The sequence below is a fragment of the Paenibacillus shenyangensis genome (assembly GCF_000346635.1).
GTDB classification, from domain to species: domain Bacteria; phylum Bacillota; class Bacilli; order Paenibacillales; family Paenibacillaceae; genus Saccharibacillus; species Saccharibacillus dauci.
In genome coordinates this window covers 1-115,343 of sequence record NZ_AOIG01000016.1, presented here as the reverse complement: position 1 = coordinate 115,343, position 115,343 = coordinate 1, and the positions used below count along the sequence as shown (strand labels likewise).

General features: G+C 46.1%; 109 protein-coding genes (1 of these 109 running past the window's edge). 17 read left to right on the top strand and 92 right to left on the bottom strand.

Translation table 11 applies throughout. The features are described from left to right. The 18 genes from H065_RS27030 to H065_RS0113785 form a co-directional block, all read right to left on the bottom strand. On the bottom strand, positions 1–826 hold the 5' portion of the coding sequence (locus tag H065_RS27030) for a flagellar hook-length control protein FliK (protein WP_017813679.1). The gene continues 599 nt to the left of window position 1, outside the view; the window shows 826 of its 1,425 coding nt (coding positions 1–826); it begins with the start codon at positions 824–826; the stop codon falls past the left edge of the window. 100 nt (positions 827–926) lie between these two features. Beyond that, positions 927–1,877, bottom strand: coding sequence for a MotE family protein (locus tag H065_RS0113865; RefSeq protein WP_017813678.1), 951 nt, complete (start codon positions 1,875–1,877; stop codon positions 927–929). Between the two features lie 108 nt (positions 1,878–1,985). Next, the gene (gene fliJ / locus H065_RS0113860) at positions 1,986–2,429 is read right to left on the bottom strand and encodes a flagellar export protein FliJ (RefSeq protein WP_017813677.1); all 444 of its coding nucleotides are present in this window, start codon (positions 2,427–2,429) and stop codon (positions 1,986–1,988) included. 6 nt (positions 2,430–2,435) lie between these two features. Then, positions 2,436–3,755: a flagellar protein export ATPase FliI gene (fliI, locus tag H065_RS0113855; RefSeq protein WP_017813676.1), complete on the bottom strand. Its 1,320-nt coding sequence runs from the start codon at positions 3,753–3,755 to the stop codon at positions 2,436–2,438. After that, complete coding sequence (locus H065_RS0113850) at positions 3,748–4,596, bottom strand: FliH/SctL family protein (RefSeq protein WP_017813675.1); 849 nt, start codon at positions 4,594–4,596, stop codon at positions 3,748–3,750. The genes fliI and H065_RS0113850 overlap by 8 nt, the downstream gene beginning before the upstream one ends. Beyond that, a complete protein-coding gene (gene fliG, locus H065_RS0113845) occupies positions 4,589–5,602 on the bottom strand; it encodes a flagellar motor switch protein FliG (RefSeq protein ID WP_017813674.1) in 1,014 nt (337 codons plus the stop codon). Before fliG ends, H065_RS0113850 begins: the two co-directional genes overlap by 8 nt. Positions 5,603–5,615: 13 nt before the next feature. Then, positions 5,616–7,217 carry a flagellar basal-body MS-ring/collar protein FliF gene (gene fliF / locus H065_RS0113840; protein ID WP_017813673.1) on the bottom strand — a complete coding sequence of 534 codons (1,602 nt, stop codon included), beginning with the start codon at positions 7,215–7,217 and terminating at the stop codon, positions 5,616–5,618. 45 nt (positions 7,218–7,262) lie between these two features. Then, positions 7,263–7,577 carry a flagellar hook-basal body complex protein FliE gene (fliE, locus tag H065_RS0113835; protein ID WP_017813672.1) on the bottom strand — a complete coding sequence of 105 codons (315 nt, stop codon included), beginning with the start codon at positions 7,575–7,577 and terminating at the stop codon, positions 7,263–7,265. A 30-nt stretch (positions 7,578–7,607) separates the two neighbouring features. Beyond that, entirely contained in the window at positions 7,608–8,057 is a 450-nt protein-coding gene (flgC, locus tag H065_RS0113830; RefSeq protein WP_017813671.1) for a flagellar basal body rod protein FlgC, read from the bottom strand. A 2-nt stretch (positions 8,058–8,059) separates the two neighbouring features. Further along, positions 8,060–8,473 (bottom strand): flagellar basal body rod protein FlgB, encoded by a 414-nt coding sequence (flgB, locus tag H065_RS0113825; RefSeq protein ID WP_017813670.1) that lies wholly within the window; start codon positions 8,471–8,473, stop codon positions 8,060–8,062. Positions 8,474–9,338: 865 nt separating this feature from the next. Further along, positions 9,339–10,748: an ATP-dependent protease ATPase subunit HslU gene (gene hslU / locus H065_RS0113820; protein ID WP_017813669.1), complete on the bottom strand. Its 1,410-nt coding sequence runs from the start codon at positions 10,746–10,748 to the stop codon at positions 9,339–9,341. A gap of 86 nt (positions 10,749–10,834) precedes the next feature. Next, positions 10,835–11,377, bottom strand: coding sequence for an ATP-dependent protease subunit HslV (hslV, locus tag H065_RS0113815; RefSeq protein WP_017813668.1), 543 nt, complete (start codon positions 11,375–11,377; stop codon positions 10,835–10,837). Positions 11,378–11,513: 136 nt separating this feature from the next. Beyond that, on the bottom strand, positions 11,514–12,863 hold the full coding sequence (gene trmFO / locus H065_RS0113810; protein ID WP_017813667.1) for an FADH(2)-oxidizing methylenetetrahydrofolate--tRNA-(uracil(54)-C(5))-methyltransferase TrmFO: 1,350 nt from the start codon (positions 12,861–12,863) through the stop codon (positions 11,514–11,516). Positions 12,864–13,079: 216 nt separating this feature from the next. Further along, positions 13,080–15,185 carry a type I DNA topoisomerase gene (topA, locus tag H065_RS0113805; RefSeq protein ID WP_017813666.1) on the bottom strand — a complete coding sequence of 702 codons (2,106 nt, stop codon included), beginning with the start codon at positions 15,183–15,185 and terminating at the stop codon, positions 13,080–13,082. A 41-nt stretch (positions 15,186–15,226) separates the two neighbouring features. After that, on the bottom strand, positions 15,227–16,369 hold the full coding sequence (gene dprA / locus H065_RS0113800; protein ID WP_017813665.1) for a DNA-processing protein DprA: 1,143 nt from the start codon (positions 16,367–16,369) through the stop codon (positions 15,227–15,229). Positions 16,370–16,620: 251 nt separating this feature from the next. Continuing rightward, positions 16,621–17,550, bottom strand: coding sequence for a succinate--CoA ligase subunit alpha (gene sucD, locus H065_RS0113795; protein ID WP_017813664.1), 930 nt, complete (start codon positions 17,548–17,550; stop codon positions 16,621–16,623). A 46-nt stretch (positions 17,551–17,596) separates the two neighbouring features. Next, the gene (gene sucC, locus H065_RS0113790; RefSeq protein ID WP_017813663.1) at positions 17,597–18,754 is read right to left on the bottom strand and encodes an ADP-forming succinate--CoA ligase subunit beta; all 1,158 of its coding nucleotides are present in this window, start codon (positions 18,752–18,754) and stop codon (positions 17,597–17,599) included. Between the two features lie 289 nt (positions 18,755–19,043). Next, on the bottom strand, positions 19,044–19,526 hold the full coding sequence (locus H065_RS0113785) for a MarR family winged helix-turn-helix transcriptional regulator (RefSeq protein WP_017813662.1): 483 nt from the start codon (positions 19,524–19,526) through the stop codon (positions 19,044–19,046). Between the two features lie 233 nt (positions 19,527–19,759). Here H065_RS0113785 and H065_RS0113780 point away from each other — a divergent pair, with 233 nt between their 5' ends. Together H065_RS0113780 and H065_RS0113775 are read left to right on the top strand one after the other, a co-directional pair. Next, positions 19,760–20,188: an organic hydroperoxide resistance protein gene (locus H065_RS0113780; protein WP_017813661.1), complete on the top strand. Its 429-nt coding sequence runs from the start codon at positions 19,760–19,762 to the stop codon at positions 20,186–20,188. 401 nt (positions 20,189–20,589) lie between these two features. Further along, a complete protein-coding gene (locus tag H065_RS0113775) occupies positions 20,590–21,213 on the top strand; it encodes a hypothetical protein (RefSeq protein WP_017813660.1) in 624 nt (207 codons plus the stop codon). A gap of 166 nt (positions 21,214–21,379) precedes the next feature. Here H065_RS0113775 and H065_RS27915 read toward each other — a convergent pair whose 3' ends face one another. The 3 genes from H065_RS27915 to H065_RS0113760 all read right to left on the bottom strand — a co-directional run bounded on the left by H065_RS27915 (position 21,380) and on the right by H065_RS0113760 (position 22,544). After that, entirely contained in the window at positions 21,380–21,535 is a 156-nt protein-coding gene (locus tag H065_RS27915) for a hypothetical protein (protein WP_017813659.1), read from the bottom strand. Between the two features lie 78 nt (positions 21,536–21,613). Beyond that, positions 21,614–21,796: a hypothetical protein gene (locus H065_RS27910; RefSeq protein ID WP_238557959.1), complete on the bottom strand. Its 183-nt coding sequence runs from the start codon at positions 21,794–21,796 to the stop codon at positions 21,614–21,616. A 70-nt stretch (positions 21,797–21,866) separates the two neighbouring features. Then, positions 21,867–22,544, bottom strand: coding sequence for a sulfite oxidase-like oxidoreductase (locus H065_RS0113760; protein ID WP_017813657.1), 678 nt, complete (start codon positions 22,542–22,544; stop codon positions 21,867–21,869). Positions 22,545–22,638: 94 nt separating this feature from the next. Between H065_RS0113760 and H065_RS0113755 the strand changes: the two genes are divergently transcribed. Continuing rightward, positions 22,639–22,983 carry a hypothetical protein gene (locus H065_RS0113755; RefSeq protein ID WP_238557958.1) on the top strand — a complete coding sequence of 115 codons (345 nt, stop codon included), beginning with the start codon at positions 22,639–22,641 and terminating at the stop codon, positions 22,981–22,983. 97 nt (positions 22,984–23,080) lie between these two features. Here the strand turns inward: H065_RS0113755 and H065_RS0113750 are convergent, their stop codons facing one another. From H065_RS0113750 to H065_RS0113615, 29 genes are all read right to left on the bottom strand, one after another. Next, positions 23,081–25,015: a YifB family Mg chelatase-like AAA ATPase gene (locus H065_RS0113750; RefSeq protein ID WP_017813655.1), complete on the bottom strand. Its 1,935-nt coding sequence runs from the start codon at positions 25,013–25,015 to the stop codon at positions 23,081–23,083. A 191-nt stretch (positions 25,016–25,206) separates the two neighbouring features. Next, positions 25,207–25,608, bottom strand: coding sequence for a YraN family protein (locus H065_RS0113745; protein WP_238557957.1), 402 nt, complete (start codon positions 25,606–25,608; stop codon positions 25,207–25,209). A 44-nt stretch (positions 25,609–25,652) separates the two neighbouring features. After that, on the bottom strand, positions 25,653–25,955 hold the full coding sequence (locus tag H065_RS0113740) for an EscU/YscU/HrcU family type III secretion system export apparatus switch protein (RefSeq protein WP_017813653.1): 303 nt from the start codon (positions 25,953–25,955) through the stop codon (positions 25,653–25,655). After that, on the bottom strand, positions 25,952–28,039 hold the full coding sequence (locus H065_RS0113735; protein ID WP_017813652.1) for a TP0910 N-terminal domain-containing protein: 2,088 nt from the start codon (positions 28,037–28,039) through the stop codon (positions 25,952–25,954). Before H065_RS0113735 ends, H065_RS0113740 begins: the two co-directional genes overlap by 4 nt. A gap of 283 nt (positions 28,040–28,322) precedes the next feature. After that, positions 28,323–28,943 (bottom strand): ribonuclease HII, encoded by a 621-nt coding sequence (gene rnhB / locus H065_RS25965; protein ID WP_017813651.1) that lies wholly within the window; start codon positions 28,941–28,943, stop codon positions 28,323–28,325. A gap of 19 nt (positions 28,944–28,962) precedes the next feature. Further along, on the bottom strand, positions 28,963–29,823 hold the full coding sequence (ylqF, locus tag H065_RS0113725) for a ribosome biogenesis GTPase YlqF (protein WP_017813650.1): 861 nt from the start codon (positions 29,821–29,823) through the stop codon (positions 28,963–28,965). 24 nt (positions 29,824–29,847) lie between these two features. Continuing rightward, a complete protein-coding gene (gene lepB / locus H065_RS0113720) occupies positions 29,848–30,537 on the bottom strand; it encodes a signal peptidase I (protein WP_017813649.1) in 690 nt (229 codons plus the stop codon). Between the two features lie 465 nt (positions 30,538–31,002). Then, positions 31,003–31,347, bottom strand: coding sequence for a 50S ribosomal protein L19 (gene rplS, locus H065_RS0113715; RefSeq protein ID WP_017813648.1), 345 nt, complete (start codon positions 31,345–31,347; stop codon positions 31,003–31,005). Positions 31,348–31,514: 167 nt separating this feature from the next. Further along, positions 31,515–31,892: a hypothetical protein gene (locus tag H065_RS0113710; protein ID WP_017813647.1), complete on the bottom strand. Its 378-nt coding sequence runs from the start codon at positions 31,890–31,892 to the stop codon at positions 31,515–31,517. A 99-nt stretch (positions 31,893–31,991) separates the two neighbouring features. Beyond that, positions 31,992–32,447, bottom strand: a complete 456-nt coding sequence (locus H065_RS0113705) for a hypothetical protein (protein ID WP_017813646.1) — start codon at positions 32,445–32,447, stop codon at positions 31,992–31,994. Positions 32,448–32,465: 18 nt separating this feature from the next. Continuing rightward, positions 32,466–33,284 (bottom strand): tRNA (guanosine(37)-N1)-methyltransferase TrmD, encoded by an 819-nt coding sequence (gene trmD / locus H065_RS0113700; protein ID WP_036630006.1) that lies wholly within the window; start codon positions 33,282–33,284, stop codon positions 32,466–32,468. After that, complete coding sequence (rimM, locus tag H065_RS0113695; protein ID WP_017813644.1) at positions 33,284–33,805, bottom strand: ribosome maturation factor RimM; 522 nt, start codon at positions 33,803–33,805, stop codon at positions 33,284–33,286. The genes trmD and rimM overlap by 1 nt, the downstream gene beginning before the upstream one ends. Positions 33,806–33,958: 153 nt before the next feature. Next, entirely contained in the window at positions 33,959–34,189 is a 231-nt protein-coding gene (locus tag H065_RS0113690) for a KH domain-containing protein (protein WP_017813643.1), read from the bottom strand. A gap of 48 nt (positions 34,190–34,237) precedes the next feature. After that, entirely contained in the window at positions 34,238–34,510 is a 273-nt protein-coding gene (rpsP, locus tag H065_RS0113685) for a 30S ribosomal protein S16 (protein WP_017813642.1), read from the bottom strand. A 102-nt stretch (positions 34,511–34,612) separates the two neighbouring features. Further along, positions 34,613–36,007: a signal recognition particle protein gene (gene ffh, locus H065_RS0113680; RefSeq protein ID WP_017813641.1), complete on the bottom strand. Its 1,395-nt coding sequence runs from the start codon at positions 36,005–36,007 to the stop codon at positions 34,613–34,615. 161 nt (positions 36,008–36,168) lie between these two features. After that, on the bottom strand, positions 36,169–36,531 hold the full coding sequence (ylxM, locus tag H065_RS0113675; RefSeq protein ID WP_017813640.1) for a YlxM family DNA-binding protein: 363 nt from the start codon (positions 36,529–36,531) through the stop codon (positions 36,169–36,171). A gap of 227 nt (positions 36,532–36,758) precedes the next feature. Next, positions 36,759–37,406: a PAQR family membrane homeostasis protein TrhA gene (gene trhA, locus H065_RS0113670; RefSeq protein WP_017813639.1), complete on the bottom strand. Its 648-nt coding sequence runs from the start codon at positions 37,404–37,406 to the stop codon at positions 36,759–36,761. A gap of 215 nt (positions 37,407–37,621) precedes the next feature. Further along, positions 37,622–38,632: a signal recognition particle-docking protein FtsY gene (gene ftsY / locus H065_RS0113665; RefSeq protein WP_017813638.1), complete on the bottom strand. Its 1,011-nt coding sequence runs from the start codon at positions 38,630–38,632 to the stop codon at positions 37,622–37,624. Positions 38,633–38,813: 181 nt separating this feature from the next. Beyond that, complete coding sequence (smc, locus tag H065_RS0113660; RefSeq protein ID WP_017813637.1) at positions 38,814–42,386, bottom strand: chromosome segregation protein SMC; 3,573 nt, start codon at positions 42,384–42,386, stop codon at positions 38,814–38,816. Between the two features lie 155 nt (positions 42,387–42,541). Beyond that, positions 42,542–43,234, bottom strand: coding sequence for a ribonuclease III (gene rnc / locus H065_RS0113655; protein WP_017813636.1), 693 nt, complete (start codon positions 43,232–43,234; stop codon positions 42,542–42,544). 12 nt (positions 43,235–43,246) lie between these two features. Next, positions 43,247–44,485: a beta-ketoacyl-ACP synthase II gene (gene fabF, locus H065_RS0113650; protein ID WP_026136225.1), complete on the bottom strand. Its 1,239-nt coding sequence runs from the start codon at positions 44,483–44,485 to the stop codon at positions 43,247–43,249. A 115-nt stretch (positions 44,486–44,600) separates the two neighbouring features. Continuing rightward, positions 44,601–44,834 (bottom strand): acyl carrier protein, encoded by a 234-nt coding sequence (acpP, locus tag H065_RS0113645; RefSeq protein WP_017813634.1) that lies wholly within the window; start codon positions 44,832–44,834, stop codon positions 44,601–44,603. A gap of 81 nt (positions 44,835–44,915) precedes the next feature. Beyond that, complete coding sequence (gene fabG / locus H065_RS0113640; protein WP_017813633.1) at positions 44,916–45,665, bottom strand: 3-oxoacyl-[acyl-carrier-protein] reductase; 750 nt, start codon at positions 45,663–45,665, stop codon at positions 44,916–44,918. Positions 45,666–45,735: 70 nt separating this feature from the next. Next, positions 45,736–46,668 (bottom strand): ACP S-malonyltransferase, encoded by a 933-nt coding sequence (gene fabD / locus H065_RS0113635; RefSeq protein WP_017813632.1) that lies wholly within the window; start codon positions 46,666–46,668, stop codon positions 45,736–45,738. 89 nt (positions 46,669–46,757) lie between these two features. Next, positions 46,758–47,744, bottom strand: coding sequence for a beta-ketoacyl-ACP synthase III (locus tag H065_RS0113630; protein WP_017813631.1), 987 nt, complete (start codon positions 47,742–47,744; stop codon positions 46,758–46,760). 77 nt (positions 47,745–47,821) lie between these two features. Beyond that, positions 47,822–48,805 carry a phosphate acyltransferase PlsX gene (gene plsX / locus H065_RS0113625; RefSeq protein WP_017813630.1) on the bottom strand — a complete coding sequence of 328 codons (984 nt, stop codon included), beginning with the start codon at positions 48,803–48,805 and terminating at the stop codon, positions 47,822–47,824. After that, positions 48,789–49,385, bottom strand: a complete 597-nt coding sequence (gene fapR, locus H065_RS0113620; RefSeq protein WP_026136224.1) for a transcription factor FapR — start codon at positions 49,383–49,385, stop codon at positions 48,789–48,791. The genes plsX and fapR overlap by 17 nt, the downstream gene beginning before the upstream one ends. A 327-nt stretch (positions 49,386–49,712) precedes the next feature. Beyond that, positions 49,713–49,886: a 50S ribosomal protein L32 gene (gene rpmF / locus H065_RS27395; RefSeq protein ID WP_081604133.1), complete on the bottom strand. Its 174-nt coding sequence runs from the start codon at positions 49,884–49,886 to the stop codon at positions 49,713–49,715. Between the two features lie 61 nt (positions 49,887–49,947). Then, the gene (locus H065_RS0113615) at positions 49,948–50,457 is read right to left on the bottom strand and encodes a YceD family protein (RefSeq protein WP_231584385.1); all 510 of its coding nucleotides are present in this window, start codon (positions 50,455–50,457) and stop codon (positions 49,948–49,950) included. A gap of 170 nt (positions 50,458–50,627) precedes the next feature. On the opposite strand from H065_RS0113615, the gene H065_RS0113610 reads away from it, so the two are divergent. After that, on the top strand, positions 50,628–51,848 hold the full coding sequence (locus H065_RS0113610; RefSeq protein ID WP_017813627.1) for a nucleotidyltransferase: 1,221 nt from the start codon (positions 50,628–50,630) through the stop codon (positions 51,846–51,848). Positions 51,849–52,110: 262 nt separating this feature from the next. Here the strand turns inward: H065_RS0113610 and H065_RS0113605 are convergent, their stop codons facing one another. From H065_RS0113605 to rsmD, 3 genes are all read right to left on the bottom strand, one after another. Next, positions 52,111–53,139 carry a YlbL family protein gene (locus H065_RS0113605; protein ID WP_017813626.1) on the bottom strand — a complete coding sequence of 343 codons (1,029 nt, stop codon included), beginning with the start codon at positions 53,137–53,139 and terminating at the stop codon, positions 52,111–52,113. A 115-nt stretch (positions 53,140–53,254) separates the two neighbouring features. Further along, entirely contained in the window at positions 53,255–53,767 is a 513-nt protein-coding gene (coaD, locus tag H065_RS0113600; RefSeq protein WP_017813625.1) for a pantetheine-phosphate adenylyltransferase, read from the bottom strand. Beyond that, positions 53,760–54,344: a 16S rRNA (guanine(966)-N(2))-methyltransferase RsmD gene (gene rsmD, locus H065_RS0113595; protein ID WP_017813624.1), complete on the bottom strand. Its 585-nt coding sequence runs from the start codon at positions 54,342–54,344 to the stop codon at positions 53,760–53,762. Before rsmD ends, coaD begins: the two co-directional genes overlap by 8 nt. 205 nt (positions 54,345–54,549) lie before the next feature. Between rsmD and H065_RS0113590 the strand changes: the two genes are divergently transcribed. Further along, complete coding sequence (locus H065_RS0113590) at positions 54,550–55,146, top strand: TetR/AcrR family transcriptional regulator (protein ID WP_017813623.1); 597 nt, start codon at positions 54,550–54,552, stop codon at positions 55,144–55,146. Positions 55,147–55,247: 101 nt separating this feature from the next. Beyond that, positions 55,248–56,465 (top strand): MFS transporter, encoded by a 1,218-nt coding sequence (locus H065_RS0113585; RefSeq protein WP_017813622.1) that lies wholly within the window; start codon positions 55,248–55,250, stop codon positions 56,463–56,465. Between the two features lie 177 nt (positions 56,466–56,642). On the opposite strand, the gene H065_RS0113580 is transcribed toward H065_RS0113585, so the two are convergent. Then, entirely contained in the window at positions 56,643–57,032 is a 390-nt protein-coding gene (locus tag H065_RS0113580; protein ID WP_407944424.1) for a NucA/NucB deoxyribonuclease domain-containing protein, read from the bottom strand. A 395-nt stretch (positions 57,033–57,427) separates the two neighbouring features. On the opposite strand from H065_RS0113580, the gene H065_RS27390 reads away from it, so the two are divergent. Continuing rightward, positions 57,428–57,604, top strand: a complete 177-nt coding sequence (locus tag H065_RS27390; RefSeq protein WP_017813620.1) for a YjfB family protein — start codon at positions 57,428–57,430, stop codon at positions 57,602–57,604. 251 nt (positions 57,605–57,855) lie between these two features. On the opposite strand, the gene H065_RS0113570 is transcribed toward H065_RS27390, so the two are convergent. From H065_RS0113570 to H065_RS0113535, 7 genes are all read right to left on the bottom strand, one after another. After that, positions 57,856–58,398, bottom strand: a complete 543-nt coding sequence (locus H065_RS0113570) for an SMI1/KNR4 family protein (protein WP_017813619.1) — start codon at positions 58,396–58,398, stop codon at positions 57,856–57,858. Between the two features lie 42 nt (positions 58,399–58,440). Next, entirely contained in the window at positions 58,441–59,622 is a 1,182-nt protein-coding gene (locus H065_RS0113565; RefSeq protein WP_017813618.1) for an acyl-CoA dehydrogenase family protein, read from the bottom strand. 171 nt (positions 59,623–59,793) lie between these two features. Further along, positions 59,794–60,204, bottom strand: coding sequence for an SMI1/KNR4 family protein (locus tag H065_RS0113560; protein WP_017813617.1), 411 nt, complete (start codon positions 60,202–60,204; stop codon positions 59,794–59,796). Between the two features lie 181 nt (positions 60,205–60,385). Then, positions 60,386–61,282 carry an SMP-30/gluconolactonase/LRE family protein gene (locus tag H065_RS0113555; protein ID WP_017813616.1) on the bottom strand — a complete coding sequence of 299 codons (897 nt, stop codon included), beginning with the start codon at positions 61,280–61,282 and terminating at the stop codon, positions 60,386–60,388. A gap of 25 nt (positions 61,283–61,307) precedes the next feature. Next, positions 61,308–61,976, bottom strand: a complete 669-nt coding sequence (locus H065_RS0113550; protein ID WP_017813615.1) for an SGNH/GDSL hydrolase family protein — start codon at positions 61,974–61,976, stop codon at positions 61,308–61,310. A 48-nt stretch (positions 61,977–62,024) separates the two neighbouring features. Next, positions 62,025–62,801 carry an alpha/beta hydrolase gene (locus tag H065_RS0113545; RefSeq protein WP_017813614.1) on the bottom strand — a complete coding sequence of 259 codons (777 nt, stop codon included), beginning with the start codon at positions 62,799–62,801 and terminating at the stop codon, positions 62,025–62,027. A 180-nt stretch (positions 62,802–62,981) separates the two neighbouring features. After that, entirely contained in the window at positions 62,982–63,815 is an 834-nt protein-coding gene (locus H065_RS0113535; RefSeq protein WP_017813613.1) for an AraC family transcriptional regulator, read from the bottom strand. 113 nt (positions 63,816–63,928) lie between these two features. Between H065_RS0113535 and H065_RS0113530 the strand changes: the two genes are divergently transcribed. Further along, positions 63,929–65,956 (top strand): beta-galactosidase, encoded by a 2,028-nt coding sequence (locus H065_RS0113530; protein WP_017813612.1) that lies wholly within the window; start codon positions 63,929–63,931, stop codon positions 65,954–65,956. Between the two features lie 252 nt (positions 65,957–66,208). Here H065_RS0113530 and H065_RS25960 read toward each other — a convergent pair whose 3' ends face one another. The 3 genes from H065_RS25960 to H065_RS0113515 all read right to left on the bottom strand — a co-directional run bounded on the left by H065_RS25960 (position 66,209) and on the right by H065_RS0113515 (position 70,291). Beyond that, on the bottom strand, positions 66,209–67,183 hold the full coding sequence (locus H065_RS25960; RefSeq protein ID WP_051058729.1) for an aldo/keto reductase: 975 nt from the start codon (positions 67,181–67,183) through the stop codon (positions 66,209–66,211). A gap of 79 nt (positions 67,184–67,262) precedes the next feature. After that, complete coding sequence (locus H065_RS0113520; protein ID WP_017813610.1) at positions 67,263–68,771, bottom strand: UxaA family hydrolase; 1,509 nt, start codon at positions 68,769–68,771, stop codon at positions 67,263–67,265. Further along, complete coding sequence (locus tag H065_RS0113515; RefSeq protein ID WP_017813609.1) at positions 68,768–70,291, bottom strand: tagaturonate reductase; 1,524 nt, start codon at positions 70,289–70,291, stop codon at positions 68,768–68,770. Before H065_RS0113515 ends, H065_RS0113520 begins: the two co-directional genes overlap by 4 nt. Positions 70,292–70,503: 212 nt before the next feature. Here H065_RS0113515 and H065_RS0113510 point away from each other — a divergent pair, with 212 nt between their 5' ends. Next, positions 70,504–71,181, top strand: coding sequence for a tetratricopeptide repeat protein (locus tag H065_RS0113510; protein ID WP_017813608.1), 678 nt, complete (start codon positions 70,504–70,506; stop codon positions 71,179–71,181). Positions 71,182–71,218: 37 nt separating this feature from the next. Here H065_RS0113510 and H065_RS0113505 read toward each other — a convergent pair whose 3' ends face one another. From H065_RS0113505 to rpiA, 24 genes are all read right to left on the bottom strand, one after another. Continuing rightward, positions 71,219–72,277: a phosphotransferase gene (locus H065_RS0113505; RefSeq protein WP_017813607.1), complete on the bottom strand. Its 1,059-nt coding sequence runs from the start codon at positions 72,275–72,277 to the stop codon at positions 71,219–71,221. A gap of 756 nt (positions 72,278–73,033) precedes the next feature. Next, a complete protein-coding gene (locus H065_RS0113500; RefSeq protein WP_017813606.1) occupies positions 73,034–73,549 on the bottom strand; it encodes a (2Fe-2S)-binding protein in 516 nt (171 codons plus the stop codon). After that, entirely contained in the window at positions 73,546–75,882 is a 2,337-nt protein-coding gene (gene pucD, locus H065_RS0113495; RefSeq protein ID WP_017813605.1) for a xanthine dehydrogenase subunit D, read from the bottom strand. The genes H065_RS0113500 and pucD overlap by 4 nt, the downstream gene beginning before the upstream one ends. Positions 75,883–75,888: 6 nt before the next feature. Next, positions 75,889–76,878 carry an FAD binding domain-containing protein gene (locus H065_RS25955; RefSeq protein WP_017813604.1) on the bottom strand — a complete coding sequence of 330 codons (990 nt, stop codon included), beginning with the start codon at positions 76,876–76,878 and terminating at the stop codon, positions 75,889–75,891. Positions 76,879–77,235: 357 nt separating this feature from the next. Further along, the gene (locus tag H065_RS27025) at positions 77,236–78,018 is read right to left on the bottom strand and encodes a nucleotidyltransferase family protein (RefSeq protein ID WP_017813603.1); all 783 of its coding nucleotides are present in this window, start codon (positions 78,016–78,018) and stop codon (positions 77,236–77,238) included. After that, complete coding sequence (locus tag H065_RS25945) at positions 77,984–79,093, bottom strand: XdhC family protein (protein ID WP_017813602.1); 1,110 nt, start codon at positions 79,091–79,093, stop codon at positions 77,984–77,986. Before H065_RS25945 ends, H065_RS27025 begins: the two co-directional genes overlap by 35 nt. A gap of 66 nt (positions 79,094–79,159) precedes the next feature. Continuing rightward, positions 79,160–80,485 carry a 5'-deoxyadenosine deaminase gene (locus H065_RS0113475; RefSeq protein WP_017813601.1) on the bottom strand — a complete coding sequence of 442 codons (1,326 nt, stop codon included), beginning with the start codon at positions 80,483–80,485 and terminating at the stop codon, positions 79,160–79,162. 132 nt (positions 80,486–80,617) lie between these two features. Continuing rightward, complete coding sequence (ggt, locus tag H065_RS0113470) at positions 80,618–82,207, bottom strand: gamma-glutamyltransferase (protein WP_026136217.1); 1,590 nt, start codon at positions 82,205–82,207, stop codon at positions 80,618–80,620. Beyond that, positions 82,207–83,460 carry a pyridoxal-phosphate-dependent aminotransferase family protein gene (locus H065_RS0113465; RefSeq protein ID WP_017813599.1) on the bottom strand — a complete coding sequence of 418 codons (1,254 nt, stop codon included), beginning with the start codon at positions 83,458–83,460 and terminating at the stop codon, positions 82,207–82,209. The genes ggt and H065_RS0113465 overlap by 1 nt, the downstream gene beginning before the upstream one ends. After that, entirely contained in the window at positions 83,447–84,721 is a 1,275-nt protein-coding gene (locus H065_RS0113460; protein WP_017813598.1) for a M20 family metallo-hydrolase, read from the bottom strand. The genes H065_RS0113465 and H065_RS0113460 overlap by 14 nt, the downstream gene beginning before the upstream one ends. Continuing rightward, positions 84,714–86,108 carry an allantoinase AllB gene (allB, locus tag H065_RS0113455; protein ID WP_017813597.1) on the bottom strand — a complete coding sequence of 465 codons (1,395 nt, stop codon included), beginning with the start codon at positions 86,106–86,108 and terminating at the stop codon, positions 84,714–84,716. Before allB ends, H065_RS0113460 begins: the two co-directional genes overlap by 8 nt. 97 nt (positions 86,109–86,205) lie before the next feature. Then, positions 86,206–86,565, bottom strand: a complete 360-nt coding sequence (uraH, locus tag H065_RS0113450; RefSeq protein ID WP_017813596.1) for a hydroxyisourate hydrolase — start codon at positions 86,563–86,565, stop codon at positions 86,206–86,208. Further along, a complete protein-coding gene (uraD, locus tag H065_RS0113445; RefSeq protein ID WP_017813595.1) occupies positions 86,562–87,077 on the bottom strand; it encodes a 2-oxo-4-hydroxy-4-carboxy-5-ureidoimidazoline decarboxylase in 516 nt (171 codons plus the stop codon). Before uraD ends, uraH begins: the two co-directional genes overlap by 4 nt. A gap of 271 nt (positions 87,078–87,348) precedes the next feature. Further along, positions 87,349–88,941, bottom strand: coding sequence for a PucR family transcriptional regulator (locus H065_RS0113440; protein WP_017813594.1), 1,593 nt, complete (start codon positions 88,939–88,941; stop codon positions 87,349–87,351). 454 nt (positions 88,942–89,395) lie between these two features. Next, positions 89,396–89,851 (bottom strand): GNAT family N-acetyltransferase, encoded by a 456-nt coding sequence (locus tag H065_RS0113435; RefSeq protein ID WP_017813593.1) that lies wholly within the window; start codon positions 89,849–89,851, stop codon positions 89,396–89,398. A gap of 41 nt (positions 89,852–89,892) precedes the next feature. After that, positions 89,893–90,648 (bottom strand): class I SAM-dependent methyltransferase, encoded by a 756-nt coding sequence (locus H065_RS25940; protein ID WP_017813592.1) that lies wholly within the window; start codon positions 90,646–90,648, stop codon positions 89,893–89,895. A 307-nt stretch (positions 90,649–90,955) separates the two neighbouring features. Then, the gene (locus H065_RS0113425; RefSeq protein ID WP_081604130.1) at positions 90,956–92,695 is read right to left on the bottom strand and encodes an ATP-binding protein; all 1,740 of its coding nucleotides are present in this window, start codon (positions 92,693–92,695) and stop codon (positions 90,956–90,958) included. 30 nt (positions 92,696–92,725) lie between these two features. After that, positions 92,726–93,805: a cobalamin B12-binding domain-containing protein gene (locus H065_RS0113420; protein ID WP_017813590.1), complete on the bottom strand. Its 1,080-nt coding sequence runs from the start codon at positions 93,803–93,805 to the stop codon at positions 92,726–92,728. Positions 93,806–93,839: 34 nt separating this feature from the next. Further along, positions 93,840–94,145, bottom strand: coding sequence for an antibiotic biosynthesis monooxygenase family protein (locus tag H065_RS0113415; protein WP_017813589.1), 306 nt, complete (start codon positions 94,143–94,145; stop codon positions 93,840–93,842). Positions 94,146–94,494: 349 nt separating this feature from the next. Then, positions 94,495–95,670, bottom strand: a complete 1,176-nt coding sequence (locus tag H065_RS0113410; RefSeq protein ID WP_017813588.1) for an FAD-dependent oxidoreductase — start codon at positions 95,668–95,670, stop codon at positions 94,495–94,497. Between the two features lie 51 nt (positions 95,671–95,721). Then, a complete protein-coding gene (locus H065_RS0113405) occupies positions 95,722–96,153 on the bottom strand; it encodes a MarR family winged helix-turn-helix transcriptional regulator (RefSeq protein ID WP_017813587.1) in 432 nt (143 codons plus the stop codon). A 112-nt stretch (positions 96,154–96,265) separates the two neighbouring features. After that, positions 96,266–96,748 carry a MarR family winged helix-turn-helix transcriptional regulator gene (locus tag H065_RS0113400; RefSeq protein WP_017813586.1) on the bottom strand — a complete coding sequence of 161 codons (483 nt, stop codon included), beginning with the start codon at positions 96,746–96,748 and terminating at the stop codon, positions 96,266–96,268. A 179-nt stretch (positions 96,749–96,927) separates the two neighbouring features. Continuing rightward, on the bottom strand, positions 96,928–97,554 hold the full coding sequence (locus H065_RS0113395; protein ID WP_017813585.1) for an FMN-dependent NADH-azoreductase: 627 nt from the start codon (positions 97,552–97,554) through the stop codon (positions 96,928–96,930). 362 nt (positions 97,555–97,916) lie between these two features. Continuing rightward, positions 97,917–98,594 carry a ribose-5-phosphate isomerase RpiA gene (rpiA, locus tag H065_RS0113390; protein ID WP_017813584.1) on the bottom strand — a complete coding sequence of 226 codons (678 nt, stop codon included), beginning with the start codon at positions 98,592–98,594 and terminating at the stop codon, positions 97,917–97,919. A 180-nt stretch (positions 98,595–98,774) separates the two neighbouring features. Here rpiA and H065_RS0113385 point away from each other — a divergent pair, with 180 nt between their 5' ends. The 4 genes from H065_RS0113385 (at position 98,775) to H065_RS25935 (ending at position 106,563) form a co-directional block, all read left to right on the top strand. After that, a complete protein-coding gene (locus H065_RS0113385; protein ID WP_017813583.1) occupies positions 98,775–98,972 on the top strand; it encodes a hypothetical protein in 198 nt (65 codons plus the stop codon). Positions 98,973–99,411: 439 nt separating this feature from the next. Continuing rightward, positions 99,412–101,151, top strand: a complete 1,740-nt coding sequence (locus H065_RS0113380; RefSeq protein ID WP_036629995.1) for a methyl-accepting chemotaxis protein — start codon at positions 99,412–99,414, stop codon at positions 101,149–101,151. Between the two features lie 189 nt (positions 101,152–101,340). Then, positions 101,341–105,051, top strand: coding sequence for a non-ribosomal peptide synthetase (locus tag H065_RS0113375; RefSeq protein WP_017813581.1), 3,711 nt, complete (start codon positions 101,341–101,343; stop codon positions 105,049–105,051). A 285-nt stretch (positions 105,052–105,336) separates the two neighbouring features. After that, a complete protein-coding gene (locus H065_RS25935; protein ID WP_017813580.1) occupies positions 105,337–106,563 on the top strand; it encodes a S8 family peptidase in 1,227 nt (408 codons plus the stop codon). A 252-nt stretch (positions 106,564–106,815) separates the two neighbouring features. Here H065_RS25935 and H065_RS0113360 read toward each other — a convergent pair whose 3' ends face one another. From H065_RS0113360 to H065_RS0113345, 4 genes are all read right to left on the bottom strand, one after another. Beyond that, the gene (locus H065_RS0113360; protein ID WP_017813578.1) at positions 106,816–107,598 is read right to left on the bottom strand and encodes a hypothetical protein; all 783 of its coding nucleotides are present in this window, start codon (positions 107,596–107,598) and stop codon (positions 106,816–106,818) included. Between the two features lie 267 nt (positions 107,599–107,865). After that, a complete protein-coding gene (gene fumC, locus H065_RS0113355; protein ID WP_017813577.1) occupies positions 107,866–109,254 on the bottom strand; it encodes a class II fumarate hydratase in 1,389 nt (462 codons plus the stop codon). 212 nt (positions 109,255–109,466) lie between these two features. Continuing rightward, entirely contained in the window at positions 109,467–110,144 is a 678-nt protein-coding gene (locus tag H065_RS0113350; RefSeq protein WP_017813576.1) for a uracil-DNA glycosylase, read from the bottom strand. A gap of 165 nt (positions 110,145–110,309) precedes the next feature. Further along, positions 110,310–111,185 carry a methyl-accepting chemotaxis protein gene (locus tag H065_RS0113345; protein WP_238557956.1) on the bottom strand — a complete coding sequence of 292 codons (876 nt, stop codon included), beginning with the start codon at positions 111,183–111,185 and terminating at the stop codon, positions 110,310–110,312. A gap of 806 nt (positions 111,186–111,991) precedes the next feature. Here H065_RS0113345 and fsa point away from each other — a divergent pair. From fsa to H065_RS0113320, 4 genes are all read left to right on the top strand, one after another. Next, positions 111,992–112,672: a fructose-6-phosphate aldolase gene (gene fsa, locus H065_RS0113340; RefSeq protein ID WP_017813574.1), complete on the top strand. Its 681-nt coding sequence runs from the start codon at positions 111,992–111,994 to the stop codon at positions 112,670–112,672. Between the two features lie 228 nt (positions 112,673–112,900). Beyond that, complete coding sequence (locus H065_RS0113335) at positions 112,901–113,341, top strand: MarR family winged helix-turn-helix transcriptional regulator (RefSeq protein WP_017813573.1); 441 nt, start codon at positions 112,901–112,903, stop codon at positions 113,339–113,341. 32 nt (positions 113,342–113,373) lie between these two features. Then, the gene (locus H065_RS0113330; protein WP_046228145.1) at positions 113,374–114,651 is read left to right on the top strand and encodes an MFS transporter; all 1,278 of its coding nucleotides are present in this window, start codon (positions 113,374–113,376) and stop codon (positions 114,649–114,651) included. Positions 114,652–114,904: 253 nt separating this feature from the next. Next, on the top strand, positions 114,905–115,246 hold the full coding sequence (locus tag H065_RS0113320; RefSeq protein ID WP_017813570.1) for a winged helix-turn-helix transcriptional regulator: 342 nt from the start codon (positions 114,905–114,907) through the stop codon (positions 115,244–115,246). Positions 115,247–115,343: the final 97 nt, after the last annotated feature.

Sequence of the window (115,343 nt, the reverse complement as noted above, 5' to 3'; positions counted from 1 at the left end):
CGGTAACCGGCTCTACACTCTCAGCTGTATTTTCGGTCTGTGCTGCAGTCGTGCTGGCTGCTGCTGTATCTTGTACAGCTATAGTCTGAAACGGATTATTGGACTGCTGTTGCTGATTACCACCTTGTCCGCTACCCGATTGACCCATTGTCGATTCACCGGATTGCTGCAATACGTTCTGAAGATTATTTAACAGTTGTTCCAGCTTCGGATCTGCCTGTTGACTTCCACTCTGAACCGTCTTCAGTTTGTCAACGACCTGTGATACCGCATCTGCTACTGCAAAACGCAGTGTCTCGGGCTGCTGTGCAATGGCTGGCAGTGCAGCTGTCAATGGCTGCTGAGCTGTCTGTTGGCCAGTGACTACCGGCTCCCCACCTTCTGTTCCTTGCTGCTGTGATTCACCGTCTCCGGATAACACCTGTTGGACCTGAACCAGCCACACCTGTAATGATTGCATTAGAGCAGGATCATTGACAATGGAAGCATCCATATCTTCCAGCTTCCCAAGCAGATCTTCCATTAACTTGCCGACTTTCTCAACTTGCTCTCCCTGCGTCCCTTCTGTGTTGTCTTGCTCACCGGAAATGACTTGTTGAAGCATCTCCAGCAGCGAAGCAGCAGAACCAATAATTCCTGCAGAAACCTGACCGGCAGTAGTGACATTTGCAGCTGTACCTGCTGTACCCGCGGAACCCATAACGTACGTCAGTGCCTGATTGAATCCTGCCCCTGTCGCACCCGTTGTTCCTGCAGCCGAAGCTGCTCCCGGTGTCTTAGCTGTTGCTGCGGTTGTGGTTGTTGTGTTTTGAAGTATCATACTCATATATTATCACCTCCAGGAGAGCAAATTTTAATAAGAAGGACTTCCTGCTTATGACTGTTTTCGATAGAATAGGAAATGATTCCGATACCTCCTAGTGAGGTTAATTCGCCATTAACCGATTGAGAATCTGTGCAGTTCCCGTTGGATCTTCGGTAGACATTGCCGATAGAACACTGGCTCTTGTTGAATCGTCCATTGTATTCAGAACCTGTAGGACTTTACTCTGACTTACTTTAGCCGTTTGCAGAAGCAAGGATGCAGCGCTATTGGCCGGCATGGTTGTAAATGTTTGTGCAAGTGCTTCATTATCCAGCTTGGAACCGGCTGGTGCTTTCGCATTTTGTGCACTACCGGTTTTGGTCTGCAGAGCAGCCAAACTTGCTGAAGTTGCATTTTTCAAAGCAAGCGACGTATCTGCTGCAACTTTTGGATCCATTTTCTGCAAAATGCTAGCCTGATCCTGTGAATTCATTTTACTGAAGATTAGTACCTGTTCATCTGTAGTCATATTCTGCATAATTGCTGCTGCTTTGGAAGCACTCATATCGGAATAGACATTCGCCAGATTTTTCAACTGCTTATCCTGCTCTGTTGGTGTAGTCACGGTGTTGGTCGTACCCGTTGGTGCTGTACCAGCTGCAGGTGCTGTACCATTTGTTCCCGTGCCTGTTGTCGCTCCGGCAGTTCCCGGAGTCTGAGTTTTTATTTGATCTTGCAGCTTCTTAAGCTCTGCTGCCTGTGTAGCTTGTGCTTTTTTGGATTCATCCAGCTGCTGCTTTAATTGGTCGACAGTTGCTGCATTACTTTCATTTTGATTGGATGCCACATCTGTGCTATTACCTTTATCGGCAGATGGGACCCAATTTTTCACTATAGGAATTTTGTCCAGTGTCTGAAACATGCTAGCCCGCAAATTTGTATTGAACAGCATTACGATTGCGCCTACTAATACAAGGGTAAACAGAATTGGAGTAGCGATAAAAAGCAACCTTCCAAGTCCACCGGACTCCTTTTCCATATCGGTATCCAAATCCAGATTTTTCTTCGCCACGGTAATCCTCCTTGAGCAAAAACATCCTTCATTATTCCCTTTTACTGATAAAGTAAATCGTTTACATTCTCAGTGTTCGGGTGCTGCCTTGATGGCTCAGAGAGCGTTCTATCTCGATTGCATTGCAAATCGTACAGTCGCCATCTCATCCAGTGCATTTTGCTCACGCAGCATATGTTCCTGCATGAATTTTGCTTTTGCTTTGTCTTTGGCTTGAAGCCATACTTTTTCATCGACCATTTTCTCGGTTAAATGAAGCTTTTTGTGTTCAACATCAACTTGTGCACGATGAACATCCGCTATTTTTTTGGCAACGCATTGATCCAGATATGCAATATAACGCTGCATATCCTGTAAATCCGATATAGGAGCACACTGTTCAATCGCTTGATTGATCGCTTCCAGTGTACGGTTCTGATCTTCCAGTAACTGATCCAGTGATTGTTCCTGTGCCTGCAACTCACCCAATGCTGTCGACAAAAGCCATTCTGCCTGGTTTTTAGCACTTGATTTGATATCTACAACCTTTTGAAAGTTATACTGGAAATTCATTACTCATCAGCTCCTCACAAATTCGGAAATCATCTGCTCTTGCGCATCACTCAGTGTCGTTTTCTCATGCACCTTTTGTTTCGTAAAATTCCAGACATCCTTGATCCGTTCGATGGCTTCATCAATATCCGGACTGGAGCCCCTCTGGTAGGCACCAATATTAATTAAATCTTCGGATTCTTTATATACAGACATCAGACGCTTCATATTATTGGCTGCATCTGTCTGATCTTCAGTTACGATATCTTTCATTACCCGGCTAATACTGGCAAGTACATCGATGGCTGGAAATTGTCCCTTATTGGCAATTGCACGATTCAGTACGATATGACCATCCAGAATACCACGTACGGCATCCGCTATAGGCTCATTCATGTCATCGCCATCTACCAATACAGTATAAAATGCTGTAATAGAACCATTAGGACCTGTACCTGCACGCTCCAGCAGCTTGGGCAATCCGGCAAATACGGAAGGCGTATAACCGCGCATTGCAGGCGGTTCGCCTACAGCAAGACCAATCTCACGCTGAGCCATCGCATAGCGGGTAACCGAATCCATCATAAACATCACATTCATACCACGATCTCTGAAATATTCCGCTATAGTAGTAGCAATCAGGGCTCCCTTGAGCCGGATAAGTGCCGGTTGATCGGAGGTCGCTACAATAACAACAGAACGCTGCAATCCTTCGGGACCCAGATCCCGCTCAATAAAGTCACGTACCTCACGTCCGCGCTCTCCAATAAGAGCAATAACGTTAACATCAGCTTCGGTATTCCGGGCAATCATGCCCATCAGCGTACTTTTACCAACACCCGAACCAGCGAAGATACCTACCCGTTGTCCCTTGCCAATCGTTAACAGTCCATCAATGGCGCGTACACCCACGCTCATTGGATCCTGGACTCTTGGCCGAGTCATCGGGTTAGGCGGCGTATTAAAGGTAGAATAGTGAGTCATACGTGCCGGAAGGAGTGAGCCATCCAAAGGTTGTCCAAGACCGTCCAGTACTTTTCCAAGCAATTCAGAGCCTACTTGTACGGTCAGCGGCTTGCCGGTACCGACAACATCACACCCTGGTCCGATGGACTGAAGCTCTCCCAAAGGCATTAGTAAAACTTTGTTATCCCGGAAACCGACTACTTCAGCCCGAAGAGGATCGGCTCCCTTTGTAGGATAGATGTAACATAACTCTCCGATGCTGGCATCAGGTCCTTCGGATTCTACCATCAGCCCGATAACCTGTGTTACTTTACCATTGATCCGGACCGGATCAAGCTGTTTTATATATTCCAGATAACGACCAGCATTCAGATCAGACATTTGTGTTCCCCCGCTCTTCATCGTGAAGTGCCAAACGAAGAAGTTCTTTTTTCAGCTCTGCCAGCTGGGTATCTACGCGAGCATCCACACTACCAAATGCAGAGCGGATTACACAGCCACGGTCACGAACAGTAGCATCCGGAAGAATCTGAAGTTCAGCCTGTGAATCGATAGCCAGGACCAATTCTTCTCTTGCCGTATGAATAAAGTCGAATTGGGACGGGTTCACACAAAGTGTGATAAGTCCCTGTTCCCGCTTGCGGGCAAGTGTCTTTTTAATGAGCGAAAGGACCAGTTCCTGCTGATCAGCCAGTTCTCGATCAATTACTTTTTCAGCAATTCCACAGCTAAGATTTACAAGGAATGGTTCTGCTTCCTGAATAATTTGTTCTTTGGCTTCGTATGCTTGAGACAACACGATCTGAGCTTCTTGCATCATTTCATTAACGCGCTGTTGCATCTCAGTCTCTGCACGTTGCTGTCCTTCCTCATAGCCTTCCTGGAACGCTTGAGCCTTTACTGCTTCTATAAGATGCTCGTCCTGCTCACGCCGTTCATCCCACCAGGAGGCAATCATTTCCTGAGCATTCTGAAGGATACGCTCTGCCTCTTCGGCAGCTTCCCGTACCTGACGTTCTGCAAATTCACGAGCATCTGCAAGCATTTGTTCTTTTAGTAAAACGGTTTGTTCATCGATCCGCGGCTGGTCATATACAATATGCGGAACCTGCTGATGAGAACCAGCCGCCAGATCCATAGGTCTGAAATGTTCTTTGTTCAGATCCAGTTTTTTGAGAATTTCAACCGGAATATACTGGGATGATTTTATCAAATTAGACAATGATATCATCTCCTCCGCCACGAGCTATGATAATTTCTCCGGATTCTTCGAGTCTACGGATAATGCCTACGATACGACTTTGTGCTTCCTCTACATCTTTCAAACGTACAGGACCCATAAATTCCATCTCTTCCTTGAATGTATCAGCCATACGTTTGGACATATTTCCAAATACAGCTTCGCGTACTTCTTCGCTGGCCACTTTGAGCGCCAGTTGTAGATCTGCGTTTTCCAGATCGCGAATAATACGTTGAATAGAACGGTTGTCCACATTGACAATATCTTCGAAAACGAACATACGCTTTTTGATTTCTTCTGCCAATTCCGGATCCTGAATTTCCAGAGAATCGAGAATAGTTCTTTCTGTACCACGATCGACACCATTCAAAATCTGTACGATCGATTCGATACCGCCTGCATTTGTATAATCCTGTGTAACTGTAGAAGAAAGTTTTTGCTCCAGTACACGTTCGATCTGGGCAATGATTTCTGGTGAAGTACTATCCATAACGGCGACTCTGCGTGCAACTTCAGCTTGTTTTTCCTGTGGAAGCGAAGACAGAATCGAAGCTGCCTGCTCAAATTGCAAATAAGATAATACAAGTGCAATCGTCTGTGGATTCTCATTCTGTATAAAGTTCAGAATCTGACTTGGATCTGCCTTGCGAGCAAAGTCGAAAGGTCGAACCTGAAGAGTAGCTGTCAGACGATTAATAACTTCGAGTGCTTTATTTTCACCGAGTGCTTTTTCCAGGATTTCCTTGGCGTAATTAATACCACCCTGGGAAATGTATTCCTGTGCCAGACAGATCTGGTGGAACTCGGAAATAATGGTGTCCTTGTCACTGCTGTCTACTTTACGCACATTGGCGATTTCCAGTGTAAGCTGTTCAATCTCTTCATCACGTAGGTGTTTAAATATTTGAGCAGATACTTCGGGACCCAGGGCAACCAGTAAAATGGCTGCCTTTTGCCGTCCGCTCAGTGGAGCTGTCCCCTTTGCCAATCCCGTTCACCTCTTATTCGTCAGCGAGCCATGTACGCAGCAGATTTACGAATTCGTCCGGTTTCTTTTTCGCCAGTGATTCGAGCTGTTTGCGTACCTGACTATCATTGGTCAAGTTATCCAAACTAATAGAAGGAAGTTCTGTAACTGGAGGAAGCATAATATCTTCTCCCATTTCTTCAGCCAGCTGCTGCTGTTTACGACGACGATAAATGATAAATCCGATAATACCCAGTACCAGAGCTGCTGCTGCACCGATGATCCAGTTCATGTTGGAAGCGAAGAATCCTTCATCTGTTGTTTCATTAGTAGCAAATGCTTGTGAAATGACATTAACTTTGCCTGTAAGAGCATCTGTATTCGCAGTATAATCAATCCCATTTTCTGCAAGTGAAGCTCTTACAATGCTTTGCAGCATCTTTTGTATTTCGCCATTTAAAGTTTCTTGTGCAGTGGCATCCAAATTAGGATTAGGTTCAATCGCTACTGTAATAGCCAGATCCTGTACATGATATGGGCTGTCTGCAATTTCATTATGAATCCGGTTCACTTCATAGTTGATTGTGCTTTGTGACTTCTCAGATTCGTTATTACCGGCAGAAGATCCACCTGGATAAGTTGGAGTATCCGTACTGCCTGTTCCGGCTACGCCGCTGTCAGGAGTGCTTGTACCTGTGTAGGATTCCTGAATTTCCTGGGCGCTGATCTCGATGCCCTTCATGTTTTCTTCATCTACAGGTTCTACAAGATCTTCTTTGGATGTTTTCTGATCGAAGTTCAATGTGGAATTTACAAGAACATTGACCCGTTCGGGTCCTACCAGTCTGGCCAAGAATTGTCTTACGTTATTCTCTACGTCAGACTCGTATTTCTTTTGTAAAGCCATATTGTCCTGCACTGCACCGATCAGATTGCCTGCTCTGCCACCTTTGACTGTGGATACCAGTTCGCTTCCATTTGTACCATCTGTAATAGTAATATTTTCAATCGGAAGGCGAGGTACTGCTGTACTTACAAGGTTAAAATAACCGTCAATCGCTTCCTGTGTAAGGCGGACTCCCGGTTTAAACTGCATCACTACAGATGCTGTAGCTGTATCCTGATCTTCCGTAGCAGCAAAGAGGCTTTCTTCCGGAAGATTAATCAATACTTTGGCATTTTCAACACCGTTCATATTGCGAAGCAATTGAGATACTTCACCATTTAAAGCGTTGTTGTATTTTACGTTGAATTCATTATCCGTCATACCAATGGCGGAAGAACTTGTGTTAAATTCACTGAAACCGATCGACCCGTTCTCGATCAGTCCCTGAGACCCTACGGCAACTTTTGCCTGGGCTGCACTTTCAGTTGGTACGGAAATACTTTTGCCGTCCTGGCTTAACTGATACGGTATCCCTTGTCCAGTCAAGTATTCCATAACTGCCGCGGAATCCGCAGCATCCAGGTCCTGAAAAGCTACCTCGTACTCTGTTTTGGAAAACTGTATTGTTAGTACTACAATCGCAATGATGATAAAGGCCAAGGTTGATAACAGTAGTATTTTCTGGTTTTTGTTGAATTTTCTCCAGTATTGGACAATTTTATCTCTATACTGGGCAACTCTCTCATTCACAACGTCACCCCATTCGAAACTTTGCTATGAAACATATCAACCATCTTATAACTGTGTACGCATGATTTCTTGGTAAGCTTCAATCGCTTTATTTCGAACCTGAGCCGTCAACTGCAGACTGAGCATTGACTTCTCTGAAGCGATCATCATTTGATCGACATCGATTTTACCTACCAGAAACTGGTCATTCATTTTGTGTACTTGTTGTTCTTGTGCTCCCACCTGACTAATTGCATCCTGCAGGTAAGAACCAAACTGTTCCATAGCCTGTCCCGGCGTTTCCTGTACCTGTGCAGCTCCCGAGGTCATTTGCAGCGGTGAAGCAGCGGACATTCCATTAAACATTGTGTTTTCTATCATTAATTACCCCTCCTTCCAATTTTTCACTCATTATTTACCAATTTGTAAAGCCTTGGTAATCATTGCCTTTGAGGCATTTAATGCGGTTACGTTAGCTTCATATGAACGCGAAGCTGATATCATGTCCACCATTTCTTTTAGAGTATCGACATTTGGCATTTTCACATATCCGTTTTTGTCAGCATCCGGATGTGTTGGGTTGAATACAAGTTTAAATGGTTCTTTATCTTCCTGAATCGCTACCGCTTTTACACCATTCACACCATTATTGCCGTTCATTGCCGAATTCAATGCATCCGCAAAAGCTGGCTTGTTTGTGGAAAGTACGACTTCTTTACGACGGTAAGGAACCGCTTCGCCATTCTCGATCTTGGCTCTTGTCGTCTCGGCATTCGCGATATTGGAGGATACGACGTCCATCCGCAGCCGCTGAGCTGTTAGTGCTGAAGCACTGATATCAAAACTGTTGCTAATTTTCATGATTACGCTCCTCCGCCCTGTATTGCAGTACGCATCATTTTGATCTGGTGATTAACTTGTTCGAGGTAAGCACTATAGCGAAGCTGATTTTCAGCCAGGCTGGTCATTTCGGAATCCATATCTACGTTGTTAAGATTGTTATTCATCACTGTGCTGTTATCCGAGGTAATCATGGCCTGAGGAACATCGCCGGTAGAGCCGATTTGGAAATGACGGGGATTGGTAGTTGTACCATGGATAGATCCGTCTGTTCCATCCATCTGTGCTTGGAGCATGTTTTCAAAAGAAACGTCGGAACGTTTGAAGTAAGGTGTATCTGCATTGGCAATGTTGTTGGTGATTACTTGTTGTCTCAGGTTAGAAGCATTAATAGCACCTTCCAATCTGCGAAATCCCACATCATTCAGCAAATTCACTCACGTCACCTCTTTCAGTCTGTAATTATATTCTGAAATATGAAATTCAATCTCATATTTTTTCATTTCGTACCTTCATTCGACAAACGTTGCATTTTATCGTTTGGTTTACTACATTTCTGCGTCATATTTCCTAATGATTTAATACCATAAGTTTCCTAGAGAACCGATTATAACACAATGAGAATAAAGGACTATCTTTTAGCGTATGTGCTCGTATTTTGTCAATTTTTAAATAATTTTTGCCAATTAATATAAGTATTATGACAATTATAGCAGATATTAGTATCAATTAGTTGGGTTTAATGCATTTTAATGGTAATTGTAGTCAATGGTTTTGAATATAATATTAGAGGAAGGATGATACCCAGGACAGTAGTTTCGTCCTGAAAAAATGGCTTTAAACCTTGATTTTTCCATTATCAGTCATAATTCATGTACCCTATAGCCTAGTGCGTATTACTTACTAGTAGCTGATTTATGGCGATCAAAGTAGCGAACACTTCTATTTTCTGGAAAAAGTTCGACTTTTGCTAATCTGAACGTCCTTAGTTCTGGTTTTTATGAGGCCATTTGCGCATTTACGCAAATGCAATTATCATAACGTAAACTTTGTAAAAATGCTATCCCTATTTCCTTATTACCATTTGATACGCACTCATTGTTATATCGGATTACCTTTTGTAATCGTGTAGTTGTTTTTGTTATATTCATCATACAATTTTCACACTTATGAAAACATAGGAAAAAGGCGTTGAACTTGTAAAACAAGCCCCCCACCTTTTTCCTAAAAAACGGTATTATTATTCCAGCCTATTCCTAGACGTCCATCTATTGGCTGATTTTAATAAGGATAATAGACAAATCAGAGAATATACTGGCTTAAATCCCGATCCTGAGCAATATCCTTCAGTTTCTCCTGTACATACTGCGGTGTGATAACAAACTGTTCCAGCGTCAATTCAGGAGCCTCAAATGAAAGATCTTCAAGCAGTTTCTCCATAATGGTATGCAAACGACGTGCTCCAATATTCTCGGTATTCTGATTGACTGTAGCTGCAATACCGGCAATCTCCTCGATAGCCCCTTCGGCAAACTCCAATTCAATGTTCTCGGAACGCAGCAGATGAGTATACTGCTGGGTCAGAGCATTTTTGGGTTCTTTTAAAATGCTGACAAAGTCTTCAAGCGTTAGACTCTCCAGTTCTACCCGGATCGGGAAACGTCCTTGGAGCTCAGGAATCAGATCAGAAGGTTTGACCGTATGGAAAGCTCCGGCAGCCATAAACAGGATATAATCGGTTTTGACAGCCCCATATTTGGTCATTACAGTGGAACCCTCTACAATTGGCAGGATATCGCGCTGTACGCCTTCTCTGGATACATCAGGACCCGATCCACGGCCGGCACTAGCGACTTTATCAATCTCGTCAATAAAAATGATTCCGGTCTGCTCTGCACGGCGCAGCGATTCCTGGGTAACATCATCCATATCCAGCAGCTTATTAGCTTCCTGTTGCGTCAGTACTTTACGTGCTTCCTTGATCGGCAGTTTGCGCTTTTTCATCCGCTTTGGTAAAAAGCTTCCTAGCATTTCCTGCATATTCATGCCCATTTGGTCATTACCTTGACCCATGAACATGTCCATCATATTAGGTGTGCTGTCTTCCACTTCCACCTCAATAATTTGCTCTTCAAGCTTGCCCGACAAAAGTTCAAACCGTACCTGACGACGCTTCTCCTGAATAGATGAATCATCGGTATGATGTTCCACTGGCTCTTCCGGCTGATTATTATTGCCTCCAAACAGCATTTCAAAAGGATTGCGCTGCATTTTGGATTTGCTGGCCGATGGAACCAATATACGTACAATACGTTCATTGGCTGCTTCTTCGGCTTTGTCTTTCACTTGTTCGGTGCGTTCGAGCTTCACCATACGGATCGCTGTCTCTACCAGATCACGTACCATGGATTCCACGTCACGCCCTACATAACCGACCTCCGTAAACTTGGTAGCCTCCACTTTGATAAATGGTGCATGTACCAGCTTGGCAAGTCTGCGGGCAATTTCTGTTTTACCTACACCAGTAGGACCAATCATCAGAATATTTTTGGGTACAATCTCATCCTGTACGTCTTCCTCCAACAGGCTGCGGCGATAACGATTACGAAGTGCGACAGCTACAGACTTTTTAGCCTTTTTCTGTCCGACAATATACTTATCCAATTCAGCCACAATCTGTCTCGGTGTCAATGCATTATGATCATTATTCATCTTGTTCCCTCCGTATCCATAAATTCAGAAACAAAAACCGGCGCGTACCGCCCCTGCAAGTAGAGTACGGACCGCACCGGCCAGGCTCACAATTCTTCTACGATGATATTGTTGTTGGTATATACACAGATCTCGGCAGCAATGTTCAGGGAAGCTTCAACGATATCCTTGGCTTCAAGATCCTTGGCATGACGCTTCAGCGCACGTGCTGCCGACAAAGCAAAATTGCCGCCGGAACCAATCGCAATCACATCATCGTCCGGCTCGATAATTTCGCCGCCACCGGAAATAAGCAGAATACCGCTTTTATCCATAACGATCAACAGCGCTTCCAGTTTGCGAAGCACACGATCGGAACGCCACTCCTTGGCAAGCTCGACTGCCGCACGCTGAAGATTGCCATGATGCTCCTCCAGCTTGGCTTCAAACTTCTCAAATAGTGTGATTGCATCCGCAACCGAACCTGCGAATCCAGCAAGTACCTGGCCACGATAAAGGCGGCGAATTTTCTTGGCGTGCTGTTTCATGATTACATTTTGTCCAAAAGTCACCTGTCCATCACCGGCAATTGCAGCTTTCCCATTGTGACGTACAGCACATATGGTCGTTGCGTGAAATGAGAGATCCATCGTTTCCCCTCCTGTTCATTGTTTGTCCATATTTTCTGACTGTAAGGCTGACTTGGTCTGTAGCATATGAATACAACAGACTGTATTCCTGTTAAAAGCATCTATCATGCTCTTAACAGGATCTTCAGCTATTCATTTATTCTGCTGGAGTCGGTTCTTGTTCTTGCACTGTTTCTTCCAGCTGGAAAAATTGTCTGATACTATCCAGCGCCTGCTGGGCAAGCATTTCATTTTTCTCTTTTTTGTTACGGATTTTCTTTTCCGGCTTTGGCAGAAGACCAAAATTGGCATTCATAGGCTGGAAGTGATCGGGATCAGCATGCGTAATATAATATGCCATGCTGCCCAATGTGCTTTCTTGCGGCAGTCGAATCAATTCTTCACCTTTGGCCAGACGGGCTGCATTCATTCCCGCAATCATACCGGATGCTGCAGATTCGACATAGCCTTCTACTCCAGTCATTTGACCCGCAAAGAAGATACGCGGCTGACTTTTCAGTTGGTAGGTTGGCTCCAGCAGACGCGGAGAGTTAATAAAGGTATTACGATGCATTACACCATAACGAACAAATTCTGCATTTTCCAAACCTGGAATCATGGAAAATACCCGACGCTGCTCTCCCCATTTCAAATGCGTCTGGAATCCTACCATGTTGTAGAGCGTACCTGCTGCATTATCCTGACGCAGTTGTACAACAGCGTAAGGAAGTTCTCCTGTATGCGGATTAACCAGTCCTACAGGCTTCATAGGGCCGAACAAAGCCGTCTGCTTACCACGTCTCATCATAATCTCTATAGGCATACAGCCTTCAAAATAAATCTCTTTTTCAAACTCTTTAAGCTGAGCTGTCTCTGCGCCTACCAATGCTTCGTAGAATGCATTAAATTCTTCTTCATTCATCGGACAGTTTAGATAAGCTGCTTCTCCCTTATCGTAACGGGAAGCCAGATATACTTTGCTCATGTCAATCGAATCTTTTTCGATAATGGGTGCTGCTGCATCATAGAAGTAGAAGTATTCTTCGCCCAAAAGAGACTGAATCTGCTGGGAAAGTGCAGGAGATGTTAAAGGGCCTGTCGCAATTACGACAATACCATCTGTTGGAATCTCCTGTACTTCTTCATTCAATACGGTTACCAGTGGATGATTATGCAAAGTAGATGTAATCTCTCCTGAGAATCCATCACGGTCTACTGCCAATGCCCCGCCAGCCGGCACAGCATTACGATCTGCCGAACCGATAACAAGAGAGTTCAGCATACGCATTTCTTCTTTCATAACACCGACCGCATTTGCAAGTGTGTTGGATCGCAGTGAGTTACTGCACACCAATTCTGCAAACTGGTTAGTATGGTGCGCCGGTGTTTTTACGACTGGACGCATTTCATATAATGTTACCGGTATACCCTGACTGGCAATCTGCCATGCAGCCTCGCTACCTGCTAGTCCTGCACCGATCACGGTTACCTTTTGAAATTCTGACACTATTCAAAACCTCCTGCATATTACTGCTGTAAATAAACGAAAAGTATAATTCCCATTCGGAAAATAACAGAAACAAAGATATGATTCTTCATCATTTATTTAAAGCTTACTATCTATTAGTATACGCTAAACTGCCGCCAAATTCTAATGCCTGCAGAGCAGACAGTATGATTAGCAGCAGCATACGATATTTCTGTTACGCAGCAATCAAGCTTATTAATCGAGTTCGACTGCTTCGTTATCATTTTCTTCAACCATTTCGGTATGGTCACATTTTGTACATTGCAATTTGACGCCCTGTTTGTTCCGTTTCTCTACCATCATCGAGTTGCATACAGGACATGGTTTGAGAGAAGGACGATCCCAGGATACAAAATCGCACTCCGGATAACGATCACAACCATAGAACACACGACCTTTTTTACTGCGGCGTTCTACGACATGACCTTCATGACAGGTTGGACAAGGTACGCCGATATCTTTGATAATCGGTTTGGTATTCCGACAATCCGGGAATCCTGAACAAGCCAGAAACTTGCCAAATCGGCCCAGTTTGTATACCATATGCCGACCACATTTGTCACAAATCTCATCTGATACTTCGTCTTCAATCTCAATTTCCTTCATTTCTTCTTCCGCTACTTCAAGACGCTTCTCAAAGGACTGGTAGAAATCATGAAGTACCTGCACCCAATCTTCCTGTCCTTCTCCCACATGGTCAAGATCCTGCTCCATATGTGCCGTAAATTCGGGATCCAGAATTTCAGGGAAAAATTCTTCCATTTGTTCAATAATAAGTTCGCCCAGCTCAGTCGGCATGAACTTTTTCTCTTCAATCGCTACATATCCGCGCTTCTGAATTGTCTCCAGTGTAGGAGCATAGGTACTCGGACGTCCAATACCCAGTTCTTCCAGTGTTTTTACGAGACGAGCTTCTGTATAACGAGGCGGTGGCTGGGTGAAATGCTGCTTGGGTTCAACAGCTTCTTTTTGCAGCTTGTCGCCTTTGGCCAGTGGTGGCAAGAACTTTTCGCCTTCTTCTTTGCCATCGTCGTTACCTTCCACATATACCTTCATAAAGCCGGGGAAGCGTACCTTGGAACCCGCTGCACGGAAATTCGCCGGCCCCGCTGCCACATCAACCGATAAAGTATCCAGTACTGCCGAAGCCATCTGACTCGCCGCAAAGCGTTCCCACACCAGCTTGTACAGACGGAACTGATCACGGCTCATATATTCTTTCACCGAGTCGGGATCGCGTACCGCAGAGGTAGGACGGATCGCTTCGTGGGCATCCTGAGCATTGGCATTCTTTTTGGTATATTGACGGGGTTCTTCGGGAATAAAATCGGCACCGTAGCGGCCAGTGATATATTCACGAATCTCTTCCTGAGCAGAAACAGCAATACGTGTGGAATCTGTACGCATATAGGTGATCAAACCAACTGTACCTTCTTTGCCAAGATCAATTCCTTCATATAACTGCTGAGCCACAGACATCGTCTTGGCTGCGCGGAAGTTCAATTTGCGTGCAGCTTCCTGCTGCAGGGATGAGGTTGTAAATGGAGCTGCCGGATGGCGCAAACGTTCGCGTTCTTTGATCTCAGTTACTTCAAATGCCGCATCAGCAATTGCTGCCAGCACTTCATTCACGTCATCTTCACTATGAAGCTCTTTTTTCTCACCATTTAACTGGTTGAATTTCGCTTCAAAAGTAGTACCGTTGATCGTAAGCTGAGCGGTAATGCTCCAGTATTCTTCCGGTGTAAACTCCGAAATCTCGTTCTCACGGTCAATAATAATTTTTACAGCTACCGATTGTACACGTCCGGCAGACAGTCCCTTTTTAACTTTCTTCCATAATAGAGGACTGATTTTGTATCCTACCAGACGATCCAATATACGTCTCGCCTGTTGAGCATTTACAAGGTCCATGTTAATCTGACGTGGTGTTTTGAAAGCATCCTTGACCGCCTGCTTGGTAATCTCATTAAATACAACGCGGCACATTTCGCCTTCTTGCACATCCAGTGCGTGAGCCAAATGCCAGGCAATTGCTTCTCCTTCGCGATCTGGGTCAGCCGCCAGATAGACTTTTTTCACTTTTTTTCGTGCATCTTTTAATTCTTTTAGAACGGAACCTTTACCACGAATCGTAATATACTTGGGATCAAAATCGTTCTCCACATCTACACCGATCTGACTTTTCGGCAGGTCGCGGACGTGACCCATTGACGCTTTGACAATAAATTTGCTACCCAGGTATTTACCGATTGTCTTTGCTTTTGCTGGTGATTCTACAATCACTAGTGAATCTGCCATCAGGTTCGTCCCCCTTTCTGTTATTCTATCTATAATTCGTTTTATATTAAGGTGTATATTGCACCAGAGCGTTGACCGATCTGTTTTTTTATGATTAAAGATAACAGAACCGTATGCAAAAGTCCAAAATCAAACTTCGATTGTACTTGAAGTTCATCGATGTTTGCATCTCCCTGCTCCAATATAAGGTATATCGTTTTTTCATCTTCTGTCAAATAAGAAATATCTGACAATGCTGTTGAAGAGGGTTCAGGAACTGTGTCAAGATGTCCATTTTCTTCCTTTTTGTATGGTTTATCACACCAATTCAAAAGAATTGAATCATATTCTTTTGTAATATCATTGGCTTCGGTTACCAGAATAGCTCCTTGTTTGAGCAAGGCCAGTGTACCTTGACTCTTGGGAGAAGTCACGGGTCCCGGTACTGCGAAAACATCCCTATTGCTGTCCATCGCATAATCTGCAGTAATTAACGATCCGCTGCGTACATCTGCTTCAACGACTACAGAGCCGTGGGACAGACCGGCAATAATACGATTACGCTGCGGAAACAAGCCGGGAGACGATCGCGTCCCAATCGGATATTCGGATATAATCAATCCACGTTCGGCAATGGTATGATACAGCGAACGATTCTCCGGCGGATAAATAACATTAATCCCTGTGCCGAGTACCGCAATTGTATGACCGTGCTTTTGGAGCACTGCTTCATGACATACACTATCAATTCCTCTGGCCATACCACTTACTACGGTTATTCCGCGTTCTGCCATATCTCCAGCCAGCAGCTCTGCAACTTTGCGACCGTAGGCAGTTGGCACTCGGGTACCTACCATACCTATACAAAACGAAGAAAGTAATTCTTGTTTGCCTATCGTATATAGTACCCAGGGTGGTTGAGCGATTTCCTTCATTAATATGGGATACGCCTCATCCATCATAGTTATAATCGTTATTCCCTTATCATGGTAAAGGGATAATCGCTCACGCACATATTCCTCCTGCAATTGGGCAGGAAGCGACTGTGCAACCTTATCCGGCATGCCCAATCTCCGCCAGCGTCCGGCATCCCAATCCGGCAGTTCGCGCAGATCCGCATGTTGCTGTAGTATATCATAGATTCTTTTCCAGCCAATACCGGCTGCCTCGTGCAATCCTATCAGTACAGAACGTTCATCCAACATTTGTTCTCATTCTCCTCCGTCAGGAGACAGACGTGACCATCTACTCCATTTAATCGTATGTCATTTAATATTGCAAGCGTTTACTCTCATATCTCCCGGATAACGCAAAGAAGCAACCCCTGTCTCTATATAGAGATTCAGAGGTTGCTTACCCTGTCACGAACGATATCCAATTACTGCTATTATAATGAAAAGAAAGATAGAAGTCTATCCCTGTTCAATAGCCGTTATAATGGACAGGATTCATTGGATTAGTGAGTTGTGCATTCGCTCAACAAACCGCGCTCTTCCAGTACTTCTACCAGTGTAGAGCCCATTTCAGAAGGCGTTGGAGCAACTTTGACACCGCAGGATTCCAGCTTGGCAATTTTCTCGGCAGCTGTACCTTTACCACCGGAAATGATAGCACCTGCATGACCCATACGTTTCCCTGGAGGCGCGGTAGCACCACCGATAAAGCCAACGACAGGTTTAGTCATATTTGCCTGAATCCACTCTGCCGCTTCTTCTTCTGCCGTACCGCCGATTTCTCCGATCATGATCACCGCGCGGGTATCCGGATCTTCATTGAACATTTTGAGAATGTCGATGAATTCGGAACCTTTGACAGGGTCACCACCAATACCTACAGCGGAAGACTGACCAATACCGCGTGTAGACAACTGATGTACGGCTTCATACGTCAGTGTACCACTGCGTGATACAACCCCTACATAACCCGGCTTGTGAATGTAACCTGGCATAATACCAATTTTACATTCGCCTGGTGTAATAACACCCGGGCAGTTAGGTCCGATCAATACGGTCTTTTTACCTTCCATATAACGGGCAACTTTGACCATATCGAGTACAGGAATACCTTCTGTAATACAGATAACGAGATCAAGATCCGCATCGACTGCTTCCATGATGGAATCGGCCGCAAATGCCGGTGGAACGTAGATAACACTCGCTGTAGCGCCTGTTTTCTCCTTGGCTTCAACAACCGTGTTAAATACCGGCAAACTCACTGTGGAACCGTCTTCCAGTGTAATATCCACATTGGTTCCACCTTTGCCTGGTGTTACTCCGCCAACCATTTGAGTACCATAATCCAGGGCACCTTTGGTGTGAAATAATCCCGTTGAACCGGTGATACCTTGAGTGATCACTTTTGTGTGCTTATCTACAAGAATACTCATTGTCCAGTCACAGCTCCTATCACTTAATTTAGGTACTGGTGTTGTTTTATACCAGCGCTACGATCTTTTGCGCTCCATCTGCCATGGAGTCAGCAGCTACGATGTTCAATCCCGATTCAGCCAGAATCTGCTTGCCGAGATCAACGTTCGTACCTTCGAGTCTCACCACGAGTGGACGGTCCAGTCCAATTTGCTTGGCAGCTTCAACCACACCGTTGGCAATAACATCACAGCGCATAATTCCGCCGAATATATTAATGAAGATTCCTTTTACGTTAGGATCGGACAGGATGATTTTGAAGGCTTCAGTAACCTTCTCGGTCGTTGCACCACCCCCTACGTCCAGGAAGTTGGCGGGTTCGCCGCCGTAGTATTTAATAATATCCATCGTTGCCATCGCCAGACCGGCACCATTGACCATACAGCCGATATTGCCGTCCAGAGCGATATAACTCAGGTCGAATTTGGAAGCTTCAATCTCTTTTTCATCTTCTTCTTCCAGATCACGCAGTTCCAGAATTTCCGGATGACGGAACAATGCGTTGGAATCAAAGTTCAGCTTGGCATCCAAAGCCATAACCTGTCCATCGCCTGTCACAACCAATGGGTTGATCTCGGCAATCGAGCAGTCTTTCTCAACAAATGCTTTGTACAAGGACAACATAAATTGAGCTGCTTTGTTCACCAGCTTAGTAGGAATGTTAATAGCATAAGCAAGTTTGCGGGCCTGGAAAGCTTGCAGACCTACAGCAGGATCAACCGCTTCACGGAAGATTTTTTCTGGTGTTTTCTCTGCTACTTCTTCGATCTCTGTTCCGCCTTCTTCAGAAGCCATTATGACCACTTTACCTGTAGCACGGTCGATAACTACCCCTATGTAATATTCTTTTTGAATATCACAGCCTTCTTCGATCAAGAGACGTTTGATTTCTTTGCCTTCCGGACCTGTCTGATGGGTAACCAGTACTTTACCCAGTAGTTCCTGCGCATACGTACGAACTTCATCTACGCTTTTGGCTACTTTAACGCCTCCGGCTTTACCTCTACCGCCAGCGTGGATCTGTGCTTTGACTACACATACTGTGCTACCTAGAGATTGTGCTGCTTCTACGGCTTCTTCCACCGTAAAGGCTACTTTGCCCTCGGGCACTGCCACTCCATACTGTTTAAGTAATTGTTTTCCCTGATATTCATGGATATTCATCTGGTAAATCCTCCTATCGACATGAATGCATTCCGGTCATATTGCCCGGCAAATCAATAACCTTTGCTATTGTAACATGTTTTTAAAACGCTTTCCTTAAAAATTTTACCATTTTAATCCACGATATGGAGAAACTCATAAGGAAGTAATTGCCTATGCTTAATATATCATGTATGCGTTAACAAAGTAAAAAAATAAAAATCCCTTTTAACAATTTCTGCTAAAAGGGATTTTAGATCCGTACATTACATATACTTGCCATCCTTTATTTACATATAAAGAAAAAGGATTATTTTTTGTTCGCTGCACCATTTACATTGGCTTGGTGAATATTTTGTAGCAGCTGTTTGAACTCCAGCAGCAGTTCATCCAGTTTATCCGTGTTAATACACGTTCTTTCTTTGATATCATCGGGAATCGATACTGCTTGTTGCTGCAAGCTCCAACCTGCTTCGGTCAATGTAATATGAACTTTACGTTCATCTTCTGTAGAACGCTTGCGAATAATAAGACCAGCTGCTTCAAGACGTTTGAGCAGTGGGGTAAGCGTACCGGAATCGAGATAAAGTGCATTACCCAATTCTTTCACTGTGCATTCCTGCTGTTCCCACAGAACGAGCATAACAAGATACTGTGAATACGTAAGACCAAGATGGTCCAGCAGCGGCTGGTACATTTTGGTCATCTCACGGGAAGAAGCATAAATCGCAAAGCAAAGCTGATTGTCCAGCTTAAGCTGGGGATGCGAATATTCCTGAGATTGAGTGTCCATTCTATAATCACCTGCTTTTATATAATGAGTATTCTTGCCTGTGTTCCGGATTTTTATATACTAATAATCCATCAGACGCGCTATGAATACTGGATTTTATTTAATGCTTAAACACTATTCTATCACAAATTTAATTGCCTGACATTATTATTACGAAAAACATTTTACTTTTTATATTAATTGTGGTAAATTTAATTTTGTAAAATAAAATAACGAAAAAGGTGGTAATTGATATGTTAAATATCCAACAAAAAATGTATGAGACTTCTGTAACAGCAATCGGTGGAAGACAAGGTTATGTTGAGTCCTCCAGTCCTGAACTGCGTCTTGACATTGCCACTCCAAAAGAAATGGGCGGCGCTGGTGGTGCCGGTACTAATCCCGAGCAGCTGTTTGCAGCCGGATATTCTGCTTGCTTTGATAGCGCACTGAATATGGTAGCCCGTATGCAAAAAGTAAAACATGAAGGAACCCAGGTTACTGGTACAGTAAGCTTTGGTAAAGCAGAAGATGGCGGATTCGCACTGGCAGTACGTCTGGATGTTCTGGTCAAAGGTATCGACCGTGATACAGCTTCCAAACTGGCTGAAGAAGCACATAATGTATGTCCTTATTCCCGTGCAACACGCGGTAATATTGCTGTGGAAATTAACGTCCTGTAATAGATTTGTCCTTTTTGGAGCTTTCTTTTCCCCTAAGGAAAGACTTCTAATTTGAATGGCTTATATAAATATAATGATGTAAGAAGCAGCTTCCCCGGCTGCTTCTTTTTTTGAGATTATCTAAAGTGAAATCAAATTAATCCATATAAATAATATTTTTTAGATTAATTTCCGATGTTTATGATACCGAATACATTACTGTTGTATCAGCATTTTGTGCTATTAAAAAGAACTGTAACAAAAGTGACCTCCATGTAAGCTACGTGTCAAAAGTTGTCTCTCGGTGTATGTATGGTTATAATGAAAATTGCTTTACACCTTTCATTATTTGTGATTATCTCATTTGCACTTGCAGAGAATGAATAATCCTAACACATCATCACTACAACAGGAGGTCAATTATGAAACTGAAAGTTACTACACTCTTACTCGCAATTACTGTCGTTGCAGCGACCGGCTGTTCCAAAGCAAATGAATCTGCACCAGCACCTACTACGGGATCGACTACTACGACCGAACAAGGTACTACAGACACCACTGCTACCGATAACAAAGCAACTGACGAGCAAGGAACAGCTGCTACGGATACAAAGGACAACGCAACAATGGATAATAAAACGACAGAATCTGATAGTTCTACTGATTCTGCCAGTAAGACTCCTGCTGCTGACATGACTACAAAAGAAGTAGCTGCTGCTATCAAAAAACAGGGTATTGATCTGGTAGCCGAACCAGATGCCGCTGGTAAATGGGTATTAAATGGTGTGAAACCTGATCGTTATGTAACTACCAAAGATCCGAAAAAAACCGAACCTGTATCGATCTATGTTTTCAAATCCGAAGCTGATCTGCAAAAAGGCCTGGAAGATCTGAAAACACAGCAAAATGGTATTCCTTTCAAAAAGACCGAGTATACCAATGGCAACGTACTGGTAATCTACTGGTTTAACCCAGACCTGAACGATGGTAATGTGGACAAAGGAACTCTGGATGACAAACTATCCAAAGCTGTTAAAAGCTTGTAATAAATTTAGGACAACTGTATATGTATACAACAAAAAGACTGACGCGATTGTGCGCCAGTCTTTTTGTTGTATACATGCAAAATGCGTACTGCCTGTCCTATATACTTTATGTTGGAATATACCTCTTTATGCTTTTCCTCTTCAGTAATGTGCTGATTTACTGAGTTCACGATTTTCGACTGCCCGTAAAAGGATTGATCTCATAGGTCAAATCACGCCCGGTCTCTTTTTCCTCTGCATGAATGCGTCTACCGATCGCCATAATATACAGAGCATTTGCAGCTTTGGCCAAGCCAGACAGGATATGCACAACAATTTCCACGTTGCTCTCCTCCTCATACTGTAGTTTTGAAAACCTTGCTGCATTTTATTAACCCGGCGACCATGCAAAAATCAATTGTCAATCTCGTCCGCCGGTAAAAGGATTGATTTCATGGGTAAGGTCACGACCTGCTTTTTGCTCTTCATGATGAATCCGTTTGCCAATCGCAATTTTATTCCATATGAGAGGAGCACAGACTGCTATCATAAAAACAATGAGCCAAAATAATTCCATATCACTCATTCCTTTCTCGATAATCATAAGAATTATAATAAAAGGATATATGACCGTATACGGAACAAACAAAGATCAGTTTCATAAAAATGGAAATTCAGTCTGCTTCGCAATACTTCCATTCGTCTTCCGGCATCTCATATTCATCCGAAGAAAAACGTTCCTCTTTGAAAGGATCAGCTATGTTATGGAATCCGTGATTCTCCCAGAATCCTCTCCGATCCTCTTTCATAAATTCAATCCCGCGAATCCATTTTGCACTTTTCCAGAAATAAAATTGCGGCACAATCAGACGCAGTGGCCATCCATGCTTGGCAGTAAGAGGTTTGCCATCATAATTCCAGGCAAGCAATACATCGTCTTTCATCAGTTCTTCCAGCGCTACATTGGTCTCGTAATCCGGATCAGCATGAATCATGACATACTGTGCTTCCGGTTTGATCTTCAACTGTTGAACCAGATCAGAGAATCGCACCCCTTCCCATGGCGTATCAAATTTGGACCAGCGCGTTACACAGTGAATATCGCTTATGGTACGGGTAATTGGCATCGCCTGAAGCTGTTCAAATGAAAAAGTATGTTCCTCTTCCACCTCTCCGAAAATTCGCAGATTCCATTGACTCAGATCATATTCAGGAACCTTGCCTTCATGCAGAATCGGAAAACTGTCGGTAAGTGTCTGACCTGGTGGCAGACGGCGCTGCAGCTCCTCATCCAGTAAGGGTTTATTGGGAATACGTGCATTTTTCAGACGTTCTGCTTTATTAGACTGCATTGAATTACCTCCTTCTTTCTAGTATGTTTTATATTAAACATTCGACAACCAAATAGAAAGGGTTTTGATAATGCTCTTTATTACCAAAAAGTTAGTGAATACTCCGGCTGAACCATATCGGCAGCCTGATATGGTTATTTGTTATGCCAAATCGCAAAGCCTCGCCTCTGTAACCAATCAGGCGGTATTGCTACTTAATACCAACAAACTTGTTATTATTTTTCTTACTCTATTTACATCCAAAACAGCCGCTGTATTTGAATTTGCCACAGCAGATGTACTCAATCAGAAGTATAACCCGAGCCTCGGACTTTCTTCGACATGGTCATTTGATGCTGGAGGACAGCACTGGCGCTTTCTAATCAATAAAGTTATTTTACCACTGGGTTCGATGCAGGCAGACTTTCTGGAATTTTTGCAGCAAAATATTGTAGAGTAGTAGCAGTATCTCCTTCAGAATTACTGGATAACGGATATGCAGTGAATTCCGCCAACTGCATTCATCCAGCTTTATTTAATATACTCTATCAAAGATACTAGACTTTTCGATCCAATTGCCGATATTGTATCGCTTCTGCAATATGTACCGCTTCAATTTGTTCTTTTTCTTCCAAATCTGCAATCGTGCGGGCAAGCTTGAGCACCCGGTCTCTCGCACGCATACTCATTCCCAGCTGTTCAAAAGCAGCTTCCAGCAACAAATTTGCATCAGCAGCCAGATGAGTATGTTCTCGCAGCCAGCGTCCGGATAACTGACTGTTCCACTGAATCCCGAGGCCCGCATATCGTTTCAGCTGGCGTTCATGAGTCCGATGTACAATGGCCCTCATACTGGCCGAATCATAACCATCTGGCTGAAAACCTTCAGACTGTTGCCAGTCACGCTCGCTAGGACGTGGCACTTCGATCTGCAGATCAATCCGGTCCAGTAGTGGCCCGGATATTTTGGCACGATAGCGGGCAATCTGAGCATCGCTGCATGTACATTGGTGTACAGGGTGCTGACTTCCCAGATAACCGCATGGACATGGATTCATAGAACCTGCAAGCAGGAAATTCGCCGGAAAAGTAAATACCGCTCTGGCACGGCTAATCTGTACTTCATGATCTTCCAGCGGCTGCCGCAGTACTTCAAGTACGGCTCTCGGGAACTCAGGCAGTTCATCAAGGAACAATATCCCCTGATGAGCCAGACTTACTTCACCGGGTTTGGGGATACTGCTTCCACCTATCAGACCGGGAACAGTAATACTGTGATGAGGAGAACGAAAAGGACGGGTAGTCACCAAACCTGTGGTACTGTCCTTGAACCTGCCAGCGACACTTAATATTTTGGTAACTTCCAAAGCTTCCTCTTCGGTTAATGCAGGCAAAATGGTAGGCAGACGCTTGATTAACATCGTTTTACCTGTCCCGGGAGGACCAAGCAGCAGAATATTATGCATTCCCGAAGCCGCAATCATAAGCGCACGTTTGACATGCTGCTGGCCGAATACATCAGCGTAATCTTCATGAGTAAGCGCTGTAGGCTGACGAAGCTGTTCCATATGAGAACGACTCAGCAATAGAGGTTCCAGATCGACCAGTTTACGTGGATCGGATTTCTTGATCGGTATTGATAATTCTGCGGAATACTTCTCTGTAGAGTGCTTTTTTGATTCTTTTCGCGGTAAGGTTAATTCTGAATTCTGGATTATGGAAGAATCTACGGAAGCAGATTCTGTAGTATCTTCAATTGTCTCTGCTCTCCCGGTAGTTACAGAAATATCAGCATGTCCAGTTTTTGTATCTTCTGATTTCATATCCATCATGGATGGAGGATTGGAAGATCTTTCATAATCCATTACAGCATTCTGGCTTGAAACCTGTTGTGTTACTTTTCTGACCTGTATCGGTGGTTGTCCAGGGACACCCATTTTAAATGTCTCCACTCCTGTCTGCACATCAGGCTTGTCTGAATGCTGATGGTGCAGCTCACTAAAGAGCTCATTCATATGTTTAATCCCGTATACACGTATACCCTCTACAAGTGATGCTTCCAAGGCATTATCTGCAGGCAGAATGACGGAGGTCAATCCATGCTGCCGTGCAGCGTCTACCATAGACAGAACACCAGGTACAGGACGAAGTGCACCATCCAGGGCAAGCTCACCAATAAGCAGCATTTTATCCTGCCCCGGGAAAATAATCTGATCACTCGTAGCAAGTATTCCCATCGCAATCGCCAGATCAAAAGCCGAACCTTCCTTTCTCAGGTCAGCTGGTGCCAGATTGATAGTGACCCGCTGAGACGGAAAAGTGAATCCACAATTCTTGATCGCTGACCTTACCCGTTCGACCGACTCTCTGATTGCAGAATCCGGCAAGCCAATAATCGATACCATCGGCAAACCATTGGAAAGGTCTGTCTCTACTTCTACCATCACGCCATGAATACCCTGAAGACAGGCACTGAATAATTTGCCATACATAACAAAAAACACCCTTTCTGTATACGTTTCTCTGTCAATTTGCAGAAATGTATTACAAATGGGTGCTTCCTCATTTTGTACTTTATTTTATGATTGATTACCTCTATATGATACCACTTGATACTCTATTTTCATTCTATTGTGAGCGGATATTGTAGGTTACCCCAACAAACCTAATTTATACCGATTCTTCAAAAAGCCTGGATAATGTGTTCCAGCTCGGTTACCTGGTAAGCCGAATTCATCTGGATACTAATAACATCATAACGAAATCGTTGGTGGTACTGATGTGTACAGTGTGCATATACTTCAGCAGTTTCGCGTATTTGCCGCTGCTTGCGCCAATCCACCGACTCCGCCGCAGTACCATGTGTTACTCCGCTGCGGCTACGTACTTCCACAATTATAATCATACCATCTATGGCAGCAATAATATCCAGTTCTCCACTGCGACAGCGCCAGTTTCTGGTAAGGATCTCGTAACCTTGCTGATCCAGATAATAAGCAGCTGTATCTTCTGCAATTCTGCCTTTGAACTTCCTGTCATCCTGTGGTTCATCCATAGATTTGTTATGGGCAATATGTGGCATCATAGATTTTGTATCGTTAACCGGTAAATCCGATTTATTCATTGCAATCACCAGATATCGAGACCGGACATTAAATTCTTGTCGGCCCGGTAAATAAAAGTCAGTATTTCGGCAACCAGATCGTACAGCTCTCCCGGAATTTGCTGATCCAGATCAAGCTTGGATAATACTTCAACCAGTGCAGCATCTTCCTGAATCGCTACGCCGGCTTCCTGAGCTTTTTCCAGAATAGTCTCGGCTACTCGTCCCCGTCCTTTGGCAACGACAATAGGAGCTTCGCCTTGAGATGGATCATATTTCAGGGCAACAGCACGCTTGCCTACAAACGAATTGTCTTTGGGATTATTCATATTTTCATATCCACCCCTTTGTATTCAGGCGGCGCATACTGATCCAGCAGACCCGAACCTGGAGCTGTCATACCATTAACTTCTCCAGCCGATCGTACAGGCAGACCTGCAAACTGTAGAGATAACAGTTGATATCCCAGTGAGCCAATAGCATCGGCTACTTCCTTCTTCTTACTTTCTATTAATGGGGCAAGCTGCTCCAGATCATTATGCACTTTAAGCGTAACAATTTTGTCGACAACATGTACATCCAGTAAGGTGGGACCCAGCATTTTCATATCCAGATCAAACCAAAGACGACAATTCGAGGCATCAAGCTCTCCTTTGGCTCCCCTGCGCGATTGAATCTGTACGGAAGCCGTCTCCTGCCCATCAGGTCCATTGAAAGGTACAAACATAGTCACCTGGGCAAAAGGAGCCGTACGATCCGTATTGAGCAGCAACTGCTGACCGGTAAGCTGTTGAATCAGCTGCTGGGCAGCATCCTTGAGTACTGGTGGCACATCATCCGCTGCTGTCAGCTGCAGCAGTAGACCTTTGAGTGTATCCTGCGCCTTGGCAAGTGTATCTTCAGCAGACTGGATAGCAGGCTGTGCAATTTGTGAAACATCCGGCTGTGTAATGTCGCTCGCTAACAGCATACGATCCTGTACATGCATAGTATGGGAATGCTGGGCAGATGTTGGAGCTGCTGGTACAGACGGACTATTCACAGTTGGCGATTGTGGTGCTGCCGGAGCATCCGGCAACTCCGGAATAGTTGGAGCTGTTGGGATCGGCGATTGAACATTGGCAGATGTAGTACCGGTTGGCAAAGGAGCTGCTGCATTCCCCATAGTACCTGGAATAGGTGAGCCCGTATTTACTGGCAAGGGTGAACGTCCTAGCTGCGCAGCATTCGCAGGCATATTGGAAGAGAGTGATGCTCCTCCCTGGGATTCTGTAGAAGCTGCTGTAGCTCCGGCAGTTAATGTGAGTGCTGCCCGTACAGTTTGTTGTTCATATTCTGCTCCAAGCAATTTCAGAATCTGACCTACCCATGGAGCAGTCTGGAGTTTGGCCTGTGTCGAAGTCGCTTGGGTTGGCATAGTACCGGTATGGGTGCCGGGCACTTCTGGCTCTGCTTTATTCTGAGTAACAGCAGATGTCTGAGGAACTGTCTCTGCTTCTCCCTCTGATAGTGCTGTCTGTGTACTTGCAGCCGCATTCTGTAAAGGCATATCCTGCTCTACAGTCTGAGGTACCAGACTATTAATCTGCTGCAATACATTTTGAAGTTTATTCAGTAGCACAGCCGTTGGATTACCTGCATTTGAAGCCTGGGCTGCTGTCTGAGTACCCAATCCCGTTGGTGCACTGTTTGTACCTGCATTATTGGATGCAGTCGACTGGGAAACAGACGAAGGCGCTGCTCCGCTTGGAGTCGAAGCTGGATTAGCTGCTGGTCCATTGCCTGTTGAAGCCTGTGGAAGAGTTCCACCTTTGAGCTGACTTTCGGCAGATTGAAGCAGCTGCTCCATATTGCCCAGCATTTCATGCAGAGGCGGACCAAAAAGAGCCTGATGCAGACCTGCGATGCTTTGACCGGTAACCGGCAGTCCTTTTTGTACGGCTACAGCGGCAGCCTGTACCCACTCGCCTACCGGCACAGAAGCAGGTTTTTGAGCGAGTGATGTCTGTATATTTTTTACGTTATCCGCGGTTAAAGGAATACCTGAAGTGCGCATCTGATTAATCATCGCACGATTATCCTTGGTATCCGGAAGGCTGAATGATTCCAGCAATTCGCCCATGGATGCGGCAGGTAATGGTGCAGTCTGGGTTCCTGCTACAGGCTTGAGAACAGGCATCCCATCTTTACCTGGAGGCTGAACCTGCAACATAGTCGTTTCTCCCTGCTGCAGCGGTGTTTCCAGTTTGGCACGTACTTTGACACCTTGAATCTGAATCACGGCTTCCTGTCCGTCATCCGATACACTGCTAACTATTCCACGGACCACCTGACCTTCCTTTAATTCCATTTGCTTGGCTTCCCCGGGCTTAACATCACCCATCATTCCACGGAATAGTGATCCGATATTCATTATCTGGCCTCCTGTCAATATTTTTAATATAACATTGAAGATCATCCGCTGGTGTTATGTATATACGCTCCGGACCGCTCTTCTGTATTATATTTATCGGCTTAATTCGGTATTCTGATAAGTCATTATCCTATATAAAGCCTATATAAAGATATATACAAAAAGAACCCGATCTCTATAAAAGATTCGGGTTCTTCCCTAGCCGTGTCTGCAATAATATATGCAACATCGTAACCGATTCACATCAGTAAATCAACTGTTTCCTGATGTGAAGTTCAAATCATTAAAAAAGAGTTGGCTGTTCCAACAGTAAGTTACCCAAAAAACTGCGACGATGCAGCGGCGTAACCCCGAGTTCAAGAATACGTTCCCGATGCAGCTTGGTCGCATATCCTTTGTGGCCTGCAATTCCATAACCCGGATACTGCTCTTCCCATTCCCCGGCACACAAGCGATCGCGTGTCACCTTTGCAATGATGGAAGCTGCTGCAATACTGTGGCTATTCGCATCCCCTTTGATAATACTCTGCTGGGGAATCGGCATATCTACCGTTTCTGCATCCACCAGAATATAATCGGGACTCAATGCGAGCTGCTCCAATGCCATTTTCATAGCGAGTCTTGCTGCCTGCCTGATATTAATCTCATCAATAATAGCTGCACTGACATGACCTACCCCTACAGCAAGCGCCTGCTCCATAATCTGTGTATAGAGCTGCTCTCTCTTTTTGTCGGTAAGCTTTTTGGAATCATTTACGCCCTCGATGATCAGTTCCTTGGGCATAATAACAGCTGCAGCTACCACATCACCAAACAGACATCCCCGACCTACTTCATCGACACCGGCAATATGTTCATAGCCCGCTGACCAGCATTCGCGCTCATAGTTCAACAGTTCAGACATGGCTTTGTCCTCCATTCATTTATGGAGTCTCCATAGAGATACGGCCCAATTTTCCGGCACGGAATTCGCGCAGGATGACTTTGGATGCTTTTTCCAGATCAACACGTCCGCCACTCATCAAACAGCCACGCTTACGGCCAATCTCTTCCATAATTTCCACGATATCATTCGGATTATCCAGATCCTGTGGCGGCTCTGACAGTTCAAAGCGTTCTGCGATATTTTTCCAGTAATATTCGCAAATATACTTCATGCCGTAATAAGCTACATCCTCCACATTAAGGATCTCTTCACGGATTGCCCCTGTTACTGCGAGACGATAACCAACTGTCTGATCTTCGAACTTGGGCCACAAAATCCCTGGTGTATCGAGAAGTTCCATCTCCGTACCGATTTTGATCCACTGCTGACCTTTGGTTACACCTGGACGATCACCGGTAGCAGCAATACTTTTACCAGCAAGCCGGTTGATCAGTGTTGATTTCCCTACGTTTGGAATACCAACGATCAATCCGCGCATAGGACGCTGATTCATCCCTTTGGCGGCACGTTTATCACGTTTTTCTTTGAGTAGCATCTTGGAACGTTCAGGAATTTCCTTGATTCCATATCCACTGGCTGCATCAAGAGGCAATACCTCGTGACCCTGCTTTTTAAAAAACTCTACCCATAACGAGGTTATTGCCGGATCGGCCAAATCTGCCTTATTCAAAATAATCATTCTCGGCTTGCCCTGCAAAATCTCGTCAATCATCGGGTTGCGGCTGGATAGCGGCAGACGCGCATCCACCAGCTCAATAACCATATCGATAAGCTTAAGCTTATCCTCGATCTGGCGTCTTGCTCTTGTCATATGTCCGGGAAACCATTGAATGGTCACAGGTTTTCCCCCTAACTTCGTAAATTAATTTTGTGCAGTTGGTGCATCCTGATCGATCCATTCCGCGTTACTCAGCGGCCAGAAGATCACGTCAGCACGTCCAATAATGTCTCCCAGCGGTACATAACCGATCATGCGGCTGTCCTGACTGTTAGAGCGGTTGTCACCCATTACGAATACATAACCAGCCGGCACTTTGCCGTCGGGTAGCTGTTCGGTCGGGAAGTTATTGATGTTATAATCGCTTCCCTGGGCATGTGCATTATCGATGGCAGCCTGAATATAGGGCTCGCTCATCACTTTTCCGTTCACTGTCAATGTATCTCCTTCAACCTTGACAGTGTCACCGCCAACAGCGATTACCCGTTTGATAAAATCACGGTGCTGGGACGGAACTTTGAGTACGACAACTTCACCCGGCTTTGGATCGCGAATGTCATACAGAATCTTATTAACAATAACCCGTTCGCCGGTATGGAAATTAGGCTGCATCGAAGGCCCATCCACAATAAAAGGCTCAAACAGGAACCAGCGGATCACGATCACCAGCAGCAGGGCTACAACGATCGCCTTGATCCATTCTTTGGCTTCGCTCTTCTTTTTGGGAGGAACGGCCGCTGTCTCGGAGGTACTGCCTCCAATTGTTGGTTCCTGAACGTCAGCAGACGATGCTGCTTCCGCTTGATTGTTGTTTTGTTTTGAGTCTTGCTCCATAGATATGCCTTCTTTCCTGGTTGAATTGGCGCTTTGTATATGTACCATCCGGTAACATACAGGGAAATTCCCGGATGTTGTTACCAAGTACCTATACGATATCCTCTATCTATTTTACACACAATTTTGCAAAAACCAAATTTTGAAATAAGCTATTTGTCAAGCATTACTCCTGTTTTTGCATGTTAGCCAGGCAGCCTTTGAAAATGATACAAAAAATCCCGTCTGCCGTCTTTTTGCAATTTGCACAACAAACACAGTACAACTACCAATGCAATAACGAATATCCTAATGCGCAAGCAATATCGTTGGAACATGGAAGAGGTCTGCATTTCTGCAAAATCGCTTGTTCAAGACGGTCTGGCGGAATGGTAACTTCCTTATAATCAAGCTGTAAATATACTGTAAAAACAAAGAAAAGGGCTTGTATGACCAAGCCCTTCTCTACCGTATTCTCTGTAAGGATTAACGGCGCAATTCTTTAATTCTCGCTGCTTTACCGCGCAGTTCACGAAGATAGTACAGCTTCGCACGACGCACTTTACCACGGCGAGCCACTTCGAGTTTATCAATTTTAGGAGAGTTTACTGGGAAAGTTCTTTCCACACCTACACCGTAAGAGATTTTACGAACTGTAAAAGTCTCACTGATGCCTCCACCTTGACGTTTAATTACTACACCTTCGAACAACTGAACGCGTTCGCGGGTTCCCTCAATTACCTTAACGTGTACTTTCAAAGTATCACCAGCACGGAAATTAGGAATATCCTTGCGCAGTTGATCTTGAGTAATCGCCTGAATGATATTCATCTATGACTCCCTCCTTCCACACAGATGTTCTTGCGACTCAGGAAGACCTTTTGTCTTCTCATCATTGTCTGCAGAGGACCACCAGATTCACACAACATTCGAATCATACCATATTTTCATGACTGCTGACAATACTTTTTTAAAGGATCGTCAGCTTTATTTTACACTCAGCCAAAACGTTCCTGCAGCAGCATCTTTTTCAGCTCATCCAGACGCTGAATCTCGTCACTGTAACGATTATAACCGATCCGATCATGCTCCTGTACATTCAAGCGGGCACTCTTTTTGTTATCCACCATTCGCTCTAGCAGCTTGATAACGGTATTACGACCTGCGTAATCGGCAATAAAATACTTCTTTCGTTCATCGGCATTGATGTAAAGCAAATATTTGAACTCGGGCAGTAATTGACCGATAATTTTGTCAGCATCTTGATCACTGAAATCCAGACGCAGTACAGACGCATACCCTTGACTGCGCAGATCACTGCCTAGCTGCTGTACCCATCCAGTTGGATTACCGGTTACCTCATTCGAACTCGACATTTTCCAGACTCCTATCCTTATAACCTTGCCAGTGGGATTACCGCATTAACTTCGGCAATAGCTGCTACCGGAAGACAGTATATTATAAAAGCATTTTGTTTATTGTAAAGAATGAATATCGATGTAGTATGTCTGGGCTTGAACCGACACAAGTAGATCATGTCCCACAAAGACATATCCCAGTGTCTTATTCTCCTTATTTACTTCCAGATAGACAGCAGGAGGATCATTGGCAATATCCTTATGGGCAGCAAGCCCAGATTTTTTGTCGGTACAATACATGGAGTCAAAACTCAAAAATTTAAACTCCGCTATACGATAACCCGAATCATTATATTGCTTATCAGGGATTTGTAACTCATCCTGCAGATTATATGCAGAAAGCCATTTAGCAATATCCGACTTTCTTATGTCTTCTCCCAAAAAGACCATAAACGATATTTTCAATCCATGTTCATCGTAACAAAACAGCGGATCACTACAGCTTTCCATTTCCCATGAAAAATCGACCTTTTGAAGTATGTTCATGACTGCACCAGCCTTGCTACCAATCATATGATTAAATGCAATTCGTTATTCTGCTGTTTTGGACTGACTTTCTTGCAATGCAAGCCAGCGGCGCTCTGCCTGTGTCAACTCTGCTTGTTCCAATAGATCGGGACGGCGCTCCAGGGTACGCAGCAGAGACTGTTCACGCCGCCATTTCTCTACATTGGCATGATGACCCGATAACAAAACATCAGGCACCTTCATCCCGCGAAATTCGGCCGGGCGCGTGTAATGGGGATATTCGAGCAGCCCCGTACTGAACGAATCGGTTACGGCACTGTTCTCGTTGCCCAGTACGCCCGGTAGCAGACGCACTACACTGTCTACAACAGTCATAGCCGGTATTTCGCCACCTGTCAGTACATAATCGCCAATAGAGAGTTCATCGGTAACGAGATGCTCCCGTATGCGCTCATCGTAGCCTTCATAATGTCCACAAATAAAGATCAGATGCTGCTCACGTGACAATTCTTCTGCTTTTTGCTGGGTGAATGTCTCCCCCTGTGGACACATCAGGATAATTCGTGGTTGTACAGACGAAGAGACCTGGCTGTCAACGGATAGAGGTATCTCTGTCTGATGCTCCACTGACTCTTCAGAGTATTGCTGTGAGGAGGCCAGCAGATCTTCTACCGCCGCAAAGATTGGATCGGGCTTCAATACCATTCCGCCTCCGCCCCCATAGGGGGTGTCGTCAACTGTGCCATGCTTGCTCGTGGAATATTTGCGAAAATTAACTGCATTCAGCTCCACTATGCCTTTGTCTGCCGCTTTACCAAGGATACTGGAACCGAATACCCCGGTGAACATTTCAGGGAATAAAGTCAGTACATCGATCTTCATCATTCCAGCAAACCTTCCATCACATGAATAGTGATCTTCTTGTCTTCTACATTAATATCCAGCACGACATCATGAATATAAGGAATCAAAATATCTTTGCCTTTCGCCGGCTTCACTACCCATACATCATTCGCCCCAGGAGTCAGAATCTCGGTAATTACGCCCAGTGACTGCCCTTCGTCAGTGATAACTTCACATCCTATAATCTCATGGAAATAGTACTCGTCTTCTTCCAGATCTACCGTATCGTTTTTGGATACTTTGAGTACCCAGCCTTTATATTTTTCCACTTCATTAATATTTCCAAATCCTTTGAAGCGGATGACATACATATTTTTTTGCAGACGGGAGGTTTGTACTTCGACCTGCTGACTGGCACCTGTTTCTTCATTGATCATTTGCAGTTTGTTACCCACTGCAAAACGTACTTCAGGGAAATCCGTATTCGGATATATTTTGAGTTCTCCGCGAATTCCGTGTGTGTTGACAATTTTGCCTACCATTAACCATTGTTCTGACATTTCGTTCTCCTTTGCGCTTACCAAGATATTGTTGTTATTATAACCTGCCTGATGCAGATAGAACTACAGCTTATTCGTGTCTCCATGTCTTCATTATTGCAAAAAATGTACGAAAAAAGGCTAGGATTCCTCCTAACCCTTTTTCGTATATTTTTAAGACATTATATCAACGGTAACCCGTTTATGTGTCTTAACTGCTGCAGAGGTAACAACGGTGCGAAGGGCCTTGGCGATACGTCCCTGCTTGCCGATAACTTTACCGGCATCGTCCGGATGGACGCTAAGTTCATATACGATCAAGTTATCCTTCTCCACCACGTTTACCGACACATCTTCCGGATGATCTACCAGAGCCTTAGCAATAACCATTACTAATTGTTCCATCGTTGACCCTCCATGTGCCCTGCTGGTTAAACCAGCCGCTGTCAGCTATTATTTTTGGTGTTTAAGCTCGTGAAATTTTTTCATCACGCCCGCTTTGCTAAGCAAGTTGCGAACAGTGTCAGAAGCTTGCGCTCCGTTTTGAAGCCATTTCAAAGCTTTTTCTTCATCAATTTTAGTTACAGATGGCTCTGCAACTGGGTTGTAAGTACCGATTTCTTCGATAAAACGTCCATCACGAGGAGAACGGGAATCGGAAACAACGATACGGTAGAAAGGCGCTTTGTGAGCACCGATACGTTTCAGACGAATGCGTACTGCCAAGAGAATTCACCTCCTTCAAATAATTCACACTTCTATTCAACAGCCAGGCTGCTAAAATCAATAATATACTGTTTCTTTATGATGAATGCAGCTCCATCCATTTTAACGGAATGGGAACTTCATGCCTCCGCCACCCTTGCTCAGCTTTTGCATTTGTTTCATCATTTTGTTCTTGCCGCCTTTGGCGCTTTTCGGGTCCATCATATCCGAGAACTGCTTCATCATGCGACGCATCTCATCAAATTGCTTGATCAGACGATTTACTTCGGCTACGGATGTTCCGCTACCTGCTGCAATCCGCTTGCGCCGGCTGTGATTAATTACTTCCGGATGCTGTTTCTCCTGCACCGTCATCGAATGAACAATCGCTTCGATCCGGCCTACCTGTTTGTCATCGACCTGCAGATTTTGTGTTTGTTTCATTTTGCCCATGCCAGGCAGCATATCCATAATCTGATCCAATGGACCGAGCTTTTTGACCTGATCCATCTGCTCCAGGAAATCTTCGAACGTGAACTCGGCATTGCGCATTTTGCGCTCCATTTCCTTGGCCTTGTCCTCGTCGATATTCAGCTGGGCTTTCTCGATCAGGGAGAGCATGTCGCCCATACCGAGGATACGGGATGCCATACGTTCCGGATGGAACACTTCGAGTGCATCCAGCTTTTCACCCAATGTAGCAAATTTGATCGGACATCCGGTTACTGCTTTGACAGACAACGCGGCACCACCGCGAGTGTCGCCATCCAGCTTGGTTAGTACTACACCTGTGAGCTGGAGCTGATTATTGAAGTTCTCAGCCACGTTGACAGCATCCTGACCGGTCATTGCATCAACAACCAGCAGTACTTCATCGGGATTGGTTAATTCATGAATCTGGCGAAGCTCGTCCATCAGCGTCTCATCAATATGAAGACGACCGGCGGTATCAATAATTACATAATCATTGTTGTTGGTCTTCGCTTCCTGCATCGCCTGACGTGCAATCTCTACAGGACTTGTCTGATCACCCATCGAGAAGACGGGAACATTGATCTGTTCACCAAGAACCTGCAACTGCTTGATCGCAGCCGGGCGATAAATATCACCGGCTACCAGGAGTGGACGATGATTTTGCTTTTGCAACATCCGTGCCAGCTTCCCGGAAGTAGTTGTTTTACCAGCACCCTGGAGACCCACCATCATAATTACGGTTGGTGGCTTGGTTGCCTTGGCCAGCTTGGACTGCGTACCACCCATCAGTTCAGTCAGTTCTCTGTTTACGATATCGATGATGACCATGCCCGGCGTGAAGCTTTCCATAACTTCTTTGCCGACTGCTTTTTCTTTGACTTTGGAAATGAATTCCTTAACGACTTTGAAGTTAACGTCTGCCTCCAGAAGAGCCAGTCGTACTTCACGCATTGCTTCAGCTACATCTTCATCGGATACTTTACCTTTACCACGAAGTTTGCTGAATACATTTTGCAGCCGTGTCGTCAATCCTTCAAATGCCATGTGTCCTCACCTCGCTTTCATTTCATTCTTCGATAAGCTGTATCGACAGCAGAATCCATGTCGTCTGCTGTATTTTGTTACATTCGTACATTTATATAGTATACCGCATCCGGTTATGTAGTACTAATCCGGTCCTGCGAATGTATCGTTGCTAATCCGGTTTACAGTCGGTCGATGCTTTCCAGATGATCCATGATCTCAAGCGCTTCTGCCTGATGATGCTCATCCAGTCCACTTTGATGAAGCGCAGTTTTGAGCTTCTCCAGTTCTTTGGCCCGCTGATAATGCTTGTCCATTAGTCCAAGCTTTTGTTCGTACATTTCCAGAACCTGTTCCGCACGCTTAATGTGCTCGTATACGGCCTGACGGCTAATATTGAACTCGGCTGCAATCTCACCAAGAGAATAGTCATCATGGAAATAATATTTGAGAAACATTTGCTGTTTTTCGGTCAGCAGCAGTTCATAAAAATCAAAAAGTAAATTAATCCGGTTCGTTTTTTCGAGCCGATTCTCCTGACTCATCCGGGACACTCCCTCCGTCAAGGAAAAACACTTTACAGCACATCAACGTTTTATATCATATCGAAAATGAAATAAGATGTCAAGCATTTTACCTTAACATTTATTCATAAAAAAATCCCGCTCATTTCAGCGGGATTTTGGATCATATCAATCATTGTATTTTGGGTGCTGTAAGCAGAGTAAGAAGGGTTAAAAAAATCCAATTCCTACTTTCATAAATACTACTTTTAACGAAGCGGCAGCAGGTAGAACAATACTGCAAAGAAATGAAGAATGCTGCCTGCCAGTACAAATAGATGCCATACAGCATGATGAAAAGGAAATCCGCGCCATACATAAAATACGGTGCCCAGCGTGTACATAAGTCCGCCAGTAATAAGCAGTGCCATGCCTCCCGGCGCAAGTGATGCCGTAAGTGGTCCCCAGGCGATGACAATGAGCCAGCCCATTAATAGATAAAAAATAGTCGACATGAACAGGAATCGTTTGACAAAGTAAGCTTTGAACGCACAGCCGAACAGGGCTATTGCCCATACTACTCCGAAAATGCTCCATCCGAGTGTCCCTTTGACAGCGAGCAGCATAAATGGAGTATATGTTCCCGCTATAAACAGATAAATGGCTGAATGGTCGAAGATTTCGAATAAATCTTTGGCTTTTCCGTCTTTGAAACCGTGCACGAGTGTTGAACTGATATACAGCAGCAGCATGGTAATTCCATAGATCGTGAAGCTCACGATGTGCCATGGCGTTCCTTTCAGGCTGGCAAATGTAATCAGTATGGCGAGCGCAGCGATGCTGAGAACCGCACCGATTCCATGAGTGACCGCATTGGCCACTTCTTCCCTGCGTGTGTAAGTGTACGTATCCGCCATAATTCACTTCCTCTCTTCGTTTCCGTATCCAATCCTCTTTATCTGTCTCTATGGGAATTCTGTGTTGTCTGTTTTCCAGCCATATCCTAATCCAAGCCAGAGCTACTCTATAATGTTGATCCGAATTGTAGATACTCTCTTCATTGTAAACCTATTTGCCCTGACATTCCACCCGGGCGCCTTACCAAGACGGCATATCTTTAATACCTGCAGTGTTATTGTTGGTCTGCTTCAGCCTGCTCGGCCTCTTCTTCCGCCTGAATCAATCCAGCGAACAGAGCATGAACGAACTGCTCACTGTCAAACGGCTGCAGATCGTCAATTTTCTCGCCAAGACCGATAAATTTAACCGGCAGATTCAGTTCCTGACGGATTGCAACGACAATACCGCCTTTGGCTGTACCATCCAGCTTGGTCAGTACCAGACCTGTTACTCCGCTCTTCTCTCCAAACAGCTTAGCTTGACTCAGGGCATTCTGACCTGTAGTTGCATCCAGCACCATCAACACTTCATGAGGAGCATCCGGAATCTCGCGCTGGATAACGCGGAAGATTTTGTTGAGCTCTTCCATCAGATTTGTTTTGTTCTGCAGGCGTCCTGCGGTATCGCACAACAGCACATCAACGCCACGCTGTTTGGCTGCACGAACAGCATCATACATAACCGCTGCCGGATCTGAACCGGACTGCTGTTTGATTACTTCAACACCTGCACGCTGTCCCCATACTTCCAGCTGCTCAATAGCACCCGCACGGAATGTATCACCGGCAGCAAGCATGACTTTTTTGCCTTCCTGCTTAAAACGATGTGCCATTTTGCCGATTGTAGTTGTTTTACCTACACCATTTACGCCGACAAACAGGATGACTGTAATATCATCGGTACTCATATTAAGTCCCGGATTCTCATCCCCACGCAGCAGCTCGGTCAATTTCTCGGACAATACCGGTTGCAGGTCAGCTGCATCTTCGATTCGTCTTTTCTTGACTTCAGCGCGCAAATCATCAATAAGTGTCATAACTGTATTGACACCAACATCCGCACCAATCAGAATCTCTTCCAGCTCTTCGTAGAACTCTTCATCGATTTTTTTGCGACGGATGACCAGATCAGATACTTTCTCGACGAACCCTTTACGTGTTTTTTCCAGACCGTCACGGAATTGCTTGGTGACTGTTTCTGTTTTTTGGGAAATGCTCTCTTTTAGTTTCTTAAAAAAGCTCATAGAATGCCTCCATTGGTATATGCTTTGTTCAAATTATGATTGATAAATAGGAGTGAGTATGATGAAAAGACTGGATTCCATGTAATGTTTCCACTTTCACTATATCTGTCCCTGTATCATTTTATTTCACTTTCACCTTATATGTGCCTATATCGCCCGCTGAATACTGGCAAGCCGGTTGTCAAGCAATATCCGCTTCGTCTACATCATCAAGACGAACAGAGACGAGCTTGGATACTCCGCCTTCTTCCATAGTGACACCGTACAATACATCGGCTTCTTCCATGGTACCTTTGCGGTGAGTAACCACGATAAACTGGGTCTGACCGGAAAATTCGCGCAGATACTGGGCGAAACGTACTACATTGGCTTCATCCAGCGCTGCTTCTACCTCATCCAGTACACAGAATGGAACCGGCTTGACCTGCAAAATGGCAAACAGCAGGGCCATAGCTGTCAATGCACGCTCTCCGCCGGATAATAGCTGCAGGTTTTGCAGCTTTTTGCCCGGGGGCTGGGCTACAATATCAATCCCTGTCTCCAGCATCCGCTCCGGATCAGCCAGTACCAGATCTGCACGGCCTCCACCAAACAGCTTGGCAAATACAGTGCCGAATTGACCACGAATCGCTTCGAACGTATGCTTGAAACGCTTGGACATTTCATCATCCATTTCCTTGATGACCTGATACAAGGCTGTTTTGGCTTCGATCAGATCATTTTGCTGCTCGGACAGGAATTCATAGCGTTCATTGACGCGCTGATATTCCTCGATCGCTCCCAGATTCACATCGCCCAGTGCAGTAATCTGCGACTTCAGACCGCGTACTTCCTGCTCCGTATTCTGCACATCTTCAGGCAGTTCATAACGCTGCTTGGCCATTTCATAAGTCAATTCGTAATCGGTTTGCAGCTTGGACAGAATATTCTCCAGCTCTACGTCAAGACGATTGACTTGGATCTCTGTTTTGCGCAGCTCATCCTCTATGGTCTTGAGCTCATTACGTTGTTCACGGGTTTTGTTTTCTTCCTGATCCAACTTCTGCTGCAGTCTGGTTCGTTCCGCACGTTTGAGTTCCAACTCTTCGCTCGTCTCAGTACGCTTGCGACGCAGACGAACAAGATCTTCCTGCTGGCGCTGCTGTTCGCGGCTATTTTTCTCCAGATCCTTATCGATAGAAGACAACTGCTCACGATTGCTTTCCAGCTCACGTCCGTAATCCTGGGATTCTTCCTGGGTACGAGACATTTGCTCTTCCAGCGAGAAAATTTCCTGGCTGAGTTTGCCTTCACGAATTTTGAGATCGGTCACTTTCTCCTGAAGCTCTTCTTTTACCGACTCATTCGATTTGCGTGCCTGCTCGGCCGCTTGAATATCCGCCTGGATTTTCTGCTCCTGCTTCTGTAGTTCAGCAAGTTTCTGTTCGGATTCTTTGCGCGATTTGGAAATAGCAGCAAGTTCTTCGTTATACGTCGTCTTCTCTTGACCATACAGTTCATACTGCTCGTTCACATGACGGAATTCATGCTCCAGCTGTTTGAGTTCGCCGGCAGCCTGCTGTTCTTCCGTACGTTTGCGATCGCCTGCAGAACGCAGCTGATCCAGTCTGGTCTCCGTATCCTGCAGCTGCTGACGCATCTGTTGAATCTCCTGTTGCAGGCGCTTGATCTGTGCTTCACTCTCGATAATCTGTTCACCCAGCTGATCCAGCTGGCGCTTGCGTCCCAGCAAATTAGTGTTTTTCTTATGCTGGCTTCCGCCTGTCATGGAACCACCGGCATTGACTACATCACCTTCGAGTGTAACCACACGGTAGCGGTAACTTAGCTTCGCGGCTATACGGTTCGCCTGTTCCAGCGTCTCGGCAATAACGACACTACCGATCAGACTGCCGACAATAGAGGCATACTGTTCATCATAGCCAACCAGTTCAGCCCCGATACCTACAAAGCCTTCGGCACTCTCGGCCAGACGCTTGTCACTGTCCTGAATACGACGGGGACGGATAACATTAAGCGGCAGGAACGTTGCACGTCCCAGCTGACGTTGCTTCAAGAAAGCAATCGCACGGCGGGACGTTTCTTCATTCTCCATAACCACATGCTGAACAGAGGCACCCAGTGCAGTTTCCATTGCCTGCTCCAGATGCTCAGGCACCCGAATCAGCTCTGCAACTGCACCATGTACACCGGGCAGCTGATTATTTCGGGATGCTTTGAGCACTTCTTTGACACCTAGCATAAAGCCTTCAAAGTCTTCCTGCATTTCTTGCATCGTATCACGCCGGGAAATAAGTGCTTCGCGGCGCTGCTCCCATTTGCGGATAGACGTCTGCATTTCTTCACCGGACTTCTGCAGGGCATGCAGCTGCTCACTCTGCTGGATATAATCCGTTCTGACTTTGGCAATTTCCTTGGCTAGCTTATCCATAACTGAAGTCAATGTACTTTTACTTTCTTCCAGACGTTTTTTCTCATCACGCCATTTGCCGGATTCGCTCTCTGCCCGTACCATACGACGCTGCGTAGCTTCAGTCTGTTGGTCGGCATAACGGATTTCGTTACGTGTCTGTGCCATCGTATTCATGAGCTCGAGCAGATCACCTTTGAGGCTCTCTTCCTGGTTCTGCTGAATACCTCCATTAATACCGGTTAGCCGTTCTTCTTCATGAATGAGTGTCTGCTGTAGACTGGACAGCTGTTCAGTCAGCTCAGTTAGCCGTGTCTGAAGCTGTTCGGTCTCGCCGGTACGCTGACTGGTACGCTCTTCACTACGCTCCAGTGCCGCTCCCAACTGTCTACGATTGTTCTCCAGATTCTGGCGACGCTCCTTGAGCAGTTCACCCATTCCTTCTGCTTTCTCTGCCTGTTCGCTGTACTGCAGCAGCAGCTCTTGCAACCGCTCAACAGCCTGCTCTGCTTCACGGAGGGCACCGCGCTCATTTTCCAGCTTGGCATCATGACCAGCGACTACGGCTGCCAGTGCTTCTTGAACCTTTTCCAGTTCCTTGAGCTTGTCTCCTGCCAGACTCCATGCCGTATGAATGCGTTCGATCTCGTGTACATAGAGCGATATCTCTTTATGTTTCAGTGCTTCCTTGAGTTCTTTGTAATGCAGCGCTTTGGCTGATTGCTCTTTGAGTGGTCCGATCTGATCTTCCAGTTCGTGCACCAGGTCAAAAATACGCAGCAGATTCTGCTCCGTATCATCCAGCTTGCGGACAGCATCCTTTTTGCGGGACTTGTATTTGACAATACCGGAAGCTTCCTCAAAAATACCCCGACGGTCTTCCGAACGGGTACTGAGTATCTCCTCGATCCGCCCTTGTCCAATAATCGAATAGGCTTCCTTACCGATACCGGTATCCATAAATAGCTCGGTAATATCCTTAAGACGACAGGTCTGCTTGTTGATCAGATATTCGCTGTCTCCACTGCGATGAACGCGGCGAGTCACTGTCACTTCATTAAAATCAAGCGGCAGTGCCTGGTCTTCATTATCTAGTGTGAGTGATACTTCCGAATAGCTGACTGCCTTGCGCGAGTCACTGCCCGCGAAGATAATGTCTTCCATTTTGCCACCGCGCAGAGATTTGGCACTCTGTTCACCTAGCACCCAGCGAATCCCGTCAGAGATATTGCTTTTGCCGCTGCCATTAGGTCCAACGACGGCTGTAATGCCTTTGACAAACTCCATTTCCGTCTTGTCGGCAAATGATTTAAAACCGGATAATTCAATTCTTTTCAGGAACATAGTTCGTGTTCACCTCTACTGCTATTGTAGCATAATTACCTGCTGCTTCATCAATGGAAAAAGAGCAAAAAGCGGTCGTGCCTCTTGTACTCCTCAAGGGGGCTATGACTGCTCTTTGCTCTTTGTTTGTCCTGTAATTGTCAGAAAAGAGAATGTTATTTCAGCTTCAACCGGTTCAGTGCAGCAGATGCCGCGCGTTGTTCCGCTTCTTTTTTGGAGCGGCCTGATCCCTGGCCAAGGCTCTCTTCTCCCATATATACTTCCGAGACAAACTCCCGCTCATGGGCAGGACCTTTTTCCTCGACGATACGATACTCCAAAACGCCCATATTATGATGCTGGGTAAGTTCCTGCAGTTCCGTTTTGAAGTCCATCATCTGGAACTGGCCACCGGGCGATATGCTTGAGAATACATACTTATCCAGGAAAGATTTTACGGCATCCAGGCCTTGATCCAGGTACAACGCTCCTATAAAAGATTCAAATACATCTGCGAGCAATGCCGGACGCTGACGTCCGCCTGTCAGTTCTTCTCCTTTGCCGAGCAGAACATAACGTCCAAAATCAAGCGATTCCGCAAACTTCACGAGTGAAGGCTCACAGACTATAGCTGCACGCAGCTTGGTCAGTTCACCTTCCGGACGTTCGGGATATTCATTGTACAGATACTCCGACACCGTCAACTCCAAAACCGCGTCACCCAAAAACTCCAGACGTTCATTATCCTGATGCTGACTGAAGCGATGTTCGTTCACATAAGACGCATGTGTGAACGCCTGTTTGAGCAGCTGGCGGTTATGAAACTGAATTTGAATTTGTTGCTGTAGCTGTTTCACATCTCCGTTCAAGAAACTGACTCCTTACGCTTCAAATTTCTTCAGGATGATCGAGGCATTATGTCCCCCGAATCCAAAAGAGTTGGACATTACTACATTCAAATTGGCCTGACGTGGTTCATTCGGTACATAATCCAGATCACATTCCGGATCTTGATCATGCAGATTGATCGTTGGCGCAATAATTTGGTTTTGCAGGGACAATGCACAGATCAGCGCTTCCACGCCGCCCGCTGCTCCAAGCAGATGACCCGTCATGGATTTTGTGGAGCTGACAGCAATATTCGCTGCATGCTCGCCCAGTGCCATTTTGATCGCACGAGTCTCGGACTTGTCGCCTACAGGTGTAGATGTACCATGAGCATTGATATAATCAATATCTTCCGGTTGGATACCTGCGGTACGGATCGCCATCTTCATGCAGCGTGCCGGTCCATCCGGATCGGGTTCTGTCATGTGGAAAGCATCTGCACTCAGGCCATAACCAATAACCTCTGCATAAATGTGAGCACCGCGTTTTTGCGCATGTTCCAGAGATTCCAGAATCAGTATGCCCGAACCTTCGCCCATTACAAATCCGTCACGTCCGGTATCGAACGGGCGGCTGGCTGCAGTCGGATCATCATTGCGTGTAGACATGGCGCGCATCGAACAGAATCCTGCAAGTCCGGTAGGACGAATCGTCGCTTCCGCTCCGCCGGTAATCATAACGTCTGCTTCGCCACTTTGAATAAATTTGAAAGCATCCCCGATAGCGTGACTGCCGCTCGCACAAGCGGTGACAGGTGCTACGTTGGGTCCTTTCGCTCCATGAATGATGGATACATGGCCGGAAGCCATATTCGCAATCATCATCGGGATGAAAAATGGACTGATGCGCTTTGGACCTTTTTCCAGCAAAATGCTGTGCTGATCTTCAAACGTCCCCAGACCACCAATACCGGAACCAATAATAACGCCGACACGTTCAGGATCTGCATCTTCACGCACATTCAGCTTGCTGTCTTTGAGCGCTTCGGCTGTAGCAGCTACTGCAAATTGTACGAAACGATCGAGCTTGCGCGCATCTTTGCGTTCCATATATTCTTCCGGGTTAAAATCATGAACCTGTGCGGCGATTTTCGTAGGATAGTCGCTCACATCAAATCCTTGAATCGGTGTAATACCGGACTTGCCGGCCATCAAATTATTCCAAAATGTATCTTTGTCTTTGCCCAGAGCTGTCATGACTCCAAGGCCTGTAATTACCACTCTATGCTTCAAACACATTCACCTCATATCGACTGCATGTGTATATTTTGTATTCACTCCGATAGACGCCAAAAATGTGGAGAAGTCCCGACCTGCAGTATATCGCAGGTAACGGGACTTATGATCCTTAGGTATGAGATTGTATGTAGTTCACAACTTCACCTACGGTCGTAATTTTCTCCGCGTCTTCATCAGAAATTTCCAGGTCAAATTCATCTTCCAATTCCATAACGAGTTCCACCACATCGAGGGAATCTGCGCCAAGGTCATCTTTGAAAGAAGATTCAAGTTTAATATCAGCCTCGTCAGCGCCTAAACGGTCGATAACGATGCGTTTTACACGCTCCAAAACATCAGACATCCGGTTCACCTCCTCTTCCAAGTATTATACGAAAATTGTAGATAAAAATCTATATAAGCATCTGTAAGAATGCCCTATATATTACATGTACATTCCGCCGTCTACATGAAGGGTCTGACCCGTCATATAGGAAGCAGCAGGCGAGACCAGGAAAGATACTACTTGAGCAATCTCTTCCGGTTGACCGAGCCGTCCCAGAGGAATGGTGTTCAGAATGCCGGCACGCTGATCTTCGTTTAGTTCATCTGTCATATCGGTAGCGATGAAGCCTGGTGCTACACAGTTAACAGTGATTCCGCGCGAAGCGAGCTCACGGGCCGCAGATTTGGTCAGACCAATCACTCCTGCTTTGGCTGCCACATAGTTGGCTTGTCCAGGATTACCCTGTACACCCACTACAGAAGAAATATTGACGATCCGGCCATAACGCTGCTTCATCATTGGACGTGTTACTGCTTTGAGACAGTTGAATACGCCTTTGAGATTGGTTTCGATGACCTGATCAAATTCTTCTTCTTTCATACGCATGATCAGATTATCACGCGTAATCCCTGCATTGTTGATCAGAATATCCAGTCTGCCAAAAGAATCATTGACCTGCTTGACCATGGCTTCTGCCTCATCGGTCTTGCCGACATTGGCCTGAATAGCAATAGCTTTCACACCCATGGCTTCGATCTGGCTTACAGTCTCCTGGGCAGCAGACTCACTGCCTGCATAGTTGACAGCTACATCGGCACCGGCAGCAGCCAGCGCAAGCGCAATACTGCGTCCAATACCACGGGATGCTCCTGTAACCAGTGCAACTTGCCCTTGAAGCGGTTTACTCATTTCCAACCATTCCTCCCTCTTCAGGTACCATTCATAATAGATGCTGAGTGGTTATCAAGTTAAGCCTGTATCAGGCGTCAACTTCAATAGCTTCCAGACTTTCCAGGCTGTTGACATTGATGAGTCGTACATTTTTATCGATCTTTTTGATCAGGCCAGTCAGTACATTGCCTGGTCCAATCTCGATAAATGTATCTACACCTTCGTTAATAAGGTAACGCACACTATCTTCCCATAATACAGGAGAGTATACCTGTTCTACCAGCAGGGTACGGATATCATCTCCCGCAGTGACCTGGCTGGCCGTCACATTAGCTACAACCGGAACTTTTGCATCCTGAATTTGTACCTCCTGCAGGCGCTCGCCGAGACGTTCGGCCGCAGGCTTCATCATGGAAGAATGGAAAGGTCCACTCACTTCCAGTGCAATCGCACGCTTGCCACCAATTTCCTTGACCCGGCTGGCAACAGCATCGACGCCTTCCCGGGAACCCGATACCACGATCTGTCCCGGACAGTTGACGTTGGCCAGCTCTACCGCATGACCAGCTGCTGTAATCTCCGCACACAGTGTTGTCAGCGCTTCGCGCTCTGCACCCAGTACAGCTGCCATTGCCCCCTGACCTGCCGGTACAGCCTGTTCCATAAATTGTCCGCGGGCGCGGACAATCGCTACCGCATCCTCAAAGGATAATGCTCCAGCTGCCACAAGTGCACTGTACTCACCCAGGCTGTGTCCTGCGACATAGTCTGCCTGGATATTACGAGCCTTGAGTGCTTCCAGCAGCGTAATACTGGCTGTCAGCAGTGCAGGCTGCGTATTGACAGTCTGTTTGAGTTCTTCTTCCGGACCTTCAAAAGCGAGTGTACTGATAGGAAAACCAAGCACTTCATCAGCCTTGTTGAAATACACTGCCGCTTCCGGCATTGCATCATATACATCTTTGGCCATGCCTGCTTTTTGTGCTCCCTGTCCGGGAAACACAAATGCGATTTTACCCATTCAAAATAACCTCCTGAAATCCGTCAATTATATTTGATCATTCATTTGCTGTCATGCTCATGCAGTTCTAATACTAACATGATCACCCGTTACCATACCAGTACGGATGCTCCCCATGTCAATCCACCGCCAAAACCGACCATTACAACACGGTCGCCTTCTTTGATTCGTCCCTGTTCTACAGCTTCTACCAATGCCAGCGGAATAGAGGCTGCAGAGGTATTGGCATAGTTCTGTACGTTGACCATCACACGATCTTCGCTCAGATTCAGACGTTCCATCGCAGACTGGATAATACGGATATTCGCCTGATGGGGAATAAACAGATCGATATCATCTTTGGAGATTTCTGCTTTGCGCAGTACTTCCTCAGTCGCTGTTCCCATAACACGTACTGCGAATTTGAATACTTCGCGGCCACTCATCTGGATAAAGTGCTGTTTGGCTTCCAGGGTATCTGCAGATGCCGGTGTTCTGGAACCACCAGCCGGCAGCTTGAGCAGTTCGCCGCCTGCACCTTCTGCTCCCAGGTCGAAGGATTTGAAACCGCGTCCTTCGCCAACTTCACCGATCACTACTGCACCGGCTCCATCACCGAACAGTACGCATGTATTGCGGTCTGTATAGTCTGTAATACGGGACAATGTATCTGCGCCGATAATCAGCGCATTTTTGTACATGCCCATTTGCAGCATGCTGGTTGCAGCTGCCAGGGAATAGACAAACCCGGAACACGCCGCAGACAGGTCAAAAGCTGCTGCTTTCTTGGCGCCCAGCTTTTCCTGCAAAATGCAGGCTGTAGAAGGGAAAGACATATCCGGTGTAATGGTTGCGATAACGATCAGATCCAGCTCTTCAGCGGTAATGCCGGCAGAAGCAATCGCTTTGACAGCTGCTTCATACGCCAGATCCGAAGTCGCCTGATCCGGTGCAGCGATATGGCGTTCACGGATACCCGTGCGGCTGACAATCCATTCGTCGTTCGTCTCTACCATTTTCTCCAGATCTGCATTTGTTAATATTTTTTCGGGAACATATTTTCCTGTTCCGATAATTCCGATAGGCACAACGCTCATATATGTCACTCTTTTCTCGCTAATTTCCATGATGGATAGAATCTGCAAAACCGTGCAAATGACAATTCAACAAAAACCTATTGTATAACTTCTTTGGAAATGTTGGCAACCAGTCCGCTGCTGACAGCCACTCTTGCCTGACGTACAGCGTTCTTGATCGCGCCTGCATCGGAAGAGCCATGGCTTTTGACAACCAGCCCGTTGAGTCCGAGCAGCGGCGCACCGCCATGTTCCTTGTAGTCCAGTGTATCCTTGAGGCCGCGCAGTTCGGGCATCAGCACTGCTGCTGCAAGCTTGTTCTTGAGCGATCGGGTAAAGCTGTCCTTGAGCAGGGAGAAAATCGCCGAAGCTGTTCCTTCCATGGACTTGAGCAGAATATTCCCTGCAAACCCGTCGCACACCAAAACATCGCATACCCCGTTCAGAATATCCCGTGCTTCTACATTGCCTACAAAGTTGATCGGCAGTGCTTCAAGCAGCGGAAAAGCCTCTTTGGTCAGTTCATTGCCTTTTTGGGCTTCGGTACCGACGTTCAGCAGTCCGATCCGCGGATTGGCTACTCCCTGAACCTTTTCCCGGTAGATACTGCCCATCAGTGCATACTGTGCCAGATGCTCGGGCTTGGCATCCATATTCGCTCCCAGATCCAGAGCGAGTACACCGTGACCGTCAATTGTCGGAATCATCGGTGCAAGTGCCGGTCGCTCGATACCCGGCATCCGTCCAACCACGAGCAATCCTGTTGTCATGAGTGCTCCGGTATTCCCGGCAGAAATCATCGCATCAGCTTCGTTATTCTTGACCATCCGGCCTGCGACTACCATCGAAGCATCCTTTTTGCGCCGTACGGATTTGACCGGCTCATCATCCGGTTCAATCACTTCGGATGCATGTACAATACGTAGATTGGAAGGGATCTCGGACAGCAGCGGTCGCATCCGCTGTTCATCACCCACCAGGATGATTTCTGTATCCTTCCACTCTTTTGCTGCCTGTAATCCGCCTAAGACATTGCTGTCTGGAGCATGATCTCCCCCCATCGCATCAATCGCGATTCGCATGATCAAGTCCTCCTTCATCGTGTTCTTCCCCGTCTGACCGGTAAATCACAAAGTTCCCCTGGAATACCATTTCCTCGCCTACATAGGTCAGCACTTCCACTCTGGCTTTGCCTTTGCGGGCTGCACCGGACTGTACATAGGCTTTGGCAATACATTTTTCTCCCAGATTCACCGGACGTACAAAACGCAAATCCGCCGAAGCTGTAAGAGCTATCGCATCATTGATTACAGCGACAGCCAGCGAGTTGGCCTGGGCAAAAATGTGGTGGCCCCGGGCAATATGGTTACGCGAGAATACATGCTCCTCACGAATCTCAAAAATCGAAATACCACTCTTGTCCAGCTGCAAATCAACAACTTCCCCAATGACTTCATCCAGCGGCAGTGATTTGACCTGATCGTAGGAACGCTCAGCCATCAGCTTCATCCGCTCACGCAGTTCGGGAATCCCCAGCTCCATCCGATCCAGACGAATCGTCTGAATACTGACTTTGAGCTGCCGGGTCAGTTCCTGATCCGTAACAAATGGGTTATCATCAATCATTTTGACAAGCCGCTGCTGCCGCTGCCTTTTGGGCAAACGTTCGATGGCCACACACCTCCCTTGTTCGCTGTTGCTTCAATCCATAATGACATTCGAATAATGTCATCCTTCTCTTATAAAGCTATATGTAAACCTGTTGGTTTTGTTTTAGAACCTGGTACTAAGAATGTAGTATAAAGCATATTTCCGCAAAAAGAAAGAGGCAGTCCTATCTTCTTCGTCAAACCCTTGTATAGCAAGGACTGACAGCTGATTTGTAGCATACTCTCTGCTATTATGTCCCCGATATTCCTGCCAGGAATTCCCTAAGCAAACAAAAAAGTAGCACTTCATCAAGTGATGAAGCACTACTTTTGTGAAAGACTATTGTTGTACAATCTCTCTTTGCTTGTAAGTTCCGCACACTTTGCACACGCGGTGAGATAATTTCATTTCTCCGCAGTTTTCGCATTTTACCATACCTGGTACTGCCAATTTAAAGTGTGTACGACGTTTGTCACGACGTGTTTTGGAAGTTCTCCGTTGAGGTACTGCCATCGTTCCCACCTCCTTAATCTAGTTGAATGCCATTTAACACTCTGAAAACAGAGTTATCAAATCATTTGAAAAAATCCTTAAGTCCTGCCAGCCTAGGATCAATCGGCCGGTTATCGCAATCACAATCCTGTTCGTTCAGGTTGACTCCACATGTCGGGCACAGTCCTTTGCAATCATCCTTGCATAGAACTGACGCCGGCAAATCCATTAAAGCAGCTTCTTCCAGATAAGGTTGAAGTTCAACAGTATCGCTATTCACGTATACTGAATCATCTTCCTCGGCTACGTTCTCCGGTTCTGCGCCGTGTCTGATTTCTTCCTGTATCGCTACATCAAGATGCAGATCTACAGGTCTCAAACAGCGTGCACACGCCATCTGTAAGTCAAGCTTCAACGTTCCGTTCACATCAACAGCCTGATCTACTCTGTACTTCGCTTTTACATCCACATGTAAAGGTGAAGCTGACAGGATATCGTTACGTCCGCTTTTTACAAAGCCGGAATCAAGTGTCTGATGAAACTCTATAGGCTGATCGCTCTGCGCCATTTTTCTAAATTGGAATTGCATCATTATCACTCCAAACAAACAAAAATTATTATACCGATTAATGACTCTTTTTGTCAACGTATGATTTATTAATTCAGTATAATGATATCGTAAACTTATCGTTTATACTTACAATTATAAATTGCGCATACCGTTTATTTTACCATATTTTTACCGAAATGAGGAGAGTATTTATGAAAGTTGCAGGCATTATTGTAGAATATAATCCGCTGCATAACGGACATCTACTGCATATACATAAAACGCGTGAGCAAACAGGCTGTGACGCGGTCATCGCTGTTATGAGCGGCGGATTTACCCAGCGCGGGGAACCGGCATCTTTTAGCAAATGGGCCAGGGCTGAAATGGCGCTGCGTTCGGGCTGCGATCTGGTGATAGAGCTGCCGTCAGTCTATGTAGTGCAGCCGGCAGAATGGTTCGCCTATGGAGCCGTCTCCCTGCTGAACGCAACCGGAATCGTCGATCAGCTGGTTTTTGGCAGCGAAGTCGGTTCACTGTCTGATCTGAGTACGCTGGCTGACCTTCTAACCGATGAGACACCCGAATTCAGACTGCAACTGCAGGAGCATCTCAAACAAGGGCTGAGCTATCCTGCAGCGCTCAGTCAGGCTGCAGGCAGTACAGGATATATCGCACCTCGGACTGCTGCTCTGCTGCAGGAGCCTAATAATACGCTGGGACTCCAGTATCTGATTGCGCTACGGCGGCTGAAAAGTTCCATTATAGCGGGCACTATCCAGCGGGAGAAGTCCCATTACCACGATCTGCATCCTGTTCATAAACAGATCGCCAGTGCGACAGCGATACGCAGGCTCCTGATGGAAGAACCCAGCCAGGCTGCTGCCTATATGTCGGAACAGGTCATGCATATTATTGCCAGTGAAATCGAATCCGGACGCGGTCCGGTTCATGTCAATGCACTCTGGCAGCCGCTGCTACAGATTCTCTCTACCTCTACGCCTGATCAACTGGTCGAGTATTATGATATGAATGAAGGATTGGAACACAGGCTGTTGTCCAAATTGACCTCTTTGGAAGAGTGTTCGGTGACCGGGCTGCTCGCCAGTCTGAAAACGAGACGCTATACCTATGCACGATTGCAGCGGCTCATTGCCCATCTGCTGCTTGGTCACAGGCGTACAGAGCTTACAGAGGAGTCGCTGCAGCAGGGTCCTGGTTATTTGCGTGTACTGGGATTTACCGAGAATGGCAGGCAGCTGCTCAAATTAATGAAGAAAACCTCCACGCTTCCTGTTATTACACGCCCTGCCGATACCGATCATCCCCATATGGAAGCTGATATCCGCGCAACAGTGATACAGGCTTCGGCTTTCGCTACGCAGGATATAAAGCAGCTTTATTCCGATTATTATCGTGCACCAATCAGAATGTAATCTGTCTGCACGCATTCATGTTGGCCATAGATATAGAAGTACCACAAAACGGACACCAACAATATTAAAAGATACATCGATATAGTAAAAACAATGCAAAAGTATAGTAAAAAGCACCGTCCTCTTGTGACGGTGCTTTTTACTATGATCATACAGCATATTTAGTGAGAACCGACTGGCCATCTTCATATATCAGGTTGCTGCAATGATGCATCAAGCTATGCTAATTACGCATAACGCAGTAACATTTATTTGGCCTGACTCAGCTTTTGACTGGCAGCTTGTTCAATTCCTGCAGTGCATCATCCAGTGTACTGACCGGAATCAGCTTCATGGTGGAGTGCATCTTTTGCAGTTGCTTCTGTGCTTCTGCGTAATTGCCCTGAGGAACAAAAAACATCTCGGCTCCTTTGGCCTGGGCGGCTACCACTTTATGCTGTACGCCTCCAATAATCCCTACATTTCCTTTGACATCAATAGTGCCTGTACCTGCAATCCGGTATCCTTTGGTCAAATCCCCCTTGGTCAACTGATTATAGATCTCCAATGTGAACATGAGACCTGCCGAAGGCCCGCCAATACTTGTACTGGCAAAATGAACTTCATGCGCCGGATTAGTCGGTGCGACTTTTTGTACTTCGCCAATCGATACACCAAAACCGACACGTGATTTGCCACTGGCATCTTTGAAGCTCCGTAGTGTAATCTGCTGCTTCACCGTCGTCCCGGCACGATCGAAAGCAACATTGACTGTATCGCCAGCTTTTTTCCTGTTCAGTAATTTCTCCAATTGTTCAAAAGAATCGATCGGTTGACCATCCAGTGTAACAAAGCGATCTCCACCGTGGATCTGTGTATTGCCTTCCGGTACATTGATCACAAATACATATTGTGGCTCAATCGAATAAGCAATCCCTGCCCGGTGATAGGCAGCAGCTACTGCACTGGATTGGGAACTGTTCATATAATAAAGCTGCTCTGCCTCGTATTCCTTGCGGTCCGACTGGGCCGGCTTGGGACCGATCTCTTCGTTATCATCAAATACGCTTCCAATCAGCATAGCCATATTGGCATAACTCACAGCTACGGTAGTCATCATAAAGGTCCCTTTTTCCGTAGGGTCCCCACCACTCACCGTTACCATCGGCTTCAGCTCGTCTGCACTGCCGGGTGCATTAATCACATAAGGCGTAGGCATATAGACAAGCACGTATACGAAAATGATAAAACATACTAAATAAAGCCAAGACCGTTTTGAAGACAGCGGCTGGCGAAGATTTGGGCCGGACATGGGTTTCTCTCCTTTGATATCTGATACACTGATGCCCAGTAGGCGTATGAGCATTCGATCTGTTTCCTTATATTATCCCATGTCCATCCATGCAATTCCACTCCAGATGACTGCTTTAGTGAAGATCAGCCAACAGGAACTTGCGCTGAAGCTGCTGTTCAATTACCGGTGGTACAAAGTCCGACACATTGCCGTTAAAACGGGCAATCTCTTTGACCATACTTGAACTCAGGTAAGAGTAGCGCGGATTGGTCATCATGAAGATGGTCTCTGCATCCGGATTGAGTTCGCGATTAATGGAAGCCATTTGCAGCTCGTATTCAAAGTCTGTCACCGAACGAATCCCCCGTACGATGACCTGAGCTTCACGTTCACGGATATAATTAGCCAGCAGATCACGGAAGCTGTCAATCTCTACATTGGGCAGATCAGCTGTAACTTCCTTCAGCTGGGCTACACGCTCTTCTACGCTGAACAGCGGCTTTTTACTTAGATTATTCAGTACGGATACGATCAATGTATCAAACTGCCGGGCAGCACGCTGAATAATGTCCAGATGTCCCATAGTCACCGGGTCAAAGCTTCCGGGATACACTGCTACACGTTTTTTGTACGTTTCATTATTCATGCTCTGGACCTCCCTGTTCCTCTTCTGGTTCGTACTGGTATACCTGTATAGTCGTCTCGCCATATACAGCCTGACGAAGTCCCTTGAAATGATCAAATTCCTGTGGATAACGATGTTTGGATTCAAACTCCAGCACGATGGTTGCTCCATGATTCAGCAGCTGCCGTTCATGCATTTCGGTCATCAGCTCTATCCCATTTTTCATCCGGTACGGTGGATCCAGGAAGACCAGATCAAAAGCCGATTCTTTTTTGGCCAGTACTTTGAGTGCACGTCCGGCATCGTTACGGTACACCTCTGCCTGATCACTGAATCCAGCCGCTTGCAGATTACCTTTGATAACTTCGATACTCTTGTATTCCATATCAATAAATATGCCATGTTCCATACCGCGACTGAGCGCTTCGATACCGAGTCCGCCTGTACCGGCGAACAGATCCAGAACCATCCCTCCGTCAAAATAAGGACCGATAATACTGAACATGGATTCTTTGACTTTATCCGTTGTAGGACGTGTTCCGTTGCCGGGAACTGCTTTGAGCGGTCTGCCTTTGGCACTGCCTGATATTACTCTCATCTATTTATTCACCCGTTCTCTGATTTAGCATCGGACCCAACAGCAAGCAGCAGGAATTCCTTATCCGCAAGCGTTTTGTCCAGTAAATTACGACGCTATCGTATCATATCATAACCCTTTTTCAAAATCATCGATCAATCCTCTTGCTTTGTTATAGCGAGATTTGCTACAATACTGAACAAACGTTCAGTATCGAGGTGGTATGATGAATAAAAAGCAGTCCCAGAGTGAATTGACCCGCAAAAAAATAAGTGAAGCGGCCCGAGGCCTGTTCGTGCAAAAGGGATACAAGGCAACTTCCATCGAAGATATTGTTGCCGCTACAGGCAGCAGTAAAGGCAATATTTATTATCATTTCAAAAGCAAGGAAGGGCTTTTTCTCTACCTATTAAATGAATGGGATCGTGACTGGCTCGATAAATGGCAGGAAAAACAATCTTCCTATGCTACGGTTACCGATAAACTATTCGGGTTGGCCGAGCAGATTATACAGGAAGAATTGAATCATCCGCTCACCCGTGCAGCCGACGAGTTCTTCAGTAATGATGAGCAAAAAAGTGAAGTGGAAGAAAGAATGAGCAGTATGATGACAGAGCATCTGCAGTTTAACGAGCGGCTGATTCAGGAAGGCATTGATACCGGCGAATTCGCTGCAGGCGATGTAAAAGAAAAAGCAATGGTGCTCGAAAGTATTCTGGTAGGTCTCAGTCAGATGTCCCGCAACGCTTCGATCGAAACCATGCTGACCAGCTATCAATTTGCTATCCGGACATTTTTGCATGGTATTGCCCAAAAGGTATAACAGATATTCAACACCTGATTTCATGAGTTTAATCGTTATCTATAAATACAGACCGAATGTTCAGTATATGAAAATTAATACATGGTATTGTGGAGGATATAATGGCACTCTTATTTCGTAACCGGGCAGCTCTTCTGCTGCTCATGTTTAATATTTTTCTTGTGTTTACCGGGATTGGGCTGGTTATTCCGATCATGCCCACCTACATGAATGAACTGCATATCGGAGGCAGTATACTGGGCTTGATGGTCGCAGCATTCTCAATTAGCCAGCTGATCTTCTCTCCTTTTACCGGTCGTCTCTCTGACCGGGTCGGCCGCAAGAAGCTGATTATTGCCGGAATGGTGATATTCGCTATTTCGGAATGGCTGTTTGCTATTGCGAATGCGCCAGGTCTGCTGTTCGTATCACGGATGATCGGCGGGCTAGGGGCGGCACTCATTATGCCATCCGTTATGGCATACGCTGCTGATATTACGTCCAATGAAGAACGTGGTGCGGGGATGGGATTTATCAATGCCGCGATTACAACCGGCTTTATTATTGGACCGGGAATTGGCGGACTGCTAGCTGAATATGGTATACGTGTACCTTTTTATGCAGCCGCTATTGCCGGATTGATCGCTGCTGTAGCAACACTCATTTTGCTGCCGGAATCATTGAGTCCGGAGCGCCGTGCTCAACTGACCAGCGCGCAAAATGCGGGCCCTCAGACCAGCCTGATTCGTCAATTGATGGAATCATATCGCAAACCCTATTTTCTGAGTCTGGTTATCGTATTCGTCGCTTCATTCGGACTGGCGAATTACGAGACGGTCTTCTCACTGTTTGTGGATCACAAATTCGGCTTCACCGCGCGTGATATTGCGATTATTATTACATTTGGTTCTATCGCCGGTGCTGTCGTACAGGCGACCATATTTGGCTGGATGATCAACCGGTTCGGTGGACAGCGTCTGATCGTAATCTGTCTGATCGCTTCAGCAATATTTATCTCGCTTACGCTGCTCGTACACACGTATTTCCTGATTTTTGTTGTTACATTTGCGGTATTTCTGGCGATGGATATTCTTCGTCCGGCTATCGGTACACAGCTGTCGCAGAATGCAGGGGATGAACAGGGCTATATTGCGGGACTGAACTCGGCCTATACAAGCCTCGGGAATATTGCTGGTCCTGTTGTAGCAGGAGCGCTGTTCGATCTGGATATTAACTATCCTTATGTCCTGGCTGCCGTTGTATTGTGTGTCTGCTTCCTGCTCGCTCTGCGGGTCAAACCACCTAGATGGAATCAGCAGACAGACAGCACACAGGCCTAATATTCAGAAATACGCGATACACTGGAGCTGGAATATAGAGCTGCTGATGGATATTTATCCTCAAGCAGTGTGCATTTATCCAGCAGTTAAATTCAAATAAAACACCTCCGGAAAAGTACTCTTTTCATAAAGAAGCTTACTTCAATGGAGGTGTTTTTATTTTACTTTGGATAGCTTTTAATTAACGATGAATTGCACTCTGGTTCCATTAGGATAATCTTCGAGCCTGTTCCCTACCCACGAGCCTGCTCCGCGGTTATCCGAAGGGCTGATATAACGAATATCTGCACCCGTACCACCTTCCAGACACATTGCCATTGGCCATTCATCACGATCATAGCCGGATTTGGTAGGTACGCCTCGCAATGAATCTTCACGACGATCTTTTGCACCTGCACGATCAATTGTACACACAGCCGAATGACCTTCTGCAATTGCATCGCGGATATGGTCTGCCGTTTCGGGATAACGATCAGAAGGAAAATTCAGCGTATAATCGTAAGCTGCTGCTGCATACACCTTATGTACTTTTGCTTCGCTCTGAAGCAGTACTGGCAATGTCATCATCATTACCAGCATTGTGACTGTTATCCATAGTTTTTTCATCCCATCATCTCGCTTCCATTTTATTGGTAAAAACAAAATCGAGATTAGTTTAAAATATTTTATTTCAATTTTAAACCATTATATGTAAATTTATTCCGTTATTTATGTAAATAAGTTCATAAAAAAAATAACCCTGTCTCGGAAGACAGGGTCTACGTAAAATCTATTTTTCAAAAGGGGTATGTATATATCTTAACCAGCACACCCGAAAATAACCTTATATTCACCTAAAGGATCAATTAAAATTGATGATTATCCAAACCGAGATCTGATTTAGTGATGCTACTAATTATTGTATAGGCATGTGCCGATAAACATCCTATGCCCTGTCTTAGGCAGGAAAGGAGGAAGCATCCATGGATATCCCTGCTTTGTCAATGGCAATGAGTCAGGCTTCTGTCGCTCAGGCTGCCGGAATCCAGGTTATGTCTTTGTCAAAAGATATGATGGAACAGCAAGGTCAACAAATGGCTCAAATGCTCCAGCAAGCTCCGCATCCGAATCTGGGTAAAAGTCTGGACATACGTGCATAATAACCTGTCTGCGGATAGCGTTATAGATGCCTGTGTACTGCATGCAGTACATGTATGAATCCGAAGTTGGGAACAGCACAAAATGCCCCAAGAAATACATACTGGGGCATTTTATGCTGTCTGCCTCTAACTTGCTGTATATGAATGACTATATACGCTGCACTGTATTATACTATTTTAAAAATATCCGTATAAACCCTTCATGTCAGACAATTCTGCACCCGTACTGAAGCATTCACAAATTCAGTTCCTTAATAAACAGCCCACTCCCAGAACTCCAGTGTCTCTGATCCGGTTGCCTGTACTAATTGTTCAGGAGATACCGATTCCAGATAAGCGGTTCCCAAACCCTGAATCAACAGCACAAAATGATTGGCAGCACGCTGCCATTCTCCATCGGCTGTCTCGCTGGTCATCGCATACACTTCGCTCGTCTGTAGATCCAGTAGCAATGTATACGGATCAGATTGAGCAATGCAGATCAGTGCTGCCGGACGCGCTAAACCACTCCACCAACGATCAAATCCGGTCGTTGTGTTAATATGCAGAATCCATTCTACATAATCGTTCTCTGTACCAAAAGTAACATTACACAACCCAAAATGATCCAGATCATACCTACAGATAAAATCTGCAAAATCGGCAGGCAGATTCATACCAAGTTGTTGTTCCAGGCGCCGAACTTGCGCAGTGATATCTTGTTTGCGTTCAATGAGCCGCAGACCATCAACGATATCCTGTAGAGGAATAAATTTGTCATCCAGTTTTTGCTTGATTTCGGTTATGCTCAGCATGGGACCTCCATTAACAAAGTGTACTCATCAAAACTACTGACATTATGATAGCTCATCCAGTGCTGTACGTGCCAATGTCTGCAGCACCGCATCTTCCATCGGCGGATTATGCAGGCCGGCGCGTACATCACGGTATAATCTCTCCAGCGGCAGATTTTTTGACAAAGCTGCTCCGCCCACAATTTTCATCGCTTTGTCCACTACTTCATTTGCCAGATGCACAGCATTGTACTTGACCACCCCAAAATCAGGCCGCATGTGCTTGCGCTGCTCGGGTTCACGATCCCAGCGGTCTGCCACATCGTACATTAGTGTTCGCGCGAGTCGCAGTTCGCTCTCCATTTGTCCGATCCATTGACGGATATGCGGCAGTGTAGCAATGGGCTCATTTAGACTATTAGGAGTATAATGGGCCGCAAATTCCAGTGCAAAGTCACGCGCTGCATAAGCAATACCAAGATAGCAGGCCGGAATATGCAGCAGCCATCCATCCCCATCATCCCGTTCCAATTTGGAAGTCCCAGGAAGATGGATTGACAGTACCTGACGATCCGGTACAAATACCTGATCCAGAATCACATCATGACTGCCGGTTGCTCTCATTCCCATTGTATTCCATGTCTCCTCAATGGTAACTCCCTCACGTGAACGTACCAGGAAATCGCCGATTTCCGGCTGATTCTCAATACCTGCGCTGACAATAAAATCAGTCAGCATAGGGCTCAAAGTGCTGTAGGTTTTCCGTCCGCTTAGCAGCCACCCTCCCTCTGCACGTACAGCTGTTGTCTGCGGACGACCGCCCCGTGTCGGACTCCCCGTACCCCGTTCACTGGCAAATTTATTAATCATATTGCCGTGAGCAACCACATCCCGGCAAAATTCGGAAAAGGTCGGCTCCGGCCAACCGTCCGACTCACGGAAATGAAGCATCATACCGCCATGCCAGCCAGCACTAAGTGCAGTAGATCCGTCTCCTCTGGCAATCCGCTCCTGTACAAGCAGCCACTCATACAGTCCCAACTCTTCTCCGCCATATTTCTTGGCGACTGTCAATTTGGCATAACCAGCATCTTTTAATTCCTGGAAATTCTCAAAAGGAAATGAACCTTCCTCATCATGTTTGGCTGCACGCTTAGCAAATTGTACAGCCAGACGATCCGCCCATGCCGCCAATTGTGCTTCTTTTTCATTACGGATAAATAGATCGATTCGTTTATTGGTCATCTTTTTCATCCTTCCTATCCCACTTCAGACTGTTATCTACGCTCATCATATACCGTTCTTTTCTTCTATCCTATCTAATTTTATAATAAAATTGATGGGATTAGTCGGATAAAAAGTAACAGAATATTGTCATATTACAGTCTTCTTTTTATCCATTATTGTATCTCCTAATCAAGACTGCAAATAAATCAGAAAATCATCAAAGGAATCAATAACAAAAGCCAGTTCCTGTAGATCCATTAACCATATATAGATCCGTCCATAATCCGTCGACGGCTTGAGTGATAATAAAAAACAGTTTCCACCCTGGTCATAGGCAAATGGAAATAAAAGTTCCAGCTCGGCAAAGGACTCCAGCAAATCTGCATAAAGCTTCTCAGCCGGCAACTCACCATATCGAATCGAATCAAACCCGCCTACAATCAATGCATTTCCTTCCCGATCTTCAGGCAGAAACCCACCATTATATTGTAAATAATACTGTTTAAATGAGTCAGGCAGCGGACGGCCCAGCTGTTCTTCCAGATCCTGCAGATCTTGTATCGTCAAAGACTGTTCGCAATCTTCCAATACCAGTTTCATGATTTGGTCCTCCAAATGATTTCGATGTTATGATCTATATTATGCTACACAGCATAGATGATAGACACATACATAAACAGAAACCGCAGCATCCCGGTATACGGAATCTGCGGCGCTGTTATACAATTATTCCTCGTGTCTGCAAAACTCGGATGCAGATAGGCGCTTCGTTCAAATTATATCACGTAGTCGGCCAATTCACAGCTTTCCCTTGATTGAAGGCGTAGGCTGCTATGCCCTTCACTCCCGGACGAACCATGAATACGCCTCCTGCTGGAGAATCAGCTGCTTCATCATCTTCGCGCGCTGTTGTAATGTATAACTCATCCAGTTCGGCTCCGCCAAACGTGCAGGCAGTGACACATTTGGCCGGCACATGTACTTCACCAATGACCTGTCCTGTAGATGGATCAATTCGCGTTACACGGCTGCCACCCCAGCGGGCGATCCATAGCATTCCCTCTACATCAATTGTCATTCCATCCGGATAACCATCGCTATCATCCAGTTCCGCTACTACACGTCCATTCTCTATCGATCCTTCTTCCAGATCATAATCAAAAGCAGTAATCTGGCAGGTTGGCGTATCAATATAATATAGCGTACGATGATCACTGCTCCATGCTAACCCGTTGGAGGTAGACACTTCACCGAGCAGCAGACGTACATGACCTTCTGTATCCATGCTGTACAAGGCTCCCTGTTTCTCCTCTCCGTTCAGGCTCATTGTGCCTGCTAGAAAACGACCGGATGGATCACATTTGCCATCATTAAAACGGTTGCCGGGACGCCCTTCCTCCGGATCATAAATCAATGTCTTACTGCCATCAGACAGTTGAATCCGGTAAAAGCCACTGAACAGTGCACCAAGTACCTCAGTATCGGTATACGGTACAATAGCACCGATATGTTCTCCTACATGCACCGTACGATCTTCTCCGGTAACCGGATTATAGATATGCAGCTGATAGCCTTCGATATCTACCCATAACAAGTGCTGCTGCTCTGCATCCCAGCTTGGGCCTTCGCCCAATTTGGCTCTGGCATCAATGATTAGTTCTGCCTTGTACTGCTCCATGATTGTTCCTCCATGTGGTATATTTTTAGGACTGTATCGGAGAACGGCTCCAATCATATCCGATTCCCTGCAGGAATGCGCGTGCCAGCACCATATGTCCCTTTGTATTTGGATGAACATGATCCCAGCCATGAGACAGACTGGCTGGATATATGTACTGGCTGATATGATCAAACGCTGCCTGTGTATCCACAAATGAGGCCCCGTGTTCTTCAGCAATGCGTTTTACGACTGCACCGTATACATCCATCGTTGCTCTCATCGGATCTTCGGGTGTCGTGCACATATAGTAAGGCGTCATCAGAACGATGCCTTTTACTTTTGGCAGTGTCTGTTCAACCAACTTGCGGAGTGTCTGCTCATACTCTTCCAGATAGACATGAATATGAGGCTCGGTCGGATTGTCAAACTGACGCCAAACATCGTTAATTCCGATCATAATAGATACCCAGTCAGGTGTATGGGCAAACACATCCTGCTCCCAGCGTGATTCCAGATCCAGAACCGTATTACCGCTAACACCCGTATTCAGTACCCGGAATGCATAGTCCGGATAAACCGCTTGCAAAAGTGCATCCACAAGCGACACATAACCGTCTCCAAGCGTACCATTCTGACCTACAGGACGTCCCCGGCCGCAATCGGTTACCGAATCGCCAATCATCAACAGGGTGCTGTTTTTATCCATTTTCATCTCTGCCATCTCCTCTTTATCTATAATTTCTATCTATGAAGCAAATGATTACCAGCCCTGACGGTGAAGCCAGGATATACAATCTCTGGTCCAGTTTCCCATAACCGGATGGTCCAGCGCAAGCCCTTGTCCATGACCGCCGCTCTCATATACACGCAGTTCAAAAGGAACTCGATGTTCTTCAAGAGCCAGCGCCATACGCAGGCTGTTCTGTACCGGAACGGCATCATCATCAGCGGTATGCCAGATAAAGGCTGGCGGTGTCATAGCGGACACCTGCTTCTCTGCGCTGCTGCCGGTTACCAGCTCAATTGTTGCCTGATCACCCAGCAGGGATAAACGGGACCCTTCATGTCCAAAGCTGTCCATCGTAATAACCGGATAACAGAGTACCATCAGATCGGGTCGTGAGCTGATGTCACGTTTGAGGCCATTTAACAGCTCGGTTTCCTTCTCTTCAAATACAGTTCCCGTCATCGCAGCCAGATGTCCGCCTGCAGAGAAACCCAGAATCCCGATACGCGAAGGATCAATTCCGTATTCTGCAGCATTGGCCCGGACATGGCGAATAGCGCTCTGTCCATCTTCTAGCGGAGTCCGGCGTTGGCGCGGGGAAAGACGATAATGCAGTACAAATGCAGAAATACCATTTTCATTCAACCATTCTGCGACAGGAGCACCTTCATGATCTGCCCGGAATTCATAACCTCCACCCGGTAGCACAATCACTGCACTGCGTGCATCCGGCAGCAGATACGGTACCATATAAGGCCGTTCTCCCTGGTCATCCACTATAGCAGGATCAGCAATCCATATTTTATCCATTTATTTTTCCTCCACTCCGGTATATGTATGCTTGAACAACATAATCCTGACAACGAGAATAATGGATAATGCAGGCATCATCCATCATTCTGTTCTCCTTTTCAAGCGTTAATATTGTAAGCGCTTAACAAAATAGTTTCAATCAAAATGTGCATGACTGGTGATCAGCAAACGCACATTTTAATAAAGATTGCGAAATTGTTCAGGAGTTACTCCTTCCAGACGGCGGAATGTAGCCACAAAATGACTGGAATCGCGGAATCCGACCTGACCGGATACTTCCTTGATTGTCATACGCGGATACAAGGTCATCAATTCCTTGGCTTTGCGCAGACGAAGCAGAATAAAATAAGCATAAGCTGTCATCCCGAATGTCTGACGGAACAATGTATTTAGGTGGCGGGCACTTACCCCTACCTGAATCGCCATATCTTCCAACCCGATATTCGGATCGTCATAATGGGCTTCCATAAAGCTCATCAATGGCGCCAGTCGCTCTACGGTATGAGACAAGGACGGCAGGTTGTTAATACGTCCATGCTTTTTGAGCAGAGTCAGAAAACGGTACAGATCTGCACTGGTATCCAGCCCTGACAAATCACGGTTACTACGGATACTGCCCAGCATATTGCCGGAAAATGTCTCCAGATCACAATCCCGATCCCATTCATAATACGCCGAATGCGACAACCCAAACGTAGACAGCAGTCCCAGCGATTGCGGTCCACCAAATGTAAGATAAAGAGTCTCCCACACACTGCTTACCGGACGATAGCTATGGGCATCCCGTGGAGCCAGCAGTACGCCCGATCCGGGTTTAAGCAAATAACGGGCACCGCCAAATGTAAATTCGCCTTCTCCATGTACCGTCTGAAGCCAGTGATAACATGGATAGCCGTCCGGACGTTCGATATATTCCTGATCCGGATTCTCTCCGATACTCTCCATATGAATAGGAAGCTGAAGGTCTTTGAGCTCTGTAAAAAAGCGGCGGTGCGGGTTGGTTACGTACATGATACTTTCACATCCTACATCCATATTTTTATACTATACATGTTTTATCTTATATTTTACAAGGAGTTATTATGATTTAGTATAGAGTTATTCTTATATAAGGAGTGACAGCATTGATTAGCAGCAAACTTCCAAAAATCTTCTACGGTGGAGATTATAACCCTGAGCAGTGGGATAAGCAGACACATCAGGAAGACCTCGGCATGTTCAAGCAGGCCGGCATTGATATTACAACCCTGAATGTTTTCTCCTGGGCACGCAATCAGCCGGACGAAGTTACATATCAGTTCGAATGGCTGGATGAATTAATCGACAGCCTTTATGAAAACGGTATCTATACCTGTCTCGCAACAAGCACAGCTGCCCATCCGGCCTGGATGGCGACGCGTTATCCCGATATTCTGCGAACAGATAAGGACGGACGCAAACGCAAATTCGGCGGACGTCATAACTCCTGTCCCAACAGTCCGACGTACCGCAAATATTCGGTTGAGATTGCCCGTCGTCTGGCAGAACGCTACAAGGATCATCCTGCGATTCTGGTCTGGCATATCTCCAACGAATACGGCGGTGATTGCTACTGCGACAACTGCGAGAAAGCTTTCCGCGTCTGGCTGAAGCAGCGTTACGGTACACTGGATGCTGTCAATACAGCCTGGAATACGGGATTCTGGGGTCATACTTTCTACGATTGGGATGAAATTGTACTCCCGGATAACCGCAGTGAAGAATGGGGAGAAAACAGCTCCAGCTTCCAGGGAATCTCGCTCGACTACTCCCGTTTCAATTCAGACAGTATGCTGGAATGCTATCGTCTGGAATACGATGCGGTACGCTCTGTCATTCCGGACGCTCTGATCACCACCAACCTGATGGGCTTTTACAAGCCGCTGGATTATTTTAAATGGGCCAAATATATGGATATTGTCTCCTGGGACAATTATCCGGGTCTGGATACGCCGGTGAGCTTCACGGCGCTGGCACATGATCTGATGCGCGGAATCAAAAATGGCGAACCATTCATGCTGATGGAACAGACACCAAGCCAGCAAAACTGGCAAGCGTATAATTCATTGAAACGACCGGGTGTAATGCGTCTTTGGAGTTACCAGGCGGTCGCTCATGGTGCAGATACAGTTATGTTTTTCCAGCTTCGTCGTTCGGCAGGCGCCTGTGAGAAATTCCATGGCGCAGTCATTGAACACGTCGGTCATACAGATACCCGTGTGTTCCGCGAAGTCAGCGAACTCGGTCATGAGCTGCAGCAGCTTGGTGACCAATTGCTGGATTCACGGGTCGAAGCCCGCGTAGCTATTTTGTTCGACTGGGACAACTGGTGGGCGGTGGAGAAATCCAGCGGACCGACGATTGCCCTGAAATATGTCGAACAGATTCATAAGTATTACAAAGCCTTTTACGATCGTAATGTACAGGTCGATATTATTAGTGTCGACTCGGAATTCAGTCATTACGATATTATCCTCGCCCCTGTCCTGTATATGGTCAAACCGGGGTTAGCCGAGAAGTTGGAACAATTCACCAGCAGCGGTGGCACTTTCGTTACCACTTTCTTCAGCGGCATCGTAGGCGAGTCCGATCTGGTCTCGCTTGGTGGATATCCGGGAGAACTGCGCAAGCTGCTTGGCATCTGGGTCGAAGAAATCGATGCCCTGCTGCCTTCGATGAATAACCGGATCGTAATGAACAGCGCACTCGGTGAGCTGAGCGGTGACTACCAATGCGGCATGCTGTGCGATCTGCTGCATACCGAAGGCGCCGAAGTGCTCGCTCAGTACGGCGAAGACTTTTACCAGGGAATGCCCGTACTTACGCGTAATGCCTTCGGCAAAGGTGAAGCATGGTATATCGCTTCGGATGGTGAAGAGACATTCATCGCCGGACTCATGAAGCATCTCTGTGACCAAAAAGGAATTCAGCCGGTTCTGGATACACCTGCAGGTGTAGAAGCAGGATGCCGCGTCAAAGACGGTCATAAGTTCCTGTTCCTGCTCAATCATAATGCCAAAGCGTCGACTGTAGACCTTGGTAACCTTGACGTAGAGGACATGCTGAGTAATAATCAGGTTACTTCCTCTATTGAGGTTCCAGCGCGTGGTTCCATTCTCTTATCTGTAAAATAATTACATCGGATACCTAATTTATTGTAACACGAAAATAGCGATACGTAAAATGTTTATTACAACATTTGCGTATCGCTATTTTTGTCGAATCTGCTCCATTTATTTACATTCATGGCGTATTTCCTCTTTTTAAATGGGCAAAGTTCTTTTTGGAATCGTTCGTTATTTTCTGTTACTGTACTCTATGATCTTATCGCTCTATAGCTATAATGGATCAATCTGTCCCATCTGTCTATAGCCCATCTATCTGTATTAAAAAGGACTCCCTTGCCACTTCAGTGGACTGCTTCCGTCCAGCACTTCCCGGGTCCAGTGTCCGCTCGGCCATGTCTGTCCCTGGACAGGTCCCAGAATACGCAGCACCTGCTGCAGCAGTTCCGAATCGATCGGCTTATCTGCCCAGCGGATATTGTCTGCAATCTCTGTCGTGCTTGCTGTTCCTACAATTGTAGTTGCCAGATGTTCATTGGAGACTGCATACTGGATCGCCAGCTGTGTCAGACTGCTCCCCTGCTGCCGGCAGAATTCGGCTGCTTCGCGGCAGCGCTGCTTGATCTCTGGAGAAGCAGGATGCCAATCGGCAGGTCCTTTGTCCGAGAGCAGACCCATCGCAACCGGAGCTGCATTGATGATGCCGATTCCTTTTGCTTCCAGCAAAGGCAGCAGATCGGTCAATGTCGAATCATTCAGCGTATAATGGCAATAAGACAAAATCACATCCAGATCGGTATGTTCCAGCACACGACGGTATCCTTCCAGTGGCAGACAGGACACTCCATAAAAGCGTATCTTGCCTTCCTGCTTCAACTGCTGCAGAGCTGGAATAGCTTCATTCAGCACCGTATTCAAATCACCAAATTCGATATCATGCAGCAGTAGAATATCCGCATAATCCGTTCCTAGACGCTGCAGACTCTCATCCACACTATCCAGAATCCGCTGACGGGAAAAATCAAACTCCCTGTCATTGTAGCGTCCGGCTTTGGTCGACAGAATATAACGGTCTCTTGGCATTTGACGTAGTGCCCGTCCCAGGACTTGTTCCGAGCGGGTTACGCCATAATAGGGTGAGGTGTCTACCAGATTAATCCCTTGATCAAAAGCTTCCAGAACAGCTCGTACGCCCTGATCTTCATCAATATTACCAAATACATGACCCAAAGGAGCTGCTCCCAGACTTAGCGGAGACACCTCGAGACCTGTATTTCCCAGCTTACGTCTGTTCATCATCGCTTTCACCGGCATCGCACTTCTCCTTCCCGTATCCGGTTATCCAGATACGATCCCATAATAGGCTATACCCAGTTTACAGGATGACACCATCTTTGAAAATTGCTATTTCGCGGAATCCTCGCTGTTCATTATTGGTCTGACAGCGTCCGGAAGCAATATCCACGATACGGGCTAACAGATCCAGAGAAACCTGCTCCATGGACTGTCCTTCCAGCAGTTGACCGGCATTGTAGTCGATCCAGTGCTTTTTGCGATTCGCCAGTTCGGACTGGGTGGCAATCTTGACTGTGGGTACCGGACCACCAAATGGAGTTCCTCGTCCAGTTGTAAACAACACGATATGCGCACCGGCAGCCGAGAGTGCGGTCACGGATACCAGGTCATTCCCTGGCGCTTCTACAATATTCAGTCCAGGCTGATGTACTCGCTGTCCATAACGCAGTACATCCACGACCTGGGAGTGTCCGCCTTTTTGAGTACAGCCCAGTGATTTTTCTTCCAGGGTAGTAATCCCTCCGGCTTTATTGCCGGGTGATGGATTCTCGTAAATATTCTGACCATGATTGACGAAATATTGCTTGAATCCATTAATCAATTCTACCAGTTGACCAAATACCTCGGGACTCGCCGAACGATTCATCAGAATAGTCTCGGCACCGAACATTTCGGGTACTTCAGTCAGAATGGCTGTACCACCTGCCGAGACGATCCAGTCCGCAATCTCACCAACGAGTGGATTGGCTGTAATACCTGATAGACCATCAGAACCACCGCATTTAAGTCCGATTTTGAGTCTGGATAATGGCAGAGGTTGACGCTGTTCCTGTTCAGCCAGTGCTACCAGCTCTTCCAGATGCTGCATACCTGCTTCCAGCTCATCCTCTTCTTCCTGGGCTTTAAGATAACGGATTTTGTAAGCATATTCTTCCGGTATACCGGCGGAGAACTGCTCAATCTGATTATTCTCACAACCCAGACCAACCACCAACACACCAGCCGCATTGGGATGCAGTACGAGCGAGCTCAGCAGCTGACGTGTATATTCCAGATCGTCTCCAAGCTGGGAACATCCGAATGGATGTGGAAAATGATATACGCCATCTACACGTCCTGCCATCTCCGAATGAGCGGTACGAGCGAGCAATTCACAGGTCTTGTTGATACAGCCTACGGTATTGACAATCCATATTTCATTGCGAATCCCTACTTCTCCATTAGGTCGTACATAACCATCAAAGGTCTGCAAATGTGCCGGAATAACCCGCGGCTGCCAGTTCAGTTCCGGCTGATATTCATAATCTAGGGTGCCCGATAAGCCAGTATGCAGATTATGACTGTGAATCCATTCGCCAGGTGTAATCGGTACAGTGGCTTTGCCGATAGAAAAGCCATATTTGATTACATCCTGTCCAGGTTGAATCGGATGGACAGCAACTTTATGTCCACGAGGAATATCATTTATGATGGTCAATATATCTCCATTATCGAGTACCAGTGTATCTCCTGGTGCCATATCATGCAGGGCAATGACTACATCGTCCTGCTGCTGAATGGCAATATGATCTCTCATCATTGTATTCATGCCTGATCAGCCTCCATCTGTATCATTTGGGATGCTACTGCTTCTGCCAATTCTTCTATCGTGGTCAGATCTTCCGTCCAGATGCCGGTATCCGCCAGTATCGCCTGTACAACTCGGCGATACGATGACTCATTCTGCTGCAGCTCTGCCCAGTGTTTAGCCAGTCGTTCAAGCTGCTCGGCAGAATCACGAATGTCTATTCTGCTTCCGTTTGGTAGCTGAGTAGTAAAAGTAAGCGTACGATCCGGCTGTTCGATTGCTGTGACCTGATATAATCGCAGCAGTGCAGCCAGACCGTATACCAGCTGCTGGGGCAGTTGATTTTCTTTTTCTGTATACGCTTTCAATACAGGCAGCAGACGAGACTTGAATTTGCTAATACTATTCATGGCGATATCCTGCAGACGATGCTCCAAATAGGGGTTATTGAAGCGCTCGAATGTCTCGGCAGCATAACGCTTTAATTCTTCGGGCAGCATAGGCAGCGCCGGGATAATCTCCTGCTCCACGGTCTGTCGCACCCATTCACCGAGCTCGGCATCCTCCATTACTTCACGAACCGTTGTCTTGCCCTGTAATAGTCCCGCCGGCATCATCAGTGTATGTGCACCATTCAGAATATGCACTTTGCGTTGACGAAATGGCTTGAGATCAGGTACCCATTGTACATTAAGTCCGGCACGTACCAGCGGCAGACGACGATCCAACGATGGATCTCCCTGAATCGCCCAGAGGTGATACGGCTCTGCTGTCGTCAGAAATGAATCTTCATATCCCCAGCTGCCCGTCAATCTCGCGTATTCTTCATCCCCCGGCATACCGGTTACAATGCGATCTACCAGATTATTCAAAAACAGCTGTGACTGCTCTACCCAGCTGCAGAACTCTTCTCCGAAACCAAACTCACGTCCATAACGCAGTACGTACTCCTGCAGCAGATCTCCATTATTCTCGATCAGCTCACACGGCAGAATCATAAGACCACGCTTTGGATCGCCATTAAAATGTGTAAACCTTCGCTGCAGCAGCACGGTCAGCCGAGCCGGAAAATTCACAATCGGCTCTCCGGGAATATAATCCATCGGCGTATAGGTAAGTCCCGCTTCAGTTGTATTGGAAATGACTACATCCAGAGATTCCAGTTCACCCAGCTGCAAAAAGCGTTCCCACTCGCTATACGGATCTACATAATCCCTGAATACGGAGATCAGCTGCCGTTTTTCTACTTTTTGTCCATCCTGCAGACCTCGTACGACCAGAGTATACAATCCATCCTGCTGTGCTATCTTTTCCAGTTTGGCTGCACCTCTTGGTGTAGGCGGAGTCAGTACTACACTGCCATGGTATTTGCCGGAAGCAATACTTTCCTGAATCATCCAGTCAGCAAATCCGCGCAAAAAGTTGCCTTCGCCGATCTGTAGTACCTTGATAGGCAGCTGCTGAATCTGTACCTGTCTGCGGCGTTCATCTTCGCCGGCCAATCCCAGTCGTAACCCAGGCTGTAGTCTGCTGATTGTCATAATATTCCTCCATATCGATAAATGTTCACGTTAACATTTTATGATAAAAAGCGTTTCTTGAACATCATTGTATCATCATTTAGACTGGAATAGTGAATATTTGGAAGGAATTAGATTATTTTTTCAATAAAAATTTCTGTATTTGATATCTTGATTTTCAGCTACTGGCATGCCAGCAGCCTGAATTAATGCCGATAGGAGGTTGTCCAGTTATGAGCAAAATTTTCCTATTCTCTATTTTATGGTGGCTGCTGGGGAATCCTTTTTTGGCTCTGCTCGTGATTCTTTTTATTGTTTATCTGCTGGATCGCCGATTTGTCGGTATTTCGCCCAGCCTGGTACGTCCGCTGCGGCGCATGAGTCGTATTCGTCAACTCCGACGCCAGGTTGCCGGCAGTCCGAGTGATATGTCTTCCCGGTACGAGCTGGCTCGGCTTCTGATTGAACGCAAGCGTTATCGCGAAGCGCTCGAATGGCTGGAACAGATCGGTCATGCGTATGAAGATTCCGCCGAATATTGGGATGATCTGGGGACCTGTCAGCTGTACACCGGGCAGCAAGCCATTGGCGAACAGCATATTTTAAAGGCATTAACCATGAATTCCCGTGTTAAATATGGAGAACCGTATCTGCGTCTTGCTTCCGAATCTATTGGTACCGATCAGGAAAAAGCACTGCATTATCTGGAGCAGTTCCGCAGCATCCAGTCTTCTTCCTGCCGTGCCTATTATATGCTGGGAATGCTGGATCGCTCTCTGGGCCGCACCGAAGCCGCACGCAGTGCTTTTGACGAGGGGATAGCTGTCTATCGTTCTCTGCCCAAATACAAAAAACGCAGCGAGCGCGGATGGGCATTCCGTAGCTGGCTGCGTCGAATATTCTCAACTTGATGAATTCACTTGTGTACTACAATAACTCCGGGTTGGATCAGACATCATATCCAAAAATGCGGCGGCTGACTGCTTTGAGCAGAGGGCCGCTTTTTTTGTACCAGTTCAGTCCTTCATCCAGACGCTTCGCCTGCATGATCACGACATCTACCTGATCAACACCTTCGAAATAACGGCTCAAAAAATGCATAAACACATCAATACGACGCAGTAAAATAAGCAGCGGCAATCTAACCGATTCTGCTTCTGTCAATGTAATTACCGAAGCATACCCTTTGAGAAAAGCCGTACAGCGCAATTCATCCTGTTCTGTCCATTCCATGCTGCTCAGCATATCCGACAAGCATACTGCCGGCTCCATCGCTCGCAGATCACGGGTCACAAATTCAAAATCCAGAATAGCGGTAATCTCTCCCTCTTCCGATTGCAGCATATTCGAGGCATTGAGATCACCATGAATCAGCTGATGCGGCAGTGAAGCGAGCCGGGTAATACGTACGAGCTGTTCACCCAGACCTTCTCCGATTCGGTTCAATGTATCGGCGATCTCGGCGAAATCCTCAGGTGGATTGGCACAAAAAGCTTCCATTCGTCCCGGACTGCAGAGCGGATAGGATTGTCCCAGTCGATAATAGGGTGGATATACCGGGTGAAGATCAATCTGTACCTTCGCCAGAGCCGCCGACAGCTTGCCGGCTGCCTGCCCAAAACGATAGATCTGATCCTCGGTTGCGAGAACGGGATTGCTGCCGTCCACATAGTGAAATAAAGCCGCGAGTCTGCCGCTGCCCTGCTCGCCTGCCGGCACTTCACTGCTGGACATGCATATGGTCTTGCCTTCGGCATCTTTGACCGGCTGAGGAATCTCCAGTCCTGTCAACACTTCTGGAAGTACCGATAATACTTCATGTTCATAACGTACCTTATCCGGTTCGCGGTGTGTCTCATAACGACGCAATACATAACGCCGGGAAGCATGGTCAATAAACATGGTTGTATTGTTCATTCCACCCTTGCCTTCTACCATATGCCAATTCCCTGACGGGAAATAATGATCTGCCAGTTGTTCCATAGAATCTATATATTCGCGTTCCAATGATTCCCCTCCTTGTTGCCTTTTATCCTGTGCGGGTAAGGGAGAACGCCAATGACGGCTTTCGGCTGCCGGTTCCCATGCAGGCAACGCTAATGCAGCAGACTAATAATCATCCGTTCATGTAATCCTGCTGTACCCCTAATAATCTGTATTTGCAGTCCGACGGGTTGATCAGCAGATGATCCAACCTTATCGAGGTTGGACACCGCTGACTATACCGTATTCAGGAACTGCGATCATTCTATTATAAGCAGACTTGAGTCTTCAAGTCTGTTCTATTGTCTGGTTGAAGACTTCCGTTTACTTACCGAAAATGGGCTGCAGCTGTCATTTGATCCAGCAGACCCAGTCTGTTCTGTACTATTCGACAGCAGCATGTCTGCTTCCTGCCTTTACGGCAAATCCCATCCCGTCACTATTCGCCAAAGCTATATGATAACACGAACCGGGGCCAGTGAACACTATTTCGTCCGGAGACCGATTGGAGAGGAATATTTCATTCTCTGCCGCTACGCTATTTTCAAGTGCAGACAGCTTATTACAATTCAACCTACAGTTCTATTTTTTGCCACTAGGAGTCACTGCTATCAAGACTAGCACTTCTGTATATTATCGGTGAATTTTGCTGTACGGTTTATATTTTTGATTTCATTTTGCGCAACCCAAACAGCAGCCACCTGGAATTCCGGATTGGCTGCGCTTGTGAATAGCTATTTTATTCGACTATATCCTGATTCTGCAATAGTCGGATTCCACTCAGGAATCTACCGCTGGAATAAGTGAGCTGCGCTGAGCACATTTGTCTGCTGCGCTCTCGACAGCACGCATAATCCCCCCGTAGCCGGTACATCGGCATAGATTACCGCACAGTCCTTCTTTGATCTCCTGCTCTTCAGGCTGAGGGAGCCGGTCCAGCAGCGCTTTGGTCGAGATGATCATGCCTGGTGTACAGTATCCGCACTGGAATCCGCCTTCCTCTAGAAATGCTTCCTGAATCGGATGAAGAGCGTCTTCCGTCTCACCATGTAATCCTTCGATAGTCGTAATCTCGGTACCTTCGCATTGATAAGCCATCATTAGACAGGAATTCATCGGTTCTCCGTCAATCAATACCATACAGGCACCACATCTCCCAATCTCGCAGGAAATTTTGGTTCCGGTCAGATCCAGATCTTCCCGCAAAATATCCAGTAGCCGCCGGGAAGGGGGGATCTCGATCTCCCGGACTGTACCATTGATTACTGCCTGCCACTGTATGCTTGTCGTCTTCATCGCGGACTCACTCCTTCCTGCTGCCATACTCCTGCCCGCCGGATTAGCTGATCCCTGGATACCGGCAGATGTGTCACCCATGTGCCGGTTGCCTGACGAATTGCCGCCGTAATCGCTGGTGCCAGGGCTACCGAGCCGATTTCTCCAATGCCTCTGGGACCAAAAGGATCATTATCCGGCAACTCTTCGATCGCATCGACTTCCAGAGAGGTATGCATATCCTGAATGCCCGGAATCATATACGTATCCATATTGCGGGTTATATAATGTCCTTCTTCCATTACTGCATCCTCGGTCAACGTAAATCCAAGTGCCATCACACTGCCGCCTTCGATCTGTCCGATAAATCCCATAGGGTTGATGACCGGTCCCGCTGCTACCGTATGATACGTATCAAGCAATCTTACATGACCGCTCAGCGTATTAACTTCCACCTCCGCCGCTACAGCTGCATAGGTATACAGAAAATGTCCGCCAACCACCTCATCCGGAGTCGTCGGATACGAGAATTTGGTATCGAACACAAACTCGTTTCCCTGCGCTGCTGCAGCGATTTCCCTGTAGGATACTACACGCTTCTGTCTTATTTCTGCGTCATCTTCCCAAGTGATCTGCCAGATTCCTTGCTCACCCGTTGTCAGCTGATCAACGGGAATACCGGTTATATCATGCGCCTTTTGAAGAATCGCCTGCAGAAAAGGACTCTTTAGCCGCTGCAGTCCCATCCATGCCATTGTCGTCGAACGTGAAGCGGTACTTGAACCGCTATGAGGTACCCGGTCCGTATCGCCAATCACGATGCTGATATCTTCACCGGTACAATGAAACAGATCGATCAGCATAATCTCCAATGTCGTGATTAGTCCCTGGCCGAATTCCTCATAACTGAAAGCTGCTTCAATCTGCCCGGATGCATTCAGCGATAATCGTCCTCCAGCCGGATCATCGATCCCATAACCTAGTCCTGCTCCATGCATCGCCAGCGCTGCACCGATTCCCCGCTTGATCCAAGGAGGTGAAGAAGAAGCATCTGATAAGGAATCATGAACAGATAAAACAGATATCGCTTCCCTGCGCTGCCAGAGCGAGGATTGAGCCAGCGCCTGCATAACCTGCTCCAGTCCATTCGTTCTCCAGATCTCCTGTTGCAATGGACCGGGGTCATCCGGGTACCGGCGGTTGAGCATACGGAATTCCCAGGGATCCATACCTATCTGCTCTGCCAAACGATCCATCTGACCTTCCATGGCAAAAATTGCCTGATTCCCGCCAAAGCCCCGGAACTCTCCCGATACACCGTTATTCGTATAGACGGATACCCCTTCTATATCGATATGCTCCCAGCGATAAGGTCCCATACAATGCTCTGTAGCAAAATTCAGAACCGGTGCACCCAGCGTTGCATAGGCACCAGTATCTGCGACAATGCGTACCCGATGAGCTTGTAGCCGACCATACTCGTCCATCCCCGTCTCCATCTCGATCTTCATCGGATGTCGCTTAAGTCCTGCACGTACCGATTCCATGCGCGAATTATGCATTTTGACCGGGCGACCGCTTTTCAGAGCCAACAGCGATCCATAGGGCTGTACATTCAACTCGTCCTTACCGCCAAAAGAACCCCCGATCGGACTGGAAATAACCCGAATTCGCTCTTCCTCCCAATCCAGAATGCGGGCAATCTGCATCCGATCCTTGTAACCATGCTGGGTCGGAGCATACACTGTGAGGCGTCCATCCGGTTCAGGAATAAACAGTCCGCCCTCTGTCTCCATATAGGCATGCATCTGACGAGGCGTACTGTAGACTTCTTTGACAACATAAGCACAGTTCTGAAGAGCATGTCCTGCGTCTCCATGCTTGACCTGGGTGCGGTGAAGTATATTGCCCTGAGGATGCAGACGTGGCGCATTATCTTCCAAGGCCCGCAGCGGATCCGTAATAGTCTCCAGCACTTCGTATTCCACATGGATCAGGGATAAGGCATAGGCTGCAATTTCCGGAGTAATCGCTGCTACAGCTGCTATGGCATCGCCGATATAACGAACGGTATCTTCACATAAGGCTGGCTGATCCGGTACAGCAATTCCGAATCGATTCAATCCCGGTACATCCCGGTGAGTAATTACAGCTACTACTCCTTCATAATTTTCGGCTGCCGACGTATCCAGCGACAGGATATGCGCATGGGGATGACTGCTGCGCAAAACCCGTCCGTACAGCATGCCTTCCGCCGTCATATCTGTCAGATAACGAAGTTCGCCGGTTACTTTTTCCTTACCGTCCCGTCGTTTGCGCCAGCGTTCTCCACTACTTTCCCGATTCAGCAGCATATAGAGTCATCCTCTCTCCATCTCCTGGTATAATATCTCCCACAATCCTGCTGCGAGCAGATTTCCTGCTGTTTGCCGACGATAAGCTTCCGAAGCAAAAGGATCACTGTAGCTTGCCCATTCTTCTTCCACTTGCGCTGCCAGTGTCGCTGTCTGCTGCGGATCATAGACTTGGCCTTCCAGCAGATGTTCACATCTGCTCAGACGCATCGCCAGACCGGCACCTCCACCTGCTGCCATCTTTACATCGACCAGTGTCCCTTCCCGATTCATCAGCGCCCGAAAGGCTACTGTGACGAGTGAAGGAGTAAATGCTTCACGCCGTCCGACCTTGCGGTAAAAGCTGACTTCGCGCCATGAGGATGATTCGGAAAAGGAGTTACAAGCAAAAGTAGATTCCTCCTGATCATGATGCATCGATACGAAATCCGGTTCACCTTTATCCAGTACAATACCGAGTAGAATAGCATCCGGACTGCGTCTTCCCAATCGTACCTGCTCCAGCCAATCTATGAGCTCCTGTTCATAAGGAGCTAGATGATTTGCCTGATCCAGCCAGACCAGGCGGGCATCATGCACGAGCAGTGCAGGGATCATATCTCCTACAGCTGAAGAAATATTGCCGCCGATCGTCCCTTGATTGCGGATTGAAGGAGCAGCAATATGACAACAGGCTGTATAACAAGTGTTGCCATGAATTCGCATCAGTTGATTTTTTCCGCATTCGCGCAGTGAGGTTAATGCTCCGATTTGAATACGCTGCTTATGCTCTGTAATGCCTCTCAATCCAGGTATCGTATCCAGACGAATCATATGCTCAGGCATACTTAGTAGCCCATTTTCCCACTGGGTACGCAGCAGCGTACTGCCAGCTATATAGGCTGCATCAGCGCCATATTGACGTTTCAGGAAAACAGCTTCTTCTGCACTGGACGGCTCCCAGACCGTAGGAACCAACGGAGTAGACAAGGAAGAATTATGTTGGTACATATTCATAAAGTCACCTCCGCGTTCAGATTATAATTTCAGTTATATTAATAAATCCAGTATATAACGTCAATTAATCTAACCTTATTTTGTTTATAAACCAAAAAAAAGCTATCTTTTAGTGGAAATACATCAATTCTGATCCCAGTTTATACCTTTATGTAATATAAGTTAACATTTATTTTTGATGAAGTTATTATTTATATAAAGCGATTTTTGAAAACTATACATAATGTGATCATTTGCTAAACATCCTTTATATATTTTAAATGTATGAGCGATTTATACACTATATGCTGGTATATTCAGTCCCCGATATACCCAATTTACCGATACATTCAGCAGAGAACGAAAAAACACCCTGGCTTATTCGAGCTCCAAGGCGTGTGTGATATGAGCGCGTATACGCTCCAGATCATCAGGGGTATCTGCATCCCAGAAATAATGTTCGGCGTAAGATATAATCTGTCCTTGCAAATCAGGTTGACGGATTAGCTTCCTCGCTCCCTGATCGCCAGTTAATTGGTCCAATCTATCCCATATATGTCGTGCCAAAATAACCGGCGGCTGTACATTCCGACCATCCGAAGCCGCCATATAATCCAGTGCCAAATCGCTTTGCTGCCAGTTATCTATCAGATCCGCCAGCAGCGCCGCATCTATCAAAGGCTGATCGGCCAGCAGAATCATAACTCCTTCGGCAGAAGAAGACTTGATCTGTTCCATTCCGCAGCGAATAGAATAAGCCATACCATGCTCTGCATCAACACATTCTGTTTGCTTCCACGCCTTCATCTGACACCATTGCAGCACTTCCTGCCCCCAGGCTAATGAAGAATGAGGCGCATGAACAATCACGACAGGGGACAGTCTTTTTTCGGCATATACAGCTTGCAGTACATGTCCACCTATACTCGTTACAGAATCAAGTACAGCGGCTTTCCTTTTCCCATGACTATCCGGCCTCTTGTCTTCAATATCCGCATAAGAATATGGCTGCTGAGCCTGAAGCATTTCCATCTGACCAGAAGCTGCTGTTTGGTCTGACGCTGTATATCCTTTGGCTAAAGCAGCAAGCGGCAGGGAGAGCTTGTCTCTCCCCATTCTGCTGCTTTTACCGGCTGCCAGTACCAGTGCGGCGATAGACATGAGATAATTCCTCCTTTGCCGATAGTTTACGGTCCCTTTTGACAGCAATCAGTTCTGCAGCGATACTGATTGCAATCTCGTCCGGTCCATCTGCTCCAATCGATAACCCTACAGGCGAATGTACATAAGGATAATAAGGCAGCCCCTCGAATAATCTGCGGGTCCGTTCAGAAGAGCCCATAATGCCCAGGTAAGTGTAGGGACAATCCTGTATATGCTCAATCCATTCTCGTTCTCTGGGGAAATTATGACTCATCAGCAGAATATAATCGCCGGTCTGTGGAGATATCGCCGTATAGAGTTCTCCGGGAAATCCGGTTACACAGACGGCGCCCGGAAAACGTTCTGTTGTGCAGAGTGCTCCGCGCCAATCTCCTATAACTACGTGAAAGCCGGCTGCCTGGGCAAGTGAACTAACCAGCTGACTATCATCTCCAGCGCCAATCAGAACAAGACGAGGCTTGGCACGATAAGTACGGATAAACGTAAACTGATGATTTGCCTGCTGATGAAAATTTGCATGTACATATTCGGCAGCATAATCGTGAGCGAGGATCAGCGGCTGGGAATCGGCAGAGGGAGAAGGCATTTCCTCCATCGAACCGGTTAACTGAATCTCCGTCCCTGCTGCGCCAGGCGATGACAATATATAATCTACCTGTGGCCCGTTGGCGGAAAAAGAACGTGTCAGCCTGACCACTTGTCCCTGTTCAAGCCGCCGATCAAGTATGTCGAGAATATTCTCAAGCTCACCGCGTACCGGCTCCAGCAAGATCTGCAGCCAGCCGCCGCAGCCGATATTTTCTCCCCATGACAAATCATCTGCCGGACGCATATCATAATCTATAATCTGCACAGTGCTACTGTTCCATGCAGATACTACCCGTCCACACAAATCCTCTTCCAGACAGCCGGGACTGATCGTTCCATAATGACGTCCATCTTCTGTCAGGATCATGGAGACTCCCTCCTTGCGATAGGCATGACCTTCCACATGCACCACCGTAGCAAGAACCGTTCGAATATGCTGCTGGCGTTCACGACGGGCGATTGCACACAGATCCTTCATATCCATTGTCTCCGACTCTCCTTTTCTCCAAAAGAATCTGTACTGGAATACATCTTGATATTATACAGAAAATCAGCCGATACGGCTTAATAGGCGTTTGATGGAACGATCGGATTCACGCAGTACAATACTCCGATCGATCGTTTTTACCTGTCGATTCTCCAATACAATCTGTCCATCAATAATGACCAGCTCCACATTGCTTCGTGTAGACGAGTAGACAACCCGTGAATAGACATCCACATCATGCGATGGGAATGTATGATAATCTTCGAGGTCCAGCAGTATAAGGTCAGCTTTTTTGCCTACTTCCAGACTTCCGATTTCTTTGGACAGTCCCAGTACTTCCGCCCCGCCCATTGTAGCCATACGCAGAACAGTACGGGCATCCATAACTGTTGGTCCATGCGGTACTTTTTGTATGAGCGCAGTCATCCGCATTTCCTGGAACATGTCCAGATTGTTATTACATGGAGCACCATCCGCTCCGATCCCGACATGGATATGCCGGTTCATCAGATCCGGAATTTCCGCAATGCCGGAAGAAAGCTTCATGTTGGAACCCGGACAATGCGTCACTTTTACTCCACGCTTGTGCAGAATCTGCTTTTCCTCTTCACTCAGCCAGACACAGTGTGCCAGAATGAGACGCGGATTCGCCAGGCCGATATGATCCAGATAGACAATATTGCGCATGCCACGTTCCCGCTCGACCATTGCAATCTCCCCGCGGTTCTCCGAAGCGTGAGTATGGACTCGCACATGATACTGGGCGGATAGATCGCGCACTTCGGTCAGCAGCCTTTCGGTACACGAGACTACAAAACGCGGACAGAATGCATACTGGATGCGTCCACCACCAAATCCATTCCATTTTTCCAGCAGGTCTACACTTTTCTGCAAGGACTCTTCGGTCTTCTCCTGCAGCGGCTCGGGTACATCATCTCCATGATCCATCATAACTTTGCCGGAAATCACCCGCAGACCGCTCTGCGCCATCGCCTGAAAAGCCGAATCTGTATGATTGACTGTCTCCATATCGCAGATCGTCGTCGTCCCACTGGAAATAAGTTCGCCTATACCGAGAAGCGCCGAATAGAAAATGGATTCTTCGTCATGGGCAGCTTCTAGCGGCCAGATTCGTTTGCGAAGCCAGTCCATCAGTTCCATATCATCTGCACGTCCCCGGAAGATCGTCTGGCACAAATGAATATGCGTCTGGATAAATCCCGGGAGCAGCGTTTTCCCTCGCGCATCTATCTCACGGTCGGCATGATCATCGAGATGGGTATCCATTTTGACAATGATATTGTTCTCAATCAGCAAATCCCCTACGAATACCTCTTCTCTCTCATTCATCGTTACCATCTGTGCTTGTCTGATCAGTATGCTTCCCATTCCGCTTCCCCCTCTGGTATGTAGCTGCTGCAACGGTATTTACGAATAGAGTCTGCGGCAGTATGGTTATCTGCTTTATCATGTCTTTATGATTGAAGATAGATGTGATGTGATCCGTATACAGGTATTCTGTTATATTCCGATCGCCATACCATCACTGCGAGGATCGGCAGCACCACTGAATAGTCCCTGCTCGCTAATATGGATACCCTGCGCCTCGCCCATGAGTGCATCGTAATCGCCTACAGGCTCAACCGTATGTCCATAGGCTTCCAGCCGGGAATAGATATCCTCATACGAGCGATTCTCTATCTTGAGTGTATTGCTGAGCGTTCCCCATGTGCGCCCGTAGAGCCAGCGTGGCAGAGCAATAGCCTGCTGGATATTCAGCTTGTAATCAATCACGCCGGTCAGGATAGACAGCTGGGTCTGCGGTTGACCTTCCCCACCCTGTGTTCCCAGCAAAAGATACGGTTTGCCATTTTTGGTGACCATGCCGGGCATCAGCGTATGAAAGGTGCGTTTGCGAGGTTCCAGTACATTGGGCAAACGATTATCCAGTGAGAAAAAAGAACCCCGATTTTGCAAAATCACCCCATGTCCGCCTGGTACATAAGCGGAACCAAAATCAAAATACAAGCTCTGTATAAATGATACGGCATTGCCTTCGTCATCCACTACAGCTGCATAGGCTGTATCCTGCCCCATCGCTGCCGACAGATGATCTGCTGCCTGCGGCTGATACTGCATTTCATTCCATAGCTTGTGTGCATATGATTTGGACAGCAATCGATCCAGCGGAATATCCCGGAATCCCGGATCGGTCAGATAACGATCCCGATCACGAAACGCTTTTTTGATCGTCTCGGTCATCAAATGATAGAATTCTGGTGAAAAACGGGCGACTGTCGACAAATCTGTCTGCTCCAGCATATTGAGCATCATCAACAGTGAAAATCCCTGCGTATTCGGTGGCAGCTGGTATACATGGTGATCCCGATAAGTCGTGGAAATAGGATCTACCCACTCCCCCTGATGTGCTACAAAGTCTTCTGCAGTCAGCAAGCTGCCATCACACTCTGCAGCTTGTCCGATCTGCTGTCCTAATAGACCGGCGTACATATAGACGCCACCCTGCTCAGCAATCCCTTGCAGCGCGTCGGCCAGCTCTGGCTGAACGACCAGATCTCCTTCCTCCAGTGGCTGACCTGCTTTGAGAAAAGTTCGGTGTAGATATGGATCTGCTTGCAGCCACTCCAGATCACGTACAGTCCAGCGAGCAAGGCTCGGTGAAGCCGGGAATCCTTCCGTAGCATAACGGATAGCAGGCGCCATCACTACTGCCCAGGGCAGACGTCCATATCTGCGCCAGACTGCCTCCCAGGCATCCACCATACCGGGTACAGTTACAGCCGCTAGTGGACCCCGCTGCGGAATCGATGTGTATCCCTTATCCAGATACCACTCCGGCATAGCACCCGCTGCCGAACGTCCACTGCCATTATAGGCAGTAATCTCTCCCGTCTTGCCGTCATGAATCAGGAAAAAGGCATCCCCACCGGGACCGGTCATATGCGGATAGACTACACCCAAGACCGCGCTGACTGCGACAGCTGCATCGATAGCATTGCCGCCGGATTGCAGGATATAGGCGCCGGTCTGACTGGCCAGATAATGGGGCGCAGCGACCATTCCTTTGCGTGAGCGCGGCATCAGATTCATCAGCACGTCACTTCCTCCTTGCGTGCATAGACATCGAGTGCTGCCTGTACACCCTCGCCTGCTGGAAGCTTGAATCCATGCCGCAGCAGTGTCGCTTCCAGCGCTCCGAGTACATGCAGTACATTTTTGCGACTGCTGCTGTAGCCCATACTGCCAATACGCCAGATTCGTCCTTTTAGCGGACCGAATGAGCTGGCAATTTCGATACCAAAATCCTCCAACAGCATCGAGCGTACACTCTCACCATCAATGCCGGGCGGAATCTCAATACAGGTGACGACAGGCAGACGGGCCTGATCATTACCAAATAACTGCAGCCCCATTCCGCGTACACCAGCTACAATAGCTGCTCCGTTCTCCGCATGACGGGCAAATCGAGCTTCCAGACCTTCTTCCAGCAGAATCCGCAGCCCTTCCCGCAGAGCATACAGCATGGAAGTGGCCTCGGTATGATGATTCAGCCGAGCCGGGCTCCAGTAATCCTGCAGCTGGGCCAGATCCAGATAGTTGCTGGCAATACGGCTATGCCCCGATATAGCAGCCGGCTGGAATTCAGAAGCTGAGCTCAGACCGCGTTCGATACTTTTGCGAGCCAATAGCTTGCGCTCTACCCGGTCATTATAGGTGAGTGGCGCCATACCTGCCGGTACCGACAGGCACTTCTGTGTACCACCCATAACAGCATCAACCTGCCATTCATCCGTATAGACGGGTACGCCACCAATCGTAGCAACTGCATCCACTACAAACAATACGTCCATTTCCTGGCAATAATGACCGATCTCTCGCAATGGCTGCATGCATCCTGTCGATGTCTCGCCATGCACCATGGCCACTAATCCAGGACGATACTGCCGAATCGCGTCCATAACCTGCTCGGGATCAAATACAGTTCCCCATTCTGCTTCAATCGTGATCACCTCTGCACCGCAGCGTTCGGCAATCTCGGTAAGCAGATGTCCAAATCGACCATAGATCGGTACGAGTACGCGATCACCCGGCTCGATCAGGCTGACCAGCACAGCTTCCAGACCAGAGCGGGAAGTTCCATCAACCGGATAGCACCATTGATTACCGGTAACGAATAGTTCACGCAGCATCTCCATCGTCTCATTCATCAGATCGGTAAAAGCCGGATCAAACTGTCCCAGAATAGGGTAGGACATTGCCCGCAGCACACGCGGATCAACTTCTACAGGACCAGGTGTCATAATCGTACGCGGTGGTGGTGCAAGATCTTTATAACGTTTCATGACGATCACCTCGATAAGCATATTGGTATAACCATTCTGTCAGTATACGGAAGCCCTGCATCAGATCTTCAGCAGCAGTATATTCCAGCGGATTGTGACTGATCCCTTGCCGACTGGGTACAAAGATCATCCCTGCTGGACGCTGACTGCCCAGAACCTGTGCATCATGTCCGGCACCGCTTGGCATAAGGCGGCAGCTAATCCCTGACATCTCGCCTATTCGCTGCAAATCATTGATAATCGCCGGATGCATTAATACCGGATCGATATTCAGATGTTCCTCCCAGGACATATCAAGCCCTTCCTGACCGGCAATCTTCCGAAGTTCCTGATGGACTCTGTCTGTATAGTCATTCAGCACTTGCCGGTCAATGTGACGAATATCCAGAGTGAATACCGTCTCTCCGGCGATCACATTGGATACCCCTGGTGAAGGTTGAAGCGATCCTACGGTGGCCACCAATGGATCACCCATTTCCAGTGCCGAACGACGGATATAACTAATCATCTCTGCAGCACCTGCCAGTGAATCGCGGCGCCATCCCATTGGCGTGGTACCTGCATGATTGCTCTCTCCATTTACGCTCACCCGTATACGTCGCTGACCGACGATACCGTTCACTACTCCAATCTGCTGCTGACTGCGCTCCAGTACAAATCCCTGTTCAATATGCAGTTCAATATATCGATCCCATCTGCGCAGACATGACCTGTACGGCGAATCCGGACCAAATCCGGCTTCTGACATAGCCTCTTCGAGAGTTATACCCTCTCGATCCTTCACTTCCGGAATCCGGTTCATACTGTAATTTCCGGCTATATTGCCTGAACCCCAGTAAGTCAAAGGAAAACGACTTCCTTCTTCTTCACAGAGCGAGATGACATCGATCGTTCGTGCCGGTGACCCATGCACCTGCTGTAGGTAGGCAAGCGCGAGTATACCAGCGACGACTCCATAAGCTCCATCATATTTCCCGCCGCAGATCACGGTATCGATATGGGATCCCGTAATTACCGGCAGTAGTTCTGGATTCGTACCCTTCAATCGGCCTGTGAGATTACCTGCCTGATCATAAAAGGCCTCCAAACCCTGTTCTTTCATATAAATACACAAAGCTTCCTGGGCAGCTATCCATTCTCTGGTGTATAACAGCCGGGTTACCCCTCCCTGCTCATCCGCTCCATACCGGGATAGCCATTCCAGCATATCAAGCATTCTGACACTATACTGTTCAAGTAGTGTTGCGGTCTGCTCAACCATGAACGATACCTCCCGGCTGCCGGACGATCAAACGGCCTGAACATTCTGGCATAAGGCCCTGTCTATCCTCATACACCGTATATCCCCTTACCAGTGTGCGTATAATGGTAGAAGAAAAGGGAAAGCCGATATAGGGGTTTTGCTTATGGCGGTCATATAATTTGGCAGGAGTAAGTTCATAGTGATCTGTCAGATTGACCAGTACCAGATCTGCATCCATTCCTTTGGCAATTCTGCCTTTGATATGACTTAGTCCCAACCGTTCAGCCGGACGGGCTGCCAGCATCTGCATCAGCTGTGTCAGCGGAATCCCCCGCTGATGGTAGCCCTGCTCCAGCATTAGCAGAAGTGTACTCTGTCCACCTGATATTCCACCCCAGACTGTGAAAAAGTCATCCGACTGCTTCATCTCTGGTGGGCATGGAGAGTGATCTGATGCGATTATATCGATCAGGCCCTCACGTACAGCCTCCCACAGCTGCTCTTGGTGCTGATGGCTTCGAAGAGGAGGAGCACATTTGACAAGACTGCCTTGATTGAGCATGGATTCTTCTGTCAGTACCAGATAATGAGGACATGTCTCTATCGTTACATCTATTCCGTCTCTTTTGGCTGCTGTAATCATATCGACGGCTTCACGGCTGCTGATATGTACAAAATGCAACGCGCAGCCGCTCTGGCGGGCATAGGATAGCGCCTTCTTCACCGCCAGCATCTCCGCTTCTACCGGGCGGGAATATGCGTAATCTATCGCACCGGTTCGGCCTTGTTGTATAGCTTCTGCCGCCAGCATGGAGACCAGCTGTTCATCTTCTGCGTGCAGCGCCAGTACCTGACCGAGCCGTGCGGTTTCTTTCATTCCTTCCAATAAGGCCTTATCATCTGCACGGGTGAAGATATCTTCTCCTTCTCCACCAGGCTCTGACATAAAAGCCTTGAATCCGGCTATACCGCCCGCTGCCAATTCTCCCAACTGATCGATATTCCCTGCGACCAAGCCACCCCAGAGTGCATAATCCACATAAGAATGTCCTTCGGCCGCCTGCTTTTTCATTGTCAGATATTCTGGCTTTACTGTCGGCGGTACCCCGTTCAGTGGCATATCTACATAAGTAGTAATACCGCCTGCCGCCATAGCTGCCGATCCGGTCTCGAACCCCTCCCAGGCACCAAGTCCCGGCTCATTGAAATGAACATGAATATCTACAGCACCTGGAAGTACATGCAGTCCGTCTGCGCTGATTACCGGCATGTCTTCTGATGCAGTATGAGGTGGCATCAGCGATTCTATTCTGCCTTCTTTGATAACAATATCCAGCTGCTGGACCCGATCCGGCAGCACGACAAGTCCTCCTCTGATAATGCAGTTCCAGGTATTTGACTGCATGAACCTTCCCCCTTTTGTGCGGATGCAGGACTGCTTTATATTGTAGATAGAACTTCCTTCATATAGGAGCTGTGCATTTATACAAATCATTCTGCTATTAACTACCTCTATAAGTGCTGTAACCACCAGGTGATAACAGCAGTGGAATATGATAGCTTCCCTGTTCGTCTGTAATTGTGAACCGAATCGGAATTTGGTCCCACAGCGATAATATCTTGTTCTCCTGTCTCTGCTCTGCTTGATCACGAAGATAATCACCTGCATAAAAGACCAATTGATAAATTCCCGCCTGCATAGCAGTCTCGGACAACAGCGGCTCATCCAATCGCCCATCCTCATTCGTTACTCCTGCAGCCAGTACTATCGAAGGGTCTTCAGCATACAGTTCTACTTTCATCTTTGCTGCCGGACCGCCTTTACCCAGATCCAGTACATGTGTAGTTACTTTGCCTTTCATACACTCACACCATGGCGACTTGCCCATTCTCTTAGCCGTAGTCCCACAATAATCTGCACCTGCTGCAAGGCAGTGGCAAACTCTTCATCCTCCGGTTGACCGAGCCGTGCTTCTAGCGCAGCCAGAATCTGATCAGCTGTTTTACCTTTCACCGCCAGGATAAAAGGAAACGAGTACGTTGCTATATATTCGCTGTTCCCACGCGATAGGCGTTCATACTGATCTGCTGACAGATTGGTCAGTCCGGCGCCCGCCTGCTCGGATTGTGAATGTTCACTCATTTGAATGCGGCTGCCCAGATCAGGGTGCTGTCTTAACAATTCCAGTTGCTTATCCCTACCGGAAGCCTCAACAACTTCGTTCATCCGATCCAGCATTTCCTGCAAGCCAGCAAATGGCTTGTGCTCCCACACCTGCTCGGCTACCCAGGCCGAGTGTTCATATAATCCGCCAAATTGCTGTATAAATTCTTCCTTTGTCCAGACATTCCATGGCTGCTCTACCGACTTCATAAGTATCAACCTCATTTTGTTTATTATATTCAGGAATATTATATATTTTTATCATTTTACGTAAGGTTATCGTACATATCAACTTATTTATTTTTTATTTGTCATATAACATAACACAATAGTTTGGTTTTGTGATCTGTGCCATATTATCTTCTATAGACATGTATAACAAAGACCCCTATCCAAGGATTTCTCCTTATGGATAGGGGCAGGAAAATGAGATAGATCTATGGCATCATTCATTACTGTCTATGCGCTCATATTATTGGGCTCAAGAAGATTTGTGCTTTAGGAATTTGCGGAAAGTAAATACCATCTTCAGTTTTAACAAATCATTTGTCTTTTTGAAGTCCATCTGCAGCATGCTACCGATTTTGTCCATACGGTAAGTGACTGTGTTCCGATGTACATATAGCTGCCTTGCAGCTTCGTTGATCAGACCGTCATTTTCTACAAAAGCTTCCAGTGTATTCATCAGTACCTGATTGGGATCACCATCCCGGATCATTAGCGGCTCCAATACCTTGTGGCAGTATGTCTCCATAATCTGCTCCGGCACATGCTGGAACACATAGGCAAACTCCACTGTATGGAATTGCAGTGCCATATGCCCCATGCTGAACCGCTTGGCCAGCTTGCGTGTCTCTGTCGCTTCCTGATAAGCTTCCCGGAAAGAATCCGGCTTGAGCTTGATATTGCTGATCCAAAAACGCGGACTGCCTCCACTGCTCGCCAGCCCCGCCATATCTTCGAACCGGTTCATGAGAAAGGCAGACAATTCCTCTCCATAATCTCTCTCTGACGGACAGGCGTAGATCGATAGAATTCCTTCTTCTACACGAAAATGCTGAGATGGAAATAATTGCATCAGCGGATTATACTGCAACTCCTGATGAATCTGTGCCAGTCGTTTTTCGGAGAAAAAGGCCTGTGGTTCCAGTGTTGTCAGCACGCACTGATACGGCCCCGGAAACAGATTCACTCCCAGCCGCTCGGCACCCTGAACAAGATCAGTCAGCGCAATGCGCCGACCAAGATATTCAGCTACCAGTGTACGCATTTTGTCCTGAATGCCTGGATTGATATGTTCCCGGTATGTAGTATCCATATGAAATGCCAGCACTTCCGCAGCCTGCTGAAACAATTCTTCTTCTTCTTTTAACTGAATGGCAGTATCGGTAAATACAAGCAGAAATCCATAATGCTCGTCCCGCTGCATAATCGGCACCCGGTAACAGCTGCCCTGATTCCATTTCACCCGGGTCAGTGCTACTTTCCATGGCCAGCCCTGCAGCAGTCCATCTTCTCTTCCTTCGCCACTGTTATACAGTACATGTCCGCGCGAGCCGATAATAGCGACCGGATATTTCAGAATATTTTCTAGCACAGCGAATACATTGACATTAGAATCCTGATGAAGCGCAAATTGCATCAGCTGCTTTTGCTTGGACAGCACCGACTGCAGCAGTTTGGTACTGCGCTCATGCTCTACCTGAAACAGTGCGTTCATCTGATCCGAAAAGGTAAATTCAAAAGGAAGCTCCAGTAGCGGAAATTGCAGCCGATCTGCTTCCTCGATAATCATCTGCGGGATCACGTCCCAAAAGCGCCCCAGTTTGACCCCCATACCTGCACATCCACGTTCATTGAGCTTGCGCATGAGCTTGATTGCTTCGTCCTGATTGTCTTTCATCAAAAAAGCGGTCGTGAACAGCATTTCTCCACTTTTTACCCAGTCGGCGATATCCGGTGCATCCATTACATTCACCGACTTCATCAGTCGCGACGTTCCGCCGGCACCCGCAACCAGTCGCGCTTCTGAGAGAGGGTACACCGCTAACGCTTCTTTAACAGTCAATTGCATACGAGTACCTCCCATTTAGTTGACATCATTTACTTATCCATAGATAAATCTCACTTTTCCTTTGTGAATAGCTGCTTAAACCATTCATTTTCCGGCTAATACATTTGAATATTGTCAAGTATTATAACATAGAAGTCAGCAAGCGTACTATATGGATAAATTATAAGTAAAGAGGTTTCTGCCTATAAGTGGAACTAGCCCTCTTTTTCATACAAAAAGCCTTTTGCATAAGACAGCTGCTCTCTAACAAGAACACAGACTATCATCGCAAAAGGCTTTTATTCATTATTTATAATATTTCTTTCACCTGTATTATTTCTTTGTAGCTCTCAAAATAAAACTCGGCTTATTGATCCTGTTTTTCATACATAGGTACATTTGTTAGCTACCTGAACGCTTAACCAAACTCAATTGTCTATCTTTTTGGTAGTACTTAGCAAAAGAGACGCTTTAATTACTCTTCTGTCTCTTCCTCTTCAGCATGGAAAATACAGACGAATTGCTCGGAAGCTCCTTTTGCTCCAAAAGCATTCTCTCCCGTACTCATTACGGAGAAACCGATATTCCGGTAAAATTCAGCACCTTCGGCATCCGCATCAGCCATCAGCATCGCTGGTTTTTCCATAGCCAGCAGCTTGAGTATAATACCGCGTCCATAGCCCAGTCCCCGTTCATCCGGAGCAATAGCCATATGACGTACTCGCAGGGCATCCGGCATTTCCTGATCCTGGGCACAGCCGATCACGCCAATCCACACGCCTTCTTCCAGGTATCCGTACAGCCGGAGCTCGGGTTCGGTACGATATTGTTCAATAACAGCGTTCAGTACATCCTCATCCGGAAAAACAGCATAGGATAACAGCTCACGCAGTTCGGGTTCATCCAGACGTTTATTAATTAATTCCAGCACAATAGTTCCTCCTGTTTGCTCATATCCACATCCTTACTATCTTACTCCTCCAACTTGACTTGCTGCAACACATCCGGCTTAGATTCTTCCGGTTCCCGGCAAACGGCATAGGTCACCCAGTTACCGCGGAGTTCAATATCCTTGTCGTCCTTGTTTTCCTCGATGGCCTGAGCTACTGCCTTGCGTGCAAGCACATTCCATCCTGCATAGCTCTCATCCAGAATCTCCAGCAGACGTTCCGTACTCAGATTAAGCTCAATATTGCCTTCTTCGACTTTATCCGTCTCCTGCTCGACCTGCTGCACCGAAGACGTCATGGAAATAAAGTGAATCCCGCCCATTCGTGTCCCTGCCTGCATATGCTCCAGTACCCGCCGGAATGACTCTTCCGAAGACAGATGCTCCAGACAGCCTGTTGCAATAATATAATCACAGCTGTCCTTCTCAATAGAATAATTCTCTACATCATGGGTAATGGCCTGAATCCGGTCTTCTACCTCATACTTGGCAGCATACTGCTTCAGCTGATCGATCGCATCTTCCAGCAGATCCACCCCGGTTACCTGCCCGCCCTGCGTAAGCTGCTGGGCTACCGGTATTGCATGCCTTCCTACTCCACAGGCCAGATCAAGCACATGAGGGGCAGGAGTATATTTAAGCAGACGCTCCAGCAGCTCCATAACGAGCGGGGTAGGCTGGGATATCCAGCTGCCAGATTCGAACAGCTCATTTTCCTTGTAAAATTGTTCATGGTATTTAGCTTCTGATTCTCTTGCTGTATCAAATGATGCACACATGATCTATCACTCCTGTTTTCCTCTAATTTGATCCTGCAGGTAAACGGGCAGCACAGTATATTCTCCTGCAATGAACACCCGTTCCATTTACTTAAGTACCATTACCCACAACGAAGGATTTTCCTACATAGTGATAGTCATATGGCCCGTTGTTGATGCTGAATCTATAGATATACCCGTCTATATAGAAGAAAAATATTCAGTTGCTATATTAATATTTCTCGATCCTGCTAATTTGCCTATACCAAAAAGAGTCTGTATGCATTATGCATAACAGACTCTACTTTATATGATCAGTATGGACATCTTAATTCACCAGCTGCTCCAGCTCTTGCTTTGCCTTTTCGTAGGCAGGGAACAAAGCCTCAACCATCTCTGGTATCTCCTGGATATCTTGCTGACGGGATCTTTTCTCAATTTCGGATAGCAGCTGAGACAGATGGTTAATACCAATACTGAGGCTGCCTGATTTCAGTTCATGCGCTGCATCTGCGAGTGCTTCGGCGTCACCTGCTGCAGCAAGCGTGCGCAACCGTTCCAGCTTCTTTGGCGTCTCGCTCTGATACATCTCAATCAATGTACGCAGTACTTCCGGATCTCCGGCTTCATTCAATTCTATAATTTCCTGAATCACACTCATATCCAGGATCTTCTCCGTAACCGTGACAGGCAGCCATTTATGCATAATACGGGTCAGGCTGTCCAGATTCACCGGTTTGGTTAGAATATCATCCATGCCTACATCCAGACAGCGCTGCCGATCTTCCTGGCTGGTGTTGGCTGTGAGAGCAATAATCGGAATGGCAACCCGCATCTCGGCTGCTTCCAATTCGCGTATTTTACGTGTCGCCTGAAATCCATCCATCACTGGCATCCGATTGTCCATTAGCACCATCAGATAATTATGACTGAGATAAATGGACACTGCTTCCTGTCCATTACTCGCTGTATGCACATTCGTAATTCCCATCTTCTTCAGCTGTAGCTGAATAACCTGGCTGTTAATCGGGTTATCTTCTACAATAAGAATCGGTTTTTCAATCTGTCCGATAGCCAGAGGTGGCATTGCAGATTCTTCCTGGCGGCCTGGCTGTTCGGTTCTTGTTGGTCTTGTTTGAACCAGCAGTTCGGCTTCTTTCGGACTTTTCTTAAGCGGAATATCAAACCAGAACGTAGAACCTTTGCCTTTATCGCTTTTCAAATCAATTGTTCCTTCCATTAACTCTACCAATGACTTACAAATGGAGAGTCCCAGCCCGGTTCCTTCCACATCCTGCTGCTCCGGCCGATCTGCCTGTGCATAGGGCTGGAATAGATTCTTTTGATGATCCGGTGCAATACCGATGCCTGTATCAGACACCTCAATGTGGAGGGCTTGTGAATTTGCACTATTTTCTTTCAATTGTATGCTAATTTCAATTTTGCCGTTTTTGGTAAATTTATTCGCATTGCTGAGCAGATTTAGCAGAATCTGACGAATTCTTCCGCCATCTCCGATCAGATCACTTTCGACCCGATAATCGATAAATGCAGAGATTGTATTCTCGTTCTCTCTTACCTTTGGTTCGATTAGACGAATAATATGATCGAGTAACAGACGCATATTAACCGTACTCTCCTGCAATTGCATTTTGCCAGCTTCCATTTTGGACAGATCCAGCATATTATTAATCATCCCCAGCAGAAGTTCGGCCGACTCCTGAATGAGCATAACCGAGCGCTTCTGTTCATCGGACAAATCCGAAGATAGCAGAATATCTGCCATACCGATCACACCGTTCATCGGTGTACGTATCTCATGCGTCATAATTGCCAGAAAGCGGGCTCGTGCATGATTGGCATGCACTGCTTCTTCTCGCGCTGCTGTTAGTTCGGCATTGCTTTTGGCCAATAGACGCTGCAGATTGACCAATTCACTGTTCATCGACGAGAATTCAGACAAAATCCGTTCTTCCTGGTGTTTGCTATTGATAATCTGGTGGGAAAGATCTTCAATCGTTTTGCGCAAAACCATGATTTCATGCTCTGCATTTGACATTGTATTCATCTTCCCTTCCCTTTATTCCGGCTGATCCGGTTATCCGAGTTCTGCCACAGGTACCAGAGTATCAGCCAATTGAATCGCTTTATTCGCATCCGGAGCATAACCATCTGCTCCCACCAGTTTCCAGAGACCCTGATCTATATTAAAAGGCAGCCCTCCAACAATAATCTTGATATACGCTGTCTTTTCGGAAGCCCGAATCTTCTCAATCAGCTCGTGAACGAGATGAACATGAAATGTCATCGTTACCGAAATGGCCACCATATCCGCTTTATAATCTGCTATGGATTGAATCAGACTGTGATCGGGAACATTGGCACCCAAATAATACGTATCCCAACCGTCCATTTCAAAAAAGTCGGTCAGCATCCGAATACCAATCTCATGCTGCTCTGTACCGACACAAGCGGACACCAGACGACGAGGTCTGCCGGAACCACTTGCTTGCAGCCAGTATGGATACAGCCTGGAGATGATACTCTGTGTAGCTGCTGTACAGTAATGTTCCTGTGCAACATTTATCCGGCTAATTTGCCATAACCGTCCGATTTCATATTGTGATTTTTGAAAAATATGAATATAAATATCTTTTATGGATATTCCCTGATCGAGCAGAGTAATAATAAGTGTGTACGCTTGTTTGCGGTCTGCTTGCAACAGATATTCCAGATACTCTCCCGCTTCTGCTCCGAGAGTGGAATTGACTACGATATAAGATTGTTGAAGTTCTGCTGTCTTCACATGGTCAATGCCCATATCCAGGTAATCCACTACCCGAGGCTTGTCATGATGTTCGAAATGCTCCAGCAGCACCTTTTTGATCGCAACCAGGTTAACGATCAGATCTTCCTCGGTCACCCGGTAACCGCTTAAAAGTAATTTGAGCCAAGAGATATAGTTTATGAACAATGCAGGGCTCTTCATAAGTACGCTTTCTGCTAAATAACTCAAGCTATACAATGAATCCTGTTTTGTTCGCTCTCTACCCTTGGCTCCAAAACGCTGGTACAGATCTGGCTGCTTCAGGTACTGCATGCGTGTCACCTGTTCTGCAAGCCGATCTGCTTCTATAATTAATTGTTGTCCTGCTGTTTCTTTTTCCTGTAAGGCCATCTGCGGACACCTCCTGACTTGTCAGTGAAGAGGACTACTCCGCACGTACCAGATAACGTCTGACAGAAGGCTTGATATCTGTTAATTCCTGATCCGGATAATTGCTTTCCAGTTCATGTATACGCTTGAAATCGGAACCCTGTACCCAGGCCATATAACTTTCTTTGGTATCCCAGGACATGTGAACGATCAATTCACCCGGTGTAGTCTCACTCTGAAGAAGTTGAAAAGATACAAATCCCGGCTGCCGATCCACTGACCTGCTGCGGTTACGGTAAACCTCCACCAGCTCTTCAGCTTTGTGTTCTGGCACCTGGACAATGGATTGCACAATATACACGAAATGATCTCCCCCCAAGCGAATTACGAGCTTATACCATATTAATAGGCTCGTCAAGTTAAATGCCTGCAACTGCGTTGGTCCCTATTTAGTAGTCATTAGTGAAATTTTCCCATAGATTGCGTAATTAAGCAAGTTCCGATACAACCAATTTAGCTACGTCTGCTAACTATCTGTCCTATATAAACAGTCCAAAACACCCTGTATACGGGGGATTTATAAGTGATTGCTAACTATAAACAAAAAAACACAGCAGCAAGCGCATACTGTGTTAAAATGTAATTCTTTTGTTTTCTTACTTATATAGTAGTTTGCCGGAACTTTCGAAGTTTCTTTGCATCCAAAAATACTAATTCGTAGAGTTCTCTTGCTCCTGATAACCATTCATCACTTCATACAAGCGTTCTGCTGCACGATCATCAAAGCACAGCTTCAGATTATTATCCGATTCCCTGGCAAGCACAGCAGAGTAAGCATACATGGTATGTTCATACTCTTGTACCGCTTTGTCCATATCTTTGTGACGAGTGATGGACAAAGCCAGTTCCATTGCATCCCGTAAAGCCATATTTACTCCTTCTCCTGCAAAAGGAGACATCAAATGCGCAGCATCACCAATCAATGTAACACCAGTGCGCGATTCCCACACCAGACCAACAGGTAGCATATAGATTCTTCGAGGCAGAATTTCTCCATCCGCAGAACGAATATACTGCTGAAGTTCTATACTCCAGTCTTTAAAATAAGCAAGCAGCTGCTGCTTCGCCTGTTGAGGCTGATCGAATGTTATACCTGAATGGTCCAACCACTCTTTTTCTACACGAAAACTGAGATATACCCGTATACGTCCATCCCCATTCAATTGGGCAATGATTCCACGATGATCTCCCAATGCAAATAATTTGCCCTGCCGATTAAAGGCTGCAATCTCCGGGTGTTGATGTACAGCATCGTTCAACCAGATTTCGATCATACTAATACCGCTGTACTTCGGCTGTGCATCTGTTAATAAAGAGCGGATATGGGAGAACGCCCCGTCTGCTCCTACGACCAGATCGGCATTTGCTTTCTTGCCATTTTCAAATTCCAATTCCCAGGTGCGGTCTTCCAGTGAGACCGTCTGAACCAGTCGATATCCCCATTGAATCGTATCTGGTGGTAGTGCATCCAGCAGCAGACGGCATAACGCTTCACGATCGATCTCCGGGCGGGTACCTGGATGATCGGGATCAGCGATTTCATCTAAATAGATATGTCCCTTTTTATCCAGTAGACGGAAGTCTTCACCTTCATAACGTGCCAATGCCTGAAATTGCTCATATAATCCAGCTTCCTGCAACGCTCGCTGACCAGAGTCATGATGGATATCAAGTGATCCACCCTGCTGACGGGCTGACAAAGATAATTCACGCTCATAAATAACCGAAGAAATCCCATGACGCTGAAGAATAAGAGACAGCATCATTCCACCAGGTCCTGCTCCAATAATTGCTACCCGCTTGTCAGACCAATAAGATGTACCCATTTGTTTACCTCTTTTCTGAATATAATAAAAGGGAGATCATAATAAACCTGTCTACATATTTTGATTGAGCTTGGTTAATATTTTACGCAGCATTACTGCTTCCTCTTCGCTTAGCGCCTGGGTAATACTCCGCTCAACTTCCAAAAACATTTCCATGAATTCTTCGTATAATTGCGCAACATGAGGCATTACATATAGCTGTTTTTGACGTTCATTATGCTCAGGTATAACTCTTCTGATATACCCTTTTTTCTCCAGTCCCTGCAGCATACTGGTAATGCTGGCTCCTCTACGATTGAATTGCTCTGCCAGATCCTTTTGAATTACACCTTTATCCTGATGTTCGTAGATATATCCCAGGATCTGACCTTGCTGTGCATTCAAGCCCAGCTCCATCAGTTTTAGATCTGCTGTATGTTTCAGTTTTGTACCAATCTCACGGAACAGATCGGTATACGGGGTCGTTCGAATTTCTTCTTTCATAATCCTATACTCCTTTCCAAATAGTTAGATTTCTAATTGTTTTATTATAATAACAGTTAGAACTCTAACTGTAAAGCCAATAAAAAAGCCCAACCGGTAGAAATTCTACCGATCAGACTATTTTGCCAGCGGCTGCAAAGCCCAATTTTTTTAAAAGCGGAATCACCTGTAACTTTTCCTCATGATCCAGTCCGGCCATTGCATGTTGAATCACTTGTTTGTGACCAGCAAAAATACTTTCAAAGAAATCCCTGCCTTGCTGGGTCAGTTCCGCAAAAATAACGCGGCGGTCTTCCTCACAGGCTCTGCGGCACAACATGTTTTTCTTTTCCAGTTTGTCTACCACATACGTAATATTTCCGCTGGAGATCAGTACTTTTTCCCCGATCTTTTGCAGTGGCTGGGATGTCTCGCTATGATACAGGAAATCCAGCACCCCAAATTCAGTAGGATTCAGTCCATAACTTTGAATATCACGGTGAATATGCGTCATAATCGACTGATACGTACGGGATAATACTATTAATAAATGAAGGGATTCTTTCTCATCCATCTCATTATTATTCGGATTATTAATGTTCATTTCGGCTTCCATCATACTTCCTCCTCTCTGCTGAAGACGGTCAGGCACAGTCGTACCCTCCCCATGAGTATATAAGAGCGCCTGCAAGAGTTCTTCTTTATTAATGAAATAAAGAGTATGAACCAACTGTACAGACGCTACCTATTTTAGCATATCACTTGCTTATTGCCTAAGTTTTATTCTATTAAAAATTAGAAGCCTTTTGCAGTCTCGGCAGCTTGTTCCAGACCTTCAGCAACGATCTGCTGGGAACGATCAGGGAACGCGTTATGACCTTCGATAATAAATTTCTCTACATCTGTAATGCCCCAGAATCCGAGCAGTGTTCTTACATATCTTACAGCCAGTTCGATGTCTGCTCCTGGACCTTCGGAGTATACGCCACCACTAGCATGCAGAAGCATTACTTTTTTGCCGCCAGCCAGTCCTACAGGACCTTCTGGAGTATATTTGAATGTTTTGCCAGCTTGGGACAGGTAGTCAAAGTACGTGTGCAGTACAGCAGGAACTGTGAAGTTCCACAGTGGGAAAGCAATAACAACTTTCTCAGCAGCAAGGAACTGGTTCATGTAACGGTTGATGCGATCTACAGCAGACTGCTCTTCGGAAGTCACTTCCATACCTTGGGAAGCTTTGAAGTTGGCACCCAGTACGAATGCATCGTAGTAAGGAGGGTTTTCTGCAAACAGATCCAGTTCTTCCACTTCATCCTGTGGATGAGCTGCTTTGTAGCTGTTCAGGAATGCTTCATACAGTTGAACGCTGACTGCCTGATCGGCAGGACGGTTATTTGCTTTGACGAATAATACTTTGGACATATTGATATCTCTCCTTCAATTTCACGGGAAATTATTAATTAGTAAATCTTAATTTAAAGATAGTATAAAAAATACGTTTTGTCAACAATAAATTTCTACTTTAAGATATTTTCTATTCCTCTATTATTGAGATGTTGAGAGGGATAGCTATGCATGTTGAGAGAAGTATCAATCTATATAGAAGAAACTATTGATATATTCCGAACCTAACCCAACAAAAAACACCTTGCGATCAGCTGTTACCACGCAGCAGACTATAAGGTGTTTTTTGATTTTAAAATATTGTTGGTGCCATTACGTTACTTTTCATTACAAAAAATGTATAAATATCCGATATACAATGTGTATATCCGGTACTTTACTTATTTGCCTGCACGCAAAATTTCAATCGTTCCACTATTGTAGGCAATTACTGCCGTACTGGCCATGTTGATAAACAGCCCATTATCGACAACGCCGGGAATATCGTTCAATTGTCGATGCATACGCGCCGGATTCAGAATTTCTTTGAAATGACAGTCTATTGTATAGTTGCCGTTGTCCGTGATAAACACTTCACCGGATTCTGTTTTGCGTAGTACCGGTGTGCAGCCCAGACTTGCCAGCTTTTCGATGGTCCACTCATGGGCAAAAGTAACGACCTCTACCGGCAGCGGGAAAGCACCCAGACGTTTGACCACTTTGTTATCTCCGGCTACGATCATAACCTGGCGACTGCGGGCTGCAACAATCTTCTCGCGCAACAGTGCTCCACCGCCACCTTTGATCAGATTCAGATCCGGATCTATTTCGTCGGCACCGTCAATCGTCAGATCTATCTGTCCTACTTCAGCGAAAGGAATAATAGGGATAGACATCTCTTTTGCCAATTTTTCTGATTCGACCGATGTGGCAACCGCTTTGATATGTAAGCCCTGCTGTACACGTTCTCCAAGTTTGCGAATAGCGTACACTGCAGTTGAACCGGTACCCAGTCCAACCATCATACCGTCTTCTACCCAATCGACTGCTTTCTCTGCAGCCAGCTGCTTGATATTCATGTTAACGTTTCACTCCATCACTCAAATTTGTATAATCGTCCATTTTCGTAGTCATCCTGCATTTATCTGCAAATGTAGTCAGCTCATCCATGGATTTCATGGATCATTTGAACTATACTAGGGACTGGTGAATATACACAGTCCAATCCTGCCGATTCACAACTCAAAGGAGCCACTCATATGCGAACCGAAGATCAGATTAAATCCAAGCTAGGCGAATTGAACACGCAAAAAAGAAATCTGCAAGCCCGACTCTCCACACTCACGCCGGAAGCTGCGGCGTACACTTCCCTGAATGAACAACTGGCAAGAATTGATGATATGACCACGATGCTGGAATGGGTACTTGACCCGCCTCAGGGCAAATACCATACCTGATTTGCTCTATGGTACATTTTAGCCCAAGTAAATCAGAATTACAAAATCAATTTGATGCTGATTCATACTCTTCTGATAACTTTTTATATTTTTGTTTCATTCCCAAAAAATAGTTTATATAGATATAGTCTATTTAACCCATGCTTTAAGAACTATTTATGATTAAAAAATAAAATTTCTATGTGCTATAACATATTCCACAACAATTTCCGACATATTATTTTGTGCACATCACCCACATGCCAGTTCATTTTTGCAAATGAAGGTGCTATTGTAAAATATTACTTGGCAATTAATGGTTCCAAATACCTAAATAACTTAATTGGTATTGAATCTATCTCGTTGCACACCATGTTTACGGAGTCTTTGTCCATAAGGCCTTGTTATATTGATTTTATTACCACAAACAGGAGTGAGAGAATTGAAGAAGATAAGCAGTATGTCTTTTTTTACGAAAAACCTATTAATCTCGGCGATCAACATTTTACTTATTGGTGTTATTTTGCTGGTCAGCAGTTACTTCACTCAGAAGACTATTCTGATTGATCAGCTTCATGGACAGATTCAAGCCGTAACCGACACCTTTGCCCAAGGAATTACAGCCCAGCAAGTGCAACAAGCCATGACTGAAAAAAGCTATGAAGGTGCTACCCAAAGTGAACTTCGCGCTTATCTGGACAATGTTAACAAATACAACCCTAATATTGCTCAAGCCTATGTATTCGGTACAGAGCTGACTAATGGTAATCAAACTTCTCTCGTGGCGGTTCCAACTAAGCTAATGGAAGCTCTTAAAGAAGGTAAAATGAACATCGGCGACATGTATGAACAGCCCCAAACGATCGTAAATGGTGTAAAAGAAATGCTGTCCACCGGCCAGACTACTTTTACAAGCTTCTATTCCGATGATTTTGGACTCTGGACTACTATTCTGTATCCAATCAAAAATGCTAACGGTGAAATCTTCGCCTACTTCGGTGTAGATGCAGATGCAAGTGCAGTACCGGACGGTCTTCATCAGTTGCTGGTACGCGGAATTACAATCATGGTTATTTTCCTGATCCTGATCTTCCTAATTCAATTCTTCATCGTTCGCAAAACGCTTGCACCGATCCGTGAATTGATTCGTGGTATTGAAGAAGTGAGCAAAGGAAATCTCGATATTCATATCAAGACAGGTACCGATGATCTGGGTATTATCAATCATAAATTCAACGAAATGGTAGCCAAAATGAACGGTGTTATCGTTAACGTTCAATCCGCTTCCAAACAAGTTACCGAATCTGCCAAGATGCTGATGGACAGCGCTTCTGACCATAGCAGCCGTTCTCTGACCCTGATCTCTAATATCCAGGAAATTGCAGATGGCATGAAATATCAGGAATCCGCTACTGAAGATACAGCCAAATCGATGACTGAAGTATCTACTGTTATTCATACTATTGCACGTAATTCTTCCAATGTATCAGATGAAGCTTATGCGATGGAACAGAAGTCTTCCCAAGGTAATGAAGTAGTAGCTGAAGTAACCAACCAGATGACCCTGATCTCCGAATCTGTACATGAGACTGCCAAAGCAGTCGAGCTGCTGGAAAGCCGCTCTCAGGAAATCGGCAATATTCTCGGCATCATTACCGGAATTTCCGGACAGACCAACCTGCTTGCCCTGAATGCATCGATTGAAGCTGCACGTGTTGGTGAACATGGTAAAGGATTTGCCGTTGTTGCCGGTGAAGTTCGCAAACTGGCAGAACAATCTTCCGAGTCCGCCAACCAGATCAGCTCTCTGATCGCCGAAATCCAGACCGAGATCCAAAACGCTGTAACCTCCATGAAAAAAGGAACTCTGGAAGTAGAACATGGTATGTCGATTGCTAACCAAACTGGCAAACTATTTGCCGATATCCATGATGCAACCAAAAAAGTAACGGAACAAATTCAGGACATTTCCAGTGCGACCCAGGAGATTTCTGCAGGTACCGAAGAAATGACTGCAACTACAGAAAACCTGAAATCGACAGCAGCTGCAGCCGCCGCTAACAGTGCCAAAGTATCGGAGCATGTGGAAAGTCAAAAAGCTACAGTCGTATCTACCTCTGAGGCAGCCAACCAGTTGTCTACAATGGCAGAACAGCTGCAAGAACTGATTTCACACTTCCATGTACGCAAAATCGATTAATTATTGTTGATCCTGTCATAGCCTGAAAAGAATGCCCTCCATGATTTTGATGGAAGGCATTTCTTTTCACGGTTCATTGGCTATATAACCTATATACATCTAATCCCTATCCATGCTTCATTCATATTGCCGTACTACAATAACTGTGCTTATCACAGCACAGATTAGTCAAACCAAGGAGAGATTACCATGTCCCAACCGGAAATTGTGAATCTACTAACTACTTCGACCCAACTTCCAGCCTTACAGATTCCGCTGGACAACTCCAGACAATGGCAAAAAGATACATTTGCTATCCATCGCTTTGATCTGGGCCAGTCTATTGCTAAATATATCCACCAGTTGAAAAATCCGCTGGAAAAAGAAGCTGTTTTGCTAACTGGCTATCTTGGCTGGATTCACCGGATGTCTGCCGAGCAAGAAACTTCTGCTTTATTCGCTTCTGCGAGCGGTACACTCCCTGTAACCTTATCTTTTGAAGCATCACCACGTTTTGAACACATGGTCAAGCAAGTATATGATCAGCTAGTTGGGGAGAAATCGCCTGCTCCGGTACAGAGTGAGACTGTATTCAGTTTTGGGCTGACCATTCCGGCTCAACCGGGACAGCTTATTAACTGGGCGATTGAAGAACGTCCTTCTTCTCTAACGGTTGTTATTGAATATAATGATTCACTGTTCAAACCTTCGACCATCGCCCGTTTCTCTGCCTATTATGTACGTCTGCTTGAAGGGTTGATTGCCCAAATGACGCTGCCTGTAGGTGCTGTCGATATACTCAGTGCCGAAGACAAAGTGCTGTATGCTGCATTAAATAACACGGTTGCACCTTATAATGAATCCCAGACATATCATGGCTCCTTTGAACAGGCAGCTCATCAATATCCTGATCATTCGGCTGTGAGCTTCAGAGATGTCACTTATACCTATCGCCAGTTAAATGAACAGGCCAATCAGGTAGCACATCTTTTGCTTAATCAAGGACTTCAAAAAGGGGAATTTGTAACCATGTTCCTCGATCGCAGCATCTACAGTGTAATCAGTCTGCTGGGAATTATGAAAGCAGGCGGAGTATATGTTCCGGTAGATCCATCCCATCCTGATGATCGTAACCATTATATTATACAGGATACCCGATCTGCATTTGTGGTAACCCAGCATGCCCATTACAACAAAGTCCATGAACTTACGGCTGGTATTGCCGCTATGCGCGGAATTATCAGCGTTGAATATGTGAATTCTTCAACTACTTCCGAGTCACTTAATAATCCTGATATCGATGTACAGCCTGATGATCTGGCTTATGTAATCTATACTTCCGGCTCGACAGGCAAACCAAAAGGTACACTGATTGCCCATCGTGGCGTAGTCAACCTGGGACAGATTCTCAAAGAACAATTTGCTATTACACCAGAGGATATCATGGCGCAGTTTGCCAGCTACAGCTTTGATGGCTCGGTCTGGGATACGATTGCTCCACTGTTCCACGGCGCGCATATGTATATGCTGGATGCGGATGAGCGAGTATCGATCGAAGAATTTGCTATTGCTGTGAATCGTACACAATCAACGATTATTACAGCTCTGCCGACTGTATTTTTTAATCAGTTATCCGCTTATCTCTCGGAGGAGGGATATCGCAATCTGGCCAGCCTTCGCTTGGTTGCTGTAGCCGGAGAAGCATTGTATGGTGAGCGCGTACGTGCTTTCCAACAGAATTTTGGAGCTCCGGTTCAGGTAGTAAATGCTTATGGACCTACCGAATGTACTGTATGTGCGACCATGCATAAAGTCAGTGAGCTTCTTCCTGAAGATGTAGTTAATGTACCGATCGGTCGTCCTATTCACAATTACCAGATCTATATCATGAATGAACACCAACAACTTGCTCCTGTAGGTGTGCCTGGTGAAATGTACATTTCCACAATCGGCATTGCCAGAGGTTATCTGAATCAACCGGAAAAGACTGCTGCTGCTTTCCTGCCTCATCCAGAGCAGGCGAATGAACTTCTTTACCGCTCCGGTGATCTGGCGAAGCTGCTGTCGGACGGTACAATCGAATATGTAGGCCGCAGCGATTCACAGATCAAAATCCGGGGACACCGGATTGAAATCGGAGAAATTGAAGATAATCTGAATAAATATGACAGTATTCAAGATGCAGTTGTCGTTGCCAAAAAAGACAGTTCCAACCAGAATATGCTGGTCGCTTACTTTACAACCCAGGATGGCAGCCTCCTGTCGCCGGCAGTGATCAAGCAATTCCTGTCTGACCGTCTACCGTCCTACTTTGTACCACGGTTTATCTGTCAGCTGGATGTAATGCCTATTTCTCCAACTGGCAAAGCGGAACGCAAAAAGCTGATTGCCTATCCGAATACCGAAGTGCAAGAGCAGCCTGCCGGCTACGTAGCGCCGCAAAATGAAACTCAGCAGCGAATTGCCGATGCCTGGGCACAAGTACTGAATAAGCAGGAGATTGGCATTCATGATGATTTCTTCTCGATCGGCGGAGACTCCCTGCATGTTATTCATGTGCTTGTTCTGTTGAAGCCCCATTATCCGAGTCTCAAAATTGCCGATTTCTTCGAACACAAAACGATTGCCGGTCTGGCAGTCTGTGCTGCAGAAGAACAAGTAACCGAAGAATCTGTACATGCAGAAACGCTGCCAATCCGGGAATTGACCGATCTGGTAGAGTATCCGGAGACTGTCAAAGGTACTGACCTTCCAGCGCTTCGTACCGCTTCCCATGTGCTCATTACCGGTGCAACCGGCTATCTGGGCTCTTATCTGCTGCATGAACTACTTCAGCAAAGCGAAGCACATGTATATGCCCTGGTACGCAAATCCGGTAACGCCAGCAGCATGGATCGCCTCAAATCGACTATGGAACTGTATTTCGGACGCAGTATTTTGAATGGATTCGAAGAACGGGTAACTGTAGTAGAAGGCGATCTTGAAGCAGAACGTCTTGGCCTTAGTGATGATGATTACCTGATGCTGACCAAGAACACGGATGCGATTATTCATAGTGCAGCCGATGTACGACATTTTGGTGATGCTGAACAATTCAAAAAATCCAATATCTTGTCGACAGCTGAGCTGCTGGAGATTGCCAGCAAACGTCCGGGTGTACGTTTCCATCATATTTCGACCATGGGAATTCCGGAAGATCTGTCGCTGGAAGGCAAATGGGATCAGGTTATTGAGCAGGGTTATCTTTTGAAAGATCTGCAAGCGACCAATCTGTATACCAATAGCAAGCTGGAAGCCGAGAAACTGGTTATTGAGGCTGGCGAACGCGGCATCCCCGTAAATATTTACCGCGCGGGCAATCTGTCCAGTCATTCGATCAGCGGCAGCTTCCAACGTAATATTGACAGCAATGCTATGTACCGGATGATCAAAGCCATGCTGCTGCTCGGCAAAACACCAGCCGTTAATCAATGGATGGACTTTACTCCGATTGATTATGCAGGCAAATCGATTATTCATCTGGCACTCCAGGATGATACAGCTGGTCGCATATTCCACATCTGTAATCCACAGCAGCTTCCATATGCTGAACTGATTGCACTGATCAATGAAGCAGGCTATATTGTAGACACTGTACGTCAGGAAGAATATGAAGCTTGGCTGCTGGATCCGACTACCATCAAACCTGCCGAAGCCATGCAGCTCGCCATGGCTCAGCTTGAAGGTGACGGTGCCAAAGATTCTCCTTATCGCCTTGCCAATCCGGCAACGGCTGCTATTCTTGAACAAGCAGGCATCTACTGTGCAGCGCCCGATCGTCAATTTATTGCTGCCATGCTAAGCTATGCAGCCAACATCGGCTACTTCCCTGCTCCGGTTATGCTGGAGAACAAGACTGTTCAAATGAATGAAGTTGTATAAACATTTTCTTTTGTTTAATATAAATAAGTACAAAAACCCTGACTGTTTGATTGTCAGGGTTTTTGTATAATATATTTTGAAATATCGATAAATCCTCTTTTTGTGTACATTTTCTATAATAATCTACCGATAAATTACATAATACGACAAAATAATACATTTCGAATAATAACTTGTAAATAATGTCGAAAAATGTTACTATTAAGTTAATCACTTAGCTAAAAATCGGTTATTATAATAAAAGCAAAGACTTTATACCTAATTTTATTGAGGAGATAGACTCATATGAAACTGGAACCTGCAATTCATAAATGGAAAAAGACAACGATTACTATTGCAGCAACGTTGCCATTATTTGCTGCTCTGCTGCCTTCCCTTTTATCCCATTCGACAATTGATTCTTATAATGCACCAACCCAGCGCTACCTGGTTGCCTACTCTGGAGAAGCCGGCAAGCAGGCAATTAGCCAGCTTGCCGACACCGATGTAACTATGCTGGATCAATTGCAAATGGCTGCTGTCGATCTGACTGCTTCACAAAAAGATCAACTGATTCATCAAAATGGAATTACCAGCATCCAACCGAATGAAGTATATGCTTCAGCCGCCCAGGCTTTTGCTCCAACAGTCAAAGCTATAACGGTCAAACCCAATGAACAAGCTTCCTGGGGGTACGGCATGATCGATGCACAGATACCTCTCCAGGCAGGTTATACCGGTAAAGGTATTAAAGTAGCCATTCTTGATACAGGCATCTCGGCTCATCCGGAACTGAAAATTGCAGGTGGTGCCTCCGTTGTAAATTATACATCTTCCTACGCCGATGATAACGGTCATGGTACATTCATCGCCGGCGTTATCGGTGCACAGGATAACGGCAGCGGTTTGATCGGTGAAGCTCCAGATGCACAGATCTACGGCGTCAAGATTCTGGATAGCAAAGGCAACGGTTCTACCGAAGATCTCGCCAAAGGGATCAACTGGGCTATCCAGAATCATATGGATATCGTAAATATGTCGATTGCCTTCCCTCAAAACTCTCCAGCTGTAGAACAGATGATTGCTACTGCAGACGCCAAAGGCATTCTACTGATTGCTGCTGCTGGCAACAAAGGCACAGCGGATGCCACTACAGATACGATCGAATATCCTGCCAAAAATGCCGATCAGGTTATTGCAGTCACTGCGGTGGATGATACACTGCAGCGTGCCACATTCTCTGCCAGCGGTCCTGAAGCAGATGTAGCTGCTCCCGGAGTAAGCATTGTAAGCACAGCCAGCAACGGCAAATATGAGCTTCGTAATGGTACCTCTGTAGCCGCTCCCTTTGTAACAGGAATGGCTGCTGTACTCAAACAGGCTCATCCGGAACTGACCAATGCCCAGCTGCGTGAAGCAATCGAGAAAAGCAGTATCGATCTTGGTCAACCTGGCAAAGATAATCTATACGGATATGGAATGATTAGCTTTAACCATCTGTTTGACCAAACGATCCTCCCTGCTTCCAAGTAAACAGAATTCTCTTATCTGAAATCTATCGGCAGAAATACAGCACACCTTCCCACAGCTTTGGGAATCGGATCGATGCTCAGGATGAGTACCAGTTTCCATAATAGCTTCACATTATATCCAAAAGAGCTGCCTTCCCAAGTGGAAAGCAGCTCTTTTGGATTGACTATCATGATGAACCATCCTCGAGGTAAGGGCAGTTGCATTTTCATTTCTTCAACTTCTATCCAAATTCCGACTGGATCTGAAGCTGTGTCAGATTTCTCCGACAGAGACATTCCTGCCCATCCACTGCAATTCGTTATCCATAATCACATAATCCGTCCAATTCAGGTCTTCACGTACCCAATCGTGATATTCCAGCACCTGTCTATACAACAGCTCCAGCGAGCCTCTGGACGGCTCTGTCATCAGCTCACTTATAGTCTTCAGCAGTCCGTCCGGCTTTTTGCGGGCATGTTCCAATGTATGTATAAGCCATTTATGACCGGGGTACAGCATTTCATTGTGAGCCAGAATAAGCCTTCCTCCAAACAGGATCAGATTCATGACCGACTGACGCAGCAGATAGGGTTCTTCCGTTACAAAAGCTTTGCAGCATTCCTGATACCATGCTTCGAATTGGGCATAAAAACGATTGATATTGTCCTGCTTTTGCTGAAAAGGATATTCCGTAATATCATTGATCCGACTTCGCAGATCAGATAATCGCGAGAATACAATCACTACTTCCATAAATGCAGCCCGTGCAGGCTCGCTGCCAAAGCGCGCGACTTTGTCCATATATCCCGGTGAAATGTACCTCCCGGTTATGCCCTGAACGGCAGCACCATTCTGATCGACCTCCCGGTAGTGTAAAGATCCTTTTTGCAGACGCTGTTCGAATTCCTCATCCGTAATGATAATCATGACTTCCGGCCCTGCCGCCTCGCTTGTCGTGCTGTATATTTCAGTGCCTCTCAGCAGAACTCCCAATATGGAAGGATGCTTCTGCAGATGTTCACTCCATTTCGATAAATTACCCGAAAAAATACTCATAAAGACCTCCTTCTATCTTTCTTCTAATTGATAATGATTATCATTATTAATTATTAAAATCATTGTATATGAACATCCCCTGTTTTGGCAAGGGATTGTGAGCAGAATGTGTCTAATTACAGAGCTGATCCGTTGATATTTTGTAACAAAACTCTTTATAGCCCATACAAAACAGGCCTTATCGCTGTGGATAAGACCTGTTGTACATACATTTGAAAATAAACTAATTGCTAATTAGCGGATCAGATCTGAATGCTAAACGTGTAATCAGGCTTTGGGATGAATCATTTTGGATGGATCAACGTACTCGTTGAACTGTTCTTCGGTCAGCAATCCACTTTGAAGAGTCGCTTCCTTGAGTGACAGCCCTTTCTTATGTGCATGCTTGGCAATTTTCGCTGCATTCTCATAACCGATATGCGGATTGAGTGCTGTAACCAGCATCAAAGAGTTATCCAGATTATGCTGAATTTGCTCTGTATTCGCTTCAATACCAACCGCGCAGTGATCATTGAACGATACAATGGAATCAGCCAGCAGCTGCACCGATTGCAGGAAATTGTAGATGATTACTGGCTTGAACACATTCAGTTCAAAGTTACCCTGGCTGGCTGCAAAACCAATCGTAGCATCATTACCCATCACCTGAGTCACTACCATCGTCATCGCCTCGGATTGGGTCGGATTGACTTTACCAGGCATGATAGAACTACCAGGCTCGTTGGCAGGAATCGTCAGTTCACCCAGACCGCTGCGTGGGCCGCTTGCCAGCCAGCGCACATCATTGGCAATTTTCATTAGATCGGCTGCCAGTGCTTTCAGCGCACCATGAGCATATACCACTTCGTCATGACTGGTCAGCGCATGGAACTTGTTTGGCGCCGAGACAAACAGCTTGCCAGTCAGTTCGGAAATATTGGCTGCGACCAGACGTCCAAAGTCCGGATGGGCATTGATACCTGTACCTACTGCTGTACCACCAATCGCCAATTCCTTCATTTCTGCTGTGCTGGTATTAATCATACGGCTGCTCTTGTGCAGCATAGTCTCCCAGCCACTGATTTCCTGACCCAATGTCAGCGGAGTAGCATCCTGCAGATGAGTACGTCCAATTTTGATCAGATCCATAAACTCTGTAGCCTTTTGCTGCAACGTCTCCTGGAGACGGGCAATAGCTGGCAGCAGGATATCTTCGACAGCCAGTACACCTGCTACATGCAGTGCAGTCGGGAATGTATCATTGGAGCTCTGGGACATGTTCACATCATCATTGGGATGAAGGCGCTCGGTTTTTCCAGCTTCCTCGAGCAGCTGATTACCACGGTGGGCAATTACTTCATTCACATTCATGTTGGACTGGGTACCGCTGCCTGTCTGCCATACGACGAGCGGGAAATGCTCATCCCATTTTCCTGTCAGAATCTCATCGGCTGCCTTAACAATAGCCTCGGATTTGTCGGCTGACAGTTTACCCAGCTTTTCATTCGCCAGAGCGGCGCTTTTCTTGAGAATGGCAAAAGCATAAATAACCTGAATCGGCATGCGTTCTCCACCGATTTTGAAATTTTCTTTGCTGCGCTGTGTCTGTGCTCCCCACAATTTATCGGCAGGGACATTAATTTCACCAATTGTATCCTTCTCCACACGGTATTCCACTTGAGTGAATCCTCCTTTGGATCGAATCATCTGTAATTGTTGTAATCAATTCGTTTATGAACCTCTATAATTGTAACGCTTACATACTCTAAAAATCCACCAATTTTGTATAAATGTGACCATTCTGCTGTATCCGGCAAATTGCAAAATCATTGCATCTTGTCTGCTGCCGTTTTTCATTCCATATTGGACCTGAATTGGACATGATCCGTTTAATCGGGAATACACCAGTCAATCGGCTGCATACCATGTGATTCCAAAAATGCATTGGCTTTGGAAAATGGCCGACTGCCAAAAAAGCCCCGATGTGCAGATAGTGGACTCGGATGCGGTGAAGTAATAACAAAATGCTTATTACGGTCAATCTGAGCTCCCTTGCGCTGCGCATGGCTGCCCCAGAGAATAAATACCACCGGTTCCTCCCTTGTATTCACAGCTTCCACCACACGGTCTGTAAAGGCCTCCCAGCCTTTGTTCTGATGCGAAGCAGCCTGGCCTCTGCGCACTGTGAGTACAGCATTCAGCAGCAGTACACCCTGCTCTGCCCAATGAATCAGTGAGCCATGCGCCGGTACTGGACAACCCAGGTCCTCATGCAGCTCCTGATAAATATTATGTAGAGAAGGCGGTACAGATACACCAGGTTTGACCGAGAAACTGAGTCCATGTGCCTGCCCCGGTCCATGATACGGATCCTGTCCGAGAATAACTACCCTTGTCGAAGCGAGCGAAGTATAATGCAGCGCATTATAGATATCGTACATATCCGGGTAGATTGTCTGGGTGCGATATTCCTGAGCCAGAAATTGCCGTAGTTCCAGATAGTATGGCTGACTCAGTTCCGACTCCAGCACCTCTGCCCAGTCATTGCGAAAAATCGTTTTGCTCATGCGTAGACTCCTTTGCCATGCAGATTGCAAATAACAGTATTCAAGGTTGTAGATTTCTTCTATGTATTATTAAAACATATACGGCCGAATTCCAAAAGCACACACACAAACAGCCCTTTCTCTCCAAGAAAGGACTGTCCAGTATAACCATTTATTCAGCAAAAATTACAGACGGGATTTGAGGAACGTATCCATGAACTTTTTGAAATCACGGCTCACTGTATTAAGATTGCTAACCACGGTGCTGAATTCATTAACCAGCTGTGCCTGTTCATTTGACGATACGGCAATAGCAGAGATTTCTTTTTCCATTTGCAAAATGGACTGCTGTACGCCTCCCAGTGAGCTCTCGATATTCTGGGTAGCATTTTTGGTATCGACAGACAATTTACGTACTTCGGAAGCAACAACGCCGAATCCGGCACCAGCTTCGCCAACACGGGCAGCTTCAATAGCAGCATTCAGTCCAAGCAAGTTGGTTTGTTCCGAGATTTCACGGATAAATCCGGCTACCTGATTGACTTCTTTGGAGTTTTCTACTGCTTTGCTGGTATTGCTCTGGATCTCCGCAGTTGTAGCAGACAGCTGTTGGGATTGCGCTGCAATCAATTGGACCATATCGCTCAATTGATTACTGATTTTCTCGATTTCTACGGTTACATTCGACATAAAGTCATTATGCTGCAGCGTGTAAGCTGAAGCGATGGCTCCGACGATATTGCCTTTTTTGTCCTTCAGTGGCACAGATGTAGCATCAAGTGCAAACCCGTAAGCCGATGCCGGTACACGATTGACAGAGATTTTACCATTGCGAAGCGCATTATTGAGGTTAACATCATCTGGAGAGATTGCTGTCCCTTTTAACTTTAGATCTAATTCCTTGGCTGGTTTGTAATATTTGAATTCTTTGAGATCTGTTACGCCGAGCATCAGATCGTCGCCAACGACATGTTCAAAATATTTCATACATTCGACAACCATATCCACAATATTCATTTCATTACCGGAAGCAAATTCCTGGGATTCGTTTTTATAATTCATAGCCATCTGTTATTCATTCCTCCATCATATATGCTTATATCCTGTCAGCTGTGCCTACCTCGAATAGAATCAGGCGATCTGGCTGCTGTTTGGATTCGATAAAATAGCCCTTAATTTAATTTCGTCCGCACGGGATCATAAATGAATAGCTAAGACATTAAAGTTTAGGTTTTGAGTCATTGCTCTACACATCCAAATAGGCAAATTCGACTATGGATACCGCTTTCAAAAATGGACACGCCGGGAACAGGTTTTAGCTGGTTAAAAATGTATAGGACTTTATATGTAATCTTGCATGCACATCCCGTTACTTTACTGTAGAACAATACTTTTAAGTAAAAGTATTTACTTTTTAATTCGATATGAATGTTTTATCATATGCCATTTACACGCGTACAAAATCATTTACACAGCGATAAAGTAAAAAAAATAAAAATATTTTTTATCTCTTTTGAAAGTCTCATTTTGACATTAATAATCGTTTTTTGCTACTATATGTTGATTATTCAAATAGATAAAATCAACATATCGGTTTGGTTTTATCTTTGAATGATTGTAAAGCGAAGGTCAAAACCTGTTGGACCCATTGTGTGAAGTTTGGAATTGTGGTAAAAACTAAATATAGTAATAATTTTCAAGCGATTTGTACGGACAAATAAACATCTGGTATTGGGTGTACATATGTATGGTAATGGGTAATGTACACATATGCATCTCCCGATAGCGCAGTTGATGATGTCGCTGGCAAGTTGCAATTATGCTTAGGCGCTATACACTATATATATCTACTGAGGAGGAAAAGAGAAATGAAATTTTTCTTGGACACAGGTAACATTGAGGAAATTAAACGTATTGCCCGCTTGGGAATCGTAGACGGTGTAACCACTAACCCTTCCCTGATCGCCAAAGAAGGTCGCGTATTTAAAGATGTAATCGACGAGATCTGTGCAATCATCGACGGACCAGTAAGTGCTGAGGTTGTTAGCCTTGATGCTGAAGGTATGTTGAAAGAAGCTCACGAGATTGCAAAATGGGCACCAAACATCGTTATCAAACTGCCTATGACTGAAGAAGGTCTGTATGCTTGTAATCAGCTTTCCAAAGAAGGCATCAAAACAAACGTAACACTGATCTTCACACCTGCTCAAGGTCTGATGGCTGCCAAAGCTGGCGCTACATTCATCAGCCCATTCGTAGGCCGTCTGGATGATATCGGTATCGATGGTATGCAGCTCATCCGTGACCTGCGTCAAATCCTGGACACTTATGGTCTGAAATCCGAAATCATCGCAGCAAGTATCCGTAACCTGGAGCATGTAAGAGAAGCAGCACTGGCTGGTGCACACATCTCTACAATCCCTGGTACACTGGTACCTACACTGTGGAAACACCCACTGACAGATAGCGGTATCGAGCGCTTCCTGAAAGACTGGGAAACTGTTCCACAAGCAAAAGAAGCAGTAAAAGAAGAAGCAGGATCCAAATAAGTAAATTTTTATTTAAAAATGTAACTTATTGGATCTCACCTTCCGATATAGTATATATGAAACCACACACCAAAAGCGGGAATCGTAATGATTCTCGCTTTTTCTATTGATAATTTTAGTTGCATTAATTATAATTGCATTAACATCTATTTTATTTAAGTTACTTATTATTTAAAATGTAATGCTTATTTCGAACAATCTAATGCTTATCCTGAAAGGAGCTGTAGTATGAAAGAACTGGATTCGATCGGATTCCTGCTGGGCAGCACATACCGCAAAGTAAGTAATATGTTTGCGAGCCGGCTCAAAGAATACGATATTACACCGGAGCAATGGAGTATCCTCTACTATATCTGTGCACGTGAAGGAATGAATCAGAAAGAGCTCGCTTCCCATGCATATAAGGATCAGCCGACCACTGCACGTATTCTCGACGTACTTCATCGTAAAAATCTGATCCGCAAGGAAATTGATCCACAGGATCGCCGGGCTTTTCTCGTGTATCCCAATGCAGAAGGTCGTCAACTGATGGAAAAAGCACATGAGATTGAAAAAGAACACAATGACAAGATCGCTTCGATGGTCACCCCGGAGCAAATGAACGAGCTGCACGAGCTGCTGCGAGAACTTCGGTCCCGTCTGGAAGAAAATCCGAGTCATCTGGAATAGAGAAATGGAGAGAAATAAATACTATGGAACAAATGGAACGCACCAATCTGGCCCAATCGACTACAGAGCAGCAGGATTCTCCTGTTGCTCGTCTATGGACCAAAGAATTTTTGATACTGACTGCCTGTAATCTGCTTGTTTTTCTGAATCTGCATATGATTCTGTCTTCTCTTCCGCTGTATATGCGCGAGCATTTTCATGCGGGAGATTTTTATGTAAGTCTCTGTACCAGTTTGATGGCATTGGCTGCTATTATTTCCCGTCTTTTCTCTGCCCGAGCGCTAGAACTGGGCAAACGCAATATTATTCTGTTCGGTGGTCTGGCTATCGCGCTGTTCGGAACGGTCGGTTATTATTTTAGCGCGACTATTATTGCCTTACTGGTAATGCGCGTTATTTTTGGATTTGGCTTCGGAATGTACAGCACCACTTTCCCTACAATGGTATCGGATATTATTCCGCGTAACCGTATGGGTGAAGGCATGGGCTATTTTGGATTGTCTACGACCATTTCCATGTCGATGGGACCACTGATCGGGATGTGGATCGAAAAGCAATATGGATTTACTCCGCTGGTCGCGCTAGGTTCGTTATTTATAATTATTCTGTTTCCACTGGCCTATAAGCTAATTGCCGGACAGAAAAAGCAGGCGCGTATAGCAGCGGATTCGCTCGCAGCCGAGACGGTCTCTTTACCTGCCGAACCGAAGCGGCCAGCCTCCAAGTTCGAGAAAAAGCTGTTGCTTCCGAGTCTGCTGAATTTCCTTATGTCGCTTACCTATGGTGGTCTGGTGAGCTTTATCGCTCTGTTTGGCGGAGAAGCCGGCATTGCCAATCCGGGATACTTTTTCCTGTTTAATGCCCTGGCAGTGGTGCTTGTTCGTCCTTTCTCCGGTAAAATCTATGACAGCAAAGGCCCCAAAGCATTGGTGGTTCCAGGTGCGGTTATGCTGATCCTTGGTCTGGTATTGTTGTCCTTTGCCCATTCTACGCTTGGTCTGTTCGGCGCAGCACTCTGCTATGGGATAGGCTGGGGCGCCCTGCAGCCAACGATGCAAACCTGGATGATTCAGGTAGTCAGTCCTCATCAACGCGGCATGGCCAATGGTATGTTCCTGAACTCACTGGATCTGGGAGTAGCGCTCGGTGCCATGATTCTGGGTACGGTAGCGAGCCTGACCAGCTACACTTCGATGTACCGCTTCTCTGCGTTGTTTATCGTACTGTATATCGTAGTTGGTATTCTGTATATGGTCAAAGCAAAAGGGACACCTGCTCAGAGTCAGAATGTGCATATCAAAGTTAAATAAAACAACCTGATCCTCTCAAGAAGCTGCAACCGTGCTGCGATACATGCTAATCATTCTTCAGTGCTATTGTCAGTTTCGCCCAGAAAAAAGAAGCCAGCCGACTCCCTCCCTGTCTTTACAGCAAAGCAGACGATCATCGTGGATTTCATTTATACCCTCTCCTTTATCTGAATGCAGGGTTAGTATAAAATGAACTCAAACCAAAAAACGTATGCACGATGTGAAAGATACGATCAGGGAGGATAGCGCAGCGATGAGTATGACCGAATACAAAGGAAAAGTGAAAAATATTCAAGATACGCCTTTTGGATATACACTGTCTGTAATTGGCGGCAAATGGAAGATGGTTATTCTGTATCTGATTGCTGAGAATGAGACGATCCGATTCAATGATCTGCATCGGCAGGTCGGAACCATTACCTACAAAATATTAAGCGCCCAGCTTAAAGAACTGGAAGCCGATGGACTGGTATTACGCAAGGAATATCCACAGATCCCTCCCAAAGTAGAGTACAGCCTGACTGATAAAGCGATGACCCTGCTGCCTGTGTTGGAAGGGTTATGCGAATGGGGCGCTCGCAATCAAGATTGCTGACAAGAATGCAGCATTCGGCTATTTCTTCTCACAATAGATATTATTACTGCACTATACAAAAAAGGACTTCGATGTATAAACTGTACCCTTTGTAAAG

Excerpts from the sequence above, each read along its gene's own strand:
- fliJ (WP_017813677.1), bottom strand. The coding sequence starts at position 2,429 with ATGAATTTCCAGTATAACTTTCAAAAGGTTGTAGATATCAAATCAAGT.
- fliI (WP_017813676.1), bottom strand. The coding sequence starts at position 3,755 with ATGTCTGATCTGAATGCTGGTCGTTATCTGGAATATATAAAACAGCTT.
- fliE (WP_017813672.1), bottom strand. The coding sequence starts at position 7,577 with ATGATAGAAAACACAATGTTTAATGGAATGTCCGCTGCTTCACCGCTG.
- flgC (WP_017813671.1), bottom strand. The coding sequence starts at position 8,057 with ATGAAAATTAGCAACAGTTTTGATATCAGTGCTTCAGCACTAACAGCT.
- hslU (WP_017813669.1), bottom strand. The coding sequence starts at position 10,748 with ATGAATAATGATCATAATGCATTGACACCGAGACAGATTGTGGCTGAA.
- hslV (WP_017813668.1), bottom strand. The coding sequence starts at position 11,377 with ATGGATCTCTCATTTCACGCAACGACCATATGTGCTGTACGTCACAAT.
- topA (WP_017813666.1), bottom strand. The coding sequence starts at position 15,185 with ATGGCAGATTCACTAGTGATTGTAGAATCACCAGCAAAAGCAAAGACA.
- dprA (WP_017813665.1), bottom strand. The coding sequence starts at position 16,369 with ATGTTGGATGAACGTTCTGTACTGATAGGATTGCACGAGGCAGCCGGT.
- sucD (WP_017813664.1), bottom strand. The coding sequence starts at position 17,550 with ATGAGTATTCTTGTAGATAAGCACACAAAAGTGATCACTCAAGGTATC.
- sucC (WP_017813663.1), bottom strand. The coding sequence starts at position 18,754 with ATGAATATCCATGAATATCAGGGAAAACAATTACTTAAACAGTATGGA.
- H065_RS0113785 (WP_017813662.1), bottom strand. The coding sequence starts at position 19,526 with ATGGACACTCAATCTCAGGAATATTCGCATCCCCAGCTTAAGCTGGAC.
- H065_RS0113780 (WP_017813661.1), top strand. The coding sequence starts at position 19,760 with ATGTTAAATATCCAACAAAAAATGTATGAGACTTCTGTAACAGCAATC.
- H065_RS0113775 (WP_017813660.1), top strand. The coding sequence starts at position 20,590 with ATGAAACTGAAAGTTACTACACTCTTACTCGCAATTACTGTCGTTGCA.
- H065_RS27910 (WP_238557959.1), bottom strand. The coding sequence starts at position 21,796 with ATGATTATCGAGAAAGGAATGAGTGATATGGAATTATTTTGGCTCATT.
- H065_RS0113760 (WP_017813657.1), bottom strand. The coding sequence starts at position 22,544 with ATGCAGTCTAATAAAGCAGAACGTCTGAAAAATGCACGTATTCCCAAT.
- H065_RS0113750 (WP_017813655.1), bottom strand. The coding sequence starts at position 25,015 with ATGTATGGCAAATTATTCAGTGCCTGTCTTCAGGGTATTCATGGCGTG.
- H065_RS0113745 (WP_238557957.1), bottom strand. The coding sequence starts at position 25,608 with ATGATGCCACATATTGCCCATAACAAATCTATGGATGAACCACAGGAT.
- H065_RS0113740 (WP_017813653.1), bottom strand. The coding sequence starts at position 25,955 with ATGAATAATCCCAAAGACAATTCGTTTGTAGGCAAGCGTGCTGTTGCC.
- H065_RS0113735 (WP_017813652.1), bottom strand. The coding sequence starts at position 28,039 with ATGAATATCGGATCACTATTCCGTGGAATGATGGGTGATGTTAAGCCC.
- rnhB (WP_017813651.1), bottom strand. The coding sequence starts at position 28,943 with ATGTCTGAACTGTTGAACTATGAGCGCGAATGCTGGTCAGCGGGCTAT.
- lepB (WP_017813649.1), bottom strand. The coding sequence starts at position 30,537 with ATGGAGCAAGACTCAAAACAAAACAACAATCAAGCGGAAGCAGCATCG.
- rplS (WP_017813648.1), bottom strand. The coding sequence starts at position 31,347 with ATGAATATCATTCAGGCGATTACTCAAGATCAACTGCGCAAGGATATT.
- H065_RS0113710 (WP_017813647.1), bottom strand. The coding sequence starts at position 31,892 with ATGTCGAGTTCGAATGAGGTAACCGGTAATCCAACTGGATGGGTACAG.
- H065_RS0113705 (WP_017813646.1), bottom strand. The coding sequence starts at position 32,447 with ATGATTGGTAGCAAGGCTGGTGCAGTCATGAACATACTTCAAAAGGTC.
- trmD (WP_036630006.1), bottom strand. The coding sequence starts at position 33,284 with ATGAAGATCGATGTACTGACTTTATTCCCTGAAATGTTCACCGGGGTA.
- rimM (WP_017813644.1), bottom strand. The coding sequence starts at position 33,805 with ATGTCAGAACAATGGTTAATGGTAGGCAAAATTGTCAACACACACGGA.
- H065_RS0113690 (WP_017813643.1), bottom strand. The coding sequence starts at position 34,189 with ATGGAACAATTAGTAATGGTTATTGCTAAGGCTCTGGTAGATCATCCG.
- ffh (WP_017813641.1), bottom strand. The coding sequence starts at position 36,007 with ATGGCATTTGAAGGATTGACGACACGGCTGCAAAATGTATTCAGCAAA.
- ylxM (WP_017813640.1), bottom strand. The coding sequence starts at position 36,531 with ATGAGTCAGGAGAATCGGCTCGAAAAAACGAACCGGATTAATTTACTT.
- trhA (WP_017813639.1), bottom strand. The coding sequence starts at position 37,406 with ATGGCGGATACGTACACTTACACACGCAGGGAAGAAGTGGCCAATGCG.
- ftsY (WP_017813638.1), bottom strand. The coding sequence starts at position 38,632 with ATGAGCTTTTTTAAGAAACTAAAAGAGAGCATTTCCCAAAAAACAGAA.
- smc (WP_017813637.1), bottom strand. The coding sequence starts at position 42,386 with ATGTTCCTGAAAAGAATTGAATTATCCGGTTTTAAATCATTTGCCGAC.
- acpP (WP_017813634.1), bottom strand. The coding sequence starts at position 44,834 with ATGTCTGATGTTTTGGAGCGTGTAAAACGCATCGTTATCGACCGTTTA.
- fabG (WP_017813633.1), bottom strand. The coding sequence starts at position 45,665 with ATGAGTAAACCGCTTCAAGGGCAAGTTGCACTGGTTACAGGAGCATCC.
- fabD (WP_017813632.1), bottom strand. The coding sequence starts at position 46,668 with ATGGGTAAAATCGCATTTGTGTTTCCCGGACAGGGAGCACAAAAAGCA.
- H065_RS0113630 (WP_017813631.1), bottom strand. The coding sequence starts at position 47,744 with ATGAGCGTTGTGCCTATCGGAATTATCGGAACAGGAAAATATGTTCCC.
- plsX (WP_017813630.1), bottom strand. The coding sequence starts at position 48,805 with ATGCGAATCGCGATTGATGCGATGGGGGGAGATCATGCTCCAGACAGC.
- rpmF (WP_081604133.1), bottom strand. The coding sequence starts at position 49,886 with ATGGCAGTACCTCAACGGAGAACTTCCAAAACACGTCGTGACAAACGT.
- H065_RS0113615 (WP_231584385.1), bottom strand. The coding sequence starts at position 50,457 with ATGATGCAATTCCAATTTAGAAAAATGGCGCAGAGCGATCAGCCTATA.
- H065_RS0113610 (WP_017813627.1), top strand. The coding sequence starts at position 50,628 with ATGAAAGTTGCAGGCATTATTGTAGAATATAATCCGCTGCATAACGGA.
- H065_RS0113605 (WP_017813626.1), bottom strand. The coding sequence starts at position 53,139 with ATGTCCGGCCCAAATCTTCGCCAGCCGCTGTCTTCAAAACGGTCTTGG.
- coaD (WP_017813625.1), bottom strand. The coding sequence starts at position 53,767 with ATGAATAATGAAACGTACAAAAAACGTGTAGCAGTGTATCCCGGAAGC.
- rsmD (WP_017813624.1), bottom strand. The coding sequence starts at position 54,344 with ATGAGAGTAATATCAGGCAGTGCCAAAGGCAGACCGCTCAAAGCAGTT.
- H065_RS0113590 (WP_017813623.1), top strand. The coding sequence starts at position 54,550 with ATGAATAAAAAGCAGTCCCAGAGTGAATTGACCCGCAAAAAAATAAGT.
- H065_RS0113585 (WP_017813622.1), top strand. The coding sequence starts at position 55,248 with ATGGCACTCTTATTTCGTAACCGGGCAGCTCTTCTGCTGCTCATGTTT.
- H065_RS0113580 (WP_407944424.1), bottom strand. The coding sequence starts at position 57,032 with ATGATGACATTGCCAGTACTGCTTCAGAGCGAAGCAAAAGTACATAAG.
- H065_RS27390 (WP_017813620.1), top strand. The coding sequence starts at position 57,428 with ATGGATATCCCTGCTTTGTCAATGGCAATGAGTCAGGCTTCTGTCGCT.
- H065_RS0113570 (WP_017813619.1), bottom strand. The coding sequence starts at position 58,398 with ATGCTGAGCATAACCGAAATCAAGCAAAAACTGGATGACAAATTTATT.
- H065_RS0113565 (WP_017813618.1), bottom strand. The coding sequence starts at position 59,622 with ATGACCAATAAACGAATCGATCTATTTATCCGTAATGAAAAAGAAGCA.
- H065_RS0113560 (WP_017813617.1), bottom strand. The coding sequence starts at position 60,204 with ATGAAACTGGTATTGGAAGATTGCGAACAGTCTTTGACGATACAAGAT.
- H065_RS0113555 (WP_017813616.1), bottom strand. The coding sequence starts at position 61,282 with ATGGAGCAGTACAAGGCAGAACTAATCATTGATGCCAGAGCCAAATTG.
- H065_RS0113550 (WP_017813615.1), bottom strand. The coding sequence starts at position 61,976 with ATGAAAATGGATAAAAACAGCACCCTGTTGATGATTGGCGATTCGGTA.
- H065_RS0113545 (WP_017813614.1), bottom strand. The coding sequence starts at position 62,801 with ATGGATAAAATATGGATTGCTGATCCTGCTATAGTGGATGACCAGGGA.
- H065_RS0113535 (WP_017813613.1), bottom strand. The coding sequence starts at position 63,815 with ATGTACGTAACCAACCCGCACCGCCGCTTTTTTACAGAGCTCAAAGAC.
- H065_RS25960 (WP_051058729.1), bottom strand. The coding sequence starts at position 67,183 with ATGAACAGACGTAAGCTGGGAAATACAGGTCTCGAGGTGTCTCCGCTA.
- H065_RS0113520 (WP_017813610.1), bottom strand. The coding sequence starts at position 68,771 with ATGAATACAATGATGAGAGATCATATTGCCATTCAGCAGCAGGACGAT.
- H065_RS0113515 (WP_017813609.1), bottom strand. The coding sequence starts at position 70,291 with ATGACAATCAGCAGACTACAGCCTGGGTTACGACTGGGATTGGCCGGC.
- H065_RS0113510 (WP_017813608.1), top strand. The coding sequence starts at position 70,504 with ATGAGCAAAATTTTCCTATTCTCTATTTTATGGTGGCTGCTGGGGAAT.
- H065_RS0113500 (WP_017813606.1), bottom strand. The coding sequence starts at position 73,549 with ATGAAGACGACAAGCATACAGTGGCAGGCAGTAATCAATGGTACAGTC.
- pucD (WP_017813605.1), bottom strand. The coding sequence starts at position 75,882 with ATGCTGCTGAATCGGGAAAGTAGTGGAGAACGCTGGCGCAAACGACGG.
- H065_RS25955 (WP_017813604.1), bottom strand. The coding sequence starts at position 76,878 with ATGAATATGTACCAACATAATTCTTCCTTGTCTACTCCGTTGGTTCCT.
- H065_RS27025 (WP_017813603.1), bottom strand. The coding sequence starts at position 78,018 with ATGTCTATCGCCGCACTGGTACTGGCAGCCGGTAAAAGCAGCAGAATG.
- H065_RS25945 (WP_017813602.1), bottom strand. The coding sequence starts at position 79,093 with ATGGATATGAAGGATCTGTGTGCAATCGCCCGTCGTGAACGCCAGCAG.
- H065_RS0113475 (WP_017813601.1), bottom strand. The coding sequence starts at position 80,485 with ATGGGAAGCATACTGATCAGACAAGCACAGATGGTAACGATGAATGAG.
- ggt (WP_026136217.1), bottom strand. The coding sequence starts at position 82,207 with ATGAATCTGATGCCGCGCTCACGCAAAGGAATGGTCGCTGCGCCCCAT.
- H065_RS0113465 (WP_017813599.1), bottom strand. The coding sequence starts at position 83,460 with ATGAAACGTTATAAAGATCTTGCACCACCACCGCGTACGATTATGACA.
- H065_RS0113460 (WP_017813598.1), bottom strand. The coding sequence starts at position 84,721 with ATGGTTGAGCAGACCGCAACACTACTTGAACAGTATAGTGTCAGAATG.
- allB (WP_017813597.1), bottom strand. The coding sequence starts at position 86,108 with ATGCAGTCAAATACCTGGAACTGCATTATCAGAGGAGGACTTGTCGTG.
- uraH (WP_017813596.1), bottom strand. The coding sequence starts at position 86,565 with ATGAAAGGCAAAGTAACTACACATGTACTGGATCTGGGTAAAGGCGGT.
- uraD (WP_017813595.1), bottom strand. The coding sequence starts at position 87,077 with ATGAAGTCGGTAGAGCAGCCATGGAATGTCTGGACAAAGGAAGAATTT.
- H065_RS0113440 (WP_017813594.1), bottom strand. The coding sequence starts at position 88,941 with ATGCAATTGACTGTTAAAGAAGCGTTAGCGGTGTACCCTCTCTCAGAA.
- H065_RS25940 (WP_017813592.1), bottom strand. The coding sequence starts at position 90,648 with ATGTGTGCATCATTTGATACAGCAAGAGAATCAGAAGCTAAATACCAT.
- H065_RS0113425 (WP_081604130.1), bottom strand. The coding sequence starts at position 92,695 with ATGAATACAATGTCAAATGCAGAGCATGAAATCATGGTTTTGCGCAAA.
- H065_RS0113420 (WP_017813590.1), bottom strand. The coding sequence starts at position 93,805 with ATGGCCTTACAGGAAAAAGAAACAGCAGGACAACAATTAATTATAGAA.
- H065_RS0113410 (WP_017813588.1), bottom strand. The coding sequence starts at position 95,670 with ATGGGTACATCTTATTGGTCTGACAAGCGGGTAGCAATTATTGGAGCA.
- H065_RS0113405 (WP_017813587.1), bottom strand. The coding sequence starts at position 96,153 with ATGAAAGAAGAAATTCGAACGACCCCGTATACCGATCTGTTCCGTGAG.
- H065_RS0113400 (WP_017813586.1), bottom strand. The coding sequence starts at position 96,748 with ATGGAAGCCGAAATGAACATTAATAATCCGAATAATAATGAGATGGAT.
- H065_RS0113395 (WP_017813585.1), bottom strand. The coding sequence starts at position 97,554 with ATGTCCAAAGTATTATTCGTCAAAGCAAATAACCGTCCTGCCGATCAG.
- rpiA (WP_017813584.1), bottom strand. The coding sequence starts at position 98,594 with ATGAATATCAAGCAGCTGGCTGCAGAGAAAGCAGTCGATTGGGTAGAA.
- H065_RS0113385 (WP_017813583.1), top strand. The coding sequence starts at position 98,775 with ATGCGAACCGAAGATCAGATTAAATCCAAGCTAGGCGAATTGAACACG.
- H065_RS0113380 (WP_036629995.1), top strand. The coding sequence starts at position 99,412 with ATGTCTTTTTTTACGAAAAACCTATTAATCTCGGCGATCAACATTTTA.
- H065_RS0113375 (WP_017813581.1), top strand. The coding sequence starts at position 101,341 with ATGTCCCAACCGGAAATTGTGAATCTACTAACTACTTCGACCCAACTT.
- H065_RS25935 (WP_017813580.1), top strand. The coding sequence starts at position 105,337 with ATGAAACTGGAACCTGCAATTCATAAATGGAAAAAGACAACGATTACT.
- H065_RS0113360 (WP_017813578.1), bottom strand. The coding sequence starts at position 107,598 with ATGAGTATTTTTTCGGGTAATTTATCGAAATGGAGTGAACATCTGCAG.
- H065_RS0113350 (WP_017813576.1), bottom strand. The coding sequence starts at position 110,144 with ATGAGCAAAACGATTTTTCGCAATGACTGGGCAGAGGTGCTGGAGTCG.
- H065_RS0113345 (WP_238557956.1), bottom strand. The coding sequence starts at position 111,185 with ATGAATTATAAAAACGAATCCCAGGAATTTGCTTCCGGTAATGAAATG.
- fsa (WP_017813574.1), top strand. The coding sequence starts at position 111,992 with ATGAAATTTTTCTTGGACACAGGTAACATTGAGGAAATTAAACGTATT.
- H065_RS0113335 (WP_017813573.1), top strand. The coding sequence starts at position 112,901 with ATGAAAGAACTGGATTCGATCGGATTCCTGCTGGGCAGCACATACCGC.
- H065_RS0113330 (WP_046228145.1), top strand. The coding sequence starts at position 113,374 with ATGGAACGCACCAATCTGGCCCAATCGACTACAGAGCAGCAGGATTCT.
- H065_RS0113320 (WP_017813570.1), top strand. The coding sequence starts at position 114,905 with ATGAGTATGACCGAATACAAAGGAAAAGTGAAAAATATTCAAGATACG.